The sequence below is a fragment of the Bradyrhizobium sp. CCGB20 genome, from assembly GCF_024199855.1.
Classification (GTDB): domain Bacteria; phylum Pseudomonadota; class Alphaproteobacteria; order Rhizobiales; family Xanthobacteraceae; genus Bradyrhizobium.
Map to the genome: position 1 here is coordinate 1 of NZ_JANADN010000001.1, position 115,343 is coordinate 115,343.

Below are 115,343 nucleotides of genomic sequence, written 5' to 3' on the forward strand. Positions count from 1 at the left end.
ATGAACACATCGGAACAAGATCGCTGGTCTCGCGTGAAGGGTCGGCTGCGCACGAGCGTTGGCGAGGACGTCTACACGAGCTGGTTTGCCCGCATGGATCTGGAAGGCGTGCAGGAGGAGAGCGTGCGTCTCTCGGTGCCGACCCGCTTCCTGAAGAGCTGGATCCAGGCGCATTATGCCGAGCGCGTGCTGTCGTGCTGGCAGGCCGAGATGCCGGAAGTGCATCGCATCGATCTCACTGTTCGCTCTGCAGTGCGCCCGGTCGTGCAGCAGAAGGAAGCGCCTGCGCCGGTCGAAACGCGCCGCGCGCCTGCGCCGGAGCTGCGCTCGACGGCGACCGCGCCGGTCTCCGCAAATCACGACGCGCTCGGCGGCTCGCCGCTCGATCCGCGCCTGACCTTTGCAAGCTTCGTGGTCGGCCGCTCCAACACGCTGGCGCATGCCGCCGCGCGTCAGGTCGCCGAAGGGCGTCGCGGCGACCCCGTCATGTTCAACCCGCTCTACATCCATGCGGGCGTCGGCCTCGGCAAGACGCATCTGCTCCAGGCCGTGACCTGGGCCGGCAATTCCGGCAACGAGCGCAAGGTGCTGTACCTCACGGCTGAAAAATTCATGTACGGCTTCGTCGCCGCGCTGAAGACGCAGACGGCGCTCGCCTTCAAGGAAGCACTGCGCGGCATCGACGTGCTGGTGATCGACGATCTCCAGTTCCTCCAGGGCAAGTCGACCCAGGCCGAGTTCTGCCACACGCTGAACGCGCTGATCGATGCCGGCCGCCAGGTGGTGATCGCGGCCGACCGTCCGCCGTCGGATCTCGAAAGCCTCGACGATCGCGTGCGTTCGCGCCTCGCCGGCGGCCTCGTGGTCGAGATGGGCTCGCTCGGCGAAGATCTGCGGCACGGCATCCTGAAGTCGCGCGTCGCGGCGGCCCGCACCCATCATGCGACCTTCGAGGTGCCGGAGGAGGTGTTGACCTATCTGGCCCGCGCCATCACCCATAACGGCCGCGACCTCGAAGGCGCGATCAATCGTCTGCTGGCGCACTCGAAACTCAACAACCGGCCGGTGACGCTGGAGATGGCCGAGCACGAGGTGCGCGATCTGATCCGCCCCTCGGAGCCGAAGCGGATCAAGATCGAGGACATCCAGCGCGTGGTGGCGCGGCAGTATAATGTCAGCCGTTCCGACCTCCTGTCCTCGCGCCGCACCGCCAACGTGGTCCGTCCGCGCCAGGTGGCGATGTATCTGGCCAAGACGCTGACCCTGCGCTCGCTGCCGGAAATCGGCCGCCGCTTCGGCGGACGCGACCACACCACGGTGCTGCACGCCGTGCGCAAGATCGAGGCACTGGTCAACAAGGACACCGCGCTGTCCGAGGAGGTCGAGTCGCTGAAGCGCCAGCTTCAGGAATAAACGCCTATTTCGTCCCTTCTCTTCACCTCTCCCCGCTTGCGGGGAGAGGTCGGATCGCCCCCGGCGATGCGAAGCATCGTCCGGCGCGATCCGGGTGAGGGGGACTCTCGGCGTGTCCAACTCTCACCTCCCCTGCGGAGACTCCCCCTCACCCCAACCCTCTCCCCGCAAGCGGGGCGAGGGAGCAGACCTGCGCCAGGGCGGCGGTCTTCGTTTTGGGCTGTAAATCGTGGGGAACCACCCCCCAATCCCTTGAAACGGATGGCTTTCCGCGCCACCTTGCGCGACCCTGACGGCTTTGGTCATATCGGCTGGATGATCCGGCTGTCCGGGTCTTCGGTGCCGTGGCGCGCGTCCCGCCGCCCGGCTTTTCCAAATTTGTGTTCCTTGGGGATCGGGCGAGTAGTGCAATGAAGGTTACGGTCGAACGCGCGCAACTCCTGAAGTCGCTGGGTCATGTCCATCGCGTGGTCGAGCGCCGCAACACGATTCCGATCCTCGGCAACGTGCTGGTCCGCGCCGAGAATGCCAAATTGTCGCTGAAGGCAACGGACCTCGACCTCGAGGTGACGGAGACGCTTGCGGCGGAAACCGCAACCGCCGGCTCCACCACCGTGCCGGCCCACATGTTCTACGACATCGTGCGCAAGCTGCCGGATGGTTCGCAGATCGTGCTGGAGGCCGACGGCGACCGCGCCGTGCTGGCGATCCGCGCCGGCCGCTCGCGCTTCACGCTGCAGACCCTGCCGGAGAATGATTTCCCGGATCTGGCCGCCGGCGACATGTCGCACTCGTTCAATCTCGCCGCCAAGGACGTCAAGCGGCTGATCGACCGCACCCAGTTCGCGATCTCGACGGAAGAGACGCGCTATTACCTCAACGGCATCTATCTGCACGCCGCGGGCACGGCCAAGGCCGCCACCCTGCGTGGCGTCGCCACCGACGGCCACCGCCTCGCCCAGCTCGACCTGGTGCAGCCCAAGGGCGCCGACGGCATGCCCGGCGTCATCGTGCCGCGCAAGACGGTCGGCGAGGTGCAGCGCCTGATCGAGGACACCGAAGCCGAGATGACGATCGAGCTGTCGCAGGCCAAGATCCGCTTCACCATCGGCAATGTGGTGCTGACCTCGAAGCTGATCGACGGCACCTTCCCCGACTATGGCCGCGTGATCCCGCAGGGCAACGACAAGGAACTCGTCGTCGACAAGAAGGACTTCGAGAACGCGGTCGACCGCGTCTCCACCATCTCCAGCGAGCGCGGCCGGGCGGTGAAGCTGTCGCTGTCGCCGGGCAAGCTGGTGCTGTCGGTCACCAATCCGGATTCCGGCAGCGCGACCGAAGAGCTCGAGGTCGAATACGCCTCCGACGCCCTCGATATCGGCTTCAACTCGCGCTATTTGCTCGACATCGCCGCCCAGATCGAGGGCGACGTCGCCACGCTCAAGCTCGCCGACCCCGGCTCGCCGACCCTGGTCCAGGACCGCGACGACAAGAGCGCGCTGTATGTGCTGATGCCGATGCGGGTGTGAGACCTTCCGGCCACGCCACGCACTAACTACATCCGTCATGGCCGGGCTTGTCCCGGCCATCCACGTCTTGGGGAGCCTTAAGAACGTGGGCGCCGGCAATGACGAGCTAAAATGACCCCCTCCCGCATTCATCGCCTGACGCTGACGCATTTTCGCAATTACCGGGCGGCGGGGCTCGAGACGGCGGCTGACATGGTGGCGCTGGTCGGGCCGAACGGGGCCGGCAAGACCAATTGCATCGAGGCGATCTCGTTCCTGTCGCCGGGACGCGGCTTGCGGCGCGCGACGCTGGAAGACGTCGCTGACAACCAGGGCGACGGCTCTTGGGCGGTCTCTGCGCAGGTCGAGGGCGCGCTGGGGCTTGCGACGCTCGGCACCGGCATCGACGCGCCGCGCCCCGACAGTACGGTCAGCCGGCGCTGCCGCATCGACCGCGAGCCGGTCAATTCGGCGACCAGCTTCGGCGACCACATCCGCATGGTGTGGCTGACGCCGGCGATGGACGGGCTGTTCATGGGCGCCGGCTCCGAACGGCGGCGCTTCTTCGACCGCCTTGTGCTCGCGATCGACAACGAGCATTCCAGCCGCATCAACGCGCTCGAACGTTCGCTGCGCTCGCGCAACCGCCTGCTCGAGACGCGCAATTACGACGACCATTGGTGTGACGCGATCGAGCGCGAGACCGCCGAGCTTGCTGTCGCGGTCGCGGCGACGCGCGGCCAGACCGCGGCACGCCTCACCGGCATGCTCAACGAGCGCGCGCAGGCTTCCGCGTTTCCATCGGCGCAAATCGCGCTCGACGGCTGGATGGAGAATGCGCTGCTGAGCGAAACCGCGACGTCGGTCGAGGACCGCTATCGCCAGATCCTGCGCGATAACCGCCCGCGCGACGCCATCGCCGGCCGTACCACCGACGGTCCGCACCTCACCGATCTCCAGGTGATCTACGCACCGAAGAGCATGCCGGCGCGCGATGCCTCGACGGGCGAGCAGAAGGCGCTGCTGATCGGGCTCGTGCTGGCACATGCGACGCTGGTGGCCGAGATGACCGGCATCGTGCCGCTGCTGCTGCTCGACGAGGTCGTCGCGCATCTCGATCCGAACCGCCGCGCGGCGCTGTTCGACGAGCTGCGCAAGCTCGGCGCGCAGGTGTGGCTGACCGGCGCTGACCCGGCCGCCTTCGCCGAGATTGGCGCAGGCGGCGAAGTCTTTGACGTCGAGAGCGGACGAGTCTCCGCCCGTCGCTAGACCTCGCGGTTGAACCCGACGGTTTCCCTTCGCGACTAGCTTTTTGAGGGCGCGGCGATGCGTGTCGCAGCCCTTGCCATCGCGCAACGGATGACGCGCGATATCCCTGGAGAAGCGAGATGCGGACGGTAAGGACCGGGGCGCGAGTCCCGGCAGGATGGCTGGCGTTTGCGTGCGGCCTCTTCCTGCTCGCAAGCTGTATGCTCGCGGCGAGCGCCAGCGCCTGGGTGCCGCATCTGTCGCCGCTGTTCTCCGGCGCGCTCACGCCGGATCCCGACACCAAGCTGCCCGCGCCGACCCGTTACAGCTACCGAGGAATTCACACCACTGTGGTGAGCGGCATCGAAGCCCCGCTCCGCACCAGGCTAGAGGCCACCGTGCCCGCAGGGCTCGGCGACGTGCTCGCCTTCTACCGCACTGAGCTTGGAAAGCTCGGCTGGCAGGAAAAGCCGGATGGCGTGCTGATCACCGCCGATCACGCGCAGCTCGCCTTCGCCTCCCCGCTCGGACCGGCGGTGCTGGAGCTCGGCCGCAAGGACAGCAGCACCGTGGTCAATCTCGTGCAGAAGAACTCGGATACGGCGACCAAAGCCAACGTCATGCCCGAACCGGGGCAGGCGAAAATGGTGTTCAGCAATATCGGCGAGAAGGAAGCCGTGCTCACGATCTCCGAGCGGACCATCAGGCGCCCGGGCGGCGCCCACGCGGTGGCGCTGGATCTGCCGCCCGGCAAATATCCCTACGAGCTGAGCGTGCCGGGTCGTCCGGCCTACACCAACAGCCTCACCGTAGCCGCCGGCGATTCCTGGGAGCTCACGGTCGGGCGCGACGGCGAGGCCTGGTCGCCGCTCCAGCTGTATTGAACCTCGCAGGTTCCTGCCGCGACTTCTGGTTTGAGGCCGCGCCGACGGTGTCGCAGCCTGCAAATGCGCGCGACCCCCGACGGAGCGCGAAATCCAGGAGTTTTGACGATGTCGATGATCCCGCGCGGGACGCAAGTCCCGGCCCGCTGGCGGCTGCTTGCATGCGGCCTCGTCCTGATCGCGAGCTGCTCGATCGCGGCGGCCGCTGACGGCGGCGTCGTCGACGTCCACGCGCTGCCGAAGCTGGAGGGCGCGGTGGAAGACAGCTCGCGCCCGGAATCCTGGCGCCTCGAATATCGCATGCCGACGCCGGAGGCCGTGACGGCGCCGGCCGTGAAGAAGCTCCTCAGCGCCGACGGCTGGGTGCCTTATCTGCGGCCGCTGGAGGAGAAGAACACCACGCTGAACTTCAAGAAGGGACGGCAGGGCCTTTCGGTCTATCTCACACAGGGTCTCGGCCGTCCCGACCAGTCCATGGTGCATTATTCGAGCGACCGGATCTATTCGAACGTGCCGTTCCCTGACGGCGCGAGCGACATCATGTTCGATGGCACGAGGCCCTATCTCGGCTGCATTGCGCCCAGCGCGCTCGATGCGACGTCGGATTTCTTTGGCCGCGAGATGGCTGCGATCGGCTGGCAGAAGCTCACGCAGGAAACCGCTGCGCGCTGGACGACCAGCCTGGATGAGACCGTTCCCAATGGTTTTCGCGCGTTCTACGCCCATCCGGACAACGAGGCGACCGGCTTCTACCGGCAGAAGCCGATCATGCTCACGCTGACGCGCCGCGACGACGGCCGCACCAATGTCGACATCCGCGTCGCGCCCTTCGCGCTGCCCGGCGATCTCAAGGCCGATAGCGATCTTGCCGGCCTGCCGCGGCCGAATCCGACCAAGACGGCGAGGGGCCTCGGCAGCGCCGACTCCAACAAGCGCGAGATGTCGGCCGCCGCGATGGCCGAGCTGCCGGCGGTGCTGGCCTTCTATCATCGCGAGCTCGCCGCGCGCGGCTGGCAGGAGGACGGCAGCGCGCCGCTCGCACCCGGCGATGAGGTGGCGATCAAGGTCTCCACGGCCGAGGAAACCGGCGTGCTGCGGCTCGGTCGCAAATATGATTTCACCATGATCAGCCTGAACGTGCAGGTGAAGGAGTCCGCGCTTGCCGCCCGCGCCAGGGCGAAAAAGGAAGCCGATGAGAAGTTCCTCGGCGATGCATTAGGCGCGGCCAAGCAACTCATCGCCGCCGACGAAGCGCGACGCAAGGTGCAGGCGGCCGCGCTGTCCGACGCGCCGCTCAATGCGCTCGCCGACAGCAAGACGCCGGTGCCGCTGCCCGAAACCGCCGAGGGCGTGAAGTTCGAAGGCAGCGACGGCCGGCTCGAATTTTCCTCGACCTCGAGCGTGAAGGCGCTCGGCACCTTCTATCGCGCATCGCTGAAGAATCTTGGCTGGAAGGAACAGCCTTCCGTCATCAACCAACCCAACATGGCGGTGATGGCGTTCTCCAAGGCCGGTAAGTCGATCTCGATGACCGTGATGCAGATGGGTCCGAAGGTGAATGTCAGCGCCAACGGCACCGGCCTGATCGTGGCCGCGGCAAAGCCGGCCGAGACGAAATCGGCAGAAGCCAGGCCGACAGAAGCCAAGGCGACAGAATCCAAGCCGGTGCAGGCGAAATCGACCGAGCCGCTCAAGCCCGATCCCGACTCCGCCCTGCCCGTGCCGACGCAGCGCAGCTCGAGCGGAATCAGCTCGACGAAATTCCCCGGCAGCGACCAGTCGTTCCGCAAGGAGCTCGAAGCCAGCATCCCCGCCGAGCTCTCCGACGTGCTCGCCTTCTATCGCGCCGAGCTGACCAAGCGCGGCTGGCAGGAAAAGGCTGACGGCGCGACCGTCACCGCCGAGCGGGCGGAGCTGGCGTTCACCTCGCCGGAGGGACCGGCCGTGCTGAAGCTCGGCCGTGCCAGGGACGAGACCACGGTCAGCCTAGTGCAGCGGAATCCACAAGCAGCGGCAAAAGCCGACATCATACCGAAAGCCGGACAAGCGAGGGTCATGCTCGGCAATATCGGGCCCAAGGAAGCGTCGCTGACGATCAACCATCAGACCGTCAAGATCGCCGCCGGCGCCGGCGGCCCGCAATCGCCGAAAGGGCCGATGCTCGACCTGCCGCCCGGCAAGTACCAATACGCGCTGCGCATGCCCGGCCAGCCCGCCCGCACCGACACCCTCACCGTTGCCGCCGGCGATGCCTGGGGCCTGCTGGTGGGTCCGACCGGCGAGGTGCTGCCGCTGCAAATGTATTGATCCCGCCTGGGCCTGTAACGGCCAGGTCGAACCCATCAGGTTCACGGGGCGACTAGTCGTCTGGAGGCGGCGACAGTGTCGCAGCCGCTGCATCGCGCGACAATCAAGGCGCGCAACATCCCCGGAGAGTGGGCATGACGACGGTAAGGCGCGGGACGAAAGTCCCGGCACGATGGCGGCTGTTGGTGTGCGGCCTCACTCTTCTTGCGAGCTGCTCGCAGGAGCCGCTGACCGCAGCAGATCCCCACGCCGACATGCCCGTGCCGAAGCGATCCAGCCACACAGGAAGCTTCACCAGCAAGTCCGTGAACGGCGTCGAAGCCCCACTCCGACTTGAGCTCAAAGCCACCGTGCGGGCGGACCTCGGCGACGTGCTCGCCTTCTACCGCGTGGAGCTCGGAAAGCGCGGCTGGCAGGAAAAGCCTGAAGGCGCGGTGGTGGACGCCGAGCACGCTCAGCTCGCTTTCGCCTCCCCGAAGGGGCCGGCCACCCTGAAGCTTGGCCGCGCGAAGGACGAGACCACCATCAACCTAGTGCAGCGAAATACGGAGGCCGCGGCCAAGGCCAATTTCCTGCCGATGGCAGGACAAGCGAGGCTGATCTTCGGCTTTCTTGCGCCGGACGTTGCCTCGCTCGTGATCAACGACCAAACCATCAAGATCGCGGGTGGCGTCAATCACCCACAAATGCTGGATCTGCCGCCCGGTACATATTCGTACGGGCTGCTGCTGTCGGGCCATCGGGTGCGCTCTGACACCATTACCGTGGCCGCAGGCGAGACCTGGTCCCTCAGGTTCGATGACGACGATAAGAAGTCGGACCAGATCTACTGAACCCGGTGGCCGGTTCCGGGGCGCCGCGGCGCCTCGGAGCGCGCTTCTCCACCCCGCAAAATCCACGCCTTTGAGGACCAAAAACAGGACCTCGAATCGGGCTTTTTTCAACGCCCGGAATCGGCCTTCAAACGCCTTGAAAATCTGTTAAAAGTCCCTATCTGATCAAAGGGTTGCCGGAAGATACTTTGCGCTATGCGCAAGCCCTCTTTCGTGGCACAAATAGCTTTCAAATCAGCGCCTTTTGCGCCGCTGATTCGGGCGACATCTCGAAGGCCTCTCATGACAGAACCTGCTCGGCAGACACCTGCCGAAAACGAGCCCTCAAATCCGAGCGATTACGGGGCGGAATCGATCCGCGTGCTCAAGGGTCTCGATGCCGTCCGCAAGCGTCCGGGCATGTATATCGGCGACACCGACGACGGGTCGGGCCTGCACCACATGGTCTACGAGGTCGTCGACAACGCGATCGACGAGGCGCTGGCGGGCCACGCCTCGCGCGTCGACGTCGTGCTCAATGCCGACAATTCCGTCACCGTGCGCGACGACGGTCGCGGCATTCCGGTCGACATCCACAAGGGCGAAGGCATCTCGGCGGCCGAGGTCATCATGACCCAGCTCCATGCCGGCGGTAAGTTCGACCAGAACTCCTACAAGGTCTCGGGCGGCCTGCACGGCGTCGGCGTCTCCGTCGTCAACGCGCTGTCCAGCAAGCTCGGCTTGCGCATCTGGCGCGACAACAAGGAGCATTACATCGAGTTCGCCCATGGCGATGCCGTCGCACCGCTGGTGGTGGTCGGCGACGCGCCGGGCAAGCGCGGCACCGAGGTGACGTTCCTCGCCTCGACCGAAACCTTCAAGAACATCGAATATGATTTCGCGACGCTGGAGCACCGGCTGCGCGAGCTCGCGTTCCTCAATTCCGGCGTCAACATCGCCCTCTCCGACATGCGTCACGCGGTCGAGAAGCGCGAGGAGATGCACTATTCCGGCGGCGTCGAGGAATTCGTCAAATATCTCGACCGCAACAAGAAGGCGATCGTGCCGGCGCCGATCATGGTGCGCGCGGAAGCCAACGGCATCGGCGTCGAGGCCGCGCTGTGGTGGAACGACAGCTACCACGAGAACGTGCTGTGCTTCACCAACAACATCCCGCAGCGCGACGGCGGCACCCATCTGGCCGGTTTCCGCGGCGCGCTGACGCGCCAGGTCAACGGCTATGCCGAGGCCAATGCGAAGAAGGAAAAGATCGCACTGACGGGCGACGACTGCCGCGAAGGCCTCACCGCCGTCTTGTCGGTCAAGGTGCCTGATCCCAAATTCTCGTCGCAGACCAAGGACAAGCTGGTGTCCTCGGAGGTGCGTCCCGTGGTCGAGAACGTCCTCAACGAGGCGCTCCAGGCCTGGTTCGAGGAGCATCCGAGCGAAGCCAAGATGATCGTCGGCAAGGTGATCCAGGCCGCCGCCGCGCGTGAAGCCGCGCGAAAGGCGCGCGAGCTGACGCGCAAGAGCCCGCTCTCGGTCTCCTCGCTGCCCGGCAAGCTCGCCGACTGTCAGGAAAAGGATCCGGCCAAGTCCGAACTCTTCATCGTCGAGGGTGACTCGGCAGGCGGCAGCGCCAAGCAGGGCCGTAACCGCGAATTCCAGGCAGTGCTGCCGCTCCGCGGCAAGATCTTGAACGTCGAACGCGTCCGCCCCGACAAGATGCTGTCGAGCGAGCAGATCGGCACGCTGATCACCGCGCTCGGCACCGGAATCAGCGACGAGTTCTCGGTCGAGAAGCTGCGCTATCACAAGATCATCGTGATGACGGACGCCGACGTCGACGGCGCTCACATCCGCACGCTGCTGCTCACTTTCTTCTACCGGCAGATGCGCGACATCATCGACGGCGGCTATCTCTATATCGCCCAGCCGCCGCTCTATAAGGTTTCGCGCGGCAAGTCCGAGCAATATCTGAAGGACGAGCGAGCGCTGGAAGACTATCTGATCGACGCCGGCCTCGACGATTGCGTCTTCATTCCCGGCACCGGCGGCGACCGCACCGGCCGCGATCTGCGCGCGCTGGTCGACGACGCCCGCGTGGTCCGCAGCATCCTGCGCAACCTGCACAGCCGCTATAACCGCAAGGTCGTCGAGCAGGCCGCCATCACCGGCGTGCTGAACAAGTCGGTCTACGGCAATCCCGAGAACGCCACGGCCGCGGCGCAGTACATCGCAACCCGGCTGGACAACCAGGCCGAGGAGGTCGAGCGCGGCTGGGTCGGGCAATACGTGGAAGGCCAGGGTTTCCAGTTCGAGCGCACCGTGCGCGGCGTCAAGGAAGCTGCCGTCATCGACGATGCGTTCCTGGGGTCCGCCGAGGCGCGCAAGCTCGACGAGTACACGACGAAGCTTCAGGACGTCTATGCCCGCTCCGGCAAGCTGCGGCGGAAGGACAGCGAGCACATGGTCCACGGACCGGTCGACCTGTTCGAGGCCGTCACCGAGTCCGGCCGCAAGGGCATCTCGCTGCAGCGCTACAAAGGTCTCGGCGAGATGAACCCCGAGCAGCTCTGGGAGACGACGCTCGACACCGACGTGCGCTCGCTGCTCCAGGTGAAGGTCAAGGAGGTCGACGAGGCCGACGACATCTTCACCAAGCTGATGGGCGACGTCGTCGAACCGCGCCGCGACTTCATCCAGGAAAACTCGCTCAGCGCGACGATCGATATCTGAGGCGGTCGAGTAAGCGGAGATTGGCGGGCGATCCCGCTGCGGCCATCCTTCGGGACGCCCGCTTTGCGGGCTCCTCAGGATGAGGTCTGGCTTCGCGGGGAAGGTCCTAAACTCTCATGGTGAGGAGCGCCGCTTGCGGCGCCCCTGAACCTCACCACCCGCCCTCGCGACGAAGTGGCATGAACCCGTTGGGCCAATTCCGGCCGGGAAGCGTCGCGCCATGACCGCCTCTGCAACCACCAGTTCCGCCGTGCCGTCCCGCCGGCTCGGCATCATCGGCAGCATTGTCGGTGTGCTGGCGCTGATGGCGGCGGTGTTGCCGCACTGGGTCGTACCGATGGTGTTTCCGCCGCCGCCGGCGGACCAGGTGATCGTCGACACCGGGCATCGCATCAAGGACCGCGTCATCGCGCGAGTGAAGGGCATAGAATATCAGGCGCCGAAGGTCGAGAAATCGGCCGGACGAAGCTGGAGCGAAACGGCCTCCGTCACCGCGATCTCGCTCGGCCTGCTCGCCATCCTGCTCTCGGTCCTCTCGCTGATCTTCCGGGAGGAACGCCTCCTCGCTGCTGTCGCCGCCACGCTCGGCACCGGCGCCATCGCGATCGAAATCTCCTTCGTCATGATCGGCGCGCTGATCCTGCTCGCGATCCTCTATGTGGTGGGGAATATCATCGGGCTGCTCTAGGGCCGCTTGCCACAAGCTCAGACCCTCATCCTGAGGAGCCCGCAAAGCGGGCGTCTCGAAGGATGGCCGCATGCGAGAGCCGGGACTGCATGGTTCTCCCAGTGATGCGAAGCATCGTCCGGATCCGCGCGTTCCGTGCTCCTCACCATGAGGAATTGGCAGCCTCCCCAGGACTGACGGACGAAGCTCGAACCACGGCCGCCGCAATTGCTACCGCGCTCAAATCTCTGTAGTTTCCGCCCGAAACAGCCCGCCCCACCCAACAGCACAGCGAGTATCCACTTGGCGCCCATCCAGTACATCGTCGAGGGCGGTCACCGGCTCTCGGGCTCGATCGAGCCGTCCGGCAACAAGAATTCGGCGCTGCCGATCATCGCGGCCGCCCTGCTCACCGAGCACCCGGTGACGCTGGAGAACGTGCCGCGGATCCGCGACACCGAGACCCTGGTCGAGCTGGTCCGCTCGGTCGGCGCCTCGGCCGAGTGGACCGCCCGCAACACGCTTCACATCCACGCCAAGAGCATCCGCGCCGCCGATCTCGACCCCGAGCTCTGCGTCCGCATCCGCGCCTCGATCCTGCTCGCGGGGCCCCTGCTCGCGCGCTGCGGCGAAGTGATGCTGCCGCCGCCCGGCGGCGACGTCATCGGCCGCCGCCGCCTCGACACGCATGTGCTCGCGCTCGAGCAACTCGGCGCCAAGGTCACCGCGACCGACCGGCTTGAATTCCGCGCGGCACGGCTGGCCGGCGCGGACGTGTTCCTGGACGAGCCGAGCGTCACCGCGACCGAGAACGCGCTGGTCGCGGCGGTCGCCGCCGACGGCGTCACATATCTGCGCAACGCGGCCTCCGAGCCGCATGTGCAGGACCTCGCCAATTTCCTGGTCGCGCTCGGTGCGAAGATCGAGGGCATCGGCACCAACACCATGACCGTGCACGGGCCGGCGACGCTCGGCGGCGCGACCTACCGGATCCAGCCCGACCATATCGAGGTCGGCTCGCTGATCGGGCTTGCGGCCGTGACCCGCTCCCCGCTTCGCATCGTGCGCGCCGGCGTCGAGCATCTGCGTTCGATCCGCATGGGGTTCGAACGGCTCGGCATCGTCTGCCGCATCGAGGGCGACGATCTCATCGTGCCCTCGAACCAGACGCTGAAGATCCAGGACGATTTCGGCGGCCACGTGCCGAAGCTGGAAGACCAGCCCTGGCCGGCCTTCCCGGCCGATCTGATGTCGATCGCGATCGTCACCGCCACGCAATGCGAGGGCGTGATCCTGATGTTCGAGAAGATGTTCGAATCGCGGATGTTCTTCGTCGACAAGCTGATCGCGATGGGCGCGCGGATCGTTCTCTGTGATCCTCATCGCGCCATCATCGCAGGGCCCAGCCGGCTGCGCGGGGCATCGATGATCTCGCCCGACATCCGCGCCGGCATGGCCATGCTGCTCGCTGCGGTCTGCGCCGAAGGCACCTCGACCATCAACAATGCCGACCAGATCGAGCGCGGCTACGAGCGCATCGACGAACGGCTGAACGCGCTCGGTGCGAAGATCAAACGCGTGCCGGAGAGGAAGGGCTGAGAAGACCTTCTTCCTTCTCCCCCGGTGGGAGAAGGTGGCGCGAAGCGCCGGATGAGGGGTTCTCTCCGTTTGCAAGATTGCTTGTGAGGATAGAGACCCCTCACCCGTCTCGCCGCTCCCGCGGCGATCCACCCTCTCCCACAAGGGGAGAGGGGAAGAAGGCGAAATCTAACGTCTCAAACCAGTATCGTAGGGTGGGCAAAGCGAAGCGTGCCCACCGCTTCTGTAGCCGTGTTGGATCGATGGTGGGCACGGCGCAAGTGCGCCTTTGCCCACCCTACGATTCCGAGCGCGCGGTAGACCCCCTCACGAGAGGGTGAAGAAGCACGAGCCATGTTTTCGTCGCTCGGTTGTGCTAATCAGCCGCCCATGCTCGACACCGTGCAACATCAATCGCAGCCGCAAGCCGGCGTGCCGCAGAACCATCTCGCCGAGGAGTTCGTCGAGACGCTGCGGCTGGCCGTGCCCATGATGCTGACGCAGCTCGGGCAGATCGCGATGATCACGACCGATCTCGCGCTGATCGGCAGGCTCGGCGAGGCTGCGGTCGCAGCGGCGGCGCTGGCGCATACGGTCTATTTCGTCAGCTTCACCTTCGGGCTCGGATTGATGTCCGCGGTGTCGCCGCTCGCCGCACAGGCGTTTGGCGCCGGCGATGCCAGGCGCATCCGCCGCTCCCTGCGCGTCGGATTGTGGGTCGCCCTGCTGATCTCGCTGCCGATGATGGCCTCGCCGCTCTATGGCGAGCACATCCTGATCGCGCTCGGGCAGGCGCCGCAATCGGCCGCGCTCGCCCAGCGCTATCTGTACGGGCTGGCCTGGGGCATCGCGCCGGCGCTCGGCTTCATCGCATTGCGCAGCATGATGAGCGCGGTGAACCGGCCGCAGGCGCCGCTGTGGATCACGCTCGCGGCGATCCCGGTCAATGCCGCGCTGGTCTATTGCCTGATCCATGGCCTGTTCGGCCTGCCGGAGCTTGGCCTGTTCGGCGCGGGGCTTGCGACCACGCTGGTCAATCTCGGCACCTTCGTCGCCGCGCTCGCCATCGCCGCGTGGCGAAAGCCGTTTGCGGACTATCAGCCGCTCGCCCATCTCTGGCGGATCGACTGGCCGCTGATGCGCCAGCTCATCGCGATCGGCGCTCCGATCTCGTTTTCGCTGCTGATGGAATATGGCCTGTTCTCGTCGGCAGCACTGCTGATGGGGCTGATCTCGACAGCCGCGATCGCCGCGCATCAGATCGCGCTTCAGATCACGGCCGTGCTGTTCATGGTGCCGCTCGGCATCGGCATGGCGGCCACCGTCCGGGTCGGCCATGCCTTCGGCCGCAACGAGCCGCTCGGGGTCAAGCGCGCAGGGCTCGTCGCGGCTGTGCTCGGGGTCGTGCTGGTCTCCGCCCTGACGGTCGCCATCATCCTCGGCCGCTACCAGCTGGGACGGCTGTTCTTCGGCTCCAGCGAGGCCAGCGCAGCAACCGTCGAGCTGACGGCGACACTGCTGGTGGTCGGCGCGACCTTCTTCATCGCCGACGGCCTCCAGACCATCGTCGGCGGCGCGCTGCGCGGCATCAACGACACCAGGATGACGCTGGTGTTCGCGGCGATCGGCTATTGGGGCGTCGCATTTCCCGTCGCCTGGCTGCTGGCTTTCAACGCCGGGCTTGGCGCGATCGGTGTCTGGATCGGGTTCTCGGTCGGGACGTTCGTCTATGCCGGGCTGCTGATCTTGCGCTTCCGGATGCTGACGCGCAGACTGGCGGGATGATCGGGACCGTTCGCGAAGTCACGCCTGAGGTCGATGCCGACGCCGTGCTGGCAGGCGCGCAGTTCATCGACGCCTTTCGCGTGGAGGTCGGCGCGACGACAGTGAACGCCCGCGAGGCCTGCGTCCGGATGGTTCTGCACGGGCCGCGCTGGATCGATGCGCTGCTGCGCCTGCGCAACATTCTGGTGACGCCGTTCGGCCTGAAGACATCGGGCGAAGGCGCACCGGCGCCCGGCGGCCTGATCGGCCTGTTTCCGGTGCTGAGCGAAACGCCGGAGCGGCTGGTCGCGGGCTTCGACGATTCTCACCTCGACTTCCGTCTCGTGGTCGATGTGGCGGGCGACGATGCGAGCCGCCGGGTGACCTCGACCACGCTGGTGCGGACCAATAACCTGCTTGGCCGCACCTATCTCACCCTGATCATGCCCTTTCACAAGCTGGTGGTCCGCGGCATGATGGGGCGCATCGTGGAGGCGGCCCGATGACCCTGTCGGTCGATCTCTTCTTCTCCTTCCGCAGCCCGTTCAGCTATCTGGCGCTGCCGAAGACGCTGAATCTCGTCGCGGACTACGACCTCGCGGTGAACCTGCGACCGGTCTATCCGCTCGCGGTCCGCGTGCCCGGCTTCTTCAAGAAGACCAATCCGCAGTTCATCCGCTATGTCGTGCTCGACAGTACGCGCGTGGCACAGCACGAGGGTATTCCCTTTCGTTTCCCCCGGCCCGATCCGATCGTGCAGGACAAGACGACGTTCGAGGTCGCGCCCGAGCAACCCTACATCCACCGCCTGACCCGGTTGGGTGTCATGGCTCAGCTCGAAGGCCGCTCGCTTGCGTTCGCCAACGCAATCGCCTGCACGCTCTGGGACGGCTCGGTCGCAGGGTGGAACGAAGGCGATCACCTCGCGCGGGCCGCCGAAAAGGCCGGCTTCGATCTCGCCACGATGGATGCCGCGATCAGCGCCGACCCCGACCGCTACGAGCAGGTGATCGCCGAGAACGAGAAGGACCACGCCGCCTCCGGTCATTGGGGCGTGCCGACCTTCGTGTTCGAGAACGAGCCGTTCTTCGGCCAGGACCGCATCGATCTGCTGGTCTGGCGCATGCGGAGCAAGGGCCTGAAGAGGCGCTAACTCATTCCGCCACGCGCGCGGACTTGTCGGACGAGGCTTCCGACCATTCGCCGACGACGCGATCGAGATCGCAGAGATTCTGGTGCATCTGCTCCAGCGAGAAGCCGATGGCGAAGAAGCGCTCGGCAGTGTCGCCGGGATGGCCGCGGAGCAGGCCGTCCTGGCGGACGGCTGCGACCGCCTCGGCATAGTGCTGGAGCGCGACGTGGACGGGATGGATCGCCGGCGCTCCCGCGCCTTCGCGCAGGGCCGCGGCGGCCGAGCGAAGAAAGCGTGTGATCACGGTCGAGACTTCCGTCAGGGGGCTCGCAAGCCGCATCTGCACCTCGACCGGCAGCGGCACCACCGTGGCACGGCCGATCATCACGACGTCATGGCGCAGCCGCAAGACGGTTCGCAGCAAGGGGCCGGTGTCGGGCCCGCTCGACAGCCGCGCGGAGCGCTCGCGCTCGGCTTCGGCTCCGATGGCGTTCATGCCCACCATGGCGGTGCCGATGCCGTCCTGGATCCGGTGCAGCGCGTCGTTGTCGCGGCCGCGCGTGAGACCCGCGAGCAACTCGGTGAAAGCATCCGCGATCAGCTCGAGCAGGAGCGCCGCGCTGGCGCGGATCTGCCGCACCGCGCGCGAAGGCAGCACCACGAAGGAGACCACCAGTCCCGTGATGCCCCCGACCGCAACCTCGCTGACGCGGTCGATCGCCGACGTCATGGGATCGGAGTGGTGCATGGTCGGCACCAGCAGCACGATCACGGCGGTGACGGTGGCCGCACTGAGGCTCGGATTGATCGCCGCGATGAAGGCGAGCGGGGCGACCGACAGCACCAGCAGACCCAACAGCCCCGCCTCGCTCGAATACGGGATCAGGATCGCGATGGCACCGCCATAGATCGCGCCACCGATGGTGCCGAGCATGTAGTCGCGCGTCGCTTTCAGCGAACGGCCGACGCTCATCTGGGTCACGATCAGCGAGGTCAGCACCGCCCAGAGCGGCAGCAACAGATGCAGCGCGGTAGCGATCGCATAGGCCGCGGTCGCAGCCACCGTGACCCGGATCGCCAGTCCCAATTGCGTCCGCCGCGACCTGACCCGGTCGAACAGCTGTTTTGCGAATGCCATCGTCGAATGTCCCGGTCCGATCCAAAATCATCAAAAGCATGGCTGATGCCCGCGGCCCCAAGCCCGCTTGAAAGGCCACATCAGCCCGCCTAACTTGCGCGCCGAAACGAGGAAACACGATGGCCCACGAAACCGCAACGCTCGCCGCCTACGTCGTCAATCTGACATACCAGGATATTCCGGCGGAGGTGCTGGATCGCGCCAAGGTGCTGACGCTGGACTTCCTCGGCAGCGCCATCCGGGCTCGCAGCGAAGCGGAATCCACCCCCTCGATCCTGAAGATGCTGGAAGCGCTCGCGCTCGACACCAAGGGCGAGTCCACCGTGTTCGGCGACAGCAAGACCTGGACGCCGGCGGTCGCCGCACTCCTCAACGGTGCGCTCGGCCATTCTCTCGACTTCGACGATACGCACGCGGATTCCTCGCTGCATCCGAGCGCGCCGGTTGTTCCGGCCGCCTTCGCCGTCGGCGAGATGGTGGGCGCCTCCGGGCGCGACGTGCTGACCGCGATCGTCGCGGGCTACGAGGTCTGCTGCCGGCTCGGCAACGCCCTCGACCCGACCTCGCATTATGCGCGCGGCTTCCATCCGACCGCGACCGCCGGCACCTATGGCGCGGCAGCCGCCGCCGGCAAGCTGTTCGGCCTGTCCGAGCCGCAGATCATCGCCGCTTTCGGCGTCTCCGGCAGCCAGGCCGCGGGCTCGCTGCAATTCCTGGTCAACGGCGCCTGGAACAAGCGCTACCAGGTCGGCGCCGCCGCGATGAACGGCGTGATCGCCGCGACGCTGGCGCGCAACGATTTCGTCGGCGCGACGGAATCGGTCGAGGGCAAGCACGGCCTGCTCGCCGGCTACACCGACGATGCGCATCCGGACAAGGCTGTTGCCGAACTCGGCAAGACCTACGAGACCATGAAGATCGGCGTAAAACCGTATCCGAGCTGCCGCTACACCCATGCGGCGATCGACGCGCTGATCGCGATGCGGCGCGAGCACAATCTGACGCCGGACCAGGTCAAGCGCGTCGAGATCGGCTTGCATCGGAACGGCATCACCTTGACCGGCGACGCCGCGACCAAGCGCCATCCGACCTCGATCGTCGGCGGCCAGTTCTCGATGTTCTTCACCGGCGCGCTCGCGCTCGACCAGGGCAGCTTCGGCTGGGACGACTACAACCGTCTCGGCGATGCCGCGATCGACGCGCTCGCGGACAAGTTCGACGTGGTGCAGGACGACCGCCTCGAGGTCGGCCGCACCCATCCGTTCGGCGCGCGCGTCAGCATCACCACGGATGACGGCGTGCACGAGCGGCTCTACGCCGACCCATCCGGAGAGCCGACCTCTTTCCCGGATGCGCAGGCGATGCAGCAGAAATTTTTGACGCTGGCCCGCCCGGTGCTGAATGCGCGCGCGGAGAAGTTTGCCGACGCGATCATGACGCTGGAGCGGTTCGATCGCGTGGCCAAGGCGACGGAGCTGGGAAGGTAGAAGGTTCGCGCCACACGAGCGCTGCACCCTCTCCCCTTGTGGGAGAGGGTGGCTTCGCGACAGCGAAGCCGGGTGAGGGGTCTCTCTCCGCGAGTCCAACTCACATTTGAATGCACGGACAGAGACCCCTCATCCGGCGCCATAGCCGAGGCTTCGCTTCGGCGTTCTAAAGAACGGCGGCCGAAGGCCGCCTATGCCACCTTCTCCCACAAGGGGAGAAGGAAGAAGGAGCGGCACTTCGCTCTGCTTGTCTCAATCCACCCCCGCCATCTTCCCCTTCTCGCGCGTGGCGGCCACCACGTCCCGCACGAGATCGAACACTCCGTCCGCCTGTGGCGGTGCGTTCAGCGAGCGTCCCAAGCGCACAATCACCAGACGCTCCGACGGGATCACGATGGTGTATTGCCCGATCGTGCCCTTGGCGAAGAAGGCATCGCGCGGCCAGCCGTGCGCGATGCGGAACTTCGCGCCAAAACTGTCGCCCTGGTTGGTCCAGAAGCCAGCGCCGATGCCGACCCAGGCATTCGGCGTGGCTGACGCCGAGTAGTTCACCCAGCCTTCGGGAAGGATACGCTTGCCGCCGGCGACGCCGTCATTGAGATAGAGCTGTCCGAAGCGCGCCCAGTCGCGCGCGGGGGCCAGCATCTCGCTCGAACCTTCGATCGTGCCGGCGCCGTCGAGCTGGAGCGTGACGTGACGCATGCCGAGCGGCGCGAACAATTCACGGCGCGCGAAGCGCAGTGCGTCCGCGGGCTTGCCGCCGGCGGCGTTGCGGATCAGATGCGCGAGCATGATGGTGTTGCCGTCGTGGTAGTTCCACACCGTGCCCGGCGCGGTGGCCAGCGGTATGCTTGCGGCGTAGGCGGCCATGTCGGTCTCGATGAATTTCATGCGATTGACGGGTTCGAAGGCGGAGCCGAGCGAAGCTTCCAACGAGCTGCCGAGCGCGAGGCCCGCGGTGTGCCGCAAGAGCTGGTCGACGGTGATGGCGCGGCGCGGATCATCCGGATGCGTCCACGCGGCGACCGGCGCGGGCCCGTCGAGCGTGAGCTGCCCCTGGCGCACCAGCACGCCTGTCAGCGCCGACATCACCGATTTCGTCATGGAGAAGCCGAGCAGCGGCGTCTCCGGGCCGATGCCATCCGCATAGCGCTCGGCGACGATGCGGCCCGACTTCAGGACGACGATGGCACGGGTGCGGCGGTAGGGCGGCTGCGCAGGCTCGGTGAAGGCACGGTCGAGCGCGGCGGCGAGCGCCCCGCTTTGCGGCGGCACAATTGCGGAGCCAGCGATCTCCGGCAGCAATGCGGGCTGCTTGTCATCGGGCGGCAGTTCGACGTCGGCGATATCGGCGCCATGCTCGAGCGTGCAGCCCAACCCTTCGCGATAGACGGCATGGCTGCGTCCGAGGCCGAACAGCGTCACCGTGACGTCCTTGCGAACGCGGTCGATCCGGTAGTCCATCGCCCAGGTGATCAGGCCGGTCCCGGGCATTGCGTCGGTGGTCTCGGTAAACGTGCGCTGCGGATCGAGGCCGGAGACGAACGTCTCGGCGCAGAGGATGTCGGCGAGGAAGCCGGTGGCAACCTGCGGCGCATTGCGGGCGCGGGCCGCGCCGAGCGCGAGGCCGATACAGGCGATGGCGGTGGTCAGGAGGATGATCTTGCGGCGGCGGGTCACGGGCTTTCTCCGGCTGGGGCGTATGCCGGAGATGAGGCCGGAGCGCGCAAGGCAGCGCTCGCCGAATTTGGAAAAGGGCTTGGCTGAAACTAAAGCGGGCTAGCTGATTCTGAAATCAGCTCGATATTCCAGAGGCTTAAAGACTAGCGGCGTTCAGCCGCCGATATTCCGTCGGCGTTACGCCCGTCACCGCCTTGAAGGCGCGGTTGAAGGGACCGAGCGACTGGAAGCCCGCGTCCATCGCAATGGTGATGACGGGGACCTCGGCCTGGGCGGGGTCGGCGAGCGCGGCCTTGGCTTCCTCGATCCGGTGGTTGTTCAGGAACACATTGAAGTTGCGGTAACCGAGCCGCTGGTTGATCAGCCGGCGCAGCCGGTATTCCGGAATTTTCAGCCGGGTGGCCAATACGCCGATGGTGATGCTCTCCTGGCGATAGATTCGCTCGTCCGCCATCAACCGCATCAAGGCGTCGATGAGCTTTTGATCGGCGGAATCATCGGCTGCAGGCTGACTGAAAATAGTCGGCGGTGCGGGCTCCGCCGCGGCCGGAAACAGATCTGCGCCATCAACGCGCATCATGGCGTAGACGATCGCCGCGACGGTGCAGGCGAGCACGCCGGCATTGAGGGTTTCGGCGACAGCGCCGACGTGTTGGCCGACGACGGCGATCTGGAGCACCGCATTCAGCCCGCCATAAAGCGCGATTGCGCAGACGATGAAGACACGAACGCGGCGGCGGCGCTCGACCAGGTCGGCCGGCCAGGAGGCGATCATCTGTCCGACCGCAAGCGCGATAAAACCCAGCACGATCAGATTGACCACCGTCACCGAGAACCGCACATGGCCGCTGGGGGCAATCCAGACGCAGCCTGCGAAGCTGAAGGCCACCACCAGCGCCCAGATCAGACCGTGCCACCAGCGGAGGCGAAACTCGTCGTCGAACAGGGCGCGTGTGAACAGCCAGAACACCACGATGGTGCCGGTCGACAACGCGACCAGAGGCGCATGCCAGAGCGGGATCCGCGACGTGACATCCAGCGAATAGCTCACAGCGTGCGCGACCGAGCTCAGCACGAAGGCGGCACCGAGGCGGGCAGCCAGCACGCTGCGAAAATCATGTAACAGCGACGCCGCCAGCACCAGCAGCAGCGCGACGCTGGCGGCGCGAAAGGCGAGCTCGGTTGCGGCAAGTGTCATCGGGCGATGCGGTCGGGCACGGTTGAAATCAGCCGAACATCGTTCGTTGGGACTGTTTTTTCAAGGACCATCCTAATGCGAGGGTTAGCGGCACCTCACTTTCAGTCGTCATCGCCCGGCCAGTGCGCAATTGCGCACTAGGACCGGGCGATCCAGTAGTCCGAGACAGTTGTGATTGAACCGATGGGCTGCGGCGTACTGGATCGGCCGCCTTCGCGGGCGATGACAGCGGAGTATGTTGCCCCGCCGCCCCACAACGTCTAGCCCCGTCCTTTGTCGCGACGGCGATGCGTAATCCTGCTACGATCGACTTCAAGAAAGCGAAAGGAACCGACCATGAGCTGGCAGCCCTCGAACGATCCCGTGCTCGGCGATCCCATGTCCTGCGATGCGCTCGACCTCGTCATCGTGCCGCGCACGCGCGATCTCGGTGACGGATTCGCGGTGCGGCGCGCGCTGCCGCATGGCAAGCGGCAGATGGTCGGGCCCTTCATCTTCTTCGATCATTTCGGCCCGGTGCAGTTCGTCTCCGGCAAGGGCATGGACGTGCGGCCGCATCCGCATATCGGGCTTGCCACCGTCACCTATCTGTTCGACGGCGCCATCATGCATCGCGACAGCGAAGGCAATGTCCAGGAGATCGCTCCCGGCGCGATGAATTTGATGACGGCCGGGCGCGGCATCGCGCATTCCGAACGCACGCCGGACGCACAGCGCGCCTCGGGCCAGCAGATGCTCGGCCTGCAAAGCTGGATCGCGCTGCCGGCCGGATCCGAGGAGATTGCGCCGTCGTTCCAGCACTACGGCGCCGGCGATTTGCCGATGATCTCCGAGCGCGATTTCACCGCGCGGGTGATCGCGGGCTCCGCCTTCGGGATCAGCTCGCCTGTTTCGATGGTGTCGCCCTGGTTCTACACCGAGGTCACGGCGATCGCGGGCGCGAGCATACCGCTCGACCCCGATCATGAGGAGCGCGCGATCTATGTCGTCGACGGCGAGGTCGAGATCGCGAACGAGCGCTATGAGGGGCCGCGACTGCTGATCTTCCGTCCCGGCGACCGCATCACCGTGAAGGCCGTGAGGCCCACGCGGATGATGTTTCTCGGCGGCGATGCGCTGGAGGGCCCGCGCCACATCTGGTGGAATTTCGTCTCTTCCAGCAAGGAGCGGATCGAGCAGGCCAAGCAGGACTGGAAAACCGGCCGCTTCGCCGCGGTTCCGCAGGAACATGAGTTCATTCCGCTGCCGGAATAGGCTAATCCGGTGTCCGGCCGCGCTATCCAGTGCGGCCGGATTGTCTTCCCGAAGGCCCTGCCCCATGACCACCATGCTCTCCAGCGACCTGCCCCTGCCCAAGATCGGCCGCGGCAAGGTGCGCGATATCTACGCCGTCGACGACGACCGCCTGCTGCTCGTCACCACCGACCGCATCAGCGCCTTCGACGTCGTGATGGGCGAGACCATCCCGATGAAGGGCGCAGTGCTGACGCAAATCAGCGCGTTCTGGTTCAACAAGCTCGAGGGCGTGGTGCCGCATCACATGATCAGCGCCGACACCGACGAGATCATTGCCGCCGTGCCGGCCCTGAAGCCGCACCGCGCCGAGATCCTCGGCCGCGCCATGCTGTCGCGCCGCACCACCGTATTCCCGATCGAGTGCGTCATCCGGGGTTATCTCTCGGGCTCGGCCTGGAAAGAATATGCCGCCAGCGGCACGCTCGCCGGCGAGAAGCTGAAGGCCGGCCTCGTCGAGAGCGAGAAGCTGGAGCCCTCGATCTTCAGCCCGGCGACCAAGGCCGAGACCGGCCATGACGAGAACATCACCATCGCGAAGATGCGCGAGGCCGTCGGCGACGAGGTCGCCTACACGCTCGAGAGCATGACGCGCGCGGTCTACACGCTCGGCGAGGAGCTCGCCCGCGAGCAGGGCATCATCATCGCCGACACCAAGTTCGAATTCGGCCGCGACAAGGACGGCCGCATCATCCTGATCGACGAAGTCATGACGCCGGACTCCTCGCGCTTCTGGGCCGTCGATGCCTACAAGCCCGGCCAGCCGCAGGCGAGCTTCGACAAGCAGCCCTTGCGCGACTACCTCGACGTCGAGCGCCGCGCCGGCCGCTGGAACGGCGACGCCCCGCCGCCCCCTCTGCCGGCGAGCGTGGTGGATGCGACCAGCAAGCGGTATCTGGAAGCGTATCGGCGGGTGACCGGGAAAGAGCTGAAGATTTAGGCAAGGCGGCTCGCGGCGCACGCCCCTCGTCGTCCCTGCGAAAGCAGGGACCCATACCGCGGAATCTATCGATCGCGGATGGCAGAGGTACCGAACGGCCAGTCTTCGCCAAACCACTCCTGGGGTTATGGGTCCCTGCGTTCGCAGGGACGACAGCGGAGCATGTGGCCAAGACTTCGGGTTTTCCCTCCACCATATGGTTGAGCATTCACACGTCGTGAACGGCGGTCTTCATCGCGAAACTGTCGGATATCTCATAGTTACAAGAATCCTGTTGCGCTAAGCCCGTACTCGTCTACGTCTCGGACGACATTTTTTCAGGCGCGAGCGCAACAGCGTGACCGATCCAGCAATTACTTTCAGCCCGGCTCCTCGATTCAATCCGGCCCTCAAGCGTGCGCTGAATGATATACTGGGCGGAAGCGCCGCCAGCGTCCTGACCGTCACATTCGGACTGTCCTATTCGCTGCTGATTTTCGCGGGTCCGCTGTCGCCCTATCTGTCCTACGGCATCACGGCGACCTTCGTCAGCTCCGCCGTGCTTGCGGTCGTCATCGGGCTCGGCAGCTCCCTGCCCTTCGCTGTTGGTGCCCCCGACAGCTCGACCGCGGCGGTGACGGGAATCCTGGCGGCCTCGGTGGTCGAGCGCATCGAGACCGCGAACCTGTCGGCGCCGCTGCTCTCGCCGGTCCTCATCACGCTCGGCCTGTCGACGGTGCTGACGGGATTGGTGCTTTGCGGACTGGGCCTGACGCGGCTGGGCCGCGCCATCCGCTACGTGCCTTATCCCGTCGTCGGCGGCTTCCTCGGCGCCACCGGACTCCTCATCGCCCTGGGCGCGGTCCGGGTGATCACCAACTACCCGCTGCAGTTCACGACGCTGCAACACTTCACTGACGGCACCACGTTGCTCGAGCTGGGCGCCGCCTGCGCGATGGCGCTAGTGTTGTACCTGACCTGGCATCGCTCGCGCAGCCCGTTCGGACTTCCGATCATCCTGGTCGGCGGCGTGCTCACGGCGCATCTGGCCTTCTGGATCACCGGCGTTTCATTCGATCATGCACGCGCCCTGGGCTGGACATTTCAGCCGCCGCCGCAGGCGGTCTTCATGCTGCCCTGGCGCACCGATGATCTCACCGGCTATCCCTGGTTTGCCGTGCCGGACCTGATCGGCAACGTGGTTGCCGTCATCTTCGTCACGGCCTCCAGCACGCTGTTTAACACCACCGGCATCGAGGTCGCCGTGCATCGCGAGGCCAATCTGGAGCGCGAGCTGAACGTCACCGGCGTCGCCAACATCCTGACCGGCATGCTGGGTGGCTATGCCGGCTGCAGCTCGATCAGCCGCTCGATCCTCAATTTCTCCAGCGGTGGCCGCGGGCGCCTGTCCGGCCTTACGGTCGCGGCACTGTCGCTGCTGATGCTTGCGGTCGCGCCCGAGCTGCTCGGCTTCATCCCGAAATTCGTCATCGGCGGCCTTCTGCTCTATCTCGGCGCCGACCAGCTCCACAAATGGATCATCGAGTCGCGCAAGCGGCTTTCGAAGCTCGAATATCTCTCCCTGATCGCCATCATCGTCATCATCGTGACCTGGGGCTTCGTGCCGGGCATCCTGATCGGCGTGATCATCGGCTGCGCGACGTTTGCGTTCAGCGCCGCGCGGGTGGAGGCGATCAAGTACAGTTTCGACGGCTCGGAATATCGCTCCTCGCTCGACCGCTCGCGCGACGACCAGGACGTGCTGCTCGCGCATGGCGGCAATATCCAGGGCCTCAACCTCCAGAGCTACCTGTTCTTCGGCTCCGCCAACCGGCTCTACCAGCACGTCAAGCAGCTGCTCCAGGAGCGCCCGGAGTGCCGCTACCTGCTGTTCGACTTCAAGCTCGTGACCGGCGTCGACTCCTCGGCCGCCTACAGCTTCGCCCAGATCAAGCGCGGCGCGCATGACCTCGGCGTCGAGCTGATCCTGGTGCACCTGTCGGCGGCGGCCGAGAAGGTGCTGCGCTCCAGCGACTTCGTCGGCGAGGGCGTCACCATCATCCCCGAGCTCGATCATGCGCTCGAATGGTGCGAGAACGAGATCATCTCGCAGCATCAGGGGCGGGTGCAGGAAGAAGCCAGCCTGCGCGACTGGTTCACAGGGATACTCGAGAGCGAGGCCGACGCCGACGCGCTGATTTACCGCTGCCAGCGCCTCGAGGTCGAGGCCGGCGAAATCATCGTCCACGCCGGCGCCCCCGCCGATTCCATGCATTTCATCCTCGACGGCCGTGTCGGTATCATGGTCCCCGCCGACGACGACCGCACCACGCGCGTACGCAGCCTCGGCCGCTACACCACGATCGGCGAGATGGGCCTGGTATCGAACACCCCGCGCAGCGCGACCATCCAGGCCGAGGTCGACAGCGTGCTCTACGTGCTCAACACGCACCAGTTCGACGCCATCAGGAACGAGGACCCCGCACTCAGCCACAAGCTGCTGACCTACTTCGTGTCGGTCATGGCCGAACGGCTGACCTTTGCAAACAGGACGATTGCGGTGTTGAGGCGGTGACCGCCCCCTTGGCTGCATCCGGGCTGCGATCTCGACTCCATTGATCCAGATCAAACCGGGAGCAAGCGACAAAAGAAAGCTGATCACCTCGGCTTTGACACAACAACGAGGGAGATCACCATGAGGCTGGTCGGCACCAAGCGAATGCTACTTGTTGCAGCCGCTCTGGGCTGTGGAATATTCGGCTCGACCAACTGGTCAAACGACGCCGGCATCGCGTTCGGCGTTCCAAGCGCTGAAGCCAGGGTTGGCCGGCCGGCAACCCCCGTGAGCGTCGCCGGCGTCGCACGTCGAACCACGCGACGCGCGGTCGTAGGGGGAGCGGCCGTAGGTGCGGCAGCCGCCGGCGCAGCATGCGTCCGCGTCTATGTGAACGGCGCCTACGTGTGCCGCTGATGCCATTCGCGCCGGCGAATTCAAATCGCCGGCGCGCGACGTCGATCGCCGGTCAGACCCCCGCCATCATCACGTATTTGATCTCGACATATTCTTCCATGCCGTGACGCGAGCCTTCACGGCCAAGGCCGCTTTCCTTGACGCCGCCGAAGGGTGCGACTTCCGTGGTGATCAGGCCGGTGTTGACGCCGACCATGCCGGATTCCAGCGCCTCGGCGACGCGCCAGACGCGGCCGAGATCGCGGGAGTAGAAGTAGGAGGCAAGACCGAACGGCGAAGCGTTGCACATCGCGACCACGTCGGCCTCGTCCTTGAAGCGGATCACCGGGGCGAGCGGCCCGAAAGTTTCCTCCTGCGACACCAGCGAGTCCGGCTTGACGTCGGCAAGCACGGTGGGCTCGAAGAAGGAGCGGCCGAGCTCGCTACGCTTGCCGCCGGTGACGATTTTGGCACCGCGCTTGACGGCATCGGCGATGTGCCGCTCGACCTTGTCGACCGCCTTCAGGTTGATCAGCGGGCCCTGCGTGACGCCGCTCTCGGTGCCGTCGCCGATCTTCATCGCCGCGACCTTCTTCGACAGTTTCTGCACGAACTCGTCGTAGATCTTGTCCTGGGCGTAGAGGCGGTTGGCGCAGACGCAGGTCTGACCCATGTTGCGGTATTTCGAGACGATCGCGCCCTCGACCGCGGCATCGATGTCGGCATCGTCGAACACCACGAACGGCGCATTACCGCCGAGCTCGAGGCCCAGCCGCTTCACGCCGACGGAGGCCTGCTGGTAGAGGATCTTGCCGACCGCGGTCGAGCCGGTGAAGCCGACGAAGCGGACCGCCGGGTGCTCGCACAGCACCTTGCCGATCGGCGGCGCATCACCGGTGATGATGTTGAGCACGCCCTTGGGGATACCCGCCTTCTCGGCGAGCACGGCCAGCGCCAGCGCCGACAGCGGCGTTTCGTTCGCGGGCTTCAGCACCACGGTGCAGCCGGCGGCAAGTGCCGGTGAGACCTTGCGCGTGATCATCGAGTTCGGGAAATTCCACGGCGTGATGGCGCCGCAGACGCCGATCGGCTGCTTGATCGCGAGCAGCCGCGCATCGGGTCGCTGCGTCGGGATGGTCTCGCCATAGACGCGGCGGGCTTCTTCGGCAAAGAACTCGATATAGGCCGCGCCGATGTCGACCTCGCCGAGCGCCTCGGACAGCGGCTTGCCCTGCTCGGAGGTGAGGATCAGCGCGAGGTCCTCGCGATTGGCGATGATCAGCTCGAACCATTTGCGCAGGATGTTGGAGCGCTGCTTGGCGGTGTGCTTGGCCCAGGCCGGAAAGGCGCGCTCGGCAGCTTCGACCGCCCTGGTCGTATCGTCGGCACCAAGCTGCGGAACTTTCGCGAGCTCGACGCCGGTCGCGGGATTGTTCACGGCGAAGACCGGCGAGCCGACCCAGGCGCCGTCGATGTAGCAGGCCTCCTTGAGAAGCGAGGGGTCCTTCAGCCGGTCGCGCAGATTGGACGTGGCTTGCGGGGCGCGTGCGGCGGCAGTCGGGGTCATAGCGTCACTCCTCAGGGCGCGATCGGATCGGCCCGGAATATAGGGGCAGACCCGGCGCAATGCACCGCCCCGCAACGCACATCTGCTGGCAGCTAAACAGGGAACGGCGTGGTTACGCCGCGCCGCTCATGTAGGTCTCGCGCCGGCCGATCATCCGTTCTGCGGCCGCCTTGGCGTCGGCCTTCGAGGACGTCGCGCAGGTCCGGTATTCGAGATCGGGAACGTCGGACGGGTTGCGGCGGCCGAACCAGTTCTTCGAGCCGACCGGCAGCAGCGCCAGCGCCTGCGCCAGATTGTCGACCGCGCCGAACGAATAGAGCGCGCCGGTGCCGGCGATGCGGACCTCGTAGATACCGGGCGAAATCGGCGCCTCGAGATTGTCGCCCCGTCCGGGACGGGGATAGCGCTTCCATTCACTCCAGGTCGAAATCATCTGAGGCCCCCTCGCGGCGGATCGGTGTCCGCCAAAATTTGCATCAAGTCTTAACGTCGGCCATCGGGCCGCGTGCTGAAACGCCGCAACGCACAAAATGTTTCAAGTGCTTTCAAACACGCGAAACATATCGCCAGAGCCCATCCGCGGTCACGGCGAGCTGCGGCCATCCACCGCAGATTGTGACGGAGTGTTGCAGTTCAGCCGCCTCTCGTCCTGCGCGGGGCGCGGACCGTCAAGTCACGACATCGCGACCGGTGCGGGCATCTGGACGCGCTTGCCGCGCGGCGCGTGCGGGAGGACAATCAATCGCTTCCAACAATAATTAAACCAGAGGAAACGCGTATGCAAAGCAAAGCCCAGATCGACGAGATTCTGCGCCAGAAGAGCGACGCCAAAGAGATTCCCGGCGTCGTCGCGATCGCCGCCAGCGGTAACGACGTGATCTACCAAGGCGCGTTCGGCCAGCGCGACCTGTCGAAGCCAGACCCGATGACGGCCGACAGCGTGTTCTGGATCGCCTCGATGACGAAAGCTGTGACATCAGCGGGCGCGATGCAATTGGTCGAGCAGGGCAAGCTGTCGCTGGATGCGCCGATCGGTTCGCTGCTGCCCGATCTCGCCAAGCCGCAGGTGCTCGAAGGCTTCGATGCCAAGGGCGAGGCGAAGCTGCGGCCGGCGAAGGGGCCGATCACGCTGCGCCAGCTCCTGACCCACACCGCGGGCTTTGCCTACAACATGTGGAACGGCGATCTCGGGATCTACCTGGAGAAGACCGGCATCCCCGCCATCACCACCTGCCAGAACGCGGCGCTGAAGACGCCTGTCATGACTGATCCCGGCACGCGCTGGGAATACGGCACCAATATCGATTTCGTCGGCAAGGCGGTGGAAGCCGTCAGCGGCAAGCGGCTCGATGCTTATTTGCGCGATAACCTGTTCACCCCGCTCGGCATGAGCGAAACCGCTTTCAAGATCACCGACAACATGCGCAAGCGCCTGGTCGGCATGCACGCGCGCGGCGAGGACGGCCAGCTTGCCGCGATCCCGTTCGAGCTCGAGCAGGAGCCGGAATTCCACATGGGTGGCGGCGGCCTCTATTCGACCGCGGCCGACTACATCAAGTTCACCCAGATGATCCTGAACAAGGGCCGCGGCAACGGCAATCAGGTGCTGAAATCAGAGACGATCGCCATGATGGGGCAAAACCAGATGGGCGATCTCACCATGGGCAAGCTGACCACGGCCGCGCCGATGTACACCAACGACGTCGATCTCTATCCGGAGCAGGTCAAGAAGTGGGGCCTCAGCTTCATGATCAACACCGCCAAGACCGCTGAAGGGCGCAGCCCGAACAGCCTCGCCTGGGCGGGCCTTGCCAACACCTATTACTGGATCGACCCTGCGCGCGACGTCACCGGCGTGATCCTGATGCAGCTGCTGCCGTTCGCCGACGCGAAATGCCTGGAGACGTTCGCCGGCTTCGAGCGCGGTGTGTATGCCGGGCTCGATGCAGGGAGCGGGAAGAAGGCGGCTTAGCCACTTAAGTATGAGGCGCGCGGCGTCGCGCGCCTTGGCCACAATCGATAACCTCGTGCCCAAAGCCATCGGCTTCAGGCACGAGGCATCAGCTTTGAGGAGACGAACTTGGCGGACGATCTGGCAGGCAAGGCCGACAGCTACGTTTGCGGCATCTCGGACACGCCGCTGCTCGGCGACACCATTGGTCGCAGCCTCGACCACGCCGTGCGGCGCTGGGGTAAGCGCGAGGCGCTGGTCTCGCCCAGCCACGCCGTCAGATGGACCTGGACCGAATTCGCCGCGCGCGTCGATGCGCTCGCCGCCGGCTTTCTCGCGCTCGGCCTCGAGCGCGGGCAGCGGATTGGCATCTGGTCGCTGAACCGGCCGGAATGGACACTGACCCAGTTCGCCGCCGCCAAGGCGGGCCTGATCCTGGTGACGATCAATCCCGCCTACCGGCTCAGCGAGCTGGAATTCGCGCTGAAGAAAGTCGGCTGCGCGGCGATCGTCACCGCGACGGCGTTCAAGACCAGCAATTACATGGAGATGCTCAACACGCTGCTGCCGGAGCTGGCAAGCGCAAAGCCCGGACAGTTGCAGGCGGCGCGATTGCCGGACCTGCGGATGGTGATTCAAATCGGCGGCCCGGCAGCATCAGGCACTGTCGCCTTCGAGGAGGTCGCGCGCATGGGCGGTGCCGAGCATCGGGAGCAGCTTGCAGCGCTCGGCGCCGCCCTGCAGTTCGACGATCCCGTCAACATCCAGTTCACCAGCGGCACCACGGGATCGCCGAAGGGCGTGACGCTGACGCATCACAACATCCTCAACAACGGCTATTTCACCGGCCGCGCGATGCGCCTGACCGATCAGGATCGCATCTGCATTCCGGTGCCGCTCTATCATTGCTTCGGCATGGTGATGGGCAACCTCGCCTCCGTCACGCTTGGCACGACGATGGTCTATCCCGGCGAGGGTTTTGATCCGCTCGCGACGCTACGGGCGATCGAACAGGAGAAGTGCACCGCGCTGTACGGCGTGCCGACGATGTTCATCGCGGAACTCGATCATCCCGAATTCAAGACGTTCGACCTGACGTCACTGCGCACCGGCATCATGGCGGGCGCGCCCTGCCCGATCGAGGTGATGAAGCGCGTCAACACCGAAATGAACATGCGCGAGGTCACCATCGCCTACGGCATGACCGAAACCAGCCCGGTCAGCTTCCAGAGCGCGACAGATGATCCGCTCGAACGACGCGTCTCCACGGTGGGACGGATTCATCCGCATGTCGAGGTCAAGGTCGTCGATCTCGAAGGCAGGATCGTCAAGCGTGGGGAACGCGGCGAGCTCTGCACGCGCGGCTACAGCGTCATGCTCGGTTATTGGGACGAGAAGGAAAAGACGTCGGACGTGCTGGATGCCTACGGCTGGATGCACACCGGCGATCTCGCGACCATCGACGACGAGGGCTATTGCAACATCGTCGGCCGCATCAAGGATCTGGTGATCCGCGGTGGCGAGAACCTCTATCCGCGCGAGATCGAGGAATTCTTGTACCGTCACCCCAAGATTCAGGACGTGCAGATTTTTGGTGTTGCCGATACGCGCTACGGTGAAGAGCTCTGCGCCTGGATCCGCGTCAGGCCGGGCGAGACACTGACGGCCGAGGAGGTCCGCGCCTTCTGCCAGGGCCAGATCGCCCACAACAAGATCCCGCGCTATGTCGAGTTCGTCGACGAATTTCCGATGACCGTGACCGGCAAGATCCAGAAATTCGTGATGCGGGATGCGGTGGAGCAACGTCTGGGGTTGAAGGCTGCGAAGACGGCGTGAGGTGCTGAGCGCTCTCGCCATACGCACACTGTCATTCCCCGCGAAGGCGGGGAATCCAGTACGCCGCGGCTTCTCCGTATTCCACAGGCGTCTCTGGAATACTGGGTCGCCCGGTCAAGCCGGGCGACGACAGCGGAGTTAAACCGTCAGCCCGCGCTGCTGGGCGAGCTCTTTCAGCGACACTTGCGGACGTGCGCCGATGTGCTGGATCACTTCGGCGGCCGCGAGCGCGCCGAGCTCGCCGCACTGCTTGTGGGCGAGATTACGCGCGAGGCCGTACAGGAAGCCGGCCGCGAAGAGATCACCGGCGCCGGTGGTGTCCACCAGCTTCGTGATCGGCGAGGCCGGCGCGGCGACAGCGTCGGTCGGCGTCACCACCACGCAACCCTTCTCGCTGCGGGTGACGACGCCGAGCTTGACGTCGTTGCGCAGCTGCTTCAGCGCGGTGTCGAAATCCGAGGTCATGTAGAGCGAATGCAACTCGGATTCGTTGGCGAAGACGATGTCGACGGTGCCGTTACGCATCAGCCCCAAAAACTCGTCGCGATAGCGGTCGACGCAGAACGAATCCGACAGCGTCAGCGCCACCTTGCGCTTCGCGCCATGGGCGATCTCGGCCGCCTTGACGAAGGCATCCTTGGCGTTCTTGGGGTCCCAGAGATAGCCCTCGAGATAGACGATGCCGGCAGCAGCGATCTCGGCCGGATCGATGTCGGCCGGCGACAGATCCTGCGCCGCGCCGAGATAGGTGTTCATGGTGCGCTCGCCGTCACCCGTGACCAGGATGTAGGAACAGCCGGTCGCGGGGCCGTCCTTTGCGGCGGGCGTGTTGAAGGCGACGCCGGCGGCGCGGATGTCGTGGACATAGAGCTTGCCGATCTGGTCGTCCTTGACCTTGCCGACATAGGCCGCGCGTGCGCCGAGGCTGCCGATGCCGACGATGGTGTTGGCGGCCGAGCCGCCGGAGACTTCCGTCGCCGGGCCCATGTCCTTGTAGATGGCGGCGGCCCGGGCCTCGTCGATCAGGGACATGCTGCCCTTGGTCATGCCGTGCTTGCCCAAAAAGGCTTCATCGGTCTTGACCAGCACGTCGAACAGCGCGTTACCGATCCCGAGAACGTCATATTTCACGTCAGCCATTCACCTTGATCCTGTTTGGCGGATTGCGATTGCCGCAAGAATCCGCTTCCTGTCGGCCTGAAATCTGGCTCGCGGCCTATCACGACCGGCCCTTCGCGGGCAAGCAACGGTATTATTACAGGCAATGATCCGCTCCTTCCTCACCGTCTCGACGGGAACACTGGCCTCGCGGCTGCTGGGCTTTGCCCGCGATTCCCTGATCGCGGCGCTGCTCGGCACCGGCGCCGTGGCGGATGCGTTCCTGGCAGCCTTTCAGCTGGTCAACGTGGTGCGCCGCCTGCTCAGCGAGGGGGCCCTGAATGCCGCGCTGATCCCGGCCTGGCTGCGCGTCCGTGAACGCGACGGTGAGGCGGCCGCATCAGCGTTCGCCGGGCGCGTGCTCGGCACGGTCAGCGCGGCCCTGATTGCGATCTCGATCGTCATTGCGCTGATGATGCCGCTGATCATCACGGTGATCGCGCCCGGGTTTCTCGGCAGCGGCACGCTCGACCTCGCCGTCCAGAACGCGCGGCTGATGCTGCCTTATCTCGCCTTTGCCGGCCCCGTCACCGTGCTGATGGGGCTGCTGAACGCGCAAGGGCGCTTTGCGCTCACCGCGTTCTCGCCGCTGCTGTTCAATATCGCCCTGATCGCCGCAATCGCCGTGCTCCTTGTCTGGCATGCCGATGCCAGCTTCGACGCGTGGATGCTGGCCGCCACCGTCGGTGTCGCCGGTCTGCTGCAATTGCTGATGCTGCTGTCGCAGCGAAGCGCGCGGCTTGCGACGCCGCTGCGCGTCAGCGTCGACACGGAGATGCGCGGCTTCTTCGCCAAGGCCATTCCCGGCATGATCGCAAGCTCGGGGCCGCAATGGCTGATGGTGGCCGGCGCGATCATCGCCTCCGCCACGCCCTCCGCCGTGTCCTGGCTCTATTTCGCCAACCGCCTGATCGAATTGCCGCTCGGCATCGTCGGCGTCGCCATGGGCACGGTGCTGGTGCCGGAGCTGACGCGCGCGGTGGGTAGCGGCGACCGCGACGCCGTGGCGCATGCGGAGTCGCGTGCGCTGGAACTCGCGACCGGGCTGGCGCTGCCGGCGACGCTCGGCCTGATCGTGCTGGCCGAGCCGATCGTGCGGCTGTTGTTCGAGCATGGCGCCTTCGGTGCGGAGGACAGTGCGGCGACCGCGCACGCGCTGATGTGGCTGGCGCTGGGGCTGCCGGCCCACGTGCTGATCAAGGCCTTGTCGCCGGCCTACTTTGCCCGCGGCGACACGATGACGCCGCTGCTGGCCACCGCCAAGGGATTCGTGGTCGCGGTCGCGCTCGCCGTCGTGCTCGGACACGTCTTCGGCGCAAGCGGGATCGCCGCCAGCATCGCGGCCGGCGCCTGGAGCAGTGCACTCTCGCTGCTCCGGAAGGGCACCGGCGAGTTCGGCTTCTCGGTCGATACGGCCGCCCGCAGCCGGCTGCCGCGGATCGTGCTCGCCGCAAGCGCCATGGGCGCCCTGCTCTGGCTGACGAGGGGTCTCGTGGCTGCCGAGGCACATGGCCTGATCCGCTTCATCGTGCTGGGCGTGCAGATCGCGGCCGGAATCGCCGTCTATGGCCTGCTCCTGCAAATTCTCGGCGCCGCCTCCTGGCGTGAGGCGGTTAACGCCTTGAGACGGCCGGCCTAGACCGCCCTCGGCCGCCAAGCCTATCGAATTACCCTTGACGGGGCAGCGCCGCTGTTGGAAACGACGCCCCGTATCTTGCAGGAAAGCTGCCATGCCATTCGTTGAACGGGTTTTTTCGGGCGTCCAGCCGACGGGCAATCTGCACCTCGGCAATTACCTCGGCGCGATCGTCAACTTCGTGAAGATGCAGGAAACCCACAACTGCATCTATTGCGTCGTCGACATGCACGCGATCACGCAAGGCGTGGACGTCTGGGGCGGACCGGTCGAGCTGGCGCGCAACACCCGCGAGGTGACCGCGGCGTTCATCGCGAGCGGCATCGATCCGAAAAAGCACATCGTGTTCAACCAGAGCCAGGTCTCGGGCCATGCCGAGCTCGCCTGGATCTTCAACTGCGTGGCGCGTATGGGCTGGCTCGGCCGCATGACCCAGTTCAAGGAGAAGGCCGGCAAGGACCGCGAGAACGCGTCGGTCGGGCTGTTCGACTATCCCGTGCTGATGGCCGCCGACATCCTGCTCTACCGCGCCACCCACGTTCCGGTCGGCGAGGACCAGAAGCAGCATCTCGAGCTCTCGCGCGACATCGCGCAGAAGTTCAACAATGATTTCGGCGACTCCATTCGCGCCCAGGGCGCCAATGACGGCCTGTTCTTCCCGCTGCCGGAACCACTGATCACGGGACCGGCGACGCGCGTGATGAGCCTGCGCGACGGCACCAAGAAGATGTCGAAGTCGGATGCCTCCGACAATTCGCGCATCAACCTGACCGACGACGCCGACACCATCGCGCAGAAGGTCCGCAAGGCGAAGACCGATCCGGAGCCGTTGCCGAGCGAGGAGAAGGGCCTGGAGGCACGTCCCGAGGCCGACAATCTCGTCGGCATCTTCGCCGCGCTCTCCGGCCGCACCAAGGCCGACGTGCTGCGCGAATTCGGCGGCGGCCAGTTCTCCAGCTTCAAGAATTCGCTTGTCGAGCTGTGCGTGACGAAACTCGCGCCGATCGCGGGCGAGATGAAGCGCCTCGTCGCCGACCCCGGCCATATCGACGCCATCCTGAACGACGGCGCCGACCGGGCCCGCGCCATCGCCGAAGAGACCATGAACCTCTCGAAGGACATCGTCGGCTTCATCCGCCGGCGCTAAGTACCGCGGTTGCGAGGCCTGGCCGGCGCCACAGCGTCGGCCGAGGCCCCTCTCCCAAACGATCGGGGAGTGTGGCAGCATGCCGACCGTGCACACGCCGGGACATGCATGACCAGCAAGCGACTTTGCTTCGAGCCGGGGCACAAGCCCAAATGCCTCGTCATCGTTGATGACACCGCCGAATGGGATCGCGCGGTCTATTACGCCAGCCGCTGGGCGATCCGCGCCGGCGGCGGCGTGGTCATGCTGCGCATCATCGAGAGCGAAGCACAGAGCCAGGAATGGCTTGGTGTCGCCGACATCATGCGCGCCGAAGCGCAAGAAGCGGCGGAAGCCGCGCTCGACCGCGCCGCCGGCCGCGCCAACGGCATCGCCGCGATCACGCCGGAACGGGTGATCCGAGAAGGTGACGCGATGGAACAACTGCTCGCCGTGATCGACGAGGACCCCGACATCGCCATGCTGGTGCTCGCCGCCAATCCCGGCGCGGAGGGTCCGGGGCCGCTGGTCTCGCTGCTCGCGCAGGCGCTGGGCACGTTCCCGGTGCCGGTGACGATCATTTCCGGGGCGCTGAGCGACGGAAGCGTGGATTCGCTGTCGTGACTCCTTTTTACCCTCCCCTGGAGGGGGAGGGTCGGCTCACATCTGAGCGCAGCGAAGATGAGAGACGGGGTGGGGTGACGGTCTCTCCTCATAGAACACTGCCCGTGTTGAGAGATCACCCCACCCCGCTCGCGCTGCGCGCGATCGACCCTCCCCCTCCAGGGGAGGGTAAGCGGCGCCCTAACCCGCTGATATAACAACGAAACAGCCACTCCGCCCCTTGATCGTGCGTTCGCCGTCGCCATCTGCTAGTGGATAGGGCACGCGCCGGCCTTGAACCGGCGACGTCTGGAGAAAACCATGTTCATTCAAACCGAAGCCACCCCCAATCCCGCCACGCTGAAGTTCATTCCCGGCCGCGTCGTGGTCGACGGCAGCCCGATGGAATTTTCGAGCCGAGAATCGGCCACGCGCTCGCCGCTCGCCGAAAAGCTGTTCGACGTGCCCGGCGTCACCGGCGTGTTCTATGGGTCGGATTTCATCACCGTGACCAAGGCGAACGGTGAATGGCAGCAGCTCAAGCCCGCGATCCTCGGCGCCATCATGGAGCACTACATGTCCGGCGCGCCGCTGCTCGCCGACGGTGTAGCCACCAGCGAAGTCGAATTCGACGACGAGGACGAATTCTTCGACGAGTCCGATGCCGAGACCGTCGACATGATCAAGGATCTGATCGAGACCCGCGTGCGGCCGGCGGTCGCCAATGACGGCGGCGACATCACCTTCCGCGGCTTCAAGGACGGCGTCGTCTATCTCAACATGAAGGGTGCCTGCTCCGGCTGCCCGTCGTCGACCGCGACGCTCCAGCACGGCATCCAGAATTTGCTCAAGCACTTCGTGCCTGACGTGGTCGAAGTCCGGCCGATGTAAAAGGTGCAGTAGGGTGGGTTAGACGAGCAGATGCGCGAAGCGCGTCTGCTCGCCGTAACCCACCACTGGTCTATCCGCGTGGACATTAAAGAGGTGGATTACGCCTTCGGCTAATCCACCCTACGAGATCTACGCAGCCTGACCGATGCTGGCCGCCTCTTCCGCCGCCTTGCGCATGCTCGCCGACATCTCGTTTGTCACCGTGCTCTGCTCCTCGACCGCAGCGGCCGTTGACGAGACGTACTCGCTGACACCCTGGATCGCGCCCTTGATCTGCTCCAGCGCGGCGACGACATCGACCGAGATGCCGTTGAGATTGCTGATCTCCTGCTCGATCCGGTCGGCGGCCTGCTTGGCCTGATTGGCGAGATTCTTCACCTCCGATGCGACCACCGCAAAACCGCGACCGGCTTCGCCGGCGCGCGCGGATTCGATGGTGGCGTTCAGCGCCAGCAGATTGATCTGGCCGGTGATGTTGCCGATGAGCTGCACGATCATGCTCATCGACTCCGCTGCCTGGGTCAGCCGGTGCGCCTGCTGGTCCGCCATCTCGACACGATCGACGGCGGTCGACGCGGTCTCGCGCGAGCGCGTCATGGCTTCCGCGATCTCGCGCACCGAAGCGTTGAGCTCCTCGGCGCCGGCGGCGACCGACTCCATCATGCTGCGCACCTTCTCGCTGCGCTTGCGCGCGATCACCTGCGCCGTGGTGTCGGAGGCGTATTTCACGACCTTGAATGGCTTGCCGTTGAGATCGCGGATCGGATTGTAGGAGGCCTGGATAAAGACTTGCCGGCCGCCCTTGCCGACGCGCTGATATTCGCCGGACTGGAATTCGCCGGCATTCAGCCTCGCCCAGAAGGCGCGATAGGCTTCGCCGTCGCGCTCGTCAGCGCCCACGAACATGCTGTGATGCTTGCCGACGATCTCGGACAGCGTGTAGCCGAGCGCGCCGAGGAAGTTCTCGTTGGCCGTCAGCACCTTTCCGTCCATGTCGAACTCGATCACGGCCTGCGACTTGCCGATCGCCTCGATCTGCCCGGCAAAGTTCGCGTTCGACAGCTTTTGCGCGCTGATGTCGGTGGCGAACTTCACCACCTTGAACGGCTTGCCGGCCTCGTCGAGGATCGGATTGTAGGACGCGAGGATCCAGACTTCCTTGCCGCCCTTGCCGATGCGCTTGTACTCGGCCGACTGGAATTCGCCGCGGGCCAGCTTTGCCCAGAACTCGCGATAGGCCGCGCTGTCGCGCTCACCAGGCGCAACGAACATTCGGTGATGCTGACCCTGGATCTCGTCGAGCCGGTAACCGACAGTCGCCAGGAAATTCTCGTTGGCGGTGATGATGGTGCCGTCGAGATTGAACTCGATCACGGCCTGGGCGCGGCCGATCGCGGAGATCTTGCCGGCATCCTCAAGGCTGCGGATCTTGCGCGCGGTGATGTCGGTGGCGAACTTGACGACCTTCACCGGCTTGCCGGCCTCGTCGATGATCGGATTGTAGGACGCCTGGATCCAGATCTCGCGGCCGCCCTTGCCGAGCCGCTTGTACTCGGCGGACTGATATTCGCCGCAGCCAAGGCGCGCCCAGAACTCGCGATAGGCCGCGCTGCCCCGCTCGTCCGGCGTCACGAACATGTTGTGGTGCTTGCCCTGGATCTCGTCGAGCCGGTAGCCCATCGCGGCCAGAAAGTTCTGGTTGGCGGTGAGGATCGTGCCGTCGAGATCGAATTCGATCACGGCCTGCGACTTCGAAAGTGCGCTGACCTGGGCCATAGCTTCGCGGGCCGAAGAACCGCTTCGCCAAAAAGACATAAAAGAAACCTTTCCAAAGGACCGGAAGATGCGCGGTTTGACCGCTCGAATGCTTCGTTCCGGTCGTCGCTAATGCGCCTTCCGCGCCCGAAAGGTGTCCGATGATTGCTAACCTTTCCTTAAAATGGAAATACTTCAAATACTTAGCTAGCTCACAGGTTGCAAACTGATGCATTTGTTTCAAAAAGAGGGCGCGAAGGCTTTTGCCAGTTCCCGTTCACGTAGAATTACGGGGCCAATGGTGCGCCTGTCGAGAAATCAAACTTGGACTGGTTCGATCGCGGCGGAACCGACTAAGCTGATTCGATGCTGATCCTCGCCATCGATACCGCGCTGGAGGCGTGCGCTGCCGCCGTTCTCGACACCGACGCCGGCCAGCTGCTTGCGCAAGAATCGCTTCTGATGAAACGCGGCCACGCCGAAGCGCTGATGCCGATGATTGCGCGCGTGATGCAAACGGCCGATCTGGCCTTCACCTCGCTCGACCGCATCGCCGTCACCGTTGGTCCCGGCAGCTTCACGGGCCTGAGGGTCGGCATTTCGGCGGCGCGCGGCCTTGCGCTTGCGGCAAAACGACCCGCCGCCGGGCTGACGACGTTATCGGCCTATGCCGCCACCGTCGTCGGCCAGAGCGGAACGGCGCCGGTGATCTCGGCGATCGACGCGCGGCACGATCACGTCTACTTCCAGATCGTGGCCGGCGACGGCAGCCAGCTGGTGCGGCCGAGCGTCGTTCCAATCGACGAGGCGATCGCGGCCTCGCGATTCGGCGCACCGCATCTGGTCGGCAACGCCGCGAAGATCCTCGCCGATCGCTGGCCGAAGGATGGTCCACAACCCGTGGCGGTCGACGCGCAGCCCGCGCCGGACATCGGCTGGGTCGCGTGGCTTGGAGCTGCGGCCGATCCCGAGACAAATCCGGCGCGGCCGTTCTATCTAAAGGCGCCCGACGCCAAGCCGGCCGCTCTGCCGCCGCTCGCAGCGCAAGCCGCAAGCTCATGATGAGATGGTTTTCGGAATGGTGGCGCGGCGGCACGGCCGCCGTCGAGCCAGCAACCACGCGCGACGCGGCGCGGCTGGCGCAGCTGCACGGCCAATCCTTCGCCCGCGGCTGGGGCGAAGGCGAATTCGAGGGCATGATCGGCGAGCACAACACGCTCGTGCATCGGTTGCGGCTCGGCCGCAAGACGATTGGCTTCGCGGTCTCCCGGATCGGCGCCGACGAAGCGGAAATCCTCTCCATCGCGGTCGACCGGGCTTACCGCGGCCGCGGCCTTTCCCGCACGCTGCTGATGACGCATCTCGGCCACCTCGCAGGGCGCGGCGTGCGCACAATATTTCTCGAAGTCGAGGAAAACAACCAGCCGGCGCGGCGGCTCTACGACCGGACCGGATTCATGGTGGTCGGGCGCCGCGAACGCTACTATAAGCAGCCCAACGGGGAACAATTGAACGCACTTCTGATGCGACGTGACTTGTCGTAACATTGATGGCAGAAAGCGCCCCCTCAGGCGGACACCCTATGACTGGACTTAAAGCTTCTTCCGCATCCAAGGCGACCGGTATCGAGGCGCGCTGCGCCGCGACCGGCATGCGCATGACCGAGCAGCGCCGCGTCATCGCTCGCGTGCTGGCGGAATCGGTCGATCATCCCGACGTCGAGGAACTGTACCGGCGCTGTGTCGCCGTCGACGACAAGATCTCGATCTCGACCGTGTATCGCACCGTCAAGCTGTTCGAGGATGCGGGCATCATCGAGCGCCATGATTTCCGCGAGGGCCGCGCGCGCTATGAGACGATGCGCGACAGCCATCACGACCACCTCATCAACCTGCGCGACGGCAAGGTGATCGAGTTCACCTCCGAGGAGATCGAGAAGCTCCAGGCGGAGATCGCGCGCAAGCTCGGCTACAAGCTGGTCGACCATCGGCTCGAGCTCTATTGCGTTCCGCTCGACGACGACAAGCCCACAAACTAAGTGCCCATCGATCTCATCATCTTCGATTGCGACGGCGTGCTCGTGGACAGCGAGGTGATCTCCTGTCGCGCGCATGCGGATGTGCTGACGCGACACGGCTATCCGATCACGTCGGAGCAGGTGCTGGTGCGCTTCCTCGGCGTCTCCGAGAAAGACGCGCGGCGGATGGTCGAACAGGAGATCGGCCGCAATCTTCCCGACGATCTGGAGCAGCAGGTCAATGCGGCTACGCTGCAATTCTACGCCAGCGACCTGCAGCCGATCACCCATGTCGCCGCGGCGATTGGCGCAATCGATTTGCCCAAATGCGTTGCATCGAGCGGCACACCGGAGAAGATCCTTCACGGCCTGACGTGTGCCGGGCTCTACGACCTGCTCGCTCCCAACATCTTTTCCGCAAGCCAGGTCGCGCGCGGCAAGCCCGCGCCTGATCTGTTTCTGTTTGCCGCCGATCAGATGAAAGCCGCACCGGAACGGTGCCTCGTGATCGAGGACAGCGTCCCCGGGGTAACAGGCGCGCATGCCGCCGGGATGGCCGTGCTGGGCTTTCATGGCGGCAGCCACTGCCCACCAGGTCACGCCGAGAGACTGCGGGCCGCCGGTGCCGGATTGACGTTCGACGATATGCGGCAGCTGCCGGAGCTGCTCCGGCGCGTCGAGGCCGACGCCCTGGCGGGCTGATTCCACCCCTTTTTGTCATTCCGGGGCACGCGCGACGCGCGTGAACCCGGAATCTGGTGCCAAAATCCCTGGATTCCGCACTTTGCGCAGGCACCGGCCCCGGAATAGGCCCAAACGGCTCCGATCGCTGGATTTTCGCCCTTCCAGCCTATATTTGAGGGCCGTCCTCCACCTCAATTCCGGGTTCCATGACACCGCCGCGCAAGCTGCACATCAAATCATATGGCTGCCAGATGAACGTCTACGATGCCCAGCGCATGGTGGACACGCTGGCCCCGGAAGGATTCGTGGAGACGGCCAGCGCAGAGGACGCCGACCTCGTCATCCTCAACACCTGCCATATCCGGGAAAAAGCCTCCGAGAAGGTCTATTCCGAACTCGGGCGCTTGCGCGTCGCCAAGGACGAGGCCGCGCGCGGCGGCCGGGCGATGCAGATCGCGGTCGCGGGCTGCGTGGCGCAGGCCGAAGGCGAGGAGATCGTGCGCCGCGCGCCTGTCGTGGACGTCGTGGTCGGCCCGCAGAGCTATCATCATCTGCCCGAGCTGCTGAAGCGCGCCGGCAATGAAGGCCGCGCGATCGAGACCGAGTTTCCCGCGGCGGACAAGTTCGGCTTCCTGGCCCAGCCCAGGCCCGACGCCATCCGCGCGCGCGGAATTTCCGCTTTCGTCACGGTGCAGGAAGGCTGCGACAAGTTCTGCACCTTCTGCGTCGTGCCTTACACGCGTGGTTCGGAAGTCTCGCGGCCGGTCGCCAAGATCGTCGACGACGTGAAGCGGCTCGCCGACAACGGCGTGCGCGAGCTCACGCTGATCGGGCAGAACGTCAACGCCTATCATGGCGAAGGACCTGACGGAAAAGCCTGGCCGCTCGGCAGGCTGCTCGAGCATCTGGCGAAAATTCCCGGCATCGCGCGGCTGCGCTATTCGACCAGCCACCCCCGCGACGTCGATGACAGTTTGATTGCAGCGCATCGCGACCTCGGCGAGCTGATGCCGTTCGTGCACCTGCCAGTGCAGTCGGGTTCGGACCGGATTCTCGCCGCCATGAACCGGAAACATACCGCCGATGATTATCTCGCTGTCATCGACCGTTTCCGGTCCGCGCGCCAAGATATTGCTTTTTCATCAGATTTTATCGTCGGCTTCCCCGGCGAGAGCGAGCAAGATTTTCTCGCGACCCTCGCGCTTGTCACGCAAATCGGCTACGCTGCAGCATATTCGTTCAAATACTCCGCCCGGCCGGGAACGCCGGCCGCGGATATGCAGGAGACGGTGTCCCCCGCCGAGATGGACCAGCGATTGGAGCGGCTCCAGGAACTGATCGACAGCCAGCAATCGGCCTTCAACAAGGCTGCGATTGGCTCAACGGTCGATGTGCTGTTCGAGCGTCCGGCCCGCAAGGAGGGCCAGATCGTCGGCCGCACTGCTTTCCTCCAGCCCGCGCATGTGATGGCCTCGCCCGACATCATCGGACAAATCCTGCCGGTGCGCATCGACAGTCTCGAGCGCTACAGCTTTCTCGGTGAGCTCGTGACGCCGCGCGGGCCCGCTTTATCGCAAATCGCCATTGGAGCCTGAACCCTTGCCAAAAAGCGCATCGGATTCGTCTTCGTTCGCTCCCAGCCGCAAATTTGACCGCGACATGCAAGTTCCGCCCGAGACCCAGGTCGTCATCGACTTCGACGACAACCGCGCCGCTTCCGCGCTGGTCGGCCCCTATGGCCAGCATCTCGCGCAGATCGAGCGGCGGCTCGGCGTCGTGGTCGACTCCAAGGGCAACCACATCACCATCGGCGGCACACGCGACGGCTGCGACGCCGCGCGCCGCGTGCTGGAGACGCTCTACGCGCAGGCCGTGAAGGGGCAGGATCTCGACCAGGGTGAAGTCGAAGGCGCGATCCGCGCCGTGATCGCCCAGGGCTCGCTGTTCGAATTCGACGCCAAGTCGGCCAAATCCACCTTCGACAGCATCAATCTGCGCAAGCGCCCGGTGCGCGCCCGCACCGCCGCGCAGGATTCCTACATCCGCGCGCTGAAGCGCCACGAGCTGGTGTTCGGCATCGGCCCCGCCGGCACCGGCAAGACCTGGCTCGCGGTCGCCCATGCCGCGCAGCTGTTCGAGCGCAAGGAAGTCGACAAGATCATCCTGTCGCGTCCGGCGGTGGAAGCCGGCGAGCGGCTCGGCTTTTTGCCCGGCGACCTCCGCGAGAAGGTCGATCCCTATCTGCGCCCGATCTACGACGCGCTCTACGACCTGATGGACGCGCGCATCGTCGAGCGCGCGCTCCAGACCGGCGAGATCGAGATCGCGCCGCTCGCCTTCATGCGCGGCCGCACGCTGACCAACGCCGCCATCATCCTGGACGAGGCGCAGAACACCACGTCGATGCAGATGAAGATGTTTTTGACCCGTCTCGGCGAGAACAGCCGCATGATCGTGACGGGCGATCCCTCCCAGATCGACCTGCCGAACGGCCAGACCTCGGGTCTGGCCGAGGCGACGCGTCTGCTGAGCGGCGTCGAGGGCATTGCGCAAGTTCATTTCAAGGCCGAGGACGTGATCCGCCACGAACTCGTGGCAAGAATCGTCTCTGCCTATGAAGGGCAGCCGCAGCGGCCGGCCGCCGGTAAATCCTGACGAGACAACAGCCGGACCATACGGACGCGGATATGGCGTCCTTTCGTTCCGAACAAACAAGATGTCACATCCGAACCTTCCCATGACCGAGGTCCTCGTCGTCGCCGATTGCTGGCAGCGCGAGCCTGATTCCGAAGCGGTGATCCAGCGCGCGGTGGCGGCCGCCGCCGAGAGTGTCGATGAGGACGTCGCCGACGCCGAAGTGGCTGTGATGCTGACCGACGATGCCGGCATCCGCACGCTGAACAGCAACTGGCGCGGCATCGACAAGCCGACCAACGTGCTGTCGTTTCCGGCGCTCCAGCCGGAGGGCGAATGGAAACCCGGCGATGCACCGCGCATGCTCGGCGACATCGCGATCGCCTACGAGACCATGCGGCGCGAGGCTGACGAGGAACACAAGCCGTTCGATCATCATTTGAGTCATCTCGCGGTGCACGGCTTCCTGCATCTGGTCGGCTATGACCACGAGAACGACGACGACGCCGAGGAGATGGAAGCGCTGGAAACCGAGATCCTGGCTCATCTCGGCATCCCCGACCCCTATGCTGACCGCGCAGGGACGCACTGAGATGCCGGATTCCGAGCCAACCCACGACAATCCGCGCAACACGCCCAATCTGCCGGCCGTGGTGACGCCTGGCGAGGTGATGCGCCCGACCGCGGAAGGCTGGCTGCTGCGTGCCATTCGCACCCTGTTCGGCTGGAAGGCGGGATCGGTGCGCGACGACCTCCAGGTCGTGCTCGATGCCACGACGCCTGACGACACCGGCTTCTCGACCGTCGAGCGCACCATGTTGCGCAACATCCTCGGTCTGCACGAGCGCCGCATCGCCGACGTCATGGTGCATCGTGCCGACATCATCGCGGTGAAGCGCGACATCCCGCTCGGCGAATTGATGGACCGCTTCGAAAGCGCCGGCCATTCCCGCCTCGTCGTCTACAACGAGACGCTGGACGATCCCGTCGGCATCGTTCACATCCGCGACCTGCTCGCTTTCATGACCGCGCGCGCACGCGTGTCGGAGGCCACGAAGACAAAGCGCAAGAAGCCGCTGCCGGCCGGCCTCGATCTGCGTACCGTCGATCTGGCGCTGCCGCTGCAGGATGCGCGCATCATCCGCAAGCTGCTCTACGTACCGCCGTCGATGCGGGCGATAGACCTGCTGGCGCAGATGCAGGCCACGCGCATCCATCTGGCGCTGGTGGTCGACGAATATGGCGGCAGCGACGGGCTGGTTTCGCTGGAAAACATCGTCGAGCAGATCGTCGGCGAGATCGACGACGAGCACGACAGCGACGAGCCGCCCTCGATCGTGCGCCTGCCCGACAACGCCTTCATCGCCGATGCCCGAGCCAGCCTCGACGACGTCCGCACGGTGATCGGCGAGGATTTCGTCACCGGCGAGGCCGGCGAGGAAGTCGAGACGCTCGGCGGCTATCTCGTCAGCCACGTCGGCCGCCTGCCGGTGCGCGGCGAGGTGATCTCGGGCCCCGGCAATTACGAGGTCGAGGTGCTCGACGCCGATCCGCGCCGCGTCAAGCGGCTGCGCATCTCGACGCGGAAAGAACGCCCCGCGCCACGCACCCAGCGCGAGAGCCGTCGCCGCGAGGCCACGCCGGAGAGCGGTCAGCCGCCGTCCGGCGACACGCCCACCCCGCCGCCAGGCGACGGGACCGGTCCGCAGTGACACCCTTCCAGCGATTTCGGCAGATCGCGCTTGCCATCATCCTCACCTGGGGATGGAAGCGCGCGCTCGTCGCGATGGGGTGCGGCGCGCTGTCGGTGCTGGCGCTGGCGCCGTTCAATGTCTTTCCGGTGCTGTTCATTACCTTCCCGGTGCTGGTCTGGCTGATCGACGGCGCGGGCGCCGGACGATATCGCGGCGTCCCCGCCGCGGCGCTGACCGGCTATTGGTTCGGGCTCGGCTATTTCGTCCCGGGACTTTACTGGATCGGCAAGGCCTTCTTCGTCGAAGCCGACGTGTTCGCGTGGCTGACACCGTTCGCCGTGCTTGGCTTGCCGGCCTATCTCTCCATCTTCACCGCAATCGGCTTTGCGCTGGCCCGCCTGCTCTGGACCAAGGATGCCACGCGCATCCTCGCGCTCGCCGCGAGCCTCACCGTCGCCGAATGGCTGCGCGGTCACGTATTGACCGGCTTCCCCTGGAACGCGTTCGGCTATGCCCTGTCCGAGCCGTTGCCGCTGGCGCAGACGGCGTCGCTGATCGGCCTATGGGGCATGACGTTCCTCAGCGTCGCGATCTTCGCGAGCCCCGCGGCGCTGATCGACCGCACGCCTGATCGCCGCCCGGCGTGGCGCGCGCCGGCTGCTGCGATTGCACTTCTGATTGTCATGGGCATCTTCGGCGCGATCCGCCTGTCGCTGCATCCGACCACGATGGTCGCGGGCACCAAGCTGCGCCTGATGCAGCCGGATCTCCAGCAGGACGCGAAATTCAACTACGCCGCCAAGGCGGAGGTGATGAAGAAATATCTGGCGCTGTCGGACCGCGCCTCAGGACCGCAATCGACCGGCGTGCGCGATGCCACCATCCTGATCTGGCCGGAATCCGCGTTTCCGTTCTTCCTGACCCGCGAAGTCGACGCGATGGCGCAAATCGCCGAGCTTCTGCCGAAGGGCACGGTGCTGATCACGGGCTCGGTCCGCGCCCCCGATCTGCCGCGGGGCACGCCGATCACGCGCGCCTATAATTCGATCTACGTGATCGATCACGACGGCAGCGTGCTCTCGGTCTACGACAAGCTGCACCTCGTGCCGTTCGGCGAATTCCTGCCCTACCAGGACCTGATGGAGAAGCTCGGCTTCGAGCAACTGACGCGCGTGCGCGGCGGCTTTATTCCCGGCACCGTGCGGCATGCGCTGGCGGTGCCCGGCGCACCGCCTGCGCTGCCGCTGATCTGCTACGAAGCAATTTTTCCAGGCGAGGTCGCCGGCCGCAATGAGCGTCCGGGCTGGATCGTGAACCTCACCAATGACGGATGGTTCGGCATCTCGACCGGTCCCTATCAGCATCTCGAGCAGGCCCGGATGCGCGCGATCGAGCTCGGACTGCCGCTGGTCCGGTCCGCCAATACCGGCGTATCGGCGGTGATCGATCCGGTGGGACGAACCGTTGCCAGCCTCGGCCTCGGCGTGGAAGGCATATTGGATGCAAGCCTGCCCGCGGCACTCCCGCCGACCGTCTATGCGCGGGTGGGCGACGTGCCCGCAGCCATGCTTGTCGCGCTGGCTGTAATCTTGGCGGTCCGCCGACGCGTTGCCAAACGGGCACCCTGATCACGCCCTTGCCGCCGCAGTGACCGGAATCCTTTGACAACCGTAGTCCCACGGTTGACAGACTGCACGCGCCCTCCTCATTCTGCACCGGCTGCGAAAGACAGTGGGCGTTGCTAAATTTCTCCGCAATGTTTCCCAATAACAGGGTTTGATTTTGACGATGCTGACACCGGAGGCAATTCTTGTGATTGCGCCGAAGGTGATGTTTGGAGGCTGAGGAAATGTCGAAAGCGCCCAACCCTGTTGACAAATATGTCGGCAGCCGCGTGCGTATGCGCCGCATCATGTTGGGCATGAGTCAGGAGAAGCTGGGTGAAGCTTTGGGCCTGACTTTCCAGCAGATCCAGAAGTACGAGAAGGGCACGAATCGCGTCGGTGCAAGCCGCATTCAGCAGATCGCCGAGATTCTCCAGGTGCCGGTGTCATTCCTGTTCGAGGGCGGCCCGAGCGGCGTGGCTGGTCCGGACGGCTTCGCCGAAGGCGCCTCGCCTTCCTATGTCTCGGACTTCCTCGCGACCTCAGAAGGTCTCGCTCTGACCAAGGCGTTCACCCGAATCACTGATTCGAAGATGCGCCGCTCGATCGTCGATCTCGTCGAGCAGATCGCCGCCCGCGAAGGTCCCGACAAACGGTGACGCGACGGCTCAATCCGATTTGAGACTGCGTCAAATCTGGCCTATGTCGTGATTTGCGGCCGCGTCTTGGTGCGCGCCCTCTTCGATGATGCGGTTCAAAGGCACAGATGCGTTCATGACCAAATCCAATTGGTTCGATTCCAGAACTATTCTCGATGGCATCCGCCGCTGGGTCGAGATCGAGACGCCGACGGACGCGCCCGAACAGGTCAACAAACTGATCTCTGTGGTCGCGGAGCAATATCGCGATCTGCCAGTGACGCTCGAGCGCGTCGCCGGCGTCGATGGCTGCGGCGATCATCTGATCGCACGCTCGACCTGGGGCCAGGACAAGCCGGGCATCCTGGTGCTGAGCCACCTCGATACCGTTCATCCCATGGGCTTCATCGAGCGTCTGCCGTTCAAGGTCGAAGGCGACAGCGCGTTCGGTCCCGGCATCTACGACATGAAGGGCGGCGCCTACATCGCCCATCACGCCTTTCGCGCGCTCTGCGCCGCCGGCGATCATTCGCCGCTCGGCATCACGCATTTGTTCACCTCCGACGAGGAGATCGGCAGCCCGACCTCGCGCACGCTGATCGAGACGGAAGGGCGCAAGGCCAGATACGTGCTGGTGACGGAGCCCGCGCGCGACGGCGGCAAGATCGTCACGGGGCGCAAGGGCGTCGGACGATTTCGTGTGTTCATCAAGGGCGTGCCCGCACATGCCGGCACACGACCCCAGGACGGCCGCAGCGCCGTCCGCGAGCTCGCCAACGTCATCCTGGCGCTGGAAGGCATGAACGACCTGCAGCGTGGCGTGACCGTGAATGTCGGCGTGGCGCGCGGCGGCACGCGCCCCAACGTTACGCCGGAGGAGGCATACGCCGAAGTCGATCTGCGCGTGCCGAGCTTTGCTGATGCAGAAGAATTCGTCGACAGGATCCTCGGACTGACATCGAAGACCGAAGGCGTCACCGTGAAGGTCACGGGCGAACTCAATCGTCCGCCCTACGAGAAGAGCAATGCAGGCGCCTTGCTGTACGAGCATGCGAAGACGCTCGCCACCGAGATCGGCTTCGAGCTGGTCGACACCCACACCGGCGGCGGCTCGGACGGCAATTTCACGGCGGCGCACACCGCAACGCTCGACGGGCTCGGCGTCGACGGCAAGGGCGCGCACACCCATTATGAGCAGCTCTACGTTTCGTCGCTCGAACCGCGCGCGCGGATGCTCCATCGCCTGTATCAGACGCTGCGATGAGCGAACGCAAATCAGATCCCGATCGCGACGACAGCGAGCGCGCTTTCTTCGGGCGCCGCAAGGGCCACAAGCTCAGGCAGCACCAGGCCGAGCTGGTCGATCATCTGCTGCCGCATCTTGCCCTCGACATCGACGGTGAAGCACCGGCGGACGCCCGCGAGATCTTCGACCCCGCGGCCGACGATGTGCGGCTCGAGATCGGCTTTGGCGGCGGCGAGCATCTTGCGGCCGAGGCCCAGACCTTCTCCACGACCGGCTTCATCGGCTGCGAGCCCTATGTCAACGGCATGGCGAAGATCCTCGCGCAGATCGAGGCCGCCAACATCGACAACATCCGTCTGTTCGCGGGCGATGCCGCCGAGCTCCTGGCCTGGCTGCCGCAGGCATCGCTGTCGCGGATCGACCTGATCCATCCCGATCCCTGGCCGAAGCGGCGACACTGGAAGCGGCGCTTCGTCCAGGACCGGACCATCGCCGCGATGGCGCGCGTGCTGAAAGCGGGCGGCGAATTCCGCTTCGTCTGCGACATCGACGATTACTGCGCCTGGACGCTGTCACATCTTGCGCGCTCGCCTGATTTCGTCTGGCTCGCGGAGCGCGCCGACGATTTCCGGCAGCCATGGGCGGGCTACACCATGACGCGATACGGCAGGAAGGCCACGCGCGAGGGGCGCAAGACCGCGTATCTGCGGTTCAGGCGCAAATGATCGTCGTTCCGGGGCGCGCGAAGCGCGAACCCGGAACCTCGAGATTCCGGATTTGCGCTTCGCGCGCTCCGGAATGACGACAGGGATGTTTTCAAATCGTCTGCCGGTTGCGCCAGAAATTCACGACGCGCTCGGCGGTCGTCGGCATCAGGCGCGTGAAATTCGTGCGCGCAGCCTCGATGTCGGCATCGGCCGGCGTGCGGTGCGGTCCGTACCAGAGCAGGATGAGCGCGCGCACCGTCGGCCAGCCGAGATTGAGCACGCGCCCCAGCACCAGAATTGGATCGTAGCGGTCGCCCGCGATCAGGCGATCGAGGATCGAGAGGCGGACGCCGGACATCGCCGAGAGCGAGGCGATCGATTCCTCGTATTTGTGCGCCTTGGCGAAGCCGAGCAGCGCGCTCTCGCCGAGATGACCCTCGCGATGCAGGGCAAGGACCGTGCGCTGCGCCCCCGAGAAATCGCGACGCGGGCCCGGCGGCAGCGCCGCCTCCTCGATCGCCGCCATGGCACGCTTGATCTCGACCTGGCGCGCAGGATTGACCACGCTGGAGAGACGGCGGCGGATGACGTCGAGCGTCCCGTCGAGAAGCTGTTTCAGGTGCTCGCCCGAAAGATCCTTGCGCTGACCGATCTTCAGCGTGAGCACACCGTCCTGCGACGCACGCTTGATCAGCTCGGAATAGCTGCCAGGCGAGAACACCGCGCCGACATTGCCCGCGGCGCGGCGCACCACGTCGCGATCGCCGCGCTCGACCAGCACGTCCGTGATGGCAGCCGACAGTGCGGGGCGCTCCGTCATCGCCAGCAGATGGCCCTGGCCCTTCAGCCGCGCGATCTCGACGAGAGCGGCGTCGTCGAGCACGGGCGAACGGCGCAGCACGGGACCCGCCACCATGATCTCGTTTTCGCGCGCGAGCTGGTTCACCAGGTGCGGCGGCGCGTTGTTCAGGCGCGAGAAGCGTTCGGCGAGATCGACGCGCGAGGTGAGCTCGGCATGCGGGACCAGATCGATCAGAAGATTGTCGAAGAGATCGATGAGCTCGGGACGGAGCTTCTCGGCGTCCTGGAAGAACAATTGGGCGATGGCGCGCGCGATCTCGCCGCGACGCCGCGGGTCGCCGCGTTTGACGATATCGTCCAGTCCGGGAATGAGCGACGTGGCAACGGTCATGAAAACGCAACTCGTACAGGGCACGCCGCGGGTGCGCCCTTGGTCCAAGCCGCCCCACAATCAGGGAATTTAGGCCTCGGAGATGAAGGAAGCGTTGCGCGGGGGGCCCACCGGCGGGGCGCAAAAAGCCTTGTCCGGCCTGCGATGGGCCTTGTCCGGGAGGGCGGAAAGGGCTATATCAGCGGCAATTCATCTTCTCATACGATCCGCGTAGTGAGAGTGGGCCCGAAAGGACCCGCTCTTTTTTATTACCTGAGCGCGGCTTGGCGGAAGATGCGGCCCGGCGCGCTGCCGGGAAAGCTCCGAAGCGGGCTTTGAAGTCTTAACCAAGCCTTAACCCAAGTCTAAACCTAAGCCTAAACCAACGAGCGCTTTGACCCCTGATATGACCGAACCGAACACTGGTTCCACGGATGCCGAGTTGCTGGCCGAGCCGAGGCTCGTGGTCGAGCCGGGCGTGGCGGCGCGTGTGTCCGCGGTCGCAGGTCCGGTGCTCGAGGGCATGGGCTATCGTCTGGTGCGGATCCGCATCTCGGGCGAGGCCGGCTGCACCGTGCAGATCATGGCCGAGCGGCCGGACGGATCGATGCAGCTCGAGGATTGCGAGGCGATCTCGCGGGCGCTGTCGCCCGTGCTCGACGTCGCCGATCCCATCGATCGCGCCTATCGGCTGGAAATCTCCTCGCCGGGGATCGATCGTCCGCTGGTGCGCCGCTCCGATTTCGAGCGTTATTCCGGGCATCTGGTGAAGGTCGAGATGGCAGTCGCCCATGACGGGCGGAAGCGGTTCCGCGGCACGCTCGGTGCCGTCGAAGGCGACCGCGTGCATCTGCATCGCGACGACGTCAAGGCGGGCGCCGATGCCGACGTTCTCCTGACGATGGAGGATATCGGCGAAGCGCGGCTGGTGCTGACCGATGAGCTGATCGCGGAATCAATGCGGCGCGGCAAGGCCGAGGAGCGCCAGATGCGCCGCGATCTCGGCCTGGAGCCGCCGCAGGCGCCGCACGCCAAGATCAGCGAAAAGACCACGAAGAACACCAAGCCGAAAAAGAAGCCGGCCCCGACCAATACGAAAAAGCATCGCCTGGCCGCCGAACGCGCGCGACGGGGCGAGATCGAGCCTGACGAAGGAGATTAGCCATGGCAGTCAGCGCCAATCGACTTGAGTTGCTCCAGATTGCGGACGCCGTTGCACGCGAGAAATCGATCGACCGCGGTATCGTCATCGCGGCGATGGAGGACGCCATCGCCAAGGCCGCGCGGGCACGTTACGGCAGCGAGACTGACGTTCATGCCGAGATCGACCCGAAGAAGGGCGAGCTGCGGCTATCGCGCCACATGCTGGTGGTCGAGAAGGTCGAAAACCATTCCAACCAGATCTCGCTGGTGGACGCCCAGCGCGCCAATCCCGGCGCCCAGGTCGGCGACACCATCGCCGACACGCTGCCGCCGCTGGAATACGGCCGCATCGCCGCGCAGTCGGCCAAGCAGGTGATCGTGCAGAAGGTGCGCGAGGCCGAGCGCGACCGGCAATATCAGGAATTCAAGGACCGCATCGGCGACATCGTCAACGGCGTCGTCAAGCGCGTCGAATATGGCAGCGTGATCGTCGACCTCGGCCGCGGTGAGGCCATCATCCGCCGCGACGAGATGCTGCCGCGCGAAGTGTTCCGCAACGGCGACCGCGTCCGCGCCTATATCTTCGACGTCCGCCGCGAGACCCGCGGCCCGCAGATCTTCCTCTCCCGCACCCATCCGCAGTTCATGGCAAAGCTGTTCGCGCAGGAAGTGCCGGAGATCTATGACGGCATCGTCGAGATCAAGGCGGTGGCCCGCGATCCGGGTTCGCGCGCGAAAATCGGCGTGATTTCCCGCGATTCCTCGGTCGATCCGGTCGGCGCCTGCGTCGGTATGCGCGGCTCGCGCGTGCAGGCCGTGGTGAACGAACTGCAGGGCGAGAAGATCGACATCATCCCGTGGTCGCCCGACATCGCGACCTTCGTGGTCAACGCGCTGGCGCCGGCCGAAGTCTCCAAGGTCGTCATCGACGAAGACCGCGAGCGCATCGAGGTCGTGGTGCCCGACACCAACAACCAGCTCTCGCTGGCGATCGGCCGCCGCGGCCAGAACGTGCGTCTGGCCTCGCAGCTCACCGGCTGGGACATCGACATCCTGACCGAGCAGGAGGAATCGGAGCGCCGCCAGGCCGACTTCGAGAACTCCACCCGCGTCTTCATGGAATCGCTCAACGTCGACGAAGTGGTCGGCCAGTTGCTGGCGTCCGAGGGCTTCACCTCGGTCGAGGAACTCGCGATGGTGGATCTCAAGGAGCTCGCCGGCATCGAGGGTTTCGACGAGGAAACCGCGCAAGAACTCCAGAATCGCGCCCGTGAATATCTCGAGCAGCAGGAAGCCGAGATCGAGGCCCGTCGCAAGGAGCTCGGTGTCGAGGACGCGGTCAAGGACGTGCCCGGCGTCACCTCCAAGATGCTGGTGAAGTTCGGCGAGAACGACATCAAGACCGTCGACGACCTCGCCGGCTGCGCCACCGACGACCTGGTCGGCTGGACCGAGCGCAAGGAAGGCGGCGAGCAGACCAAATATCCTGGTGCGCTCGACGGTATCGACATCTCCCGTGACGATGCCGAAGCCATGATCATGCAGGCCCGCGTCAAGGCCGGCTGGATCACCGAAGCCGATCTCGCCAAGCCGGCCGAAGAGGCCGAGGCGACCGAAGATCAGCCGGCTTAAGGGCGAAGGAGAATGTCGCCCGGATGCTTGCAGATACTGACCACGATCTCGACAATGGCCCGCGGACCGAAAGGTCCGCGACCATGCGGATGTGCGCGGTCAGTCGCGAGGTCCGGCCGATCGACGAGCTGATCCGCTTCGTCATTTCGCCCCAGGGCGACATAGTTCCCGATCTCAAGCGCAAGCTGCCCGGACGCGGCATGTGGGTCACTGCCTCGCGCGAGGTGGTTGCGGAAGCCGTGCGGCGTCACCAATTTAGCAAGGCCTTCAAGCGCGAACTGCGCATTTCCCAGACGCTTCCCGCCGACATCGAAGCGCTCCTGGTTCGGAGCGTGACGGAAGCCCTTGGGATCGCTGCCAAGGCGGGCCAGATCGTGGCCGGCTTCGGCAAGGTCGAGAGCGCCCTGCGGGAAGGCACGGTCGAGGTCCTGATCCACGCCAGCGACGGGGCCGCGGACGGAATCCGCAAATTAGACATGCTGGCACGTCAAAATGACGGAAATCGCGGCGCCAAGGCGCAGATTCCCGTCATCACTGCCCTGAAATCGATAGAATTGGATTTGGCACTGACCCGGTCAAATGTGATACATGCTGCCCTGCTCGCGGGCCCGGCGAGCAAGTCATTCCTGTCACGTAGCCAGATGCTGGTCCGATACCGGATGGCGGACGATGACAAGACTGCCGAAAAGCCCGGCCAGGATTTCTGAGAGACAACGACGACCCAATAAGACGGTGCGGCAACGCACAACGTTAACAAGATCAGGATTAGGACTGCTGAATGGTTGATACCAAGACCCCTGACGACAAGAAGCTGAGCGTTCCGAGCAAGACGCTATCGCTCAAGCCGCGCGTCGAAACGGGCACTGTGCGCCAGAGCTTCAGCCATGGCCGCAGCAAGCAGGTCGTGGTCGAGAAGCGTGGCAAGCGCCGCATCGACGGCAGCCCGGAGCCGCAGGCTCCGACGGTTGCTGCAAAGCCGGCACCGGCCGCACCTGCGCCCGCTCCCGCGCGCCCGGCTCCGCCGCGCAACGCCGGCTCCGGCGTGGTGCTGCGCACGCTGACCGAGGACGAACGTTCCGCCCGCGCCAGCGCGCTGGCCGATGCCAAGGTGCGCGAAGTCGAAGAGCGCCGCGTGGCCGAGGAAGAGGCCCAGCGCCGCGCTGTTCGCGAAGCCGCAGAACGCGTCGAGCGCGAGGCAGCCGAATCCCGCCGCAAGGCCGAGGAAGAGCGCCACCGTCACGAGGACGAAGCCAAGCGGAAGGCCGAGACCGAAGCCAAGAAGCGTTTTGGTGAAGGCGAGCAGCCGCCGGCATCCGCTCCGCGTCCCGCAGCGGCCGCCCCGAGCGCTCCCGCACCGCGTCCCGGCGCTCCCGCAGCACGCCCCGGCACCACCACCACGGCACGCCCGGGAACCACGACGGCGCGCCCCGGAACGACCACCGCGAGGCCCGCAGGCGGCCCGCCGGGTCGCGCTCCCGCGGTCGCAGCCGGACCGGATGAGGACGATGGCCCGCGCCAGATCCGCCGCGGTCCCGGCGGCGCCGCGCGTCCCGTGGTAGCCCCCAAGCCCACCCACAAGCCCGGCCCGCAGAAGGAGCGCGGCCGCCTGACCGTCGTGACCGCATTCAATGCCGACGACGTGCGCGAGCGCTCGATCGCCTCGTTCCGCCGCCGCACCCAGCGCCTGAAGGGCCACGCCTCGAACGAGCCGAAGGAAAAGCTCATCCGCGAGGTGGTCATTCCGGAAGCGATCACCATCCAGGAGCTCGCCAACCGCATGGCCGAGCGCGCGGTCGACGTCATCCGCATGCTGATGAAGCAGGGCGCGATGCACAAGATCACCGACGTGATCGACGCCGACACCGCACAGCTGATCGCCGAAGAGCTGGGTCACACCGTCAAGCGCGTTGCCGCGTCCGACGTTGAAGAAGGCCTGTTCGACGCCACCGACGATTCCACCGACACCGAGACGCGCTCGCCGGTGGTGACCGTGATGGGTCACGTCGACCACGGCAAGACCTCGCTGCTCGATGCGCTCCGTCATGCCAACGTCGTCTCCGGTGAAGCCGGCGGCATCACCCAGCATATCGGCGCCTATCAGGTGCTGTCGCCCGAAAGCGGCAAGAAGATCACCTTCATCGACACGCCCGGCCATGCCGCGTTCACCGCGATGCGCGCCCGCGGCGCCAAGGTGACCGACATCGTCGTGCTGGTGGTTGCGGCCGATGACGGCGTCATGCCGCAGACGATCGAAGCCATCAACCACGCCAAGGCGGCGCGGGTGCCGATCATCGTTGCCATCAACAAGATCGACAAGCCCGACGCGAAGCCCGAGCGCGTGCGCACCGAGCTGCTCCAGCACGAGGTGCAGGTCGAGTCGTTCGGCGGCGAAGTCGTCGACGTCGAAGTGTCAGCCAAGAACAAGACCAATCTCGACAAGCTGCTCGAGATGATCGCGCTCCAGGCCGACATTCTCGACCTCAAGACCAATTCGGAGCGTCCGGCCGAAGGCACCGTGATCGAAGCCAAGCTCGATCGCGGCCGTGGTCCGGTCGCGACCGTGCTGGTCCAGCGCGGCACGCTGCGTGTCGGCGACATCATCGTCGCCGGCGCCGAGATGGGCCGCGTCCGCGCGCTGATCTCGGATCAGGGCGAGACGGTGCAGGAGGCAGGTCCCTCGGTGCCCGTCGAGGTGCTCGGCTTCAACGGTCCGCCGGAAGCCGGCGATCGTCTCGCGGTGGTCGAGAACGAAGCCCGCGCCCGCCAGGTCACCAGCTACCGCGCGCACCAGAAGCGCGAGAACGCGGCGGCCTCGATCTCCGGCATGCGCGGCTCGCTCGAGCAGATGATGTCGCAATTGAAGACGGCGGGCCGCAAGGAATTCCCGCTGATCATCAAGGCCGACGTGCAGGGCTCGCTGGAAGCGATCCTCGGCTCGCTGGAGAAGCTCGGCACCGACGAAGTCGCAGCCCGCATCCTGCATGCCGGCGTCGGCGGCATCTCGGAATCCGACGTGACGCTCGCGGAAGGCTTCAACGCCGCGATCATCGGCTTCTCGGTTCGTGCCAACAAGGAGGCGGCCGCGGCCGCCAAGCGCAACGGCATCGAGATCCGCTACTACAACATCATCTACGACCTCGTGGACGACGTGAAGAAGGCGATGAGCGGCCTGCTCGCGCCGACCCTGCGCGAAACCATGCTGGGCAACGCCGCGATCCTGGAGATCTTCAACATCTCCAAGGTCGGCAAGGTCGCCGGCTGCCGCGTCACCGACGGTACCGTGGAACGCGGCGCCAATGTGCGCCTGATCCGCGACAACGTCGTCGTGCACGAAGGCAAGCTGTCGACGCTGAAGCGCTTCAAGGACGAAGTGAAGGAAGTCCAGTCCGGTCAGGAATGCGGCATGGCCTTCGAGAACTATCACGACATGCGTGCCGGTGACGTCATCGAGTGTTATCGCGTGGAGACGATCCAGCGCTCCCTGTAAGTCCAAATCTTACCGAAGCGCCCGGATCTTTTTGAGCTGAAATTGCGGAGTGCGATGGCCGGATTTTTTCCGGCCATCCGCGCCGCATTCGTTTCAACAGGACAAATGACAATGCTCGTGTCCCAAACGCGGGCACGACGAGGTGATTTTCGACCATGCCCCGCCACCATCAGAAGAAAAGTTCCGCGCCGGGCGGCTCGCAACGCCAGTTGCGTGTCGGCGAGCAGGTTCGCCACGCGATGGCCGAGATTCTGGCGCAAGGCAATGTGCATGATGATGACCTCGAGGGTCACATCATCACCGTGCCAGAGGTGCGGATGTCGCCCGACCTGAAGCTCGCGACAGTCTATGTGATGCCGCTCGGTGGCCGCGACACCGAGGTCGTCATTGCTGCGCTCGAGCGCAACAAGAAATTCCTGCGCGGCGAAGTCGCGCGGCGCGTTAACCTGAAATTTGCACCTGACATTCGCTTCCGCGTCGACGAACGATTCGACGAAGCGGAACGGATCGAGAAGCTTTTGCGAACACCTGCGGTGCAGAAGGACCTGGAACAGGATCCGGAATCGGATCGGGAAGAAGAACAATGACGATGGACCCGGCTCACGGCACGATCGGCGGCGAAGAGGCCGATCAGCGCGACGTGCAGAAAAATAATTTTGCGGATCTCGGCGGCGATTCCCAGCCGCATCAGGAGCCGCGCCGCGTCAACAACGATCCCCGCGCCAAGCAGCAGAAAGGCAACCAGCCGCGCCGCGACCGCCGCGACGTCCATGGCTGGGTCGTGCTCGACAAGCCGATCGGCATGACCTCGACACAGGCGGTCGCCGTGCTCAAGCGCCTGTTCAACGCCAAGCGCGCGGGCCACGCCGGCACGCTCGACCCGCTCGCCTCCGGCGGCCTGCCGATCGCGCTCGGCGAAGCCACCAAGACGGTCCCGTTCGTCATGGACGGCCGCAAGCGCTACCAGTTCACCGTGTGCTGGGGCGAGGAGCGCGACACCGACGACATCGAGGGCCGGGTCACCGCGACCTCCGACCAGCGCCCGACCCGCGAGGCCATCCTGGCCCTGCTGCCCCGTTTCACCGGGGTGATCGAGCAGATCCCGCCGCGCTATTCGGCGATCAAGGTCCAGGGCGAGCGCGCCTATGACCTCGCGCGCGACGGCGAGGTCGTGGAACTGGCCCCCCGCCCCGTCGAGATTCACCATTTAGCCCTTGTAGATCAACCGGATAACGACCGGGCGGTGTTCGAGGCGGAGTGCGGCAAGGGGACCTATGTCCGCGCGCTGGCCCGCGATATGGGCCGGATTCTCGGCACTTTCGGCCATATCTGCGCGCTGCGGCGGACCCTGGTCGGCCCATTTGACGAGAACGACATGATTCCGCTGGATCAGTTGGAGGCTTTATGCGATAGAGCCGCGTCCGGCGAGGGCAGCCTCGCCGACGCGCTTATGCCCGTTGAGACCGCGCTGGACGACATCCCGGCACTGGCCGTCACACGGGCTGATGCGGCAAGGCTCCATCGGGGCCAGGCCGTTTTGTTGCGCGGACGGGATGCGCCCACTTGTAGCGGCACAGTCTATGTCACGGTGGCAGGCCGCCTGTTGGCGCTTGCTGAAGTCGGCAATGGCGAAATCATCCCCAAGCGTGTGTTCAACCTGACCGGCCTGACTGCCAGCCCCGGTCGCAACGAGAGAAATTGACGATGTCGATTGCCGCAGAACGCAAAGCGGAAGTCATCAAGACCAATGCCACCAAAGCCGGCGACACCGGCTCGCCCGAGGTTCAGGTCGCGATCCTGTCGGAACGCATCAACAACCTCACCAACCATTTCAAGACCCACGTGAAGGACAATCATTCGCGTCGCGGCCTCTTGAAGCTGGTCTCGACCCGCCGCTCGCTGCTCGACTACCTCAAGAAGAGGGACGAGGCGCGCTACAAGGCGCTGCTCGAGAAGCACAACATTCGTCGTTAAGTGTTGCTGCGCGCGCCAATGGCGCGCGCTTTCGCACGTGGCTTCGAGCGAAAGCATTTGTTTAAAGGTTTTTGATCGAGGCTACGTGCACGTCGGATGCGAGCCGTTGATGATTCGCATCCGGGGCATGATGAGCGAAGACCGAAGGTTCGGCGTTCGCATTCATGCCGACTGAAAGTCCAGCAGCAATCCGGCGGCTGGGCACAACGGGCAAGGCGCCCGTATGACCCGAAAGGATGGACGCCATCCGAAATCCGAAAACCATGGCAGGATCGCAGGACGCTGATCGCCCGCTTCGATCAGCGTCCCGCAATCTTGCGCATGGTTTTTGTTTTTCGGGGCCGTCAGACTTTCGAGAACCCATGAAAGAAGACCTCTATGTTCAATAAGCATTCAGTCGAGATCGACTGGGGTGGACGCACTCTCAAGCTCGAAACCGGCAAGATCGCGCGTCAGGCCGACGGCGCCGTCGTCGCCACCTATGGCGAGACCGTGGTGCTCGCCACCGTCGTCGCGGCGAAGGCGCCGCGCGAAGGCGTCGACTTCCTGCCGCTGACCGTCGACTACCAGGAGAAGACCTACGCAGCAGGCCGCATTCCCGGCGGTTATTTCAAGCGCGAGGGTCGTCCGACCGAGAAGGAGACGCTGGTCTCCCGTCTGATCGACCGTCCGATCCGTCCGCTGTTCGTCGACGGCTGGCGCAACGAGACCCAGGTGATCGTCACCGTGCTGTCGCACGACATGGAGAACGATCCCGATATCGTGGCGCTGGTGGCCTCGTCGGCTGCGCTGACCCTGTCCGGCGCGCCCTTCAAGGGCCCGATCGGCGCAGCGCGCGTCGGCTTCGCCAATGACGAGTTCATCCTCAACCCGACGCTCGACGAGATGGTCGACACCCAGCTCGACCTCGTGGTCGCCGGCACCGCCGACGCCGTGCTGATGGTGGAATCGGAAGCCAAGGAGCTCAACGAGGACATCATGCTCGGCGCCGTGATGTTCGGTCACCGCCACTTCCAGCCGGTGATCAACGCCATCATCGAGCTCGCCGAGAAGGCTGCCAAGGAGCCGCGCGAAGTCACCGTGATCGACAATTCGGCGCTCGAGAAGGAAATGCTCGGCCTCGTCGAGCAGGAGCTGCGCGCCGCCTACGCCATCCCGGTCAAGCAGGATCGCTACGCCGCGGTCGGCAAGGTCAAGGAAAAGGTGATCGCCCATTACTTCCCCGAAGGGCAGGAGCCGAAATTCGACAAGCTGCGCGTCGCCGGCGTGTTCAAGGAGCTCGAGGCCAAGATCGTTCGCTGGAACATCCTCGACACCGGCAAGCGCATCGACGGCCGCGACAGCAAGACCGTCCGCAACATCGTCGCCGAAGTCGGCGTGCTGCCCCGCGCCCACGGCTCGGCGCTGTTCACCCGCGGCGAGACCCAGGCGATGGTCGTGACCACGCTCGGCACCGGCGAGGACGAGCAGTACATCGACGCGCTGTCGGGAACGTACAAAGAGACGTTCCTGCTGCACTACAACTTCCCTCCCTACTCGGTCGGTGAGACCGGTCGCCTCGGCGGCACCAAGCGCCGCGAGATCGGCCACGGCAAGCTCGCCTGGCGCGCGATCCACCCGGTGCTGCCGCCGCATCACGAATTCCCCTACACCACGCGCGTGGTGTCGGAGATCACCGAGTCCAACGGCTCGTCCTCGATGGCTTCGGTCTGCGGCGCTTCGCTCGCGCTGATGGATGCCGGCGTGCCCTTGAAGCGGCCGACCGCGGGCATCGCGATGGGCCTGATCCTCGAAGACAAGCGCTTCGCGGTTCTCTCGGACATCCTCGGTGACGAGGACCATCTCGGCGACATGGACTTCAAGGTGGCCGGCACGGAAGCGGGCATCACCTCGCTCCAGATGGACATCAAGATCGAGGGCATCACCGAGGAGATCATGAAGGTCGCGCTCGGTCAGGCCAAGGAAGGGCGTATCCACATCCTCGGCGAGATGGCCAAGGCGCTCACCAACGCCCGCGCCGAGCTCGGCGAATACGCGCCGCGCATCGAGACCTTCAAGATCGCCACCGACAAGATCCGCGAAGTGATCGGCACCGGCGGCAAGGTGATCCGCGAGATCGTCGAGAAGACCGGCGCCAAGGTCAACATCGAGGACGACGGCACCGTGAAGGTTGCCTCCAGCGACGGCGAGGCGATGAAGGCCGCGATCAAGTGGATCAAGTCGATCGCCTCCGATCCGGAAGTCGGCCAGATCTATGACGGCACCGTCGTCAAGGTGATGGAGTTCGGCGCCTTCGTGAACTTCTTCGGCTCCAAGGACGGCCTCGTCCACATCAGCCAGCTCGCTTCGGCGCGCGTGCAGAAGACCTCCGACGTCGTCAAGGAAGGCGACAAGGTCAAGGTCAAGCTGCTCGGCTTCGACGACCGCGGCAAGACCCGGCTGTCGATGAAGGTGGTCGACCAGACCACCGGCGAAGACCTCGAGGGCAAGGGCGAGGGCGAGAAGGCCCCGCGCGAAGCCGCCGGCGAGTAATCGCTCCGCATATCCGAAACACGAAGGGCGGCCTTTCGGCCGCCCTTTTTGTTGGTGCGTAGCCAGCGGTAATTGCGGCCGGCGAAGCCGAGTGAAAAAGCGTCCTTCAGTTCTTCTTGAGGATCACAGGCGGGGACGAAACGGTGAGATTGTCCGCCGGATTCTTCGGGACCTCCGCGGCGGCCGCCGGCGCCGGTGGGCCGGGAAGCTTGGTCGGCTCGTCCATGACAAGCTGGTTGATCGCACAGATGAACGAGGAAAGACGATAACCGCTGTGCTCGGCAATGACATCGTCATAGGCCCGCATGTTCCAGAACGGATCGTTCGCTCTCGTCACGGGCGTGATGCCGGCCATGTCGAAGCCGTGGGCAATTCTCGCCGACAACGGCTTCGCCAGCGGATTTTCATCCGGAGCCGCCGCGGCCAGATCGCTGCTGCTCCAGTTCGTGCCATGAGGCGCCTGCTGTCTGCGCGCCCGGCTCAGCCAGAAATGGCTGATCGGACACTCGACGAGCTTGCTCGTTGCGAGGCTCGAATACGACATCGATCTGGCGGCATTCGCGAGCCCGCGGATCTCGTGTGTCGTTCCGAACGGTTTGGATGGAATCAGATAGTCACCCAGCGTCCCGGCAGCGTGCCGCGGAACGTCGAGATTGCCGATGGTTCTGGTTTCCTCCATGTCGGAGTTCTGGAAGGGGGCATCGCGCAGGAGAGCTGCGATCTTGATCAACAGCCGCGACAACCGCGACTTGACCTCCGGCTCCCTGACGCAGGAGAGCCGCGGCACCTTCTCTTCCGCAAGGTACCGTGCGTATCGATCGAGCCGATCCGCCATCGGGCGGAAGTCGAACTTGAAGAAGGGAAACAGGTCGTGCGTCGCGGTGTCATAGACCACGCCGCCCTTCTTCGATTTCTCGTCGACATCATCAATGGCCGTGTGTAGTCGCTCCTCCTTTCGGCGCAGAACGTCGGCGCCCCCGACCACAGGGGGATCGTCCCTGAACGCCTTGTCGAAGTTGTACGCGACGGCGCAATCTTCCGTGCGTATGCCGCCTGGCGGCCACGCAAATGCCGACGTAATCGCGATGACAACCGGACGCTGGTAGTCCGGAAAGAACTCATGGCCATAGTCCTCGTCGACCTTCGCCTCGCCTTCCCTGAACGCGATGTGCTGCCAGATGGCACGCTGGATCGAGGTCCATTTCCGCGCCTCGGCCGCGGGATTGATCAGGACAACGAGGTTTCCGAGCGGCGGCTCAAAATAGTTCTCTTGCTTCGGCGGAGATGAAGAGCGCCCGGAGCCTGCAAGAAGCCTGCTCTGGCGCAGCTCCGCGTTACGAGCCGCCTGCCATTCGACCCGCTTGACGGCGTCGTGTTCGAGTGCCGTCGCCAGCAGATTTCCGCCAAGACTGTGTCCAATCACCAGAAGACGATTCGGATTCTGCTCCCTTTCGTAATAACGGACCGTCCGTCCATTCCTGTCGATATCGAACGTGCTCTCGATTGACCGTATGGCAGTCAGAACATGCGGCGCGATCGTTTCGCTGACCGGCTTCCGGTCAAAGAGCGTAAGGGCCGCAATGAGCGAGGCCGTATTGTTGCCCAAGCCGCCCAGTGTCGTCCGCCAGCACCGCTTCGCGCTTCGACCTCCGCCGGCCGGCCTGGGGGAATCGTCCTCCCGGCATTTGTTCGGTCCACCGTCCAGCCAATCTCCGGCCGCGACAAGCGGATCGACAATGCGCGGTTCATCGATCCTAGCCCCCCGCCATCCAATATAGACCGCCGTGACGACCCGTCCGCATTGCTCCTGTTCGCCGGCTCGGCATCGCTCCTTCAAGTAGCGCGCCGCATGGGCTGCATATCTGCGCAGTGCGGCGACGTTGTCGTCTCCGATTCGGGCGTCATGTCGCCAGCCATGGACGAACGCCACCACGTAGTTGCGGCCGGCTGTTTGCCGCAGCAGATTTGTGAGCGCCCGCAATTGTGTGATCGGCTCGCGCTTGTTGGCGCTGACAAAGCGGACCCGGCTCGACAGCTCCTCAATGGAATAGGGTTTGTCCAAATCCTTGATCAGCTCGTAAGGCGAACCGTCCTCCCTGAACTCCACGAACGCCAGGTTGTAGAAGAGCGGGTCGCCGCCATCAGCCGCGGGAATCGTATGTCGCTGAAGCGAGCAGGCGAATTTTTTCTTCCATCCGCCGGAGGGAAACTTCGCGAGCGCCTTGATCTCATCATTGTCGACCAGCGCATCCTTGGTTCCGGCTGGATCGGCAAGAACGGCCCATGCCTGATCTGGAGAGAAGCCGCAGATTTCCGAAGCGGGATCTATGTTTCGGTAAGCGACGTCGCGGGGCGTCGTCGGCAGGACCAGGATCAGAATCGCCAGCACCGCAAGCGCTAGGACGAACAGCCAGACGAACGGCCTGAGAAGGTACCGAATCGCGCAAACGAAAAACCAGGAAACGGCGGCGATGGCGGCCCAAGCCTTCTTCCACATGGCATACCCGGCAAACGCGGCTTGAAAATCAATCGGCTGAAATTTCTCCCTATGATTGCATTTTTACAGGTCACCCTCAACGCCGGCATTCGATCCGCCTGCAAGCAAGCGTGTCCCCGGTTCCAAAACACGAAGGGCGGCCTCGCGGCCGCCCTTTTTGCTTGTCGCTTGCTTAGGCCTTGGGATCAGCCCGCGATGTCGTACCGGTCGAGGTTCATCACCTTGGTCCAGGCCTTGGCAAAGTCCTGCACGAACTGCTGCTTGGCGTCCGACGAGGCATAGACCTCGGCGAAAGCACGGAGCTGCGAGTGCGCGCCGAAGATCAGGTCGGCGCGCGTGCCGGTCCACTTCACCGCATTGGTCTTGCGGTCGCGGGCCTCGTAGGAGCCGTCAGCGACCGGCACCCACTGCGTGCTCATGTCGAGCAGGTTGGCGAAGAAGTCGTTGCTCAGCGTGCCCACCTTCGCGGTGAGGACGCCGTGCTTCGAACCGTTCGCGTTGGCACCGAGCACGCGCAGACCGCCGACGAGCACGGTCAGCTCGGGTCCGGAGAGCTTTAGGAGCTGAGCGCGATCGACGAGGGCTTCTTCCTGCTGCAGGAACTGATGCTTCTTGCCGATATAGTTGCGGAAACCATCGGCCCGCGGCTCCAGCGGCGCGAAGGACTCCGCGTCGGTCTGCTCCTGCGACGCATCCATGCGGCCCGGCGTGAAGGCAACCTTCACGTCGACGCCGGCATCCTTCGCGGCCTTCTCGACCGCGGCCGAACCGCCGAGGACGATGAGGTCGGCGAGCGAGACCTTCTTGGCGCCGGATGACGCGTTGAAGTCCTTCTGGATCGCTTCGAGCTTGCCGAGGACCTTGGAGAGCTGAGCCGGCTGGTTCACCTCCCAATCCTTCTGCGGGGCAAGACGGATGCGCGCGCCATTGGCGCCGCCGCGCTTGTCCGAGCCGCGGAACGTCGAGGCCGACGCCCAGGCGGTCGAGACCAGCTCGGAGACCGAGAGACCCGAAGCCAGGATCTTGGTCTTCAGCGCAGCGATGTCCTGATCGCTGACCAGCTCGTGATTCACGGCCGGAATCGGATCCTGCCAGATCAACGTCTCCTTCGGCACCAGCGGGCCGAGATAGCGCTGGATCGGGCCCATGTCGCGATGGGTGAGCTTGAACCAGGCGCGGGCGAACGCGTCCGCGAACTGATCGGGATTTTCGAGGAAGCGACGGGAGATCTTCTCGTAGGCCGGATCGAGGCGCAGCGAGAGATCGGTCGTCAGCATCGTCGGCCGATGCTTCTTCGACTTGTCGAAGGCATCGGGGATGATCGCGTCGGCGCCCTTGGCCGTCCACTGGTTCGCACCGCCCGGGCTCTTCGTCAGTTCCCATTCGTACTTGAACAGGTTCTCGAAGAAGTTGTTGCTCCACTTCGTCGGCGTTGTGGTCCAGGTCACCTCAAGGCCGCTGGTGATGGAATCGCCTGCCAGACCCGAAGCGTGCTTGCTCTTCCAGCCGAGGCCCTGATCTTCCAGCGCACCCGCTTCCGGCTCCGGTCCGACCAGCGAGGGATCGCCCGCGCCATGGGTCTTGCCGAAGGTGTGGCCGCCGGCGATCAGCGCAACGGTTTCCTCGTCGTTCATCGCCATGCGGGCGAAGGTCTCGCGGATGTCCTTGGCCGCAGCGACGGGATCCGGCTTGCCGTTCGGCCCTTCCGGATTGACGTAGATGAGGCCCATCTGCACCGCGCCGAGCGGTTCGGCGAGCTGGCGTTCGCCGCTGTAGCGCTCATCGCCCAGCCAGGTGCCTTCGGGACCCCAATAGAGCTCTTCCGGCTCCCAGACGTCGGCGCGGCCACCGGCGAAACCGAAGGTCTTGAAGCCCATCGATTCCAGCGCGACGTTGCCGGCGAGCACCATCAGATCGGCCCAGGAAATCTTGCGGCCGTATTTCTGCTTGATCGGCCAGAGCAGACGGCGCGCCTTGTCGAGATTGGCGTTGTCGGGCCAGCTGTTGAGCGGTGCGAAACGTTGCTGACCGGCGCCGGCGCCACCGCGGCCGTCCGTGGTGCGATAGGTGCCCGCGCTGTGCCAGGCCATGCGGATCATCAGGCCGCCATAGTGACCGAAGTCGGCGGGCCACCATTCCTGCGAGTCGGTCATCAGAGCCGTCAGGTCCTTGATGACCGCGTTGAGGTCGAGCGTCTTGAATTCCTTGGCGTAGTCGAAATCCTTGCCCATCGGGTCGGACAGGGCGGAATTCTTGTGCAGCATCTCGATGCTGAGCTGGGTCGGCCACCAGTCGCGATTCACGCGCGTGGGTTTTCCGCCCGAAAACGGGCACTTTGAAGAGTCGTCCATGAATACCTCCTCTGGCGGGCGTCGAACTCGCGCCTTTTGACCAGGTAGAACCACTCTAAGCTTCGCGTTCGATCAGGGGAAGTTGACTTTAATGATCGCTGCGATAGGATTTTCTGATGATCAACGTGACGCTGCGCCAGCTCCGATATTTCGATGCGCTGGCGCGTCACGGCCATTTCGGGCGCGCGGCGGAGGCCTGTTCCATCTCGCAGCCGGCCTTGTCGATGCAGATCAAGGAGCTGGAGGAGGCGCTCGGCGGCCTACTGCTGGAGCGTAGCGCCCGGCAGGTCGCGCTGACCCGGTTCGGCGAGGAGCTCTCCCAGCGCGTCCGCGACATCTTGCGCTCGGTCGATGAGCTCGGCGATTTCGCCCGCGCCTCGCAGGACCGGTTTGCGGGCCGGCTGCGGATCGGGATGATCCCGACGATCGCGCCCTATTTGCTACCCAAGATCACCAAGAATCTGACGCGCATGCATCCGGAGCTCGATATCCGCGTGCGCGAGACGATGACGCCGCGATTGATCCAGGAGCTGGTCGAAGGCCGGCTCGATACCGCCATCGTCGCGCTGCCGGTATCGGAGCCCTCGCTCACCGAGGTCGCGTTGTTCGACGAGAAATTTCTGCTGGTGCGGCCGGGCTCCGATGAGGGTACGCCGGCGCCGTCGCGCGAGATGATGCGGGAGATGCGGCTGCTGCTGCTCGAAGAGGGGCACTGCTTCCGCGATCAGGCGCTGTCGTTCTGCAACATGCAGTCGGCGCCGCCGCGCGAGATGCTGGATGCGAATTCGCTGTCGACGCTGGTCCAGATGGTCAGCGCCGGCATCGGCGTCACGCTCATTCCGGAGATGGCGGTGCCGGTGGAGACGCGATCCGCCTCGGTTTCGCTGTCACGCTTCCGCGACCCCGAACCCTCGCGCACCATCGGCATGGTCTGGCGCAAGACCAGCCCGCTGGCGCGCCAGCTCCTACAGATCTCCGAAGTGGTGTGCCTGTCGGCCGGCAAGGTGCGCGCGCGGCCATCCATGCGCAGCCAGCGGGGCTGAGGCCGCAATGTCGCCTCCGGTCATCCGCCCCGCCCGCACGGACGAATACGACGAGGTCGGCCGCGTCTGGATGGAGAGCTGGGTCTCGACCGGGCTCGGCGAAGCAAGCGCCTTCCTGCTGGCAAACCTGCGTGCGCGCATCCGGCGCGAGATCGAGAATGGCTGGAGCCTGTTCGTCGCCGACGACAACGGCACGATCGCCGCGATGCTGGCGCTGCATCTGCCGAAGCTCTATCTCGACATGCTGTTCGTCGCGCCCGCCTATCAGGGTCAATCGCTCGGACGGCAATTGCTCGCCTTCACTCGCACGCAAATGCCGGATGAAATGTTCCTGCGCTGCGTGCGCGAGAACGAAAAAGCCTGGCGCTGGTACGAACGCGAGGGTTTTGTGTTCGAGAAGGAAGAGATCGAACCGTCGAACGGGTTCATGATGAAGTATTATCGGTGGAAGCGGCAGCGACCTGCCGGATAGGCAACGGGCCGGCTGCAGCTTGCGGTTGTCCGAGTCCCACCCTAGTGTGGCGCATCCGCTTTTCTCCCGCTGCTCTATGCCCTGGAATCCATGATTCGATTTGCTGCTTCTGTGATCGTCCTGCTGTCCTCTCTCGTTCTGGCAGCAGCCCAAACCCCTCCCGCAACCAACGCATCGCCCGCTCAGACCGCACCGGCAAAACCGGCGACCAAGAAGGCGGCGCCGAAGGCCAAACCGGCTGCGAAGCCGACGGCCGCGGCGGACAGCGGCCCGTGCCGTCTTGGCGTGATCTCGGTGATCGGAGAGCATTACTCCGTACAGAAATTCGGCGTGACGATCTTCGAGGCTGAGGCAAACGAGGTCCCGATCGACTGGGGCCTCGATGATCTTGTTTTCGCGCGCGTACGTGCGGCGACGAACAACGACTCCTCAGTGCGCAGGATCGCCTATCCCAAGGGTGCCTTCGAGCCCTTCTATCATGCGAAGGCGATCTTCATCCCGGACCCCAAGGAGAGTCTGCCGGTGATCGTGAAGAGCTTCACCGCGAATGCGAATTGCGATCGCTATCTCGTCGCAACCACATTCAAGACGAAGCTGCCGAACTCGAACATGACGCTGAACGGCATCGGCACCTACAATCAGGGGCTCGGCAAAATCCTCCGGCACTCGCATCTTTTCGCCAATGTTGCGATCACGCTGATTGACGGTCGCAGCTACGAGCAGATCAAGCGCCCCCTTACGGATATCGGCGCGAACCTCGCCGCAAATATGCGTCTGTTTGAAGACCCGATCACCAAGCTCGACAACTCGCTGTTCCCCGATCCGCCCGAGACAGCCTCGACCAACGCGGCGCTGCGCGAGAGAACGCGCGCACTCGTCGTAGAAAGGCTCGACCGGAGCCTCCCCGGTTATTTGAAGGAAGACTAAGCCAAGATCGCGCATTGTTGATTCAACGCAAACGCGTCATGAATGCGGCCTCGCTCAACCCTCGCCGATGGAAGGTTTCGCGCCATGATCAAGCTCTATTGGTCGCCCCGCTCGCGCTCGTTCACGACGCTCTGGCTGATGGAGGAGAGCGGCCTTCCCTATGAGCGGGTACTGACCGACATCTCGACCGGCGCACAGAAGGCGCCGGATTATCTGAAGGTCAATCCGATGGGCAAGGTGCCGGCGCTCAGCGACGGCGAGGCCGCGCTCGGCGAAGCCGCGGCGATCTGCGCCTACATCGCCGATCGCTATCCCGAAACGAAGCTGGCGCCAGCCGTGACCGATCCGCGGCGCGCACGCTATCTGCAATGGCTGTTCTTCTCGCCCGGCTGCATCGAGCCCGCCATCATCCAGATCTTCACCAAGATCGAAATCCCGACCTCGACCGCGGCCTGGGGCAGCGCGACGCAGGTCTTCGACGTGCTGGAAGCTGCGCTCGCGAAGGGGCCGTGGATTCTCGGCGAGGAGTTTTCCGCCGCCGACATCACGATCGGATCGGGCCTGAACTTCGCGGTGCGCCTGTTCAAGATGGTGCCGTCGCGCCCCGCGTTCGATGCCTATCTCGCGCGCTGCATGGCGCGACCGGCGTTCCAGCGCGCGGAGACAATCGCGGCTGGGTGAACCGACTCCCGTAGGGTGGGCAAAGCGAAGCGTGCCCACCATTCGTCCCGCAATTGTGAGAGATGGTGGGCACGTCGCTTGCGCTCCTTTGCCCACCCTACGGAGCCGTGTCTATTCCGCCTTCAAATCGTCCGGCCGCGGCATCAGGACGATGTTGTAGCCGGAATCGACGTAGTGGATCTCGCCGGTCACGCCGCCGGAAAGATCCGACAACAGATACAGCGCCGAGCCGCCGAGCTCATCGAGCGTGACACCGCGGCGGAGCGGCGAATGCTTCTGCATGAATGCGAACATCGCACGCGCTTCGCCGATGCCGGAGCCGGCGAGCGTACGGATGGGGCCTGCGGAGATCGCGTTGACGCGAATGCCGCGGGGTCCGAAATCGGAGGCGAGATAGCGCACTGAAGCTTCCAGCGCGGCCTTGGCCACGCCCATCACGTTGTAGTTCGGCATGGCGCGCTCCGAGGCGCCGAAGGTCAGCGTGATCATGCTGCCGCCTTCCGTCATCAGCTCGGCAGCGCGTTTGGCGACCTCCGTGAACGAGAAGCAGGAGATCACCATGGTGCGCGAAAAGTTCTCGCGGCTGGTGTCGGCGTAGCGGCCTTTCAGCTCGTTCTTGTCGGCGAAGCCGATCGCGTGGATCACGAAGTCGAGCTTGCCCCATTTCTCTCGCAGCACATCGAAGGTGGCGTCGACGCTGGCGATGTCCTCGACGTCGCAAGGCAGCACCAATTCCACACCGAGCGATTCAGCGAGCGGCTTGACGCGCTTGCCCAGCGCCTCGCCCTGGAAGGTGAAGGCAAGCTCGGCGCCATGGGCATGCAGCGTCTTCGCCATGCCCCAGGCGATCGAATGATCATTGGCGATGCCCATGATCAGACCGCGCTTGCCCTTCATCAAACCTTCCATTTCAGCCGTCGCTCCCATTTTCGACGTCATCGCCCGCGAAGGCGGGCGATCCAGTATTCCAGAGACCGTCGTGATAAATCGAGAAGCCGCGGCGTACTGGATGCCCCGCCTTCGCGGGGCATGACAAAGTCAGACGTCACACATCCAGCCGGCTGAACACCAGCGTGGCGTTGGTGCCGCCGAAGCCGAAGGAGTTCGACAGCACGGTGCCGATTTTGACGTTGTCGATGCGCTTGCGCACGATCGGCATGTCGGCGAACACGGGATCGAGCTCCTGGATGTGAGCGCTCTCGCAGATGAAGCCGTTGTTCATCATGAGCAGCGAGTAGATCGCCTCCTGCACGCCGGTCGCACCGAGCGAATGGCCGGTCAGCGCCTTGGTCGCCGAGATCGGCGGGCACTTCTCGCCGGCGCCGAACACGCGGCGAAGCGCGTCGATCTCCGGCGGATCGCCGGCCGGCGTCGAGGTCGCGTGCGGATTGATGTAGTCGACCTTGGTCTTCACCGTCGACATCGCCATGCGCATGCAGCGCTCGGCGCCCTCACCGGAGGGCGCGACCATGTCGTAGCCGTCCGAGGTCGCACCGTAGCCGACGATCTCGCCGTAAATGCGCGCGCCGCGGGCCTTGGCATGCTCGAGCTCTTCCAGCACGAGGACTCCGGCGCCACCGGCGATGACAAAACCGTCGCGGTTGACGTCATAGGGACGCGAGGCGGTGGCGGGCGTGTCGTTGTACTTCGACGACATCGCGCCCATGGCGTCGAACAGCACCGAGAGCGACCAGTCCAGTTCCTCGCAGCCGCCGGCGAAGATGACGTCCTGCTTGCCGATCTGGATCGTCTCATAGGCGTTGCCGACGCAATGGTTCGACGTCGCGCAGGCCGAGGAGATCGAGTAGTTCACGCCCTTGATCTTGAACCAGGTCGCCAGCGTCGCGGAGGCCGTGGACGACATCGCCTTCGGCACTGCAAACGGTCCGACGCGCTTCGGTCCCTTGGTACGGGTGATGTCGGCGGATTCGACGATGGTGCGGGCTGACGGGCCGCCGGAGCCCATGATGATGCCGGTGCGGATGTTGGAGACTTCTTCGGGCGACAGACCGGAGTCCTGGATCGCCTGCTCCATCGCGATGTGATTCCACCCCGCGCCCTGGCCGAGGAAGCGCATCGCACGGCGGTCGACGACCGTCGCGGGATCGATCGTCGGGGCACCTTGCACCTGCGAACGGAAGCCGAGTTCGGCATATTTCTCCGCCCGAGAAATGCCCGACTTCGCCTCGTGGAGGCTCGCAAGCACTTCCTGGGTGTTGTTTCCGATCGACGAGACAATGCCCATCCCGGTGACCACAACCCGCCTCATGACAGCCTCGCCTTAATCGTTGTCTTTCTTGGTGATGCGCTCAGCCCAGGCTCGTGCCCTGCTTGAACAGGCCGACCTTCAGATCCTTCGCGCGATAAATAATCTGGTCATCGACCGAAAGCCATCCGTCGGCGATGCCGAGCACCAGCTTTGAACGCATCACGCGCTTGATATCGACGTTGTACACAACCTTGCGGGCCTCGGGCAGCACCTGGCCGCTGAACTTTAATTCGTTCAGGCCAAGCGCGCGGCCACGACCTTCGCCTCCGGTCCAGCCCAGAAAAAAGCCGACCATTTGCCACAGCGCATCGAGGCCGAGACAGCCGGGCATCACCGGATCGTTCTTGAAGTGACAGCCGAAGAACCAGAGGTCCGGCTTTACGTCGAGCTCGGCGCGCACCACGCCCTTGCCGTACTCGCCGCCATTGTCGTTGATCTCAGTGATGCGGTCGAACATGAGCATCGGCGGCAGCGGCAACTGGGCATTGCCCGGGCCGAACATCTCGCCGCGGGCGCATGCCAGCAGATCTTCATATTCGTAACCGTTGCGCCTGTTCAGCATGCGGAAGCCTCTGTTCTAACCCCGATTGAGCGGCGTTTCTGGCAAAAATGGGCCCCGTTCTGTTCGGAAAGCAACGCCAATTGCCGTTGTCAGCAGGCGCGAATGCCGAGAGCCCGGATGGACCTGCGAACCTGGCCTCAATGCCCGGCCGCGCCACAATCGGCTAAGCGGAACCGCGCGCTCTCTAACACAGGCATTTCGGGTGGCAAAGCGATCTCATGAAGGTAAAATGAAGCAATCCTCGCCCGGTTCCAAGTCTGATTAGAACCTCTCTAGTTGCGAGAAACTTGCATCTGCATCTATCTGTCCATATATTGCAGGATGATAGTGTCCACGCGTGCCCGAAATCTGGAAATGAGCGAGAATACTGCGCCCCATCACGACGACGACCATGCAGCGGCCCTCCTGTCCGGCCGCCAGCCGGCGCTGACCGGCTGCCCGTGGCACGACGTTAACGAAATGCTCCAGTCCGCGGGGCTGCGTCCGACGCGCCAGCGCATGGCGCTCGGCTGGCTCCTGTTCGGCAAGGGTGCTCGCCACCTCACGGCTGAAATGCTCTACGAGGAGGCGACGCTGGCCAAGGTGCCGGTGTCGCTCGCGACCGTCTACAACACGCTGAACCAGCTGACCGATGCCGGCCTGCTGCGCCAGGTCAGCGTCGACGGCACCAAGACCTATTTCGATACCAACGTCACCACCCACCACCATTATTACCTCGAGAACAGCCACGAGCTGGTCGATATCGAGGATCCGCATCTGGCGCTGTCCAAGATGCCGGAGGTACCCGAGGGCTACGAGATCGCACGCATCGACATGGTCGTGCGCCTGCGCAAGAAGCGCTGAGACGATCCAGGCTGCTGAATTAGCGTCATGGCCGGGCTTTGTCCCGGCCATTGTCGTTTTGCGAGATTGTTCCGAGGCGTCGCAAAGCATCGCCCCGGGATGACCCTTCGGGTCAGTTGACCTGCTCGTCCGAGTAGACGCCCCAGAGGCGCTCCTGCTGGATCCAGCCGTCAAAGCCGTTGCCGGTGACGCGGCACCAGTTTGCAGTGCACTTCTTGACCTGCGTGACGACGCCAGCCTGAAGCTTGGCCGCAACCGCGCTGTCGAGGTCGGCGCGGTCGTAGATCGGCGCGAGGTCGTCCTTGTGTTTCATGGTGACGACCGCGGTGCGGCGGCCCGACAGCAGCGAATGATAGACCCAACCCTCGGCGCCTTCGGAATCGCGCACCCGGCGCCAGTTCTCGAACTCGGCGGTGATTTCGACCGGCAGGCCGGCGCGGGTGTAGACCCAGGCGACGTCATTGTCCTTGGTCGGGCCGGCGCGGACGTTCACATGATCCGATTTGAGGCTGACATAGCGCGGCACCGGGAGGCCGCTTGCGGTCTGGGGGCTGCTGTCCTTCGCCGAATGCGAGGGGCTGACCGAAGCACTCAACCAGGTGCAAACGAGCGCCATCACCGAACAAAAACGCCCCAACGCCATCAACCCGTCTCCTGTCGAGGACCCCGCCGAGCCGGGTTCTCACCCCAAATTCCACACCTGCCGTGCACGCCCCTCTCCCGCCCCACGCGGGTGTTCCCGAGCCCTTAACCCGTGGTTCTTGTCTTGGCCCGGCCTTCTGCTAGAGAGGACGGACACTTGAACAACCAGTTTGCCCCGATTTTCCGGCCGGAAATGTCGGGAGAGCTTGAAGGAAGCGCCGGGGACGACACGGCAAAAGGCAGTGTCGAACAACCGGGTTAATGAGGCCTCAACGGCCGGCCTTTGGCGACAGAGGCGGCCTGCAACGCCTCATGAGGGCAGGACATGTCGGTGAAGAAAAAGCCCCTCGTCGTGGTGACGCGCAAGTTGCCGGACTCGATCGAGACCCGGATGCGCGAGCTGTTCGACGCGCGGATCAATCTCGACGACACGCCGCTGTCGAGCGAGCAGCTCGCGGAAGCCGCGCGCACCGCCGACGTGCTGGTTCCCACCGTCACCGACCACATCACCGCCGACATCGTCAATCAGCCCGACTGCAAGCTCCGCCTGATCGCCAATTTCGGCAACGGCGTCGACAATATCGACGTCGAGGCCGCGCATGCCCGCGGCATCACCGTCACCAACACGCCAAAGGTCCTGACCGAAGACACCGCCGACATGACCATGGCGCTGATCCTGGCCGTGCCGCGCCGGATGATCGAAGGCGCCTCGATCCTGACGGAAGGAAAGCCCTGGCCGGGCTGGTCGCCGACCTGGATGCTCGGCCACCGCATCGGCGGCAAGCGTCTCGGCATCATCGGCATGGGCCGCATCGGCCAGGCGGTCGCACGCCGCGCCCGCGCCTTCGGCCTGCAGATCCACTATCACAACCGCCGTCCCGTGGCGCCGAAGATCGCCGAAGAGCTTGGCGCGACCTATTGGGAAAGCCTCGACCAGATGCTGGCGCGGATGGACATCATCTCGGTGAACTGTCCGCACACGCCGGCGACCTACCACCTGCTGTCGGCGCGGCGGCTGAAGCTGATCCGCAAGGACGCCTACATCGTCAACACCGCGCGCGGCGAGGTGACCGACGAGGACACGCTGATCAAGCTGATCGAGGGCGGCGAGATCGGCGGCGCCGGCCTCGACGTCTACGAGCACGAGCCCGCGGTCAATCCGAAGCTGGTGCGGCTCGCCAAGGCCGGCAAGGTGACTCTGCTCCCGCATATGGGCTCGGCCACGATCGAGGGCCGCGTCGAGATGGGCGAGAAGGTCATCATCAACATCCGCACCTTCCTCGACGCGCACAAGCCGCCGGATCGCGTGCTGCCGAGCATGCTCTGAGGCTTATTTGCTGCGCGTCTCGCGCTTGCGCCAGTCCGCGACGAAATCGATGAAGGCGCGTAGCGCGGGCGGCGTCTGGCGTCGGCTCGGATAGTACAGGAACGGTCCGGGAAACGGCTCGCACCAGTCTTCCATCAGGCTGACCAGCGCGCCTGATTTCACGGCGTCGTGGACGTAGCCATCGAGCGTGGCCCAGATACCGGCGCCATCGAGCGTGGCGCGCATCGCAAGGCCCATATTGGTCGAGATCAGCTTTGCGGGCGGATCGACCTTCACGAGCTGGCCCGCCTTCTCGAACTCCAGATCGTGCATGACGCCGCTCGAGTAGCGGGCGCGGATGCAATCATGGTCGAGCAGATCCTTCGGATGCCTGGGCTTACCGCGGCGCGCGATGTAATCGGGCGACGCGACGACGACATAGCTCTGCGGGCCGCTCAGCGGGATCGCCACCATGTCCTGCGCGAGATGCTCGCCGTAGCGCACGCCGGCGTCGAAGCCGGCGCCGACGATGTCGACGAAGCCGCTTTCGGAAACGATGTCGAGATCGACCTGCGGGTACGCCTGAAGAAATGGCCCGGCCATCGGCGCCAGCACGAGGTCGACCGCCGGCGGCGGCGCGTTGATGCGCAGGCGCCCCGAGGCCACCTCGCGCAGCCCACGGACCTGATCCAGGGCGTCGCCGACATCGCGCAGGGCCGGGGCCAGCCGCGACAGCAGCAATTCGCCCGCCTCGGTCAGCGCGACGCTGCGGGTGGTGCGGTTCATCAGGCGGACGCCGAGGCGTTCCTCCAGGTCCCGTAGCCGCTGGCTAAGACTCGACACCGACACGCGAATTTCGACCGCCGCACGCCGGAAATTGCGGGTGCGGGCAACCGCCACGAAGACATCGAGATCGCGCAGATCGGGCTCGGTCATTGTTCGATAATGTGAACAAGCCATTCCAGATTGTCCAGCTTATCGGCGCAATGGAGCGGACGCATATCTGGCCTCGTCACGCGGCGCAATCAGTCAGCCGCCTTTTCGAGGAGAGCCATCATGGAACAGCGCAAACTCGGTTCGACCGGCCCGACCGTCTCCGCCCTCGGTCTCGGCTGCATGGGCATGTCGGAGGTCTACGGCCCTGCCGATCGGGGCGAGGCCATCGCCACGGTGCATGCGGCGCTCGATGCCGGCATCACGCTGCTGGATACCGGCGACTTCTACGCCATGGGTCACAACGAGATGCTGGTGCGCGAGGCGCTCAAGGATGTTCCGCGCGAGAAAGTGCAGATCAGCGTCAAGTTCGGCGCGCTGCGCGGCCCCGCCGGCGAGTTCGCCGGAATGGACACGAGGCCGGCCGCCACCAAGAACTTCCTCGCCTATTCGCTGCAGCGGCTCGGTACCGATTATCTCGACATCTATCGCCCCGCGCGTCTCGACCCGAACGTTCCCATCGAAGAGACGATCGGCGGCCTCGCGGATCTCGTGAAGGCCGGCTACATCAGGCATATCGGCCTGTCCGAGGTCGGCTCCGACACGATCCGCCGCGCGCATGCCGTGCATCCGATCGCCGATCTCCAGATCGAATATTCGCTGATCGAGCGCGGCATCGAACGCGACATCCTCAAGACCTGCCGCGAGCTCGGCATCGGCATCACCGCTTACGGCGTGCTGGCGCGCGGCCTGATCAGCGGCCACTGGTCGAAGGACTCCGGCAAAACCGGCAAGGATTACCGGCTGATGACGCCGCGCTTCCAGGGCGCCAATCTCGACGCCAATCTCGCGCTGGTGGAGCAGTTGCGCGCGATCGCCATGGAGATCGGCGCGACGCCGGCGCAGGTCGCGATCGCCTGGGTGGCCGCACAAGACAAGACGATCGTCCCGCTGGTCGGCGCCCGCACTCGCAACCGTCTCACCGAAGCGCTCGGCGCAACCAAGGTGACGCTGACGCAAGCTCATCTCGCGGCACTGGCCAAGGCATTTCCGCCCGACGTCGCCGCCGGCACGCGTTACGCGGCCGAGCAGATGGCGCATCTCGACAGCGAGAAGCCGGCCACGAGGTAGTGGCGGCGCTCAGGTACGATGGGCGCTGAGGTCGGTGATCACAGGCCCATCGCCGTTGAGCGGATTGGCCGGATCGCGCGCGTAGCGCAGCGTCTCGAAGCGCATCGCGCGTGCATCGATCATCAGGAGGCGGCCGACGAGGCCGTCGCCGAAGCCGACGATCTCGCGGATCGCCTCCAGCGCCATCATCGAGCCCATCACGCCCGCGAGCGCACCCATGACGCCGGCCTCGGCGCACGCCGGCACCGTGCCGGGCGGCGGCGCCTCCGGAAACAGGCAGCGATAGGTCGGGTTGAATTCGTCCTGCTCGTTCTTCTCATGCGCGCGGATGGTGGTCAGCGAGCCGTCGAAAGTGCCGAGCGCCGCCGTGATCAGCGGCCGCTTCGCGAAGAAGCAGGCATCCGAGACCAGATAGCGCGTCGAGAAATTGTCGGAGCCGTCGAGCACGAGGTCGTAGTCGCCGATCATACCCAGCGCATTGTCGGCGTTGAGCCAGGTGGCATGGCCGACGAAGCGGACATGCGGATTGAGCGCGGAGATCCGCTCGGCCGCGCTCTCGACCTTGTGCCGGCCGATATCGGGCGTCGTATGGATGACCTGGCGCTGGAGGTTTGACAGCGAGACCACATCGTCGTCGACCACGCCGAGCGTGCCGATGCCGGCGGCCGCCAGATACATCAAGGCGGGCGCGCCGAGCCCGCCGGCGCCGATCACCAGCACCGACGCCCGCTTCAGCGCGGCCTGGCCGGGACCACCGACATCGCGCAGCACGATATGGCGGGCATAGCGTTCGAGTTCATCCGGGCTCAGCATCGTCGTCCTTCGTTCCTCTCAACCCTCATGGTGAGGAGCGCTAAGCGCCTCTCCGGACGATGCTACGCATCGCCGGGCGAACCATGAAGGCCCCGGTATCGCTTGTGGCCATCCTTCGAGACGCGGCCCTTGGGCCGCTCCTCAGGATGAGGGCCTGAGTTCGTGGCGTCTATTGCCACCTGAACCACCCCAACATTGTTCGCGACCAACGAGATGTGCTTCAATGGCAGCACGTTCAATGGGCTGGCTGGATTTGTCATGAGATCGATGCTTGCGGCAACACTGATGTTCGCGACTGCCGCAGGCGCGAACGCCCAGATGACGACGCCACAGGTCCCCGGCGCCAAGCCGAAGGTCGTCCAGACCGTGCCGATCCGGCCTCCCGCACTGCAGACGCCGTCGGCGACGGCGGACGCGATGGCGCAGGCGGAGCGGCTGTCGCTGCAGTCCGACCTCGCCTGGGTCGGCCAATATAACGGCGCCATCACCGGCGACGTCAGCGCGCGCATGGTCGAGGCGATCAAGGAGTATCAGAAGGCCAAGGGCGGCAAGCCAACCGGCGTGCTCAATCCGCAGGAACGCGCCGCGCTCGCCGAGACTGCGCGGCGAAAGCAGGAGAGCGTCGGCTGGAAGATCGTGATGGAGCCGACCAGCGGCGCCCGGCTCGGCATCCCCGGTAAATTGGTGCCACAACAGGCGACCGATGCCAACGGCTCGAAATGGACCTCGCCGACCGGGACGGTGCAGGTGCTGTTGAGCCGCCGCAAGGAGGCGAACCCGACCACGGCAAAACTCGCCGAGTTGGAGAAGGAGCCGTCCGGGCGCAAGGTCGACTACACCGTGATGAAGCCCGATTTCTTCGTGCTGTCGGGATTGCAGGGTCTGAAGAAATTCTACGTGCGAGGCACCTTCAAAGGCGACGAAGTCCGCACCATGACGATCCTCTACGACCAGGCGACCGAGAACACGGTCGAGCCGGTCGTGATCGCAATGTCGAGCGCCTTCAATGCATTCCCGTCAGGACCGCAAGCCGGGCCGCCGCCGCGCAAGAATGTCGAATACGGCACCGGCCTCGTCGTCAGCGACGACGGCGCGATCGTCACCGACCGCCTCGTCACCGATAGCTGTCTCGCAATCACGATCGCGGGCCATGGCAGCGCCGACCGTCTCGCGGAGGACAAGGAGCACGATCTCGCGCTCCTGCACATCTACGGCGCCCGCGGCTTGAAGCCGCTCGGCCTCACCGGCGGCGCGGCGAAGACAAGCGTCGATGTCGTCGGCATCGCCGATCCCCAAAGCCAGGGCGGCGCGGCCGGCGTATCGAGCCTCAAGGGCGCGCTGGCGCCGGTCACGGCGAGCGATTCCGCGCTGTCGCCTCCACCGGCGATCGGCTTCTCCGGTAGCCCGGCCATCGACGGCGACGGCAAGTTCGCCGGCATCGCACTGTTGAAGCCGGCGATGGTCGCGGGGCCATCGGTCCCAGCGTCACAGGCGGTGATGGTCTCCGCAGAGACCGTGCGCGAATTCCTGAAGGCGAACGGTGTCGCGGCGAACGGCACGTCGACCGACGCGAAAGCGGCTGTCGTGCGCGTGATCTGCGTGCGGAAGTAAGTCTCGGGTCCCGGCTCTGCAGCGCGCCACTTCGTGCCGCGCTGCGTCCGGGGCACGAGACCTGTACAAGCGCAGACCAGCCGCAACTTTTGTGAGTGGCTTCGCCGCAACGAAGTCATGGAGGCCGTGATAGCCTCCCCTCCAGCCGCAATCATAAGGCGTTCGGACGGGAGGATTTCATGAAAACCTATCAGCTCTACATCAACGGCGAGTATGTCGATCCCGCCAATGGCCAGTGGTTCGACTCGATCGATCCCTATCAGGGCAAGCCCTGGGCGAAGATTCCGCGCGGATCGGCGGCCGATGCCGACAAGGCCGTGAAGGCCGCCAACGAAGCGATGTGGCGCGGCCCGTGGGCGAAGATGACGGCCTCGGCCCGCGGCAAGGTGATGCGCAAGCTCGGCGACCTCGTCGCGGCGAATGCGGAGCGCCTCGCCGAGATCGAGGTGCGCGACAACGGCAAGCTGATGGCGGAGATGCTGGGCCAGTTGCGCTACCATCCGGAATGGTGGTGGTATTTTGGCGGGCTCGTCGACAAGCTGGAAGGTGGGCTCGTCCCGATCGACAAGGCCGACACCTTTGCCTACACGACGCATGAGCCGGTCGGCGTCGTCGCCGCGCTGACCGCCTGGAATTCGCCGCTGCTGTTTGTCGCCTGGAAGTGCGCCGCCGCACTCGCCGCCGGCTGTGCCGTGGTCGTCAAGCCATCGGAATTCACCTCGGCCAGCACGCTGGAATTCGCTGCACTGACGAAGGAAGCCGGAATTCCCGACGGCATCTTCAACGTCGTCACCGGCTTCGGTCCCGAGATCGGCAGCGAGCTGATCTCGCATCCCGGCGTCGCCAAGATCACCTTCACCGGCTCGGACACGACAGGCACGCGGGTCTATGAGACCGCGGCGCGCAGCCTGAAGCGCGTGTCGCTTGAGCTCGGCGGCAAATCACCCAACATCGTGTTCGAGGATGCCGATCTCGCCGCGGCCGCCGCCGGCGCCGTCTCTGGCATCTTCGCAGCGACGGGCCAGACCTGCATCGCCGGATCGCGGCTGCTGGTGCAGCGTTCGATCAAGGACAAGTTCGTGGACCGACTGCTCGAGCTCGCGCGCTCGGCCAAGATCGGCAATCCGATGCAGGCCGACACCAACATTGGTCCCGTCACGACGCCCGCTCAATACAAGAAGATCCTCGACTATATCGACATCGCCAAGGCCGAAGGTGCGCGCTGCCTGCTTGGTGGCAAGCCGGCCTCCGGCGAGGGCATCACCGGCGGTCAGTTCGTCGAGCCGACCATATTCACCGACGTCGACAACACGATGCGGATCGCGCGCGAGGAGGTGTTCGGGCCGGTGCTGTCGATCATTGCCTTCGACAATGAAGAGGACGCCATCCGCATCGCCAACGACACGATCTACGGTCTTGCGGCCGGCATCTGGACCCGCGACCTCGCGCGTGCCATTCGCGTGCCGAAGCAGCTGCGCGCCGGCACGGTCTGGGTGAACACCTATCGCGCGATCAGCTATATGATGCCGTTTGGCGGCATGAAGCATTCCGGCGTCGGCCGAGAGAGCGGCATCGATGCGGTGCGCGAATATCAGGAAACCAAGAGCGTGTGGATCTCGACGGCGACCGACGTGCCGGCGAATCCGTTCGTGATGCGGTGAGGGAGTAGCGGGCAGCTCGCCCGCAGCCATCCTTCGAGACGGCCGCCTTTGGCGGCCTCCTCAGGATGAGGTTTCGGGTTGTGGCGAGGTGCTAACCCTCATGGTGAGGAGCCCGCGAAGCGGGCATCTCGAACCATGGAGGCCGAGCTGGCTGCTGCTAACTCAGCCTGAACCTGATCCCGGCCTTCGCGAGGCCACCCGATATCCCGACCGGCGTGCCGTCCGCGCGCCAGCAGGCGGCGCCGGTCATGGTGCCGTCGTCGTGGAAGGCGATGCCGTTCATGCCGCCGGCGACTGTCGCGACGGGCTGCACCTTGTGGCCGAGCCCCGCGAGTCTTGCGCGCACGCTCTCCGGGACTTTCTGCTCGACTTCGAGCGCATTGCCTTCGGTCCAGACGCGCGGTGCCTCGACCGCCTCCTGCAAGCTCATGCCGTGGTCGATCAGATTGACCAGCGCCTGCATCGCGCTTGGGAAGATGCGCTTGCCCCCGGGCAGGCCGAGCGCGTAGCGCAGCTTGCCGCCGCTCAGCGCCATCATCGGTGACATCGAGGTCGTGACGCGCTTGCCCGGCGCCAGCGACAGCGCGTGGCCTGGACGCGGATCGAACAGGTTCATGTAGTTGTTGGCAATCGTGCCCAGGCCCGGAATCATGATCTTCGCGCCGAACAGATTGTTGATGGTCTGCGTGGTCGCGACCACGTTGCCGAACGCATCCGCGGCCGTCATGTGCGTGGTGTCTGCGGCTTCGAGCTGCGACACGCCGGCGCCCCAGGCCCGCGCCCGCGCGGGATCGATGGCGCGACGTCGCTCCTCCGCATAGGCCTTCGACGTCAGCCGCTCCACGGGGACGCCGACATAATCAGGATCGCCGCTGGCCGCCGCGCGATCGGCGAAGGCGATCTTCAGGACTTCGGCAAGATGGTGGATGGTCTCTGGCGTGCCGAAGCCGAGGCCGCCGATGTCGTAGCCCTCCAGAATGTTCAGCATCTGGGCGATGTGCACGCCGGAGGCCGCGGGCGGCGGCGGACCAAAGATGGTCCAGCCGCGGTAGTCGGCGCGGATCGGCTGTCGTTCGACGGTCCTGTAGCTGGTGAGATCGTTGCGGCGGATGAAGCCGCCGGCCTTTTGCATGTAGTCGACGAGAATGTCGCCGAGCGGCCCTTCGTAGAGCGCCTTCTCGCCGTGGTCGGCGATATACCGCAAGGTCTCGGCATATTCGGCCTGCACCACGCGCTCGCCGACCTTGAGCGGCTCGCCATCAGGCAGATAGATCGCCGCGATCGGCTTGTCCTTGCGCATCTCGGCGGCGCTCTCGCTGATGCATTCGTGCAAGTACGGCGTCGCCGCATAGCCGCGCGCGGCGTGCTTGATCGCGGGCTGCATGACGTCGGCGAGGCTCATGGTGCCGAACCTTTGTAGCGTCTCGCACCAGGCTTTCAGCGAGCCCGGCGTGGCGACCGCCTTCGGACCGTTGAGGTTTTCGTTGCCGACGGTGTCGAACACGTCATGGGCCGAGCCCGGCTTCGACGTGTAGGTGGTGTCACGCACCGCCGCAGGCACGGTGCTCTGGCCGTCGATGAAGCGGTGGCTGCCCTCGGCCAGACGTATGTGCGCCATGCCGCCGCCGATGATGCCGACCATCATCGGCTCGACCACGGTCAGCGTAAACAGGGTCGCGATCGCGGCGTCGATGGCGTTGCCGCCCGCGGCCAGCATCTCGGCGCCGGCGCTGGAGGCCAGTGGATGGTTGCTGACCACCATGCCGCGACTCGCGACCGCAGGCATCTTCTGGCATTCAAAAGTCGTCGCCGTCCGGTCGCGCCAGTTTCCGCCCATGCCCCATGCCCCTTTTATTCGCGGCGGCGAGCACATCACACGCGCGATTACGGGTCCAGTATTGGTACGGATTAGCTGGCATTCCCGATTCTGCCATCATCTTACCCGTTGATTCGGACATCCGCGGTCTTTGGACTGGGCAGGGCACGTCCTGAGCGAGAAGAGCTCAGCATCGAGAAGCGATGCACGTTCGCGTGGCGTTACTCAAAGACCCCAGGCATTCCAAAGGAAATCATCTTCCATGCATACGATCGTATTGGCCACCCAAAAGGGCGGCAGCGGCAAGAGCACGCTTGCCATCGGCCTCGCACTCGCAGCCAGGCAGGCCGGCTTCACCGTCCGCCTGATCGAAACCGACCCGCAGGGCACCCTGTCCAACTGGCACCGCCGCCGCAACAATGACGACATCGTCGTCGAGCCGATCTATCACGCGGCCAATATCGAGCCGCGCCTGAAGATGCTGGCCGACAGCGGCCTTCAGCTCGCGATCGTCGACACCGCGGCCGGCCTCAGCGCCGCCACCACCGCCGCGATACGTCATTCCGACCTGTGCCTGATCCCGGCCCGCCCGAGCGTGGCCGATATCGAGGCGACCGTCTCCACTCTCAGCGTCGCCCGCGCCTGGAAGCGGCCCTACAGCTTCGTGCTGAACCAGACGCCGATCCGCGGCCAGCGCATCGACAATGCCGCGAGCGCCCTCGCCGAGGAAGCCGCGCTCGATCTTTCCGAGGTGCTGGCACGCCCGCTGATCGTGATGCGCAACGACCACCAGGACTCGCTCGCGAGCGGCCTCGCCGTCAGCGAGTTCGCGCCGAACGGCAAGTCGGCGGACGAGATCCGCGGCCTCTGGCGCTGGATCGAGACCCGGCTCGAGCTCGAAGCCACGACCAATGTCCTGATCGACCAGGTCATCTCGACCGCGAACGGGATGTTGCATGTCGCCGCCGAGCTTTCGGCGGACGAGAGCACCACACTGGCGTCCTGAGCGGGGCGATCGCCCAGGCGTCAGACGGGCTCTTCGCCATCCGGTGAAAGAGCCCAAGCGACGAAGCAATCCGGCCCCCCAGCCCGGCCGGATTGCTTCGCTTCGCGTTTTTCGCGGATGCTCTATCCCGTCGTCATTGCGAGCGAAGCGAAGCAATTCAGTATCTTTTCCGCGGGAAAATTCTGGATTGCTTCGTCGCATCAGCGCAAAATTGCTACGCAATTTTGTCGCGAGCTCCTCGCAATGACGCTCGTGGTAGGCGCGTTACCCTTGCCGAGACTCACACGCCGTCGGCGCTCGCCTGATTCTCACTTCTGACATTTCGGACACCAGAACGTCGACCGGCCGTTCTGGGTGAAGCGCTTGACCGTGCCGCCGCAACCCGGCGTGGTGCATTTCTCGCCTTCGCGATCGTAGACCTTGAACGAGTGCTGGAAATAGCCGAGCTCGCCCGAGGTCTGGCGATGATCGCGCAGTGACGAGCCACCGGCCTTGATGGCGTCGTTCAGCACGGTGTGGATCGCACCAACCAGTCGCTTCGCATGATCCGTCGGCTCTCCCTTCTTGGTCGACAGCGTCGCGGCGATCCGGCGCGGTGACAGATGCGAGCGATGCAGGGCTTCGCAGACATAGATGTTGCCGAGCCCTGCGACCACGCGCTGGTCGAGCAGCGCGGCCTTCAGGCTCGTGGCCTTGTCTTCGCAGGACCGCGCCAGCATCGCGGCGTCGAATTCGTTGCCGAGCGGCTCGGGACCGAGCCCGCGCAGCAGCGGCTCCTCGTCGAGCGCGTTGCGCGCGATCACTTTCATGTAACCGAAACGGCGCGGGTCGTTGAACACGATGTCGGCGCCCGAGGACATCCGAAACAGCACGTGGTCGTGCGTGGAGTCTTTGCCCTTCGGATAGTGAAACTCGCCCGGCGCGGCCTCATTGTCCGGCTTGATGACGCGGAAGGAGCCCGACATGCCCAGATGCATCAGGAGCACGTCGCCGGAGGCGAGATCGGCCATGAGATATTTTGCACGGCGCCCGAGCCCGGTGACGACCTGGCCCTTCAGCCGGGCCACGAAATCCGGCTGGAACGGAAAGCGCAAATCCGGCCGGCGGGCCTCCGCATTGAGGATTTTCGCACCCTCCATGACGGGCTGAAGGCCGCGGCGGACGGTCTCGACTTCGGGCAATTCAGGCATGGTCAGGCATTCACCTTATGAGGGCGGTGTGATAGCGCCATTGCGGCGGGCAGGCTATGGTCCGCCTCGTGGAGTAGAGTAATGGATCGGCCGGGCGAAACCACGCATTTTGGCTTCAGGGACGTTCCCCTGGGGGACAAGCAGACGTTGGTGAACGATGTGTTTCACAGCGTGGCGTCGCGCTATGACCTGATGAACGACCTGATGTCCGGTGGCCTGCACCGGGTCTGGAAGGACATCATGATCAACGCGCTCAACCCGCCGCGGAGTGACCGGCCGTTCGCGCTGCTCGACGTTGCCGGCGGCACCGGCGACATCTCGTTCCGAGCCGCCAAGGCGGCGGGCCCGGGCTTCCATGCCACGGTCTGCGACATCAACACCGGGATGCTGGCCGTGGGCCGCGAGCGCGCGGCGAAGCGGCATCTCGAGACCCAGGTCGATTTCGTCGAGGGCAACGCCGAAACGCTCGCCTTCGCCGACTGCAGCTTTGATGCATATACGATCGCCTTCGGCATTCGCAATGTGCCGCGGATCGATCTGGCGCTGCACGAGGCCTACCGCGTGCTCAAGCCCGGCAGCCGCTTCCTGTGCCTGGAATTCTCCACCGTCGAGATGCCCGGGCTCGACCGGATCTATGATCTGTTCTCTTTCAAGGTGATCCCGCCGCTCGGCCGCATGGTCACGGGCGATGCCGAATCCTACCAATATCTCGTCGAATCGATCCGCAAATTTCCAAAACCCAACGCCTTCGCCGACATGATCCGCGACGCCGGCTTCGCCCGCGTCAGCTGGCAGACATTGTCGGGCGGGATCGTCGCACTGCATTCGGGCTGGCGTTTGTGATTTCTGCCTTCACCCACATTGTGCGCCTGATCCGCGCCGCGTTCGTCTTTGCGCGCGAGGGCGTGTTCGGCTCGGTCGATCCGAGCCTGGTGCCACCGCCCGGACAGCTGGCGCTGAAACTTGCGCGCGTCGTCGAGCGGCGCGGCCCGAAGCACGGACCGCGGATATCGCGTGCACTGACCCGGATGGGCCCGGCCTATCTCAAGCTCGGGCAATTTTTGGCAACGCGCCCCGACGTCGTCGGCGTCGTGATCGCGCGCGACCTCGAAAGCCTCCAGGACCGCCTGCCGCCGTTCTCGCAGGCCGAAGCGGAAGCCGCGATCGAGACGTCGCTGGAACGCCCCCTGAAGGACGTGTTCGCAAGCTTCAGCGCGCCGGTCGCGGCCGCCTCGATCGCGCAGGTGCATCGTGGCGAGGTCTTGCGCGACGGCATCCGCAAGCCGGTCGCCATCAAGGTGCTGCGGCCGAACGTTGCTGCGCGCTTCCGCCGCGATCTCTCCGATTTCTTCTTCGTCGCGCACAAGGCCGAGGCCTATTCATCCGAGGCGCGGCGCCTGCGACTGATCGAGGTCATCAACACCATGTCGCGCTCGGTCGCGATGGAGATGGACCTGCGGCTCGAGGCTGCGGCGCTGTCCGAGATGGCGGAGAACACGCGCGACGATCCTGATTTTCGCGTGCCGACCGTCGACTGGGACCGCACCACGCACAACGTGCTGACGATGGAGTGGATCGACGGCATCGCGCTGAACGATCACAAGCGCCTGGCAGAGGCGCAGGTCGACCTGCCCGATCTCGGCCGCAAGGTGATCCAGAGTTTTCTGCGCCACGCGCTGCGCGACGGCTTTTTCCATGCCGACATGCATCCGGGCAATCTGTTCCTGGATGACGCCGGCCGTCTCGTCGCGGTCGATTTCGGGATCATGGGCCGGCTCGGGATGAAGGAGCGGCGCTTCCTCGCGGAGATCCTGCTCGGCTTCATCACCCGCGATTATCGCCGCGTCGCCGAGGTGCATTTCGAGGCGGGCTATGTGCCGGCACATCACTCGGTCGAGAATTTCGCGCAAGCCATCCGCGCCATCGGCGAGCCGATCCACAACCGCACGGCCGAAGAAATCTCGATGGCGCGGCTGCTGACGCTGCTGCTCGAGGTCACCGGTCTGTTCGACATGACAACGCGGCCCGAGCTGATCCTGCTGCAGAAGACCATGGTGGTGGTCGAGGGCGTGGCGCGCGGCTTCGATCCCAAGCTCGACATCTGGAAGGTCGCCGATCCCGTGGTGCGCGAGTGGATCGAGCGCAATCTCGGTCCGATCGGCCGCGTCCAGGGCGCGCTTTCGGGCGGCGGCGATCTGGCGCGCATCCTGATGCGTCTTCCGGACATCGCCGCGCGTTCAGTCGCGGTGCTCGAGCAGCTCGAGACCATGACGCGGGAAGGCCTCCGGTTGTCGCCGGAGAGCATCGCGGCGATGGGCCGCAGCGAAGGCCGCAAGAACCGCTGGCGCACCGTGGCGCTCTGGATCATCGCCGCCACCTTCATCGGAATCCTGATCGCCGTCCGGAATCTTTGATTGCACTGCAATCATGCGGATGATAGCATCGCTATCATTCCGTGCTGGAGGGCGTCGTGGCAAGCCTGACCATCCGCAAGCTCGATGAGGGCGTCAAAACCTATCTGCGCCTGCGTTCGGCCAAGAACCGCAGGTCGGTCGAGGAAGAGGTCCGCATCATCCTGGGCGAGCTGATCCAGGGCCACGAGGAGCCGCTGACGCCGATGGCGGCGCCCCCAGATCACGCTCCGGCCCCTGTCTCCCAGCGCACCGGCGCCCTCCCCGAGGCCAGCGTCACCCTGATCATCGGCGGCGGGATCGCGGCCTACAAGTCGCTCGACCTGATCCGGAGGCTCAAGGAGCGCCGCGTCGAGGTCCGCTGCGTGCTGACCAAGGCGGCGCAACAATTCGTCACGCCGCTGGCCGTCAGCGCGCTGTCGCATGAGCGCGTCTACACCGACCTGTTCGACCCCCAGAGCGAGTTCGACGCCGGCCATATCCGCCTCGCGCGCGACTGCGACCTGATCGTGGTGGCACCCGCGACCGCCGACCTGATGGCGAAGATGGCCAACGGCCATGCCGACGATCTCGCCAGCGCCATCCTGCTCGCGACCAACCGCAAGGTTCTGCTGGCGCCGGCGATGAATCCGCTGATGTGGAACAACGCGGCGACCCGGCGCAACGTCGCGCAGCTTCAGCGTGACGGCGTGGTGCTGATCGGCCCGAATTCCGGCGAGATGGCCGAGGCGGGCGAAGCCGGAATCGGCCGCATGTCCGAGGCGATCGAGATCGCCACCGCCGCCGAACGGCTGCTGCGGCCGCCGGTGCCGCGCCCGCTTGCCGGCAAGCGCGTGCTGATCACCGCGGGCCCGACGCATGAGCCGATCGACCCGGTGCGCTACATCGCCAACCGCTCCTCCGGCAAGCAGGGCTTTGCCATCGCCGCCGCCGCGCAGGCCGCGGGCGCCGAGGTGATCCTGGTGAGCGGCCCGGTCGATCTCGGCGATCCCCAGGGCGTGACCGTGAAGCATGTGGAATCGGCGCGGCAGATGCTGGAGCAGGTGCAGGCGGCGCTTCCGGCTGACATCGCGATCTTCGCCGCCGCGGTCGCCGATTGGCGGGTTGCCAGTGAGGGCGAGCAGAAGCTGAAGAAGACCTCGGCCGGCATGCCACCGCTTCAGCTGGTCGAAAACCCCGATATCCTGGCGACGATTTCGAAGCTGACCGACAACCGCCCGCCTCTGGTGATCGGCTTCGCCGCCGAGACCGAGCATCTCATCGACAACGCCAAATCCAAGCTTGCCCGCAAGGGCTGCGACTGGATCGTCGCCAACGACGTTTCGCCGGCCACCGGCGTGATGGGCGGCGACCGCAACACCGTGCACCTGATAACCCGCAAGAAGGGTGAGGAGGACGGCGAGATTGCAGTTGATTCCTGGCCGGTGATGACCAAGGAACAGGTCGCCATCGAACTGGTCGCGCATGTCGCTAGAAGCGTGACCGGCAAATCCCGGGAGCCGGCATCTTGAGCACGAAAGTCACGGTCGAACTGCAACGCCTGGGTCATGCCGAGGGCCTGCCGCTGCCGGTCTATCAGACCGCCGAGGCCGCAGGCCTCGACCTGATGGCCGCGGTACCGGACGGCGAGCCGATGACGCTCGCCCCCGGCCAATATGCGCTGGTGCCGACGGGCCTCGCGATCGCGCTCCCGCCCGGGCACGAGGCCCAGGTGCGACCGCGCTCGGGACTTGCCGCCAAGCACGGCGTCACCGTGCTGAACTCGCCCGGCACGATCGATGCGGACTATCGCGGTGAGATCAAGGTGATCCTGATCAATCACGGCGCAACGCCCTTCGTGGTCAAGCGCGGCGAGCGCATCGCGCAGATGGTGATTGCACCGGTGGTGCAGGCCGCGCTGGTTCCCGTGGCGACATTGTCCGCAACCGATCGCGGCGCCGGCGGCTTCGGCTCGACCGGGCGCTAACGCACGATAATTCCAGCCGAATCATCCCGAAGAACGACGTGGGTTGGAACCGCGCCCCGGCATTTTTGTGGGACCGCCTTTGCGTTCACGATCTGGACTCTTACCGCTGGAGTCGCGGTGGGGGTATTGTCTTTTGATTCGCGCGCGGCGGGGGTCGCCGCGTGCAAATCCGTGCGATCTTGGGGCAACTATGTCAGGCGTGATCGTGTCGATGCGTCGGACGCTGCTGTCGTGCACATCGCTCGTGCGCAACGGCTTGTTGGGAGGCGCCCTCGCGGCGCTGCTGCCGGCTGCGCCGGCTGAGGCTGCCGACCTCGTCGACACTCTTTCCATAATGCTGGACTTCAACCGGCAGGAACTTGCGGTGCTCGCCACCGCGCTCGCGCTGCTCGGCTTCTCGGTCGTGGCCGCGATCCTGTTGATGCGCACACGCGTGCGCACGGCGAACAACGAGGCGCGGCTGCGCGCGCGAATTGGGGAACTGCAACTCCAGTCCGATCGTTTCGGCGCGCTGCTGTTCGCCGAGCCGCAGATCCTGATCTCCTGGCCGGCCGGCGACAATCGCGCGCAGATCTCCGGCGACTTCTCCATGGTGCTGCCGCGCGATTCCTCCCCGCAGCGCGTGCTCGCGTTCGGAACATGGCTGCCGCCGGAACCCGCGCTCCAGATGGATCACGCGGTCGATGCGTTGCGTGATCGCGGCGACGGGTTCCAGCTGACGCTGACCACCGCGCACGGCCACACGCTGGAGGCCATCGGCCGCGCCATCGGCGGCCAGGCCATTGTCCGGATTCGCGAACTCTCCGGACTCCGGCGCGATCTGGCCGAGACCAATCTGCGCTACAAGGCGCTCGCCGACGAGACCGAGATGCTGCGCGGCTTTGCCGCCGCCGCGCCCTGGCCGATCTGGGCCAAGGCCGAGAACGGCGCCCTGGCCTACGCCAATCCGGCCTATGTGCGCGCGACCGAGGCGAACAGCGTCACCGATGCCCAGGAGCGCAAGCTCGAGCTGCTCGACAGCGCCGACCGCACCGCGATGGAGCGGGGCCTGAAGGACGCGGCCAATTTCGCCTCGCGGCTGCCGATCGTGATCGGCGGCGAGCGGCGCATGTACGACGTCCGCGCCGTCAAGGTCGGCAGCGGCAATGTCGGCGTCGCCATCGACGCCAGCGAGGCGGATGCGCTGAGCTCGGCGCTGGTGCGGATGGCGGAGGCGCATCGCCGCACGCTGGACCAGCTCTCGTCGGGCGTCGCCGTGTTCGACGGCCATCGCCGGCTCGCCTTCTACAACGATTCCTACCGCCGGCTGTGGGACCTCGATCGCACCTTCCTCGACGCCAATCCCGACGATTCCAGCGTGCTCGACCAGCTCCGCGCCGCGCGCAAATTGCCGGAGCAGCCGGACTTCCGCGCCTGGAAGGCCAAGCTGCACGACGCCTATCGCGCGGTCGAGACCGCCAAGGACACCTGGTACCTGCCCGACGGCCGCGCGCTCTCCGTCGTCACCACGCCGAATCCGGAAGGCGGCGTCACCTATCTGTTCGACGACGTCACCGAAAGCCTCGAGCTCGCCCGCCGCTTCGACGGCATGATCCGCGTCCAGCGCGAGACGCTGGACAGCCTCGCCGAGGGCGTCGCGGTGTTCGGCAGCAACGGCAAGGCGCAGCTGTTCAACCCGGCCTTCGTCCGGATGTGGAAGCTGTCGAGCGACGCCATGCGCGACGAGCCACACATCCAGACCGTCGAAGGCTGGTGCCATCAGCTGTTCGACGACCCCGTGGTCTGGCGCCAGATCCGCGAGGCCGTCACCTCGATCGAGAGCCGCGCCGACGTGCCGCTGAAGCTGGAGCGCAAGGACGGCAGCGTGCTCGACGGCATGATCCGGCCGCTGCATGACGGCGCCACCATGCTGACATTCCAGGACATCACCGACACCGAGAACGTCGAGCGTGCGCTGCGCGAGCGCAACGAGGCGCTGGAGGCTGCCGACCAGATGAAGGTGGATTTCGTCCACCACGTCTCCTACGAGTTGCGCTCGCCGCTCACCACCATCATCGGCTTCGCGCATTTCCTCAGCGATCCCTCCACCGGGCCGCTGACGCCGAAACAGGCCGAATATCTCGACTACGTCACCAAATCGACCAATGCGCTGCTGGCGCTGACCAACAACATCCTGGATCTCGCCACCATCGACGCCGGCGCCATGAAGCTGGAACTCGGACCGGTCGACGTCAGCAAGACCATCGAGCTCGCCGCCGAGGGCATCCAGGACCGTCTTGCCACCGACCGCATCCGCCTCAAGGTCGAGATCGCGCCCGATGTCGGCAGCTTCGTCGGCGACGAGAAGCGCGTGGTGCAGGTGCTCTATAACCTCCTCGCCAACGCCGTCGGGTTTTCTCCACAGGATTCCACCGTCGGCATCAGCGCGCGGCGCACCGAACGCAGCGTGGTCTTCACTGTGACAGATTCCGGGCCTGGAATACCTGCCGACATGAAGGACAAGGTGTTCAACTGGTTCGAAAGCCGCTCGCAGGGGTCGCGTCACCGCGGCGCCGGGCTCGGCCTGTCGCTGGTGCGCTCCTTCGTCGAGCTGCATGGCGGCAAGGTGCGGGTGGATTCGATCGTCGGCCGGGGCACGGTCGTGATCTGCGATTTCCCGACCGACCAGGCGGCGCATCGCGACGCCGCCGAATGACTGAACCAACCACATTCTCCGTCGCGCTTGTCAACGAGACGGCGACCGCGCAATTGATGGCCGATCTCGCCCTGCTGGTCGGCCCCGGCGACGTCATCACCCTCACCGGCGATCTCGGTGCCGGCAAGACCGCGGCCGCCCGCGCCATGATCCGCTATCTCGCGGGCGACGAGGCGCTGGAAGTCCCGAGCCCGACCTTCACCCTGGTGCAGGGTTACGAGCTGCCGCCGTTTCCGGTGGTGCATGCCGATCTCTACCGGGTCGAGAACGAGAGCGAGCTCGAGGAGATCGGCCTGTCGCCGCTCCCCGATGCGACGCTCGTCCTGATCGAATGGCCGGAGCGCGCGCCGTCGGCGATGCCGCAAGACCGCATCGACATCGCGCTGACGCACCGGCCGGCGCTGGGCTCGAATGCACGCGCCGCCGACATCACCGGTCATGGCAAGGCCGCCGCCACTATTGCGCGGCTGAAGGCGCTACGCGACTTCCTCGATACATCCGGCTACATGGATGCAACGCGCAAGCGCATGGCCGGCGATGCCTCGACCCGCTCCTACGCGCGACTGCTGCGCGACGACGAGATCGTCATCCTCATGAACTTTCCGCAGCGGCCCGACGGCGCTGCGATGTACGGCGGAAAATCCTACAGCGCCGCGGTGCATCTTGCCGAGAACGTAAAACCGTTCGTCGCCATCGACGAAGGCCTGCGCGCGCAAGGCATCTCCGCGCCCGCGATCCATCACTCCGATCTCGACCACGGCTTCCTGATCACCGAAGATTTTGGCAGCGAAGGCGTGATCGAAGGCGATCCACCGCGCCCGATCGCCGAGCGCTATGAGGCCGCGACCGACGCATTGGCCGCGCTGCACGGCAAGACGCTGCCGGAGACGTTGCCGCTGGCGGACCAGACTTACGCCATTCCGGTCTTCGACACCGAGGCGCTGCTGATCGAGATCGGGCTGATGCCAGAATGGTATCTGCCCGACCGCAATGCGCCGCTGAGCGAGGAGAAGCGCGCAGAGTTTTTCGCGATGTGGCGCGAGCTGCTGAAGAAGCCGCTGGCCGCGCCGAAGAGCTGGATCATCCGCGACTACCACTCGCCCAATCTGATCTGGCTCGCTGACCGCGCCGGCATCGCGCGCGTCGGCGTGATCGACTTCCAAGACACCGTGCTCGGACCGCGATCCTACGATGTCGTCTCGCTGCTCCAGGATGCCCGCATCGATGTGCCCGAAAACCTCGAGCTGACGCTGCTGTCGCGCTACATCAAGGCGCGCCGCGCGGATGATGCGAGCTTCGATCCGGCCGGCTTCGCCGAGCTCTACGCCATCATGTCGGCGCAGCGGAACACACGCCTGCTTGGCACCTTCGCCCGCCTCAACCGCCGCGACGGTAAGCCGCATTATCTGCGTCACCAGCCGCGGATCTGGACCTACCTCCAGCGCTCGCTGGCGCATCCGGCGCTTGGCCCCTTGCGCGACTGGTATCTCGCCAACGTCCCGCCGCCCCAAGAGGCACCCCAGGAAACGCCCCAAGAAACGTCCCAAGCGCCTCTGCAAGCCTGATTCGCGGCCCGATTTACCGGCTGTTAGCCATCGCATTGGTATCATGGCCCGCAGGCAGCCGGACAATGACGGGGCTGGAGCAGGGCAGATGGCGGTGAAGACGGACCAGCGCGGCAACAACCGGGTTGTTTTCGAGCGCGGGATTCCGGCCCAGATGATGGGAATCGACGGCACCTGGCGGCGCGACTGCACCATGGAGGACGTCTCCGAAAGCGGCGCCAAGCTGACCATCGACGGCTCGGTCGAAGGCCTGCATCTGAAGGAATTTTTTCTCCTGCTGTCGTCGACGGGACTTGCTTACCGGCGCTGCGAACTGGCCTGGGTCAATGGTGACCAGATCGGCGTCAATTTCCTCAAGCTCGGCGACAAGAAGAAAAAGGCGCGTCCCACATCCGTCGGGGCGTGACGGCAACACCCGTCGTACAACCGTCACGGCAGGTCATTAAGGCGGTTAAGACGCGGTGCGGCTGATTGCGGTCCGTGCTAGGCTTGCTGCAACGCGAACTTCTTCTGAGTCAAGCTTCCGAGAAAGACGAGTCTGAGAAAGCGAACGATGTCCGTCAATCCGACCAAAGCCATGGTGCTCGCCGCAGGGTTCGGCCTGCGCATGCGTCCGTTGACGGAGAAGATGCCGAAGCCGCTGGTGCCGGTGGCTGGCCAGCCGCTGCTGGACCATGTGCTCGACAAGCTCGGCGACGCCGGCGTGACCGAGGCGATCGTCAATGTGCACTATCTGCCGGACCAGATCATCAATCACACCGCATCCCGCCAGCATCCGCGCGTAACCATCTCGGACGAGCGCGACCAGGTGCTCGGCACCGGTGGCGGCGTGGTCAAGGCGCTGCCGCTACTCGGCGATGCGCCGTTCTTCCACGTCAATTCCGACACGCTGTGGATCGACGGCGTACGCTCGAACCTGGCGCGGCTTGCCGAAAACTTCGACCCCGCGCGAATGGACATCCTGCTGCTGATGGCGCCGACCGCGACCAGCATCGGCTATAGCGGCCGCGGCGACTACGGCATGCTGCCCGACGGCGCCCTGCGCAAGCGCAAGGAAAAAGAGGTCGTCCCGTTCGTCTATGCCGGCGCCGCGATCCTGTCGCCCTCGATCTTCGCCGACGCACCGCAGGGTGAGTTCTCGCTGACCAAAATGTTCGACCGCGCCAACGAGCAGGAGCGGCTGTTCGGCCTCCGCCTCGACGGCGTCTGGATGCATGTCGGCACGCCCGACGCGGTGCATGCCGCGGAAGAGGCGTTTCTGGAGAGCGTGGCGTAAGCTAGCCTCGAAGACGGTGCCGTAGGGTGGGCAAAGCGAAGCGTGCCCACCAAATCAAGCTGAAGAACTCACTGAGAGACGTCGTGGGCACGGCGCTCTCGCGCCTTTGCCCACCCTACGGCACCTGTTTTCGCCCCGCGAACAGCGGGGAAAGACCCCGCGCCTCCCCATGACCATTCGCGTTCGCCTCCCTATATTGCCGTGATTCCCGAATCAGGCAGCCCATGCGCGTTTTCAGCGTTCCCCTCTCAGTTCCGTTCCTGCGCACGATCGTCTCGGCCCTGCTGGACGGCCGGCTGGTCGAGGGATTCGAGGCGCGCAAGGAACCGGCGCGGCTTGCCGACGCCACGCTGTACCTGCCGACCCGCCGCGCCATGCGCGTCGTGCGCGAGATCTTTCTCGACGAGATGAAGGCGGACGCGGTCGTGCTGCCGCGCATCGTCGCGCTCGGCGACATCGACGAGGACGAGCTCGCTTTCGCCGACGAAGGCGAGCAGTTCTCCGGCACAACGCCGCTCGACATCCCGCCGCGGCTCGGCGAGCTCGAACGCCGGCTGACGCTGGCGCAGCTCGTCGCCGCCTGGGCCAAGGGCCCGGTGCTGTCGCCTCTGGTGGTCGGCGGTCCCGCCTCGACGCTGGCGCTGGCCGGCGACCTCGCCCGCCTGATCGACGACATGGTCACGCGCGGCGTCGACTGGAGCGCGCTCGACGGCCTCGTGCCTGATAACCTCGATCGCTACTGGCAGCACTCGCTCGAATTTTTGCGCATCGCGCGCATTGCCTGGCCCGGTCATCTCGCGGAGATCAACCGCATCGAGCCCGCGGCGCGGCGCGATCTCCTGATCGCCGCAGAAGCAAAACGGCTGACCGCGCATCCCCATGGCCCCGTGATCGCGGCCGGCTCGACCGGCTCTATGCCGGCCACCGCAAAATTCCTGCATGCGGTCGCATCGCTCCCGCACGGCGCCGTGGTGCTGCCGGGGCTCGACACCGATCTCGACGACGACGCCTGGCGCACCATCGGCGGCGTGCGCGATTCGCTCGGCAAGTTCGCGGAGCATCCGGCCTCGAACCATCCGCAATATGCCATGCATTCGCTGCTGGATCGCTTCGGCATCAAGCGCAGCGACGTCGAGATCCTCCAGCCGCCGGCGGGCGGCGGCCGCGACCTGCTCGCATCCGAATCGATGCGGCCATCGGCCAAGACGGAAGTCTGGCACGATCGGCTGAAGCAGCCTGACGTCGCCGCGAAGATCGCAGGCGGCATGAATCACCTCGCGGTCGTCGAAGCTCCCAACCCTGAAATGGAAGCGCTCGCGATCGCCATCGCGATGCGCGAGGCGCGGCATCTCGACAAATCGGCAGCGCTGGTGACGCCGGATCGCGCACTGGCGCGACGGGTGATGGCCGCGCTGACGCGATGGGATCTCGCCTTCGACGATTCCGGCGGCGACGTGTTGATGGAGACATCGGCCGGTGTTTTCGCGCGGCTCGCCGCGGAAGCTGCGACCAAGGGATTGGAGCCGCCGACGCTGCTCGCCATGCTGAAACATCCGTTGTGCCGGCTCGGCCGGCCGCCCGGCGCATGGAAGGCTGCGATCGAGGGGCTGGAGCTTGCGGTCCTGCGTGGCACGCGTCCGCCTGCGGGCACGGGCGGCCTGCTGCGCGAATTCAATCGTTTCCGCGAGGAGCTGGCAAAGCTGTGGCGCAGCGAGGTCTCCGCGCTCCACAAGGCCGAGCCGCGCGCGCGTCTCAAGGCCGAGGACCTCGACCGCATCCAGGCGCTGGTCGATGTCTTGCAGAAGGCGTTGGCGCCGATCGAGAGCCTCGCATCGTCAAGGCCATTCGACTTCGCCGAGCTTGCGCACCGGCATCGCGAGATCATGATCGAGCTGTCGCGCGACGAGCAGGGCATCCCGCTCGCCTTCGAGGACCGCGAGGGCCTCGCACTCGCTGCCGCCTTCGACGACCTGCTGCGCGGTGGCACGACCAGCGGATTGATGGTGCCGCTGCCGGACTACCCGGACGTCTTCCAGACCGCATTCGGCGACCGCGCGGTGCGGCGGCGGGACAAGCCCGGCGCGCGGCTGCAGATCTATGGTCCGCTGGAATCGCGTCTGATGCAGGCCGACCGAATCATCGTCGGCGGGCTGATCGAAGGCGTCTGGCCGCCGGCGCCGCGCATCGATCCCTGGCTCAGCCGGCCGATGCGGCACGAGCTCGGCCTCGATCTTCCGGAGCGCCGTATCGGCCTCTCCGCGCACGACTTCGCGCAGCTGCTCGGCGGCGGCGAAGTCATCCTCACCCATTCCGCCAAGGCCGGCGGCGCGCCGGCGGTGGCCTCGCGCTTCCTGCACCGGCTGGAGGCGGTTGCGGGCGCCGATCTCTGGAAGGCGGCCATCCGCGCCGGCGAAAAATACGTGCAGTTCGCGGGCGCGCTCGACCAGCCCGCCGAGGTCAAGCCGATCAAGCAGCCCGAGCCGCGGCCGCCGCGCGCGACGCGACCACTGACAATGTCGGTCACCGAGATCGAGGACTGGCTGCGCGATCCCTACACAATCTACGCCAAACGCATCCTGAAGCTCGCCGCGCTCGATCCCGTCGACATGCCGCTGTCCGCCGCCGACCGCGGCTCGGCGATCCACGATGCACTCGGCGAGTTCACGGAGACCTATGCTTCGCGTCTGCCCGACGATCCCGCCCGCGTGCTGCGCGCGATCGGCGAGAAGTTTTTTGCGCCGCTGATGGAGCGCCCTGAAGCACGGGCGCTGTGGTGGCCGCGCTTCCAGCGTATCGCGCGCTGGTTCGGCGAATGGGAGACGGTGCGGCGCGATGCGATCGAGTCGATCGCCGCGGAGACCCGCGGTGAGATTTCGATCATGCTCGACCCTGAGCGCAGCTTCAAGCTCTCCGCCCGCGCCGACCGCATCGAGCGGCGACAGGGCGGCGGCTACGCCATTCTCGACTACAAGACTGGCCAGCCGCCGACCGGCAAGCAGGTCCGCATGGGCCTGTCGCCGCAGCTCACGCTGGAAGCGGCGATCCTGCGCGAGGGCGGCTTCCCCGATATCGACGCCGGTGCGTCCGTCAGCCAGCTCGTCTATGTGCGCCTCAGCGGCAACAATCCGCCGGGCGAGGAGCGCATCCTCGAACTGAAGTTCAAGCAGGGCGACGAGCCGCAGCCGCCGGACACGGCCGCCGCCGAAGCACGGGCCAAGCTCGAGGCCCTGATCCGCGCCTTCGACGACGAGAATCAGGCGTACACCTCGCTGAACCTGCCGATGTGGACCAACCGCTACGGCACCTATGACGACCTCGCCCGGATCAAGGAATGGTCTGCGGCCGGCGGCCTGGGGATCGAGGAATGGTGAAGCTGCCGCGCCCCATCCCGGATGAAGTGCGCGCAAGGCAGGCGCGCGCGTCCGACCCGACCGCGTCGGCCTTCGTGTCGGCCAATGCCGGCTCGGGCAAGACGCACGTGCTGGTGCAGCGCGTGATCCGCCTGCTGCTGTCGGGCGTGCCGCCGGAAAAGATCCTCTGCATCACCTTCACCAAGGCCGCCGCCGCCAACATGGCCGAACGCGTGTTCACCACGCTTGGCCATTGGGTGACGCTTGATGATACCGGGCTCGATGCCGCGATCCGCGCCGTCGGCATCCCGCACCCCAGTGCAAAGCTGCGGCGCGAGGCGCGAAAGCTGTTCGCGTGCGCACTGGAGACGCCGGGCGGGCTGAAGGTGCAGACCATCCACGCGCTGTGCACGCGCCTGCTGCAGCAATTCCCGTTCGAGGCCAACGTGCCGGCGCGCTTTGCCGTGATCGACGAGCGCGACCAGACCGACATGATGGAGCGCGCCAATCTGAAGGTGCTGCTGGAGGCCGCGCGCGATCCGGAGACCGTCACCGGCCGCGCGCTGCTGACCGCGATGGCGAGCGCCGCCGACGTGACCTTCAAGGAGGTCGTGCGCGAGGCCTGTCTCAGCCGCGACCATTTCATGGCCTGGACCGACGAGGCCGGCAACGCCGGCGCCGCGGCCGAGCAGATGGGGGCCGTTCTGGGCGTCGATGCGAGCGACCGCATCGAGGACGTCGAGACAGAGATTCTCGACGGCCCGTTCCTGCCGCGCTCGCGTTGGGACGACATTGCCTTTGCGCTGGAGGACGGCAGCAAGTCCGATAATGACCAGGCCAGCCGGCTCCGCGAGGCAAAGGTCTTTTCCGGCAGCGCGCAGGTCGATGCCTATCTCTGCGTCTTCCTCACCGACGAAAAGCTGCCGCGCAAGGCAGTGCTGACCAAGAAATTTGGCGAGCACAATCCATCCGTCGCCCGTCTGTTCGAGAACGAGGCGCAGCGTCTCAGTGGCCTGATCGAGAAGCGCCGTGCGGTGACCATGCGCGACCGCACCGCGGCGCTGCTGCATATCGCGACGGCCGCCGCGGCAAACTACCGCCGCGAGAAGCAGGAGCGCGGCCTGCTCGACTATGACGACCTGATCGACAAGACGCTGGCGATGCTCAACCGCGTCGCCTCGGGCTGGGTGCATTACAAGCTCGACCGCGGCGTCGATCACGTCCTGATCGACGAAGCCCAGGACACCAGCCCACGGCAATGGGACATCGTCGCGCACATCATTTCGGAGTTCACGGCCGGAGAAGGCGCGCGCGAGGGGTTGAACCGCACCGTCTTCGCGGTCGGTGACGAGAAGCAGTCGATCTTCTCGTTCCAGGGGGCCGACCCCCATGAATTCGACGCTCGCAAGCGGGAGCTGCATCGCAAGTTCACGGCGGCCGGCCTGAAATTCGACCCGGTCGCCTTCACTTATTCGTTCCGCTCGGGCGCGGCGATCCTGCACTCCGTCGACCACGTCTTCCGCGAGCAGGAGATCTACAAGAGCATCCATTCGGTCGAGATCGGCCATCCCCTGCACAATGCGCTCGCCGATGCAGGTCCGAGCGTGATCGAGCTGTGGGATCTGGCCGTCGCGGACGACAGGCAGGAGATCGAGGGTTGGCGCGCGCCGTTCGACGGCGTCGCCGCCACCAGCCCTGAAGTCAAGCTCGCGCGTCGCATCCAGACCGAGATCAAGCGGCTGGTCGAGAGCGGGACGCTGACGGGACACGAAGGCGAGCGCCGCCCCCTGCGCTACGGCGACATGCTGATCCTGGTGCGCCGGCGCGGCAATGCATTCGACGCCGTGATCCAGGCGCTGAAGCACGCCAACGTGCCGGTCGCCGGTGCCGACCGGCTGAAGCTGACCGAGCACATCGGCATCATCGACCTGATGAATCTCGCCGACGCGCTGCTGCTGCCGCAGGACGATCTCGCGCTCGCGGTGGCGCTGAAGAGCCCGCTGTTCGGTCTCGACGACGACGATCTGTTTCAGCTGGCCCATGGCCGCAAGGGATCGCTGCGCCGTGCACTCGGCGAGCATGCGGCTGGAAGCGAGAAGTTCGCGACCGTGCTGCGACGCCTGGAAGCCTGCGAGACGCGGGCGCGCGAGGAGACGCCATTCGCATTCTACGCCTGGCTGCTCGGCGGCGACGGCGGCCGCGCGCGCATCCTGCGCCGGCTCGGTCACGAGGCCAATGATGCCCTCGACGAGTTTCTGGAGCTGGCGCTGAGCTACGAGCGCAAGGCGCCGGCCTCGCTGCAAGGCTTCATGGCCTGGCTGCGCTCGGCCGACACCGAGGTGAAGCGCGACATGGAGATCTCGCGCGACGAGGTGCGGGTGATGACGGTGCATGGCGCCAAGGGCCTCGAGGCCTCCGTCGTGTTCATGGTCGACACGACGTCCTCGCCCGCGGACTCGCAGCGAGTCCGGCTGATCCATGTACCGCGCGGCAATGGCGGCGAGGTCGTGGTCTGGGCCGGGCGCAAGGCCGACGATCCCAAGCCCGTCGCCGACGCACGCAAGGCGATGATCGATGAGACCGAGGACGAGTATCGCCGCCTGCTCTATGTCGCGATGACGCGTGCGGCCGACCGCCTGATCATCGGCGGCTGCATGCCGGGCAACATGAAGACGGTGCGCAAGCTGAGCTGGTACGACCTCGTCGACACCGGCCTCACCGGCTCGGGTCTGGACAAAGAGACGATCGAGACGCCGCTCGGCAAGGTGACCCGGTTTGCCCGTCCCGAGGACGTCGCGGCGCTGGGCACGCCGGCGGCGTCCGTGGACCAATCGATCGTGCTGCCGGACTGGCTGCGAACGCCGGCGCCGCGCGAAATGATCGAGGATGATCCGGTGCGCCCCTCCGGCCAGGCGGCCGAGGAAGGCCGCAGCGTGCGAACCGGCGAATCGGTCCAGTCGCGCGCGCTGGCGCTCCAGCGCGGCACGCTGGTGCACCGGCTGCTGCAATCCCTGCCCGACATCGCCGCCGAGCGCCGGCGCGAGGCCGCGCTCGGTTTCATGGCGCGCAACGCCTCGGATTGGCCTGAGGCCGACCGGACCGCACTGGCCGACAAGGTGCTCGCCCTGATCGCCGAGCCGCGCTTTGCGCCTGTGTTTGCCGCCGGCAGCCGGGCCGAGGTCGCCATCGTCGGCAAACTCGACCGGCCGGGACGGCCGCCGGCGCTGGTCTCGGGGCAGATCGACCGGCTGGTCGTTCGTCCGGACGAGGTCTTGATCGTCGATTTCAAGACCAACCAGGCGGCGCCCACAAGCGCGGCCGCAGCGCCCGCCACCTATGTCCGGCAGCTTGCGCTGTACCGGGCGGTGCTGGCGCGGCTTTATCCCCAAAAGCCGATCCGCGCGGTCCTGCTCTGGACCGAGGCCCTTGAATATATGGAGATTTCAGCCCCCGCGCTGGACGCGGCGCTGGCATCCCTTCATCTCGGTGTGAGCGACCTTGACCCGGCAAGGGGCCGTTCATAGGTTGACGCCATGATCCCGGGCGCGATTCCCATCCGCGCCGATTCTTTCAACCGAGTGAGGTACTCCAATGGCCGTTAGCAAGGTTTCCGACGCCGATTTCGAAGCCGAAGTGCTCAAGGCGAACGGCCCCGTGGTCGTCGATTTCTGGGCCGAGTGGTGCGGCCCCTGCCGCATGATCGCGCCCGCCCTCGACGAGATCGCCGGTGCGATGGGCGACAAGGTCAAGATCGTGAAGCTCAACGTCGACGAGAGCCCGAAGACCGCGTCCAAGTACGGCGTGATGTCGATCCCGACCCTGATGATCTTCAAGGGCGGCGAGATGGCCTCCCGCCAGGTTGGCGCCGCGCCGAAGGCGAAGCTGCAGCAGTGGATCACGTCGGCGGTCTGATCCGCGGCGCGACGAACTAGCGAATTCTGCAACGGCCGGCGAAACGCCGGCCGCTTTGTTTTGCCCTACTTGATCCAGCCCGTCGCGAGCGCATTCGCCAGCTCCGGCTGATGATTGCGGCGGGCAAGCGCGGCCATGGTCTCGTGGTCGTAGGCGACGTTGCGGAACGTCACCTGCCACTCACCATCAGCCAGTTCGAGGATGGCGTAGCGCGCGTGCGGCGTGCCGGCCTCGACGACATGGGGAAACGGGTGCGTGTCGCGATAGCCGGGGCTGCCGACGCTGCCGGGATTGACGATCAGCCGGCCGTCGCGAAGCCGCACGGCGCGGGCGAGATGGGTGTGGGCGCAGAGAATCAGCGACTGCGTGACGCTTTGCGCGAACTGCTCGATGCGGTCGAGTAGCGATAGCGCCACCGTGCCGTCCGAATGCACGGTGTCGAGCCAGTAGATTTCGTCGTTCTCGGGCGTCGCGTGGCAGAGGAACACCTTGTCGCGAAACACCCGCGTCATCGGCTGCGCGCGCAGCCAGTCGAGCTGCGCTTCATTGAGCTGTGCGTGCGCGGGGCGGTCCCACGAGCCCATCTTCTCCGCCGGACGGTCGAGCAGATAGCGGTCGTGATTGCCGAGCACGTGCACCGCGTCGAGCTCCATCAGGATCTCGATGGTCCGCCGCGCATCGAGCGGGCCGCTCAGCATGTCGCCGAGATTGACGATGTCGGCGATGCCGAGCGCGCGGATGTCGGCGAGCACCGCCTCCAGCGCGAGGTAGTTTCCGTGGACGTCGGCAATCGCGGCAAAACGCATGGGCATCCTCTCTTGCCCCGGACGCGGCGCAGCGTGAAACGGTGCGCTGCTGAGCCGGGGCCCATGTGGCGGCATTCTGGGTCCCGGCTCAGCGCTCCGCTTCGCTGCGCTTGTCCGGGACACGAGGCCGACTATGCAGGAGGCGTGCCGTTGAGCCCGAGCACATGCCCGGCCAGATAGAGCGAGCCGGTGATCAGGATGCGCGGCGGCACCTCGTAGGCGAGCTTCGCCAAAGCGCGCAGCGCGGCTTCGATGCCGGGGGCGGTCTCGACGCGCATGCCGAGGCTGCGCGCGGCATCCGCGAGGCGATCGACCGGCATCGCGGCCTCGGTGTCGGGGATCGGCACCGCGATGATGTGACGGGTGAGGCCAGCGAAATTGGCGAGAAAGCCGCCCGCGTCCTTGTTGGCCATCATGCCCGCGATCACCACCAGCGGCCGCGACACCCGCTCTTCGAGATCGCCGAGCGCGGCCGCCGCAACGCGCCCGCCTTCGGCATTGTGCCCGCCATCGAGCCAGATCTCCGAGCCTTGCGGGCCGAAAGCGAGCAGCTCGCCCGCGGTGATACGCTGCATCCGCGCCGGCCATTCGGCACCGACGATGCCGGCCTCGAATGCCGCCTGGTTGATCTTGAAGGTCGGGATCGCCCGCAGCGTCGCGATCGCAAGACCCGCATTGTCGAACTGGTGGCGGCCGAACAGGCGCGGCGCCGTCAGGTCCATCAGGCCGCGCTCGTCGGAATAGACCAGGCGCCCGTGCTCGACATTGACGTGCCAGCTCTCGTTCGCGGCAAACAGCGGCGCGCGCATGCGCTTGGCCTGCGCCTCGATCACCGCCATGGCCTCCGGTGACTGCTCGGCGCAGATCACGGGCACGCCGCGCTTGATGATCGCGGCCTTCTCGCCGGCGATCGACGTCAGCGTATCGCCGAGGAAGTCCATATGATCCATGCTGACAGGCGTGATCACGCAGGCCGCCGGCGCGTCGATCACGTTGGTCGAATCCAGTCGGCCGCCGAGGCCGACTTCGAGCAGCACGACATCGGCAGGGTTCTGCGCGAACAGATGGAAGGCGGCGGCGGTCTTCAGCTCGAACACGGTCGCGGCTTCGCCGGCATTGACGCGCTCGACCTCTTCCAGTGCCGCGCGCAATTCGTCGTCACCGACCAGCACGCCACCGCCGACGCGGCCGAGCCGGAAACATTCGTTGATGCGGACCAGATAAGGTGAGGTGTAGGCGTGGACGCGCAGGCCGGCTGCTTCAAGCGTCGCGCGCAGATAGGCGAGCGTCGAGCCCTTGCCATTGGTGCCGGCGATGTGGATCACCGGCGGCAGCTTGCGTTCGGGGTGGCCGAGCCGCTCGAGCAGGCGGTGCATCCGCTCGAGCCCGAGATCGATGCGCTTCTGGTGCAGGGCCGACAGCCGCCCGATCAATTCATCGAGCGGCGGCTTTGCGCTGTCGGGGGACGCGTTCACGCGTGGGGCGCAGCCGGCGCCGTCTCAGCCGCCGATACGATCTGCGCCGGGCTGACGACCGGCTGCACCGATTTCGATGCGCTTTCCTGCGCCGGCGCCTTGGTCAGCAGGCGGCAGAGCCGCGCCAGCGTCGGGCGTAGCTCGTGGCGATGCACGACCATGTCGACCATGCCGTGCTCTTTCAGGTATTCGGCACGCTGGAAGCCTTCCGGCAGCTTCTCGCGGATGGTCTGCTCGATGACGCGGGCGCCAGCGAAACCAATGAGCGCACCGGGTTCGGCGATCTGCACGTCGCCCAGCATCGCGTAGGACGCGGTGACGCCGCCGGTGGTCGGGTTGGTCAGCACGACGATGTAGGGCTGCTTCGCTTCGCGCAGCATCTGCACCGCGACGGTGGTGCGCGGCATCTGCATCAGCGACAAAATGCCTTCCTGCATGCGCGCGCCGCCCGAGGCCGCGAACACGATGAACGGCGACTTCTTCTCGACCGCGAGCTCGAGCCCGCGCACGATGGCCTCGCCCGCGGCCATGCCGAGCGAGCCGCCCATGAAATCAAAATCCTGCACGGCAACGACGACGGCGGCGCCCTCGAGCTTGCCGTAGCCGACCTTGATCGCGTCGTTCAGATTGGTGCGCGCCCGCGCATCCTTAATGCGGTCGACATATTTCTTCTCGTCGCGGAACTTGAGCGGATCGGGCGTGACGTCGGGCAGCGCAACGTCGTACCAGGTCTCGTTGTCGAAGATCGACTTCAAACGCGCCACCGCGCCCATGCGCATGTGGTAGTTCGAGCCGGGGATGACGAACTGGTTGGCCTCGACGTCCTTGTAGAACACGAGCTGCCCGGAATCCGGGCATTTGATCCACAGATTCTCCGGCGTCTCCCGCCGCAGCATGTTGCGGATCTTCGGCCGGACCACATTGGTAAGCCAGTTCATGGTTTGCTCCGATGTGCGACCCCGCGCAGGGATCGCCTGAAGGGATATATGGCGGCCGGACCTTTGCCCGGCAAGTCGCCGTGTCGTCCGCGTTAGAGCATGATCCGGAAAAGTGTGAAGCGGTTTTCCGACAAGATCATGCTCAAACTAAAGAGCTAAAGCGGAATTATGGCCTATTCCGCCGCCTGTTGCGCGCCCTTGACGCCCTGGGCCAGGGCCGCCGTCAGCTCAGCGACGGCGTTAACGGTCTTGGCGGTCGCCCGCCCTTCGGCATCGAGGCTGTTCTTGAGCGCATCGACCAGCGCGGTGCCGACCACCGAACCATCGGCCGTCTCGGCGATGGCGCGCGCCGCCTCCGGCGTGCGGATGCCGAAACCGACGCAGATCGGCAGCTTGGTATGCCGCTTGATGCGCGCGACGGCTTCGCCGACGGCGTTCGCATCCGCCGCCGCTGCACCGGTGATACCGGCGATGGAGACGTAATAGACAAAGCCCGACGTGTTCGCGAGCACCGCGGGCAGGCGCTTGTCGTCGGTGGTCGGGGTCGCCAAGCGAATGAAGTTCAGGCCCGCCTTCAGCGCGGGAATGCAGAGCTCGTCGTCTTCCTCCGGCGGCAGATCGACGATGATCAGGCCGTCAACGCCGGCCGTCTTGGCATCAGCCAGGAACTTGTCGACGCCGTAAATGTAGATCGGATTGTAATAGCCCATCAGCACCAGCGGCGTGGCGTTGTCGTCCTTGCGGAAGTCGCGCACGAGGTCCAGCGTCTTCTTCAAGGTCATGCCGGCCTTGAGCGCGCGCAGACCCGCAGCCTGGATCGAGGGACCATCCGCCATCGGATCGGTGAAGGGAATGCCGAGCTCGATGACGTCGGAGCCTGACTTGGGCAGCGCCTTGACGATCTCGAGCGACGTCGCGAGATCGGGATCGCCGGCCATCACATAGGTGACGAAGGCCGCGCGGCCCTGTTTCTTCAGTTCGGCAAAACGCGTGTCGATACGAGTGGTCACTGCTTCCTGCCCTTCAGAATTTCCGAGATCTGCGGAATGTCCTTGTCGCCGCGGCCGGAGAGGTTGACCACCATCAGATGATCTCTAGGCCGCTTCGGCGCGAGCTCCATGACCTTGGCGATGGCATGCGCGGATTCCAGCGCCGGCGGGATGCCCTCGAGGCGCGACAGCAGCATGAAGGCATCAAGCGCCTCGTCGTCGGTCGCAGAGAGGTAGTTCACGCGGCCGATCTCGTGCAGCCAGGAATGCTCGGGGCCGATGCCGGGATAGTCGAGACCGGCCGAGATCGAATGCGCGTCCTGGATCTGGCCATCGGCATCCATCAGCAGATAGGTGCGGTTGCCGTGGAGCACGCCTGGGCGGCCGCCGGCAATCGAGGCTGCATGCAGCTGCGTCAGCCCGTGACCCGCCGCCTCGACGCCGAAGATTTCGACCGAGGGATCGTCCAGGAAGGGATGAAACAGCCCGATCGCGTTGGAGCCGCCGCCGATACAGGCGACCAGCGAATCCGGCAGGCGGCCTTCGGCCTCCTGCATCTGCGTCCTGGTCTCCTCGCCGATGATGCACTGGAAGTCGCGCACCATCATCGGATAGGGATGCGGCCCCGCGACCGTGCCGATGCAATAGAAGGTGTTGTGCACGTTGGTGACCCAGTCACGCAGCGCCTCGTTCATGGCGTCTTTCAGCGTGCGCGTGCCCGACTGCACCGGAACCACCTTGGCGCCCAGCATCTCCATGCGGAATACGTTCGGGGCTTGTCGCGCGACGTCGACCGCGCCCATATAGACGATGCATTCCAGGCCGAACCGCGCGCACAGCGTCGCGGTGGCGACGCCATGCTGGCCGGCGCCGGTCTCGGCAATGATGCGCTTCTTGCCCATGCGGCGCGCGACCATGATCTGGCCGAGCACATTGTTCACCTTGTGCGCACCGGTGTGATTCAGCTCTTCCCGCTTGAGATAGATCTTGGCACCACCGAGATGCTCGGTGAGACGCTCCGCGAAATAGAGCGGGGACGGGCGGCCGACATAGTCCCTCAGGTAGCCCTTCATCTCCGCATGGAATGCGGGATCGGCCTTGGCCGCGGCGTAAGCCTTCTCCAGATCGAGGATCAGCGGCATCAGGGTTTCGGCGACGAAACGCCCACCGAAATTGCCGAAATGGCCGCGCTCGTCGGGACCGCTGCGATAGGAATTTGGTTTGGCGATGTTCATCGAACGCTCAACTCTTGATTTGCATCCTGGGTGGCGCGCGCGGCGCGAATGAAAGCCTTGATCATCTCGGGATCCTTGACGCCGGAGGCGCTCTCGACACCGGAGGAGACATCGACGCCGCCGGCGCGCGTGACGCGAAGAGCCTCGGCGACGTTCCGGGCATCAAGTCCGCCCGAGACCATATATGGCAGCTTCAGTTCCAGGTTTTCGAGCAGATGCCAATCGAAGGCCGCACCGAGGCCGCCAGGGCGGGTCGCGTCTTTCGGCGCGCGCGCATCGAACAGGATGCGATCGGCAACCTCTGCGTAGCCGGGCAACACGGCGAGATCGGCCGCGGTTGCGACCGGCACCGCTTTCATCACCGGGCGGCCGAACTTCTGCTTGATGTCGCGCAGCCGCGCCACGCTCTCCTTGCCATGGAGCTGGAGAATGTCCGGCGACAACGCATCCATGATGTTGTCGAGCGTCGCGTCATCGGCATCGACCGAGAGAGCGACCTTGAGCGCGCGCCGTTCCACCTGCCGGCCGAGCTCGCGGCCGACTTCCAGCGAGACATGCCGGGGCGACGGCGGAAAGAACACGAACCCCACCATGTCGGCGCCGGCGTCGAGCGCTGTTTCGAGCGTCTCGCGCGTGGACAGGCCGCAGATTTTGACGAGCAGGGACATGGTCTCAAAGCAGGTGAAGGCCGCGGATCGGCGGCCGGAAAACAGGGTTTTCGGTTGCGGCCGCTTCTACAACGTCGCGCGCTGCTTGTCTCGCCCGATAGGCCCGTAAAGGCCCACCCCGGAGGGGACGGGGAGGCGCTGGGAGGCGGGCTTTGCTGCGGCCGCCTGGGCCCGCAGGTCGGCCAATTCGGTTCGGGCCGCCCGCGCGTCCGCATCATTCCGGCGCGCCGCCCGCCGCCACCGCCGCTGCCCGAACCAGACCGCGCAACCGCCGGCCAGAACCCCGAGGGCGGCCACCAGGATGAGGAGCAGGAACAGCGGCAACGTCACCGACAGTGACGGATCGTTCGTCATGAAGGGATCGAAGGAGACCGTGACGAAATGCCGGTTGGCGACGGCGAAGGTCACCAGGATCAGGCCCAGCGGAATCACGATCAGCGCGGTCAGGAACTTTCGCATCTCGCTTCGCTCGCCTTGAATCAAGCTGCCGGCCGCATCTCTCGCGGCCGCGGGAAACCCTGACGCCGGTCTCAGTCCGGCGCGCCGGGATCCGGATGGTCGCGATTCAGCCGTTCGCGCATTTCCTTGCCGGTCTTGAAGAACGGAACGCTCTTCTGATCGACCGGCACATGGGCGCCGGTGCGCGGATTGCGCCCTGCGCGTGCAGGGCGATGCTTGACCGAGAAGGCACCGAAGCCGCGCAACTCGACGCGATCACCGCGCGCGAGAGCCGCTACGATCTCTTCGAGAATCGCATTCACAATGTTCTCGACATCCCGCTGGTACAGATGCGGGTTGTGCTCGGCGATACGCTGAACAAGTTCGGATTTGATCATCGAGAGAATTGACCCGGAAGCGTGCGGATGACCATTTCCGTGAAAATACCGTGATCTGTCAAGACGCTAAATGAAGGTTGAGCGTCGCGAAAATACGTGACAAATGCCGAAAAAGCGGGCTGCCCCACCACCCGCCAGACGGGAAAAGCGTCGGAAACTCGCTTGGTTCCGCTCAGTTTGACGCAGCCGGCTGCCACAGGGCCAGCATTCCATCCATGCCGAACCGATCGACGGCCTGTGCGACGCCGGTTTGCCCGATCTGATGCGCAATCGAGCCTAAACCAAGCGCTTCCAGCGTCACGGCGGCCGCCGTCTTGAGGAACGGCAGGTCGCCGAAGCGAGGCTGGAGCTTGTAATCGCGGACGGTGAGCCCCTTCTTGACGCCCTTCTGTTCGACCAGCCAGGTCACTGCGGTCTTCTCGTCGCCGATCTGATCGATCAGCTTGAGATCGATCGCCTGACGTCCGGTGAAGACGCGACCGTCGGCGACTTTTTCGAGCTGCGTGTCATCCATGCCACGCCGTTCCTTCACCAATCCCCTGAACCAGGCATAGGAATCCTTGACCAGCGCATCGAGCGCGGCGCGCGCCTCAGGACTGGTCGGCTCAAAACCATTCGGTGCGGCCTTCAGCGGCGAGGATTTGACCTCCTCGACCTTGACGCCAATGGTCTTCAGCAGCTCGGTGACGTTGGGATACTGGAACAGCACGCCGATCGAGCCGACCAGCGAGCTCTGCTGGGCGATGATGTGGTCGCTGGCGATCGCCGTGATGTAGCCGCCGGAGGCGGCGAGGCCCTCGACCACGACGACGAGCGGCTTCTTCGCCTTCAGCCGGACGAGCGAGTCGTAGAGCTGCTCGGAGCCGGCGGTGGTGCCGCCCGGCGAGTTGATGTGAATGATGACGGCGGCGGCCTGCGAATTCTCCAGCCGCTCCAGCGCCTGGGTGCGATCGGAGTCGCTGCGGATCAGGCCGTCGATCTGGACCCGCGCGATCGAGCCGGCGGATGCGAACGTGCCGCGCGCACCGGGTGTCGCGACCAGCGCGAAGCCCGCGATCGCCGCGATCGCGATCAGCGCGGCCATCACGCGCCAGAACGTCAGCTTGCGACGAATCCTGCGGCGATCGACGATGATGTCCGAATCGAGCGACATCGGAATATCTCCAAATAAAAGGTCAGATGCGTTGTGCCGTCACAGCGTGACCATTGGCTTATCTGGATACATCAATTGCGGCGCATTTTGAAGAAAACAAGGCTGTGACCGGGGTGAGAGCCGGGGCGCGCCACACCCTCGCTGTCGTCCCCGCCTAGTGCGCAATTGCGCACGGGGCGCGGGCACCCATACCGCGTGATGCGTCGGTGAGCGTCGGATGTGAGTACCGCGGGAAGACTCTTTCACGACCTGTCTTCGCCAAACCACGCCCTGTGGCTATGGATCCCGGATCGGCGCTCCGCTCCGCTGCGCTTGTCCGGGACGACGGTTGAGGATGCCGCAACAAAAAAGCCCCGGCTTACGCCGGGGCTTTGATGTCTCGCGAAACGAAGCGTCCCGCTTACTTGTTGTCGCCGCGGTTCTTGAGCGCGGTGCCGAGGATGTCGCCGAGCGTCGCTCCCGAATCGGAGGAGCCGTACTGCGCGATGGCTTCCTTCTCTTCGGCGACTTCGAGCGCCTTGATCGACACCTGGACCTTGCGGGCCTTCTTGTCGAACTGGATCACGCGGGCATCGACCTTCTCGCCGACGGCGAAGCGTTCGGCGCGCTGGTCGTTGCGGTCACGCGCGAGCTCCGAGCGCTTGATGAAGGTCGAGAAGTCGGTACCGGTGATCTTCACCTCGATGCCGCTTTCCTTCACTTCGAGCACTTCGCAGGTCACGACCGCGCCCTTCTTGACATCGCCCGGCTCGGCGAAGGGGTCGCCTTCGAGCTGCTTGATGCCGAGCGAGATGCGCTCCTTCTCGACGTCCACATCGAGCACCACGGCCTTCACCATGTCGCCCTTCTTGTAGTTGTCGATCACCTGCTCGCCCGGAAGCTTCCAGTCGAGGTCGGAGAGATGGACCATGCCGTCGACGTCGCCCTCGAGGCCCAGGAACAGACCGAACTCGGTCTTGTTCTTGACTTCGCCCTCGACCACCGAACCGGTCGGGTGACCTTCGACGAAGACCTCCCAGGGGTTGCGCATGGTCTGCTTGAGGCCGAGCGAAATGCGGCGCTTGACGGAATCGACTTCCAGCACCTGCACTTCGACTTCCTGCGAGGTCGAAACGATCTTGCCGGGGTGCATGTTCTTCTTGGTCCACGACATCTCGGAGACGTGGATCAGGCCTTCGATGCCCGGCTCGAGCTCGACGAACGCACCGTAGTCGGTGATGTTGGTGACGCGGCCGGTGAAGCGGGCACCCAGCGGATACTTGGCTTCGATGCCCTGCCACGGATCGTCCAGCAGCTGCTTCATGCCCAGCGAGATGCGGTGCGTCTCGTGGTTGATCTTGATGATCTTGACCTTCACGGTCTGGCCGATCGAGAGCACCTCGGTCGGGTGATTGACGCGGCGCCACGCGATGTCGGTGACGTGCAGCAGGCCGTCGATGCCGCCGAGATCAACGAACGCACCGTAATCGGTGATGTTCTTGACCACGCCGTCGATGACCTGACCCTCTTCGAGGTTCTGCACCAGCTCCTGACGCTGCTCGGCACGGGTCTCTTCGAGAACCGTGCGGCGGGACACGACGATGTTGCCGCGGCGGCGGTCCATCTTGAGGATCTGGAACGGCTGCGAGTTGTTCATCAGCGGCGCAACGTCGCGGATCGGACGGATGTCGACCTGCGAGCGCGGCAGGAAGGCCACGGCACCGTCGAGGTCGACGGTGAAGCCGCCCTTGACCTGGTTGAAGATGACGCCGTTGACCTTCTCGTTGTTCTGGAACGCCTTCTCGAGCTTGCCCCAGCTCTCTTCGCGGCGCGCCTTGTCGCGCGACAGCACGGCTTCGCCGAGGGCGTTCTCGATGCGATCGAGGAACACTTCGACCTCGTCGCCGACCTTGATCTCGCTGTCACGGCCGGGGCCGGAAAATTCGCGCAGGGCGACGCGGCCCTCGGTCTTCAGGCCGACGTCGATGACGGCCATGTCCTTTTCAATTGCAACCACCTTGCCCTTGACGACGGAGCTCTCCTGCAGGTTGCCACCTGCGAAGGACTCGTCGAGCATCGCGGCGAAATCGTCACGCGACGGGCTGTAGGTATCAGCAGAAGTCGAAGCCATTTGTTCTCCAGTTGCGGAAGTATGCCGGCCGTTGGGTTCATGGGCGCATCGCACGCGCAGTGTCGGAAGGTCCGCAAGACCTTCGAGCGACCGCTCGCTGCTCCGGCCTTGCGGCGGAACAGCGGAAGCGGGCCGGCTGAGGCCCGCGCGTTCGATACGTTGAAATCTGTGTCCGGAGCCTGGATCTCGCCGAGCCCAAACGGGGGACCGGGGGTATCGACCTCAAAGAGCGGGAGCGGGCGCTTCCTCCAATGACGGCGGCGGCTTAACCCCGCGACCGGCCCGCTCGGACGGCCTCGATAATGTCGATGGCGGCCCGGACGCCGCCTTCTATATCCAGTTGGGAGTTATCTAGCAAGTAAGCATCAGAGGCCGGTTTCAAGGGCGCAATCGCCCGGTTCTTGTCGCGTTCGTCGCGCTGGATGATGTCGGCGAGCACGGCCGCCTCGTCCGCCTCCTCGCCCCTCGCCCGCGCCTCCATGGTCCGGCGGCGCGCGCGGACCCTGGGGTCTGCGACCACGAAAATCTTCACGTCGGCATGCGGGCAGATCACGGTTCCAATGTCCCGGCCGTCCAGGACAGCCCCCGGCGGATCGGCGGCGAATTGCCGCTGGAAATTGACCAGGGCCTCGCGGACCCCGGGGATCGCCGAGACGATGGAGGCCCCCTCGCCGGCCTGCTGGGTCTTCAGGGCGGGATTGCCGAACTTTTCGGGATCGAGTTCCAGCGCCGCCGCGACCGCGGCCGCCTCGTCGCGCAGATCATGGCCGGACTGCATCAGGGCGTAGGCCACCGCGCGATAGATCACGCCGGTATCGAGATGACGATAGCCGTAATGATGGGCGAGGCGCTTGCCGAGCGTCCCTTTGCCCGAGGCCGCGGGCCCGTCGATGGCGATGATCATGAAAACTCGGCCCCCAGCGAACGCATCATCGGAATGAAGTCCGGGAAGCTGGTGGCGATGAAGGCGGTGTCGTCGACGGTCACGGGCTGATCGGAGGCGCAGCCCATCACCAGCGCGGACATCGCGATACGATGGTCCATGTGCGTGGCGACAACGCCGCCGCCGGGGACGTGACCACGCCCCTCGACGATCAGATCGTCGCCGGAGACCTCGACCTTCACGCCGTTGACGCGAAGCATCTCGGCGGTGGCTTCCAGGCGGTCGGATTCCTTGACGCGCAGCTCCTGCAGGCCGCGCATGATGGTCGTGCCTTCGGCGAAGGAGGCCGCCACGGCCAGCACCAGATATTCGTCGATCATCGAGGGCGCGCGCTCCGGCGGCACCTCGACGCCGCGCAGCTTCGAGGCGCGCACGCGCAGCTGCGCCATCGGCTCGCCGGCGTCGCCGCGGACTTCGCTCTCCTCGATCGAGGCGCCCATTTCGCGCAGCGTTGTGAACAGGCCGGTGCGCAGCGGATTGGTCATGACGTCGGACAGAACGACATCCGAGCCTTCGACGATCAACGCCGCAACGATCGGGAACGCCGCGGACGAGGGGTCGGCGGGCACAATGACAGTGGCACCGTGCAGCTCAGGCTGTCCCACCAGCGTGATGCGGCGGCCGTGCTGACCTTCCTGCGTCGAGGTGATCTCGGCGCCGAAATGCTTCAGCATCAGCTCGGTATGGTCGCGGCTGGCCTCGGCCTCGATCACAGTCGTGATGCCGGGCGCGGCCAGGCCCGCCAGCAGCACGGCCGATTTGATCTGCGCCGAGGCAACGGGGGTCTTGTAGGTGATCGGCAGCGGATCGCGCGCGCCCTGGACGGTCAGCGGCAGACGGCCGCCCTCGCCGCCGGAC

Annotated in this window: 94 protein-coding genes (1 of these 94 running past the window's edge); 64 read left to right on the plus strand and 30 right to left on the minus strand. The window is 65.4% G+C overall.

The features are described 5' to 3' along the window. From dnaA to NLM15_RS00060, 12 genes are all read left to right on the plus strand, one after another. The coding region (dnaA, locus tag NLM15_RS00005; protein WP_254114617.1) for a chromosomal replication initiator protein DnaA at positions 1-1,413 on the plus strand (1,413 nt) is incomplete at its 5' end. A gap of 410 nt (positions 1,414-1,823) precedes the next feature. Then, positions 1,824-2,942, plus strand: a complete 1,119-nt coding sequence (dnaN, locus tag NLM15_RS00010) for a DNA polymerase III subunit beta (RefSeq protein ID WP_254114618.1) — start codon at positions 1,824-1,826, stop codon at positions 2,940-2,942. 111 nt (positions 2,943-3,053) lie between these two features. After that, complete coding sequence (gene recF, locus NLM15_RS00015) at positions 3,054-4,190, plus strand: DNA replication/repair protein RecF (RefSeq protein WP_254114619.1); 1,137 nt, start codon at positions 3,054-3,056, stop codon at positions 4,188-4,190. A 119-nt stretch (positions 4,191-4,309) separates the two neighbouring features. Next, positions 4,310-5,053, plus strand: a complete 744-nt coding sequence (locus NLM15_RS00020; RefSeq protein WP_254114620.1) for a hypothetical protein — start codon at positions 4,310-4,312, stop codon at positions 5,051-5,053. Positions 5,054-5,161: 108 nt separating this feature from the next. Continuing rightward, positions 5,162-7,360, plus strand: a complete 2,199-nt coding sequence (locus tag NLM15_RS00025) for a hypothetical protein (protein ID WP_254114621.1) — start codon at positions 5,162-5,164, stop codon at positions 7,358-7,360. 134 nt (positions 7,361-7,494) lie between these two features. Continuing rightward, positions 7,495-8,193: a hypothetical protein gene (locus NLM15_RS00030; RefSeq protein ID WP_254114622.1), complete on the plus strand. Its 699-nt coding sequence runs from the start codon at positions 7,495-7,497 to the stop codon at positions 8,191-8,193. A gap of 282 nt (positions 8,194-8,475) precedes the next feature. After that, positions 8,476-10,911 (plus strand): DNA topoisomerase (ATP-hydrolyzing) subunit B, encoded by a 2,436-nt coding sequence (gene gyrB / locus NLM15_RS00035; protein WP_254114623.1) that lies wholly within the window; start codon positions 8,476-8,478, stop codon positions 10,909-10,911. A gap of 220 nt (positions 10,912-11,131) precedes the next feature. Next, positions 11,132-11,599 (plus strand): hypothetical protein, encoded by a 468-nt coding sequence (locus tag NLM15_RS00040; RefSeq protein ID WP_254114624.1) that lies wholly within the window; start codon positions 11,132-11,134, stop codon positions 11,597-11,599. Positions 11,600-11,881: 282 nt separating this feature from the next. Beyond that, the gene (gene murA, locus NLM15_RS00045) at positions 11,882-13,177 is read left to right on the plus strand and encodes a UDP-N-acetylglucosamine 1-carboxyvinyltransferase (RefSeq protein ID WP_254114625.1); all 1,296 of its coding nucleotides are present in this window, start codon (positions 11,882-11,884) and stop codon (positions 13,175-13,177) included. 369 nt (positions 13,178-13,546) lie between these two features. Continuing rightward, positions 13,547-14,941, plus strand: coding sequence for an MATE family efflux transporter (locus NLM15_RS00050; RefSeq protein WP_254114626.1), 1,395 nt, complete (start codon positions 13,547-13,549; stop codon positions 14,939-14,941). Continuing rightward, on the plus strand, positions 14,938-15,426 hold the full coding sequence (locus NLM15_RS00055) for a DUF2867 domain-containing protein (RefSeq protein ID WP_254114627.1): 489 nt from the start codon (positions 14,938-14,940) through the stop codon (positions 15,424-15,426). Before NLM15_RS00050 ends, NLM15_RS00055 begins: the two co-directional genes overlap by 4 nt. Further along, a complete protein-coding gene (locus NLM15_RS00060) occupies positions 15,423-16,073 on the plus strand; it encodes a 2-hydroxychromene-2-carboxylate isomerase (RefSeq protein WP_254114628.1) in 651 nt (216 codons plus the stop codon). The genes NLM15_RS00055 and NLM15_RS00060 overlap by 4 nt, the downstream gene beginning before the upstream one ends. A gap of 1 nt (position 16,074) precedes the next feature. On the opposite strand, the gene NLM15_RS00065 is transcribed toward NLM15_RS00060, so the two are convergent. After that, positions 16,075-17,190 carry an aromatic acid exporter family protein gene (locus NLM15_RS00065; RefSeq protein WP_254114629.1) on the minus strand — a complete coding sequence of 372 codons (1,116 nt, stop codon included), beginning with the start codon at positions 17,188-17,190 and terminating at the stop codon, positions 16,075-16,077. Between the two features lie 119 nt (positions 17,191-17,309). Here NLM15_RS00065 and NLM15_RS00070 point away from each other — a divergent pair, with 119 nt between their 5' ends. Beyond that, on the plus strand, positions 17,310-18,677 hold the full coding sequence (locus NLM15_RS00070; RefSeq protein ID WP_254114630.1) for an MmgE/PrpD family protein: 1,368 nt from the start codon (positions 17,310-17,312) through the stop codon (positions 18,675-18,677). A 252-nt stretch (positions 18,678-18,929) separates the two neighbouring features. On the opposite strand, the gene NLM15_RS00075 is transcribed toward NLM15_RS00070, so the two are convergent. Both NLM15_RS00075 and NLM15_RS00080 read right to left on the minus strand, forming a co-directional pair. After that, positions 18,930-20,357: a serine hydrolase gene (locus tag NLM15_RS00075; protein WP_254114631.1), complete on the minus strand. Its 1,428-nt coding sequence runs from the start codon at positions 20,355-20,357 to the stop codon at positions 18,930-18,932. 136 nt (positions 20,358-20,493) lie between these two features. Further along, the gene (locus tag NLM15_RS00080) at positions 20,494-21,555 is read right to left on the minus strand and encodes a helix-turn-helix domain-containing protein (RefSeq protein WP_254114632.1); all 1,062 of its coding nucleotides are present in this window, start codon (positions 21,553-21,555) and stop codon (positions 20,494-20,496) included. Between the two features lie 336 nt (positions 21,556-21,891). Between NLM15_RS00080 and NLM15_RS00085 the strand changes: the two genes are divergently transcribed. The 4 genes from NLM15_RS00085 to NLM15_RS00100 all read left to right on the plus strand — a co-directional run bounded on the left by NLM15_RS00085 (position 21,892) and on the right by NLM15_RS00100 (position 26,738). Next, positions 21,892-22,809, plus strand: a complete 918-nt coding sequence (locus NLM15_RS00085) for a pirin family protein (protein ID WP_254114633.1) — start codon at positions 21,892-21,894, stop codon at positions 22,807-22,809. A gap of 64 nt (positions 22,810-22,873) precedes the next feature. Further along, on the plus strand, positions 22,874-23,788 hold the full coding sequence (locus NLM15_RS00090) for a phosphoribosylaminoimidazolesuccinocarboxamide synthase (RefSeq protein ID WP_254114634.1): 915 nt from the start codon (positions 22,874-22,876) through the stop codon (positions 23,786-23,788). Positions 23,789-24,125: 337 nt separating this feature from the next. Continuing rightward, a complete protein-coding gene (locus NLM15_RS00095) occupies positions 24,126-26,342 on the plus strand; it encodes a SulP family inorganic anion transporter (protein WP_254114635.1) in 2,217 nt (738 codons plus the stop codon). Between the two features lie 120 nt (positions 26,343-26,462). Beyond that, positions 26,463-26,738 carry a hypothetical protein gene (locus tag NLM15_RS00100; RefSeq protein ID WP_254114636.1) on the plus strand — a complete coding sequence of 92 codons (276 nt, stop codon included), beginning with the start codon at positions 26,463-26,465 and terminating at the stop codon, positions 26,736-26,738. A 52-nt stretch (positions 26,739-26,790) separates the two neighbouring features. On the opposite strand, the gene NLM15_RS00105 is transcribed toward NLM15_RS00100, so the two are convergent. Further along, positions 26,791-28,284, minus strand: coding sequence for an NAD-dependent succinate-semialdehyde dehydrogenase (locus tag NLM15_RS00105; RefSeq protein ID WP_254114637.1), 1,494 nt, complete (start codon positions 28,282-28,284; stop codon positions 26,791-26,793). 112 nt (positions 28,285-28,396) lie between these two features. Next, positions 28,397-28,717 carry a hypothetical protein gene (locus tag NLM15_RS00110; RefSeq protein WP_254114638.1) on the minus strand — a complete coding sequence of 107 codons (321 nt, stop codon included), beginning with the start codon at positions 28,715-28,717 and terminating at the stop codon, positions 28,397-28,399. Positions 28,718-29,062: 345 nt separating this feature from the next. Here NLM15_RS00110 and NLM15_RS00115 point away from each other — a divergent pair, with 345 nt between their 5' ends. Then, the gene (locus NLM15_RS00115) at positions 29,063-30,256 is read left to right on the plus strand and encodes a serine hydrolase (RefSeq protein WP_254114639.1); all 1,194 of its coding nucleotides are present in this window, start codon (positions 29,063-29,065) and stop codon (positions 30,254-30,256) included. A gap of 120 nt (positions 30,257-30,376) precedes the next feature. Next, positions 30,377-32,071 (plus strand): AMP-binding protein, encoded by a 1,695-nt coding sequence (locus NLM15_RS00120; RefSeq protein ID WP_254124112.1) that lies wholly within the window; start codon positions 30,377-30,379, stop codon positions 32,069-32,071. A gap of 138 nt (positions 32,072-32,209) precedes the next feature. On the opposite strand, the gene NLM15_RS00125 is transcribed toward NLM15_RS00120, so the two are convergent. After that, complete coding sequence (locus NLM15_RS00125; protein ID WP_254114640.1) at positions 32,210-33,211, minus strand: adenosine kinase; 1,002 nt, start codon at positions 33,209-33,211, stop codon at positions 32,210-32,212. A gap of 124 nt (positions 33,212-33,335) precedes the next feature. Here NLM15_RS00125 and murJ point away from each other — a divergent pair, with 124 nt between their 5' ends. The 4 genes from murJ to NLM15_RS00145 all read left to right on the plus strand — a co-directional run bounded on the left by murJ (position 33,336) and on the right by NLM15_RS00145 (position 37,485). Continuing rightward, on the plus strand, positions 33,336-34,868 hold the full coding sequence (murJ, locus tag NLM15_RS00130; protein WP_254114641.1) for a murein biosynthesis integral membrane protein MurJ: 1,533 nt from the start codon (positions 33,336-33,338) through the stop codon (positions 34,866-34,868). 91 nt (positions 34,869-34,959) lie between these two features. Next, complete coding sequence (trpS, locus tag NLM15_RS00135; RefSeq protein ID WP_254114642.1) at positions 34,960-36,012, plus strand: tryptophan--tRNA ligase; 1,053 nt, start codon at positions 34,960-34,962, stop codon at positions 36,010-36,012. Between the two features lie 108 nt (positions 36,013-36,120). After that, positions 36,121-36,615 (plus strand): universal stress protein, encoded by a 495-nt coding sequence (locus tag NLM15_RS00140; protein ID WP_254114643.1) that lies wholly within the window; start codon positions 36,121-36,123, stop codon positions 36,613-36,615. A 300-nt stretch (positions 36,616-36,915) separates the two neighbouring features. Further along, complete coding sequence (locus tag NLM15_RS00145; protein WP_254114644.1) at positions 36,916-37,485, plus strand: NifU family protein; 570 nt, start codon at positions 36,916-36,918, stop codon at positions 37,483-37,485. 129 nt (positions 37,486-37,614) lie between these two features. Here NLM15_RS00145 and NLM15_RS00150 read toward each other — a convergent pair whose 3' ends face one another. Further along, entirely contained in the window at positions 37,615-39,261 is a 1,647-nt protein-coding gene (locus NLM15_RS00150; protein WP_254114645.1) for a PAS domain-containing methyl-accepting chemotaxis protein, read from the minus strand. A gap of 345 nt (positions 39,262-39,606) precedes the next feature. Between NLM15_RS00150 and tsaB the strand changes: the two genes are divergently transcribed. The 12 genes from tsaB to trmB all read left to right on the plus strand — a co-directional run bounded on the left by tsaB (position 39,607) and on the right by trmB (position 50,482). Further along, the gene (gene tsaB / locus NLM15_RS00155; protein ID WP_254114646.1) at positions 39,607-40,302 is read left to right on the plus strand and encodes a tRNA (adenosine(37)-N6)-threonylcarbamoyltransferase complex dimerization subunit type 1 TsaB; all 696 of its coding nucleotides are present in this window, start codon (positions 39,607-39,609) and stop codon (positions 40,300-40,302) included. Further along, complete coding sequence (rimI, locus tag NLM15_RS00160; protein ID WP_254114647.1) at positions 40,299-40,784, plus strand: ribosomal protein S18-alanine N-acetyltransferase; 486 nt, start codon at positions 40,299-40,301, stop codon at positions 40,782-40,784. The genes tsaB and rimI overlap by 4 nt, the downstream gene beginning before the upstream one ends. A gap of 38 nt (positions 40,785-40,822) precedes the next feature. Continuing rightward, a complete protein-coding gene (locus NLM15_RS00165; RefSeq protein ID WP_254114648.1) occupies positions 40,823-41,278 on the plus strand; it encodes a Fur family transcriptional regulator in 456 nt (151 codons plus the stop codon). Next, the gene (locus tag NLM15_RS00170; protein WP_254114649.1) at positions 41,279-41,959 is read left to right on the plus strand and encodes an HAD family hydrolase; all 681 of its coding nucleotides are present in this window, start codon (positions 41,279-41,281) and stop codon (positions 41,957-41,959) included. A gap of 188 nt (positions 41,960-42,147) precedes the next feature. Continuing rightward, the gene (gene miaB, locus NLM15_RS00175) at positions 42,148-43,536 is read left to right on the plus strand and encodes a tRNA (N6-isopentenyl adenosine(37)-C2)-methylthiotransferase MiaB (protein WP_254114650.1); all 1,389 of its coding nucleotides are present in this window, start codon (positions 42,148-42,150) and stop codon (positions 43,534-43,536) included. Positions 43,537-43,600: 64 nt separating this feature from the next. After that, on the plus strand, positions 43,601-44,596 hold the full coding sequence (locus NLM15_RS00180) for a PhoH family protein (protein WP_254114651.1): 996 nt from the start codon (positions 43,601-43,603) through the stop codon (positions 44,594-44,596). 82 nt (positions 44,597-44,678) lie between these two features. Then, a complete protein-coding gene (gene ybeY / locus NLM15_RS00185) occupies positions 44,679-45,167 on the plus strand; it encodes an rRNA maturation RNase YbeY (protein WP_254114652.1) in 489 nt (162 codons plus the stop codon). Between the two features lies 1 nt (position 45,168). Then, a complete protein-coding gene (locus NLM15_RS00190; RefSeq protein WP_254114653.1) occupies positions 45,169-46,287 on the plus strand; it encodes a hemolysin family protein in 1,119 nt (372 codons plus the stop codon). Then, entirely contained in the window at positions 46,284-47,897 is a 1,614-nt protein-coding gene (gene lnt, locus NLM15_RS00195) for an apolipoprotein N-acyltransferase (RefSeq protein ID WP_254114654.1), read from the plus strand. The genes NLM15_RS00190 and lnt overlap by 4 nt, the downstream gene beginning before the upstream one ends. 221 nt (positions 47,898-48,118) lie before the next feature. Next, entirely contained in the window at positions 48,119-48,532 is a 414-nt protein-coding gene (locus NLM15_RS00200; protein ID WP_008131807.1) for a helix-turn-helix domain-containing protein, read from the plus strand. An 85-nt stretch (positions 48,533-48,617) separates the two neighbouring features. Beyond that, positions 48,618-49,775, plus strand: a complete 1,158-nt coding sequence (locus tag NLM15_RS00205) for a M20 family metallopeptidase (RefSeq protein WP_254114655.1) — start codon at positions 48,618-48,620, stop codon at positions 49,773-49,775. Continuing rightward, positions 49,772-50,482: a tRNA (guanosine(46)-N7)-methyltransferase TrmB gene (trmB, locus tag NLM15_RS00210; protein WP_254114656.1), complete on the plus strand. Its 711-nt coding sequence runs from the start codon at positions 49,772-49,774 to the stop codon at positions 50,480-50,482. Before NLM15_RS00205 ends, trmB begins: the two co-directional genes overlap by 4 nt. A gap of 91 nt (positions 50,483-50,573) precedes the next feature. On the opposite strand, the gene NLM15_RS00215 is transcribed toward trmB, so the two are convergent. Then, complete coding sequence (locus NLM15_RS00215) at positions 50,574-51,656, minus strand: DUF2336 domain-containing protein (RefSeq protein WP_254114657.1); 1,083 nt, start codon at positions 51,654-51,656, stop codon at positions 50,574-50,576. A 385-nt stretch (positions 51,657-52,041) separates the two neighbouring features. On the opposite strand from NLM15_RS00215, the gene rimP reads away from it, so the two are divergent. The 8 genes from rimP to pnp all read left to right on the plus strand — a co-directional run bounded on the left by rimP (position 52,042) and on the right by pnp (position 62,403). Next, entirely contained in the window at positions 52,042-52,797 is a 756-nt protein-coding gene (rimP, locus tag NLM15_RS00220; protein WP_254114658.1) for a ribosome maturation factor RimP, read from the plus strand. A gap of 2 nt (positions 52,798-52,799) precedes the next feature. Then, the gene (gene nusA, locus NLM15_RS00225) at positions 52,800-54,410 is read left to right on the plus strand and encodes a transcription termination factor NusA (RefSeq protein WP_212485061.1); all 1,611 of its coding nucleotides are present in this window, start codon (positions 52,800-52,802) and stop codon (positions 54,408-54,410) included. A gap of 23 nt (positions 54,411-54,433) precedes the next feature. Then, on the plus strand, positions 54,434-55,117 hold the full coding sequence (locus NLM15_RS00230; protein WP_254114659.1) for an RNA-binding protein: 684 nt from the start codon (positions 54,434-54,436) through the stop codon (positions 55,115-55,117). 71 nt (positions 55,118-55,188) lie between these two features. Beyond that, positions 55,189-57,897, plus strand: a complete 2,709-nt coding sequence (infB, locus tag NLM15_RS00235; RefSeq protein WP_254114660.1) for a translation initiation factor IF-2 — start codon at positions 55,189-55,191, stop codon at positions 57,895-57,897. Positions 57,898-58,052: 155 nt separating this feature from the next. Then, positions 58,053-58,484, plus strand: coding sequence for a 30S ribosome-binding factor RbfA (gene rbfA / locus NLM15_RS00240; protein WP_254114661.1), 432 nt, complete (start codon positions 58,053-58,055; stop codon positions 58,482-58,484). Then, a complete protein-coding gene (gene truB, locus NLM15_RS00245; protein WP_254114662.1) occupies positions 58,481-59,599 on the plus strand; it encodes a tRNA pseudouridine(55) synthase TruB in 1,119 nt (372 codons plus the stop codon). Before rbfA ends, truB begins: the two co-directional genes overlap by 4 nt. Before the next feature lie 2 nt (positions 59,600-59,601). After that, entirely contained in the window at positions 59,602-59,871 is a 270-nt protein-coding gene (gene rpsO / locus NLM15_RS00250) for a 30S ribosomal protein S15 (RefSeq protein WP_018644188.1), read from the plus strand. A 378-nt stretch (positions 59,872-60,249) separates the two neighbouring features. Further along, the gene (gene pnp, locus NLM15_RS00255) at positions 60,250-62,403 is read left to right on the plus strand and encodes a polyribonucleotide nucleotidyltransferase (protein WP_254114663.1); all 2,154 of its coding nucleotides are present in this window, start codon (positions 60,250-60,252) and stop codon (positions 62,401-62,403) included. Positions 62,404-62,509: 106 nt separating this feature from the next. Here the strand turns inward: pnp and NLM15_RS00260 are convergent, their stop codons facing one another. Both NLM15_RS00260 and katG read right to left on the minus strand, forming a co-directional pair. Continuing rightward, a complete protein-coding gene (locus NLM15_RS00260) occupies positions 62,510-64,900 on the minus strand; it encodes a hypothetical protein (protein WP_254114664.1) in 2,391 nt (796 codons plus the stop codon). A gap of 185 nt (positions 64,901-65,085) precedes the next feature. After that, on the minus strand, positions 65,086-67,251 hold the full coding sequence (katG, locus tag NLM15_RS00265) for a catalase/peroxidase HPI (RefSeq protein WP_254114665.1): 2,166 nt from the start codon (positions 67,249-67,251) through the stop codon (positions 65,086-65,088). 116 nt (positions 67,252-67,367) lie between these two features. Here katG and NLM15_RS00270 point away from each other — a divergent pair, with 116 nt between their 5' ends. From NLM15_RS00270 to NLM15_RS00285, 4 genes are all read left to right on the plus strand, one after another. Continuing rightward, the gene (locus tag NLM15_RS00270; protein WP_254114666.1) at positions 67,368-68,294 is read left to right on the plus strand and encodes a hydrogen peroxide-inducible genes activator; all 927 of its coding nucleotides are present in this window, start codon (positions 67,368-67,370) and stop codon (positions 68,292-68,294) included. Positions 68,295-68,301: 7 nt separating this feature from the next. Then, on the plus strand, positions 68,302-68,766 hold the full coding sequence (locus NLM15_RS00275; RefSeq protein ID WP_254114667.1) for a GNAT family N-acetyltransferase: 465 nt from the start codon (positions 68,302-68,304) through the stop codon (positions 68,764-68,766). Positions 68,767-68,856: 90 nt separating this feature from the next. After that, complete coding sequence (locus NLM15_RS00280; RefSeq protein ID WP_254114668.1) at positions 68,857-69,693, plus strand: hypothetical protein; 837 nt, start codon at positions 68,857-68,859, stop codon at positions 69,691-69,693. A gap of 84 nt (positions 69,694-69,777) precedes the next feature. Continuing rightward, entirely contained in the window at positions 69,778-70,374 is a 597-nt protein-coding gene (locus NLM15_RS00285; RefSeq protein ID WP_254114669.1) for a glutathione S-transferase family protein, read from the plus strand. 111 nt (positions 70,375-70,485) lie between these two features. On the opposite strand, the gene fabI is transcribed toward NLM15_RS00285, so the two are convergent. The 3 genes from fabI to fabA form a co-directional block, all read right to left on the minus strand. Further along, the gene (gene fabI, locus NLM15_RS00290; protein ID WP_254114670.1) at positions 70,486-71,283 is read right to left on the minus strand and encodes an enoyl-ACP reductase FabI; all 798 of its coding nucleotides are present in this window, start codon (positions 71,281-71,283) and stop codon (positions 70,486-70,488) included. Positions 71,284-71,419: 136 nt separating this feature from the next. Continuing rightward, on the minus strand, positions 71,420-72,643 hold the full coding sequence (fabB, locus tag NLM15_RS00295) for a beta-ketoacyl-ACP synthase I (RefSeq protein WP_254114671.1): 1,224 nt from the start codon (positions 72,641-72,643) through the stop codon (positions 71,420-71,422). Between the two features lie 40 nt (positions 72,644-72,683). Then, complete coding sequence (gene fabA / locus NLM15_RS00300) at positions 72,684-73,205, minus strand: 3-hydroxyacyl-[acyl-carrier-protein] dehydratase FabA (RefSeq protein WP_254114672.1); 522 nt, start codon at positions 73,203-73,205, stop codon at positions 72,684-72,686. A 354-nt stretch (positions 73,206-73,559) separates the two neighbouring features. On the opposite strand from fabA, the gene irrA reads away from it, so the two are divergent. Then, entirely contained in the window at positions 73,560-74,048 is a 489-nt protein-coding gene (gene irrA / locus NLM15_RS00305) for an iron response transcriptional regulator IrrA (protein ID WP_254114673.1), read from the plus strand. Positions 74,049-74,160: 112 nt separating this feature from the next. Here irrA and NLM15_RS00310 read toward each other — a convergent pair whose 3' ends face one another. Further along, entirely contained in the window at positions 74,161-74,691 is a 531-nt protein-coding gene (locus NLM15_RS00310; protein ID WP_254114674.1) for an SH3 domain-containing protein, read from the minus strand. A gap of 324 nt (positions 74,692-75,015) precedes the next feature. Between NLM15_RS00310 and NLM15_RS00315 the strand changes: the two genes are divergently transcribed. Beyond that, positions 75,016-76,017, plus strand: a complete 1,002-nt coding sequence (locus NLM15_RS00315) for a D-glycerate dehydrogenase (protein WP_254114675.1) — start codon at positions 75,016-75,018, stop codon at positions 76,015-76,017. Positions 76,018-76,020: 3 nt separating this feature from the next. On the opposite strand, the gene NLM15_RS00320 is transcribed toward NLM15_RS00315, so the two are convergent. Further along, a complete protein-coding gene (locus tag NLM15_RS00320) occupies positions 76,021-76,932 on the minus strand; it encodes a LysR family transcriptional regulator (RefSeq protein WP_254114676.1) in 912 nt (303 codons plus the stop codon). Positions 76,933-77,052: 120 nt separating this feature from the next. Between NLM15_RS00320 and NLM15_RS00325 the strand changes: the two genes are divergently transcribed. Beyond that, on the plus strand, positions 77,053-78,060 hold the full coding sequence (locus tag NLM15_RS00325; protein WP_254114677.1) for an aldo/keto reductase: 1,008 nt from the start codon (positions 77,053-77,055) through the stop codon (positions 78,058-78,060). A 9-nt stretch (positions 78,061-78,069) separates the two neighbouring features. On the opposite strand, the gene NLM15_RS00330 is transcribed toward NLM15_RS00325, so the two are convergent. Next, the gene (locus NLM15_RS00330; RefSeq protein WP_254114678.1) at positions 78,070-78,873 is read right to left on the minus strand and encodes a molybdopterin-synthase adenylyltransferase MoeB; all 804 of its coding nucleotides are present in this window, start codon (positions 78,871-78,873) and stop codon (positions 78,070-78,072) included. Positions 78,874-79,131: 258 nt separating this feature from the next. Here NLM15_RS00330 and NLM15_RS00335 point away from each other — a divergent pair, with 258 nt between their 5' ends. Both NLM15_RS00335 and NLM15_RS00340 read left to right on the plus strand, forming a co-directional pair. Further along, positions 79,132-80,484: a serine protease gene (locus tag NLM15_RS00335; RefSeq protein ID WP_254114679.1), complete on the plus strand. Its 1,353-nt coding sequence runs from the start codon at positions 79,132-79,134 to the stop codon at positions 80,482-80,484. 179 nt (positions 80,485-80,663) lie between these two features. After that, positions 80,664-82,145, plus strand: a complete 1,482-nt coding sequence (locus tag NLM15_RS00340) for an aldehyde dehydrogenase (protein ID WP_254114680.1) — start codon at positions 80,664-80,666, stop codon at positions 82,143-82,145. Between the two features lie 157 nt (positions 82,146-82,302). Here NLM15_RS00340 and ggt read toward each other — a convergent pair whose 3' ends face one another. Continuing rightward, positions 82,303-83,982 (minus strand): gamma-glutamyltransferase, encoded by a 1,680-nt coding sequence (ggt, locus tag NLM15_RS00345; RefSeq protein WP_254114681.1) that lies wholly within the window; start codon positions 83,980-83,982, stop codon positions 82,303-82,305. Positions 83,983-84,223: 241 nt separating this feature from the next. Here ggt and NLM15_RS00350 point away from each other — a divergent pair, with 241 nt between their 5' ends. Further along, positions 84,224-84,967, plus strand: coding sequence for a ParA family protein (locus tag NLM15_RS00350; RefSeq protein WP_254114682.1), 744 nt, complete (start codon positions 84,224-84,226; stop codon positions 84,965-84,967). A gap of 308 nt (positions 84,968-85,275) precedes the next feature. On the opposite strand, the gene mutM is transcribed toward NLM15_RS00350, so the two are convergent. Then, positions 85,276-86,157 carry a bifunctional DNA-formamidopyrimidine glycosylase/DNA-(apurinic or apyrimidinic site) lyase gene (gene mutM / locus NLM15_RS00355; protein ID WP_254114683.1) on the minus strand — a complete coding sequence of 294 codons (882 nt, stop codon included), beginning with the start codon at positions 86,155-86,157 and terminating at the stop codon, positions 85,276-85,278. A gap of 81 nt (positions 86,158-86,238) precedes the next feature. Between mutM and ubiE the strand changes: the two genes are divergently transcribed. From ubiE to trxA, 11 genes are all read left to right on the plus strand, one after another. Continuing rightward, positions 86,239-87,000, plus strand: a complete 762-nt coding sequence (ubiE, locus tag NLM15_RS00360; protein ID WP_254114684.1) for a bifunctional demethylmenaquinone methyltransferase/2-methoxy-6-polyprenyl-1,4-benzoquinol methylase UbiE — start codon at positions 86,239-86,241, stop codon at positions 86,998-87,000. After that, the gene (ubiB, locus tag NLM15_RS00365) at positions 86,997-88,571 is read left to right on the plus strand and encodes a 2-polyprenylphenol 6-hydroxylase (protein WP_254114685.1); all 1,575 of its coding nucleotides are present in this window, start codon (positions 86,997-86,999) and stop codon (positions 88,569-88,571) included. Before ubiE ends, ubiB begins: the two co-directional genes overlap by 4 nt. A gap of 56 nt (positions 88,572-88,627) precedes the next feature. Then, entirely contained in the window at positions 88,628-90,079 is a 1,452-nt protein-coding gene (gene coaBC / locus NLM15_RS00370) for a bifunctional phosphopantothenoylcysteine decarboxylase/phosphopantothenate--cysteine ligase CoaBC (RefSeq protein ID WP_254114686.1), read from the plus strand. Next, a complete protein-coding gene (gene dut, locus NLM15_RS00375) occupies positions 90,076-90,534 on the plus strand; it encodes a dUTP diphosphatase (RefSeq protein WP_254114687.1) in 459 nt (152 codons plus the stop codon). Before coaBC ends, dut begins: the two co-directional genes overlap by 4 nt. Positions 90,535-90,724: 190 nt before the next feature. Then, positions 90,725-93,229 (plus strand): PAS domain-containing sensor histidine kinase, encoded by a 2,505-nt coding sequence (locus NLM15_RS00380; RefSeq protein WP_254114688.1) that lies wholly within the window; start codon positions 90,725-90,727, stop codon positions 93,227-93,229. After that, positions 93,226-94,794, plus strand: a complete 1,569-nt coding sequence (tsaE, locus tag NLM15_RS00385) for a tRNA (adenosine(37)-N6)-threonylcarbamoyltransferase complex ATPase subunit type 1 TsaE (protein ID WP_254114689.1) — start codon at positions 93,226-93,228, stop codon at positions 94,792-94,794. Before NLM15_RS00380 ends, tsaE begins: the two co-directional genes overlap by 4 nt. Positions 94,795-94,882: 88 nt before the next feature. Beyond that, the gene (locus NLM15_RS00390) at positions 94,883-95,200 is read left to right on the plus strand and encodes a PilZ domain-containing protein (RefSeq protein WP_254114690.1); all 318 of its coding nucleotides are present in this window, start codon (positions 94,883-94,885) and stop codon (positions 95,198-95,200) included. A 147-nt stretch (positions 95,201-95,347) separates the two neighbouring features. After that, on the plus strand, positions 95,348-96,070 hold the full coding sequence (locus tag NLM15_RS00395; RefSeq protein WP_254114691.1) for a nucleotidyltransferase family protein: 723 nt from the start codon (positions 95,348-95,350) through the stop codon (positions 96,068-96,070). Positions 96,071-96,294: 224 nt separating this feature from the next. Beyond that, a complete protein-coding gene (addB, locus tag NLM15_RS00400) occupies positions 96,295-99,441 on the plus strand; it encodes a double-strand break repair protein AddB (protein WP_254114692.1) in 3,147 nt (1,048 codons plus the stop codon). Beyond that, positions 99,435-102,944 (plus strand): double-strand break repair helicase AddA, encoded by a 3,510-nt coding sequence (gene addA, locus NLM15_RS00405; protein ID WP_254114693.1) that lies wholly within the window; start codon positions 99,435-99,437, stop codon positions 102,942-102,944. The genes addB and addA overlap by 7 nt, the downstream gene beginning before the upstream one ends. A gap of 67 nt (positions 102,945-103,011) precedes the next feature. After that, positions 103,012-103,332, plus strand: a complete 321-nt coding sequence (gene trxA, locus NLM15_RS00410; protein ID WP_008540017.1) for a thioredoxin — start codon at positions 103,012-103,014, stop codon at positions 103,330-103,332. A gap of 65 nt (positions 103,333-103,397) precedes the next feature. On the opposite strand, the gene NLM15_RS00415 is transcribed toward trxA, so the two are convergent. The 12 genes from NLM15_RS00415 to aroA form a co-directional block, all read right to left on the minus strand. Beyond that, positions 103,398-104,138: a metallophosphoesterase gene (locus NLM15_RS00415; protein WP_254114694.1), complete on the minus strand. Its 741-nt coding sequence runs from the start codon at positions 104,136-104,138 to the stop codon at positions 103,398-103,400. A 131-nt stretch (positions 104,139-104,269) separates the two neighbouring features. After that, positions 104,270-105,613, minus strand: a complete 1,344-nt coding sequence (locus NLM15_RS00420) for a glutamate ligase domain-containing protein (protein WP_254114695.1) — start codon at positions 105,611-105,613, stop codon at positions 104,270-104,272. Continuing rightward, complete coding sequence (accD, locus tag NLM15_RS00425; RefSeq protein ID WP_254114696.1) at positions 105,610-106,551, minus strand: acetyl-CoA carboxylase, carboxyltransferase subunit beta; 942 nt, start codon at positions 106,549-106,551, stop codon at positions 105,610-105,612. The genes NLM15_RS00420 and accD overlap by 4 nt, the downstream gene beginning before the upstream one ends. A gap of 173 nt (positions 106,552-106,724) precedes the next feature. Beyond that, positions 106,725-107,561 carry a tryptophan synthase subunit alpha gene (trpA, locus tag NLM15_RS00430; protein WP_254114697.1) on the minus strand — a complete coding sequence of 279 codons (837 nt, stop codon included), beginning with the start codon at positions 107,559-107,561 and terminating at the stop codon, positions 106,725-106,727. Continuing rightward, entirely contained in the window at positions 107,558-108,775 is a 1,218-nt protein-coding gene (gene trpB, locus NLM15_RS00435; RefSeq protein ID WP_254114698.1) for a tryptophan synthase subunit beta, read from the minus strand. The genes trpA and trpB overlap by 4 nt, the downstream gene beginning before the upstream one ends. Next, positions 108,772-109,443 (minus strand): phosphoribosylanthranilate isomerase, encoded by a 672-nt coding sequence (locus NLM15_RS00440; RefSeq protein WP_254114699.1) that lies wholly within the window; start codon positions 109,441-109,443, stop codon positions 108,772-108,774. Before NLM15_RS00440 ends, trpB begins: the two co-directional genes overlap by 4 nt. A 66-nt stretch (positions 109,444-109,509) precedes the next feature. Then, a complete protein-coding gene (locus NLM15_RS00445) occupies positions 109,510-109,902 on the minus strand; it encodes a lipopolysaccharide assembly protein LapA domain-containing protein (protein ID WP_254114700.1) in 393 nt (130 codons plus the stop codon). Positions 109,903-109,973: 71 nt separating this feature from the next. Continuing rightward, positions 109,974-110,279 carry an integration host factor subunit beta gene (locus NLM15_RS00450; protein WP_007598410.1) on the minus strand — a complete coding sequence of 102 codons (306 nt, stop codon included), beginning with the start codon at positions 110,277-110,279 and terminating at the stop codon, positions 109,974-109,976. A gap of 172 nt (positions 110,280-110,451) precedes the next feature. After that, the gene (gene sppA, locus NLM15_RS00455; protein WP_254114701.1) at positions 110,452-111,432 is read right to left on the minus strand and encodes a signal peptide peptidase SppA; all 981 of its coding nucleotides are present in this window, start codon (positions 111,430-111,432) and stop codon (positions 110,452-110,454) included. A 400-nt stretch (positions 111,433-111,832) separates the two neighbouring features. Next, positions 111,833-113,542, minus strand: coding sequence for a 30S ribosomal protein S1 (gene rpsA / locus NLM15_RS00460; protein WP_254114702.1), 1,710 nt, complete (start codon positions 113,540-113,542; stop codon positions 111,833-111,835). 265 nt (positions 113,543-113,807) lie between these two features. Further along, positions 113,808-114,446 (minus strand): (d)CMP kinase, encoded by a 639-nt coding sequence (gene cmk, locus NLM15_RS00465; RefSeq protein ID WP_254114703.1) that lies wholly within the window; start codon positions 114,444-114,446, stop codon positions 113,808-113,810. After that, a protein-coding gene (aroA, locus tag NLM15_RS00470) for a 3-phosphoshikimate 1-carboxyvinyltransferase (RefSeq protein ID WP_254114704.1) crosses the window boundary here: on the minus strand, positions 114,443-115,343 show its 3' portion. Its footprint extends 437 nt past the window's final position; only the last 901 of its 1,338 coding nucleotides appear in the window; the start codon falls outside the window, past its right edge — the gene reads right to left on this strand; the stop codon is at positions 114,443-114,445. The genes cmk and aroA overlap by 4 nt, the downstream gene beginning before the upstream one ends.

Coding starts and splice junctions, on each gene's coding strand:
- NLM15_RS00445 (WP_254114700.1), bottom strand. CDS start 109,902: ATGCGAAAGTTCCTGACCGCGCTGATCGTGATTCCGCTGGGCCTGATC.
- NLM15_RS00165 (WP_254114648.1), top strand. CDS start 40,823: ATGACTGGACTTAAAGCTTCTTCCGCATCCAAGGCGACCGGTATCGAG.
- recF (WP_254114619.1), top strand. CDS start 3,054: ATGACCCCCTCCCGCATTCATCGCCTGACGCTGACGCATTTTCGCAAT.
- NLM15_RS00080 (WP_254114632.1), bottom strand. CDS start 21,555: ATGACACTTGCCGCAACCGAGCTCGCCTTTCGCGCCGCCAGCGTCGCG.
- NLM15_RS00180 (WP_254114651.1), top strand. CDS start 43,601: ATGCAAGTTCCGCCCGAGACCCAGGTCGTCATCGACTTCGACGACAAC.
- NLM15_RS00205 (WP_254114655.1), top strand. CDS start 48,618: ATGATGCGGTTCAAAGGCACAGATGCGTTCATGACCAAATCCAATTGG.
- murJ (WP_254114641.1), top strand. CDS start 33,336: ATGATCCGCTCCTTCCTCACCGTCTCGACGGGAACACTGGCCTCGCGG.
- tsaE (WP_254114689.1), top strand. CDS start 93,226: ATGACTGAACCAACCACATTCTCCGTCGCGCTTGTCAACGAGACGGCG.
- miaB (WP_254114650.1), top strand. CDS start 42,148: ATGACACCGCCGCGCAAGCTGCACATCAAATCATATGGCTGCCAGATG.
- NLM15_RS00100 (WP_254114636.1), top strand. CDS start 26,463: ATGAGGCTGGTCGGCACCAAGCGAATGCTACTTGTTGCAGCCGCTCTG.
- NLM15_RS00140 (WP_254114643.1), top strand. CDS start 36,121: ATGACCAGCAAGCGACTTTGCTTCGAGCCGGGGCACAAGCCCAAATGC.
- katG (WP_254114665.1), bottom strand. CDS start 67,251: ATGGACGACTCTTCAAAGTGCCCGTTTTCGGGCGGAAAACCCACGCGC.
- NLM15_RS00450 (WP_007598410.1), bottom strand. CDS start 110,279: ATGATCAAATCCGAACTTGTTCAGCGTATCGCCGAGCACAACCCGCAT.
- NLM15_RS00190 (WP_254114653.1), top strand. CDS start 45,169: ATGCCGGATTCCGAGCCAACCCACGACAATCCGCGCAACACGCCCAAT.
- NLM15_RS00280 (WP_254114668.1), top strand. CDS start 68,857: ATGATTCGATTTGCTGCTTCTGTGATCGTCCTGCTGTCCTCTCTCGTT.
- NLM15_RS00040 (WP_254114624.1), top strand. CDS start 11,132: ATGACCGCCTCTGCAACCACCAGTTCCGCCGTGCCGTCCCGCCGGCTC.
- NLM15_RS00335 (WP_254114679.1), top strand. CDS start 79,132: ATGAGATCGATGCTTGCGGCAACACTGATGTTCGCGACTGCCGCAGGC.
- NLM15_RS00380 (WP_254114688.1), top strand. CDS start 90,725: ATGTCAGGCGTGATCGTGTCGATGCGTCGGACGCTGCTGTCGTGCACA.
- NLM15_RS00060 (WP_254114628.1), top strand. CDS start 15,423: ATGACCCTGTCGGTCGATCTCTTCTTCTCCTTCCGCAGCCCGTTCAGC.
- NLM15_RS00090 (WP_254114634.1), top strand. CDS start 22,874: ATGACCACCATGCTCTCCAGCGACCTGCCCCTGCCCAAGATCGGCCGC.
- NLM15_RS00055 (WP_254114627.1), top strand. CDS start 14,938: ATGATCGGGACCGTTCGCGAAGTCACGCCTGAGGTCGATGCCGACGCC.
- trpB (WP_254114698.1), bottom strand. CDS start 108,775: ATGAACATCGCCAAACCAAATTCCTATCGCAGCGGTCCCGACGAGCGC.
- gyrB (WP_254114623.1), top strand. CDS start 8,476: ATGACAGAACCTGCTCGGCAGACACCTGCCGAAAACGAGCCCTCAAAT.
- NLM15_RS00115 (WP_254114639.1), top strand. CDS start 29,063: ATGCAAAGCAAAGCCCAGATCGACGAGATTCTGCGCCAGAAGAGCGAC.
- NLM15_RS00105 (WP_254114637.1), bottom strand. CDS start 28,284: ATGACCCCGACTGCCGCCGCACGCGCCCCGCAAGCCACGTCCAATCTG.
- irrA (WP_254114673.1), top strand. CDS start 73,560: ATGAGCGAGAATACTGCGCCCCATCACGACGACGACCATGCAGCGGCC.
- trxA (WP_008540017.1), top strand. CDS start 103,012: ATGGCCGTTAGCAAGGTTTCCGACGCCGATTTCGAAGCCGAAGTGCTC.
- trmB (WP_254114656.1), top strand. CDS start 49,772: ATGAGCGAACGCAAATCAGATCCCGATCGCGACGACAGCGAGCGCGCT.
- NLM15_RS00020 (WP_254114620.1), top strand. CDS start 4,310: ATGCGGACGGTAAGGACCGGGGCGCGAGTCCCGGCAGGATGGCTGGCG.
- NLM15_RS00340 (WP_254114680.1), top strand. CDS start 80,664: ATGAAAACCTATCAGCTCTACATCAACGGCGAGTATGTCGATCCCGCC.
- NLM15_RS00310 (WP_254114674.1), bottom strand. CDS start 74,691: ATGGCGTTGGGGCGTTTTTGTTCGGTGATGGCGCTCGTTTGCACCTGG.
- tsaB (WP_254114646.1), top strand. CDS start 39,607: ATGCTGATCCTCGCCATCGATACCGCGCTGGAGGCGTGCGCTGCCGCC.
- NLM15_RS00085 (WP_254114633.1), top strand. CDS start 21,892: ATGAGCTGGCAGCCCTCGAACGATCCCGTGCTCGGCGATCCCATGTCC.
- dnaN (WP_254114618.1), top strand. CDS start 1,824: ATGAAGGTTACGGTCGAACGCGCGCAACTCCTGAAGTCGCTGGGTCAT.
- NLM15_RS00065 (WP_254114629.1), bottom strand. CDS start 17,190: ATGGCATTCGCAAAACAGCTGTTCGACCGGGTCAGGTCGCGGCGGACG.
- ybeY (WP_254114652.1), top strand. CDS start 44,679: ATGACCGAGGTCCTCGTCGTCGCCGATTGCTGGCAGCGCGAGCCTGAT.
- NLM15_RS00110 (WP_254114638.1), bottom strand. CDS start 28,717: ATGATTTCGACCTGGAGTGAATGGAAGCGCTATCCCCGTCCCGGACGG.
- trpS (WP_254114642.1), top strand. CDS start 34,960: ATGCCATTCGTTGAACGGGTTTTTTCGGGCGTCCAGCCGACGGGCAAT.
- pnp (WP_254114663.1), top strand. CDS start 60,250: ATGTTCAATAAGCATTCAGTCGAGATCGACTGGGGTGGACGCACTCTC.
- NLM15_RS00230 (WP_254114659.1), top strand. CDS start 54,434: ATGCTTGCAGATACTGACCACGATCTCGACAATGGCCCGCGGACCGAA.
- nusA (WP_212485061.1), top strand. CDS start 52,800: ATGGCAGTCAGCGCCAATCGACTTGAGTTGCTCCAGATTGCGGACGCC.
- NLM15_RS00395 (WP_254114691.1), top strand. CDS start 95,348: ATGTCCGTCAATCCGACCAAAGCCATGGTGCTCGCCGCAGGGTTCGGC.
- rpsA (WP_254114702.1), bottom strand. CDS start 113,542: ATGGCTTCGACTTCTGCTGATACCTACAGCCCGTCGCGTGACGATTTC.
- NLM15_RS00215 (WP_254114657.1), bottom strand. CDS start 51,656: ATGACCGTTGCCACGTCGCTCATTCCCGGACTGGACGATATCGTCAAA.
- rbfA (WP_254114661.1), top strand. CDS start 58,053: ATGCCCCGCCACCATCAGAAGAAAAGTTCCGCGCCGGGCGGCTCGCAA.
- rimP (WP_254114658.1), top strand. CDS start 52,042: ATGACCGAACCGAACACTGGTTCCACGGATGCCGAGTTGCTGGCCGAG.
- NLM15_RS00415 (WP_254114694.1), bottom strand. CDS start 104,138: ATGCGTTTTGCCGCGATTGCCGACGTCCACGGAAACTACCTCGCGCTG.
- NLM15_RS00330 (WP_254114678.1), bottom strand. CDS start 78,873: ATGCTGAGCCCGGATGAACTCGAACGCTATGCCCGCCATATCGTGCTG.
- ubiE (WP_254114684.1), top strand. CDS start 86,239: ATGGATCGGCCGGGCGAAACCACGCATTTTGGCTTCAGGGACGTTCCC.
- infB (WP_254114660.1), top strand. CDS start 55,189: ATGGTTGATACCAAGACCCCTGACGACAAGAAGCTGAGCGTTCCGAGC.
- NLM15_RS00440 (WP_254114699.1), bottom strand. CDS start 109,443: ATGTCCCTGCTCGTCAAAATCTGCGGCCTGTCCACGCGCGAGACGCTC.
- fabB (WP_254114671.1), bottom strand. CDS start 72,643: ATGAGGCGGGTTGTGGTCACCGGGATGGGCATTGTCTCGTCGATCGGA.
- cmk (WP_254114703.1), bottom strand. CDS start 114,446: ATGATCATCGCCATCGACGGGCCCGCGGCCTCGGGCAAAGGGACGCTC.
- NLM15_RS00260 (WP_254114664.1), bottom strand. CDS start 64,900: ATGTGGAAGAAGGCTTGGGCCGCCATCGCCGCCGTTTCCTGGTTTTTC.
- addB (WP_254114692.1), top strand. CDS start 96,295: ATGCGCGTTTTCAGCGTTCCCCTCTCAGTTCCGTTCCTGCGCACGATC.
- ggt (WP_254114681.1), bottom strand. CDS start 83,982: ATGGGCGGAAACTGGCGCGACCGGACGGCGACGACTTTTGAATGCCAG.
- NLM15_RS00150 (WP_254114645.1), bottom strand. CDS start 39,261: ATGGCCCAGGTCAGCGCACTTTCGAAGTCGCAGGCCGTGATCGAATTC.
- NLM15_RS00320 (WP_254114676.1), bottom strand. CDS start 76,932: ATGACCGAGCCCGATCTGCGCGATCTCGATGTCTTCGTGGCGGTTGCC.
- NLM15_RS00030 (WP_254114622.1), top strand. CDS start 7,495: ATGACGACGGTAAGGCGCGGGACGAAAGTCCCGGCACGATGGCGGCTG.
- fabA (WP_254114672.1), bottom strand. CDS start 73,205: ATGCTGAACAGGCGCAACGGTTACGAATATGAAGATCTGCTGGCATGC.
- truB (WP_254114662.1), top strand. CDS start 58,481: ATGACGATGGACCCGGCTCACGGCACGATCGGCGGCGAAGAGGCCGAT.
- NLM15_RS00125 (WP_254114640.1), bottom strand. CDS start 33,211: ATGGCTGACGTGAAATATGACGTTCTCGGGATCGGTAACGCGCTGTTC.
- sppA (WP_254114701.1), bottom strand. CDS start 111,432: ATGTCGCTCGATTCGGACATCATCGTCGATCGCCGCAGGATTCGTCGC.
- NLM15_RS00315 (WP_254114675.1), top strand. CDS start 75,016: ATGTCGGTGAAGAAAAAGCCCCTCGTCGTGGTGACGCGCAAGTTGCCG.
- NLM15_RS00325 (WP_254114677.1), top strand. CDS start 77,053: ATGGAACAGCGCAAACTCGGTTCGACCGGCCCGACCGTCTCCGCCCTC.
- NLM15_RS00025 (WP_254114621.1), top strand. CDS start 5,162: ATGTCGATGATCCCGCGCGGGACGCAAGTCCCGGCCCGCTGGCGGCTG.
- NLM15_RS00145 (WP_254114644.1), top strand. CDS start 36,916: ATGTTCATTCAAACCGAAGCCACCCCCAATCCCGCCACGCTGAAGTTC.
- addA (WP_254114693.1), top strand. CDS start 99,435: ATGGTGAAGCTGCCGCGCCCCATCCCGGATGAAGTGCGCGCAAGGCAG.
- NLM15_RS00270 (WP_254114666.1), top strand. CDS start 67,368: ATGATCAACGTGACGCTGCGCCAGCTCCGATATTTCGATGCGCTGGCG.
- NLM15_RS00050 (WP_254114626.1), top strand. CDS start 13,547: ATGCTCGACACCGTGCAACATCAATCGCAGCCGCAAGCCGGCGTGCCG.
- NLM15_RS00070 (WP_254114630.1), top strand. CDS start 17,310: ATGGCCCACGAAACCGCAACGCTCGCCGCCTACGTCGTCAATCTGACA.
- fabI (WP_254114670.1), bottom strand. CDS start 71,283: ATGGAAGGTTTGATGAAGGGCAAGCGCGGTCTGATCATGGGCATCGCC.
- NLM15_RS00350 (WP_254114682.1), top strand. CDS start 84,224: ATGCATACGATCGTATTGGCCACCCAAAAGGGCGGCAGCGGCAAGAGC.
- accD (WP_254114696.1), bottom strand. CDS start 106,551: ATGAACTGGCTTACCAATGTGGTCCGGCCGAAGATCCGCAACATGCTG.
- rimI (WP_254114647.1), top strand. CDS start 40,299: ATGATGAGATGGTTTTCGGAATGGTGGCGCGGCGGCACGGCCGCCGTC.
- NLM15_RS00285 (WP_254114669.1), top strand. CDS start 69,778: ATGATCAAGCTCTATTGGTCGCCCCGCTCGCGCTCGTTCACGACGCTC.
- NLM15_RS00200 (WP_008131807.1), top strand. CDS start 48,119: ATGTCGAAAGCGCCCAACCCTGTTGACAAATATGTCGGCAGCCGCGTG.
- rpsO (WP_018644188.1), top strand. CDS start 59,602: ATGTCGATTGCCGCAGAACGCAAAGCGGAAGTCATCAAGACCAATGCC.
- NLM15_RS00390 (WP_254114690.1), top strand. CDS start 94,883: ATGGCGGTGAAGACGGACCAGCGCGGCAACAACCGGGTTGTTTTCGAG.
- mutM (WP_254114683.1), bottom strand. CDS start 86,157: ATGCCTGAATTGCCCGAAGTCGAGACCGTCCGCCGCGGCCTTCAGCCC.
- NLM15_RS00275 (WP_254114667.1), top strand. CDS start 68,302: ATGTCGCCTCCGGTCATCCGCCCCGCCCGCACGGACGAATACGACGAG.